This window comes from Halomonas halophila (genome assembly GCF_030406665.1).
In the GTDB taxonomy this organism is placed as follows: domain Bacteria; phylum Pseudomonadota; class Gammaproteobacteria; order Pseudomonadales; family Halomonadaceae; genus Halomonas; species Halomonas halophila.
On record NZ_CP129121.1, the window covers coordinates 1741833 to 1854239 of the forward strand.

At 68.0% G+C, this 112407-nt stretch carries 102 protein-coding genes (2 of these 102 running past the window's edge); 62 read left to right on the forward strand and 40 right to left on the reverse strand.

Going from position 1 to position 112407, the window contains the following annotated elements:
* Both QWG60_RS08010 and QWG60_RS08015 read left to right on the forward strand, forming a co-directional pair.
* Positions 1-200 carry the 3' end of a flavodoxin domain-containing protein gene (locus QWG60_RS08010; RefSeq protein ID WP_146907510.1) on the forward strand. It extends 265 nt beyond the left edge of the window, so the window shows 200 of its 465 coding nt (coding positions 266-465); its start codon lies beyond the left edge, outside the window; the stop codon is at positions 198-200.
* Complete coding sequence (locus tag QWG60_RS08015; RefSeq protein ID WP_046078742.1) at positions 200-568, forward strand: hypothetical protein; 369 nt, start codon at positions 200-202, stop codon at positions 566-568. Before QWG60_RS08010 ends, QWG60_RS08015 begins: the two co-directional genes overlap by 1 nt.
* Positions 569-644: 76 nt before the next feature.
* Here QWG60_RS08015 and ppnN read toward each other — a convergent pair whose 3' ends face one another.
* The gene (gene ppnN, locus QWG60_RS08020; RefSeq protein WP_035595853.1) at positions 645-2006 is read right to left on the reverse strand and encodes a nucleotide 5'-monophosphate nucleosidase PpnN; all 1362 of its coding nucleotides are present in this window, start codon (positions 2004-2006) and stop codon (positions 645-647) included.
* A gap of 209 nt (positions 2007-2215) precedes the next feature.
* Here ppnN and QWG60_RS08025 point away from each other — a divergent pair, with 209 nt between their 5' ends.
* Positions 2216-3166 carry a LysR family transcriptional regulator gene (locus QWG60_RS08025; protein WP_035595855.1) on the forward strand — a complete coding sequence of 317 codons (951 nt, stop codon included), beginning with the start codon at positions 2216-2218 and terminating at the stop codon, positions 3164-3166.
* 102 nt (positions 3167-3268) lie between these two features.
* Here QWG60_RS08025 and gcvP read toward each other — a convergent pair whose 3' ends face one another.
* Positions 3269-6163: an aminomethyl-transferring glycine dehydrogenase gene (gene gcvP, locus QWG60_RS08030; RefSeq protein ID WP_146907508.1), complete on the reverse strand. Its 2895-nt coding sequence runs from the start codon at positions 6161-6163 to the stop codon at positions 3269-3271.
* Positions 6164-6285: 122 nt separating this feature from the next.
* Positions 6286-6678 carry a glycine cleavage system protein GcvH gene (gene gcvH, locus QWG60_RS08035; protein WP_016854840.1) on the reverse strand — a complete coding sequence of 131 codons (393 nt, stop codon included), beginning with the start codon at positions 6676-6678 and terminating at the stop codon, positions 6286-6288.
* A 499-nt stretch (positions 6679-7177) separates the two neighbouring features.
* Between gcvH and QWG60_RS08040 the strand changes: the two genes are divergently transcribed.
* Together QWG60_RS08040 and gcvT are read left to right on the forward strand one after the other, a co-directional pair.
* Complete coding sequence (locus tag QWG60_RS08040) at positions 7178-8554, forward strand: alanine/glycine:cation symporter family protein (protein ID WP_035595861.1); 1377 nt, start codon at positions 7178-7180, stop codon at positions 8552-8554.
* A gap of 66 nt (positions 8555-8620) precedes the next feature.
* Positions 8621-9730, forward strand: a complete 1110-nt coding sequence (gene gcvT / locus QWG60_RS08045) for a glycine cleavage system aminomethyltransferase GcvT (protein WP_146907506.1) — start codon at positions 8621-8623, stop codon at positions 9728-9730.
* 169 nt (positions 9731-9899) lie between these two features.
* On the opposite strand, the gene QWG60_RS08050 is transcribed toward gcvT, so the two are convergent.
* The 7 genes from QWG60_RS08050 to QWG60_RS08080 all read right to left on the reverse strand — a co-directional run bounded on the left by QWG60_RS08050 (position 9900) and on the right by QWG60_RS08080 (position 17354).
* Entirely contained in the window at positions 9900-10517 is a 618-nt protein-coding gene (locus QWG60_RS08050; protein WP_146907504.1) for an alpha-ketoglutarate-dependent dioxygenase AlkB family protein, read from the reverse strand.
* A 135-nt stretch (positions 10518-10652) separates the two neighbouring features.
* Positions 10653-11195: a phosphatase PAP2 family protein gene (locus QWG60_RS08055; protein ID WP_046078738.1), complete on the reverse strand. Its 543-nt coding sequence runs from the start codon at positions 11193-11195 to the stop codon at positions 10653-10655.
* On the reverse strand, positions 11167-12324 hold the full coding sequence (locus QWG60_RS08060; protein ID WP_046078737.1) for a glycosyltransferase family 4 protein: 1158 nt from the start codon (positions 12322-12324) through the stop codon (positions 11167-11169). Before QWG60_RS08060 ends, QWG60_RS08055 begins: the two co-directional genes overlap by 29 nt.
* A gap of 124 nt (positions 12325-12448) precedes the next feature.
* Positions 12449-13375 (reverse strand): LysM peptidoglycan-binding domain-containing protein, encoded by a 927-nt coding sequence (locus QWG60_RS08065; RefSeq protein WP_246124613.1) that lies wholly within the window; start codon positions 13373-13375, stop codon positions 12449-12451.
* Entirely contained in the window at positions 13324-14193 is an 870-nt protein-coding gene (locus QWG60_RS08070; protein ID WP_035595871.1) for an acetyltransferase, read from the reverse strand. Before QWG60_RS08070 ends, QWG60_RS08065 begins: the two co-directional genes overlap by 52 nt.
* A gap of 271 nt (positions 14194-14464) precedes the next feature.
* The gene (locus tag QWG60_RS08075; RefSeq protein WP_146907502.1) at positions 14465-16414 is read right to left on the reverse strand and encodes an acetoacetate--CoA ligase; all 1950 of its coding nucleotides are present in this window, start codon (positions 16412-16414) and stop codon (positions 14465-14467) included.
* A gap of 37 nt (positions 16415-16451) precedes the next feature.
* Positions 16452-17354: a LysR family transcriptional regulator gene (locus tag QWG60_RS08080; protein WP_146907500.1), complete on the reverse strand. Its 903-nt coding sequence runs from the start codon at positions 17352-17354 to the stop codon at positions 16452-16454.
* A 185-nt stretch (positions 17355-17539) separates the two neighbouring features.
* Between QWG60_RS08080 and QWG60_RS08085 the strand changes: the two genes are divergently transcribed.
* Together QWG60_RS08085 and QWG60_RS08090 are read left to right on the forward strand one after the other, a co-directional pair.
* Positions 17540-18241, forward strand: a complete 702-nt coding sequence (locus QWG60_RS08085; protein ID WP_046078734.1) for a CoA transferase subunit A — start codon at positions 17540-17542, stop codon at positions 18239-18241.
* Between the two features lie 162 nt (positions 18242-18403).
* On the forward strand, positions 18404-19066 hold the full coding sequence (locus QWG60_RS08090; protein ID WP_035595879.1) for a CoA transferase subunit B: 663 nt from the start codon (positions 18404-18406) through the stop codon (positions 19064-19066).
* Between the two features lie 384 nt (positions 19067-19450).
* Here QWG60_RS08090 and QWG60_RS08095 read toward each other — a convergent pair whose 3' ends face one another.
* The 3 genes from QWG60_RS08095 to QWG60_RS08105 form a co-directional block, all read right to left on the reverse strand.
* Complete coding sequence (locus QWG60_RS08095; protein ID WP_035595880.1) at positions 19451-20218, reverse strand: VOC family protein; 768 nt, start codon at positions 20216-20218, stop codon at positions 19451-19453.
* 145 nt (positions 20219-20363) lie between these two features.
* The gene (locus QWG60_RS08100; RefSeq protein ID WP_035595881.1) at positions 20364-20639 is read right to left on the reverse strand and encodes a GrxA family glutaredoxin; all 276 of its coding nucleotides are present in this window, start codon (positions 20637-20639) and stop codon (positions 20364-20366) included.
* A gap of 162 nt (positions 20640-20801) precedes the next feature.
* The gene (locus QWG60_RS08105; RefSeq protein WP_046078733.1) at positions 20802-21623 is read right to left on the reverse strand and encodes an inositol monophosphatase family protein; all 822 of its coding nucleotides are present in this window, start codon (positions 21621-21623) and stop codon (positions 20802-20804) included.
* Between the two features lie 124 nt (positions 21624-21747).
* Here QWG60_RS08105 and hybE point away from each other — a divergent pair, with 124 nt between their 5' ends.
* On the forward strand, positions 21748-22182 hold the full coding sequence (gene hybE / locus QWG60_RS08110) for a [NiFe]-hydrogenase assembly chaperone HybE (protein WP_186810038.1): 435 nt from the start codon (positions 21748-21750) through the stop codon (positions 22180-22182).
* Positions 22183-22280: 98 nt separating this feature from the next.
* Positions 22281-23051: a 3-hydroxybutyrate dehydrogenase gene (locus tag QWG60_RS08115; protein ID WP_046078731.1), complete on the forward strand. Its 771-nt coding sequence runs from the start codon at positions 22281-22283 to the stop codon at positions 23049-23051.
* A 123-nt stretch (positions 23052-23174) separates the two neighbouring features.
* Here the strand turns inward: QWG60_RS08115 and QWG60_RS08120 are convergent, their stop codons facing one another.
* The gene (locus tag QWG60_RS08120) at positions 23175-23714 is read right to left on the reverse strand and encodes a response regulator transcription factor (RefSeq protein ID WP_035598567.1); all 540 of its coding nucleotides are present in this window, start codon (positions 23712-23714) and stop codon (positions 23175-23177) included.
* A gap of 21 nt (positions 23715-23735) precedes the next feature.
* Entirely contained in the window at positions 23736-25007 is a 1272-nt protein-coding gene (locus tag QWG60_RS08125) for an ATP-binding protein (RefSeq protein WP_146907494.1), read from the reverse strand.
* Between the two features lie 439 nt (positions 25008-25446).
* Between QWG60_RS08125 and QWG60_RS08130 the strand changes: the two genes are divergently transcribed.
* Positions 25447-26697 (forward strand): efflux RND transporter periplasmic adaptor subunit, encoded by a 1251-nt coding sequence (locus tag QWG60_RS08130; RefSeq protein ID WP_146907492.1) that lies wholly within the window; start codon positions 25447-25449, stop codon positions 26695-26697.
* Complete coding sequence (locus QWG60_RS08135; RefSeq protein ID WP_146907489.1) at positions 26694-29831, forward strand: efflux RND transporter permease subunit; 3138 nt, start codon at positions 26694-26696, stop codon at positions 29829-29831. Before QWG60_RS08130 ends, QWG60_RS08135 begins: the two co-directional genes overlap by 4 nt.
* 22 nt (positions 29832-29853) lie before the next feature.
* Here QWG60_RS08135 and QWG60_RS08140 read toward each other — a convergent pair whose 3' ends face one another.
* On the reverse strand, positions 29854-30156 hold the full coding sequence (locus QWG60_RS08140) for a helix-turn-helix transcriptional regulator (protein ID WP_146907487.1): 303 nt from the start codon (positions 30154-30156) through the stop codon (positions 29854-29856).
* A complete protein-coding gene (locus QWG60_RS08145; RefSeq protein WP_146907485.1) occupies positions 30153-31499 on the reverse strand; it encodes a type II toxin-antitoxin system HipA family toxin in 1347 nt (448 codons plus the stop codon). Before QWG60_RS08145 ends, QWG60_RS08140 begins: the two co-directional genes overlap by 4 nt.
* Before the next feature lie 145 nt (positions 31500-31644).
* On the opposite strand from QWG60_RS08145, the gene QWG60_RS08150 reads away from it, so the two are divergent.
* From QWG60_RS08150 to QWG60_RS08170, 5 genes are all read left to right on the forward strand, one after another.
* A complete protein-coding gene (locus QWG60_RS08150) occupies positions 31645-32310 on the forward strand; it encodes an SDR family oxidoreductase (protein ID WP_146907482.1) in 666 nt (221 codons plus the stop codon).
* A complete protein-coding gene (gene cysQ, locus QWG60_RS08155; protein ID WP_146907480.1) occupies positions 32304-33161 on the forward strand; it encodes a 3'(2'),5'-bisphosphate nucleotidase CysQ in 858 nt (285 codons plus the stop codon). Before QWG60_RS08150 ends, cysQ begins: the two co-directional genes overlap by 7 nt.
* Positions 33162-33297: 136 nt before the next feature.
* Positions 33298-33603: a hypothetical protein gene (locus QWG60_RS08160; RefSeq protein ID WP_146907478.1), complete on the forward strand. Its 306-nt coding sequence runs from the start codon at positions 33298-33300 to the stop codon at positions 33601-33603.
* A 192-nt stretch (positions 33604-33795) separates the two neighbouring features.
* Positions 33796-35385, forward strand: coding sequence for a peptide chain release factor 3 (gene prfC / locus QWG60_RS08165; RefSeq protein WP_035598590.1), 1590 nt, complete (start codon positions 33796-33798; stop codon positions 35383-35385).
* 162 nt (positions 35386-35547) lie between these two features.
* Positions 35548-36318, forward strand: coding sequence for a TatD family hydrolase (locus QWG60_RS08170; protein ID WP_146907476.1), 771 nt, complete (start codon positions 35548-35550; stop codon positions 36316-36318).
* Between the two features lie 9 nt (positions 36319-36327).
* Here QWG60_RS08170 and ygfZ read toward each other — a convergent pair whose 3' ends face one another.
* Positions 36328-37365, reverse strand: a complete 1038-nt coding sequence (gene ygfZ / locus QWG60_RS08175; RefSeq protein ID WP_146907474.1) for a CAF17-like 4Fe-4S cluster assembly/insertion protein YgfZ — start codon at positions 37363-37365, stop codon at positions 36328-36330.
* A 141-nt stretch (positions 37366-37506) separates the two neighbouring features.
* Here ygfZ and QWG60_RS08180 point away from each other — a divergent pair, with 141 nt between their 5' ends.
* From QWG60_RS08180 to QWG60_RS08210, 7 genes are all read left to right on the forward strand, one after another.
* Positions 37507-37704, forward strand: coding sequence for a hypothetical protein (locus QWG60_RS08180; protein ID WP_046078719.1), 198 nt, complete (start codon positions 37507-37509; stop codon positions 37702-37704).
* A complete protein-coding gene (locus tag QWG60_RS08185; RefSeq protein WP_146907472.1) occupies positions 37704-38114 on the forward strand; it encodes an OsmC family protein in 411 nt (136 codons plus the stop codon). The genes QWG60_RS08180 and QWG60_RS08185 overlap by 1 nt, the downstream gene beginning before the upstream one ends.
* A 45-nt stretch (positions 38115-38159) precedes the next feature.
* Positions 38160-40181: an excinuclease ABC subunit UvrB gene (uvrB, locus tag QWG60_RS08190; protein ID WP_146907470.1), complete on the forward strand. Its 2022-nt coding sequence runs from the start codon at positions 38160-38162 to the stop codon at positions 40179-40181.
* A 77-nt stretch (positions 40182-40258) separates the two neighbouring features.
* Positions 40259-41080: an endonuclease VIII gene (gene nei / locus QWG60_RS08195; RefSeq protein WP_146907468.1), complete on the forward strand. Its 822-nt coding sequence runs from the start codon at positions 40259-40261 to the stop codon at positions 41078-41080.
* Between the two features lie 220 nt (positions 41081-41300).
* Positions 41301-42806, forward strand: a complete 1506-nt coding sequence (locus tag QWG60_RS08200; RefSeq protein WP_035598516.1) for a fumarate hydratase — start codon at positions 41301-41303, stop codon at positions 42804-42806.
* A 109-nt stretch (positions 42807-42915) separates the two neighbouring features.
* Entirely contained in the window at positions 42916-44334 is a 1419-nt protein-coding gene (cls, locus tag QWG60_RS08205) for a cardiolipin synthase (protein WP_035598513.1), read from the forward strand.
* 92 nt (positions 44335-44426) lie between these two features.
* The gene (locus QWG60_RS08210) at positions 44427-45344 is read left to right on the forward strand and encodes a LysR substrate-binding domain-containing protein (RefSeq protein WP_046078713.1); all 918 of its coding nucleotides are present in this window, start codon (positions 44427-44429) and stop codon (positions 45342-45344) included.
* Between the two features lie 122 nt (positions 45345-45466).
* On the opposite strand, the gene QWG60_RS08215 is transcribed toward QWG60_RS08210, so the two are convergent.
* A complete protein-coding gene (locus QWG60_RS08215; protein ID WP_146907466.1) occupies positions 45467-46561 on the reverse strand; it encodes a bifunctional nicotinamide-nucleotide adenylyltransferase/Nudix hydroxylase in 1095 nt (364 codons plus the stop codon).
* Between the two features lie 126 nt (positions 46562-46687).
* Between QWG60_RS08215 and QWG60_RS08220 the strand changes: the two genes are divergently transcribed.
* Positions 46688-47800, forward strand: coding sequence for a YihY/virulence factor BrkB family protein (locus QWG60_RS08220; protein WP_146907464.1), 1113 nt, complete (start codon positions 46688-46690; stop codon positions 47798-47800).
* Positions 47801-47803: 3 nt separating this feature from the next.
* Here QWG60_RS08220 and QWG60_RS08225 read toward each other — a convergent pair whose 3' ends face one another.
* A complete protein-coding gene (locus QWG60_RS08225; protein ID WP_146907461.1) occupies positions 47804-48856 on the reverse strand; it encodes a Glu/Leu/Phe/Val family dehydrogenase in 1053 nt (350 codons plus the stop codon).
* 129 nt (positions 48857-48985) lie between these two features.
* Here QWG60_RS08225 and QWG60_RS08230 point away from each other — a divergent pair, with 129 nt between their 5' ends.
* Positions 48986-49267: an acylphosphatase gene (locus tag QWG60_RS08230; RefSeq protein WP_046078711.1), complete on the forward strand. Its 282-nt coding sequence runs from the start codon at positions 48986-48988 to the stop codon at positions 49265-49267.
* Positions 49268-49355: 88 nt separating this feature from the next.
* On the opposite strand, the gene QWG60_RS08235 is transcribed toward QWG60_RS08230, so the two are convergent.
* The 3 genes from QWG60_RS08235 to QWG60_RS08245 form a co-directional block, all read right to left on the reverse strand.
* Entirely contained in the window at positions 49356-50297 is a 942-nt protein-coding gene (locus QWG60_RS08235) for a nucleoside hydrolase (protein ID WP_035598501.1), read from the reverse strand.
* Positions 50298-50316: 19 nt separating this feature from the next.
* Positions 50317-51237, reverse strand: a complete 921-nt coding sequence (locus tag QWG60_RS08240; RefSeq protein ID WP_035598499.1) for a ribokinase — start codon at positions 51235-51237, stop codon at positions 50317-50319.
* Between the two features lie 157 nt (positions 51238-51394).
* Positions 51395-52327 carry a D-2-hydroxyacid dehydrogenase gene (locus tag QWG60_RS08245; RefSeq protein ID WP_146907459.1) on the reverse strand — a complete coding sequence of 311 codons (933 nt, stop codon included), beginning with the start codon at positions 52325-52327 and terminating at the stop codon, positions 51395-51397.
* Between the two features lie 192 nt (positions 52328-52519).
* Here QWG60_RS08245 and QWG60_RS08250 point away from each other — a divergent pair, with 192 nt between their 5' ends.
* The 13 genes from QWG60_RS08250 to QWG60_RS08310 all read left to right on the forward strand — a co-directional run bounded on the left by QWG60_RS08250 (position 52520) and on the right by QWG60_RS08310 (position 63748).
* Complete coding sequence (locus QWG60_RS08250) at positions 52520-52753, forward strand: FmdB family zinc ribbon protein (protein ID WP_016854884.1); 234 nt, start codon at positions 52520-52522, stop codon at positions 52751-52753.
* Between the two features lie 51 nt (positions 52754-52804).
* On the forward strand, positions 52805-54586 hold the full coding sequence (gene aspS, locus QWG60_RS08255) for an aspartate--tRNA ligase (protein WP_146907456.1): 1782 nt from the start codon (positions 52805-52807) through the stop codon (positions 54584-54586).
* Between the two features lie 244 nt (positions 54587-54830).
* Entirely contained in the window at positions 54831-55583 is a 753-nt protein-coding gene (locus tag QWG60_RS08260) for a YebC/PmpR family DNA-binding transcriptional regulator (RefSeq protein ID WP_146907454.1), read from the forward strand.
* 90 nt (positions 55584-55673) lie between these two features.
* The gene (ruvC, locus tag QWG60_RS08265; RefSeq protein WP_146907451.1) at positions 55674-56216 is read left to right on the forward strand and encodes a crossover junction endodeoxyribonuclease RuvC; all 543 of its coding nucleotides are present in this window, start codon (positions 55674-55676) and stop codon (positions 56214-56216) included.
* A gap of 124 nt (positions 56217-56340) precedes the next feature.
* Positions 56341-56952: a Holliday junction branch migration protein RuvA gene (gene ruvA, locus QWG60_RS08270; protein WP_146907449.1), complete on the forward strand. Its 612-nt coding sequence runs from the start codon at positions 56341-56343 to the stop codon at positions 56950-56952.
* 51 nt (positions 56953-57003) lie between these two features.
* Positions 57004-58023, forward strand: coding sequence for a Holliday junction branch migration DNA helicase RuvB (gene ruvB / locus QWG60_RS08275; protein WP_146907446.1), 1020 nt, complete (start codon positions 57004-57006; stop codon positions 58021-58023).
* A 34-nt stretch (positions 58024-58057) separates the two neighbouring features.
* Entirely contained in the window at positions 58058-58735 is a 678-nt protein-coding gene (gene tolQ, locus QWG60_RS08280; protein ID WP_172977757.1) for a protein TolQ, read from the forward strand.
* 12 nt (positions 58736-58747) lie between these two features.
* Positions 58748-59188, forward strand: coding sequence for a protein TolR (gene tolR / locus QWG60_RS08285; RefSeq protein WP_046078704.1), 441 nt, complete (start codon positions 58748-58750; stop codon positions 59186-59188).
* A 9-nt stretch (positions 59189-59197) separates the two neighbouring features.
* Positions 59198-60280, forward strand: coding sequence for a cell envelope integrity protein TolA (gene tolA, locus QWG60_RS08290; RefSeq protein ID WP_146907444.1), 1083 nt, complete (start codon positions 59198-59200; stop codon positions 60278-60280).
* Positions 60280-61563, forward strand: a complete 1284-nt coding sequence (gene tolB / locus QWG60_RS08295) for a Tol-Pal system beta propeller repeat protein TolB (RefSeq protein WP_146907441.1) — start codon at positions 60280-60282, stop codon at positions 61561-61563. Before tolA ends, tolB begins: the two co-directional genes overlap by 1 nt.
* Before the next feature lie 29 nt (positions 61564-61592).
* Positions 61593-62126, forward strand: coding sequence for a peptidoglycan-associated lipoprotein Pal (gene pal, locus QWG60_RS08300; RefSeq protein WP_146907438.1), 534 nt, complete (start codon positions 61593-61595; stop codon positions 62124-62126).
* A gap of 44 nt (positions 62127-62170) precedes the next feature.
* Entirely contained in the window at positions 62171-62968 is a 798-nt protein-coding gene (gene ybgF, locus QWG60_RS08305) for a tol-pal system protein YbgF (protein WP_146907436.1), read from the forward strand.
* A gap of 15 nt (positions 62969-62983) precedes the next feature.
* Complete coding sequence (locus QWG60_RS08310) at positions 62984-63748, forward strand: YciK family oxidoreductase (protein ID WP_146907433.1); 765 nt, start codon at positions 62984-62986, stop codon at positions 63746-63748.
* A 112-nt stretch (positions 63749-63860) separates the two neighbouring features.
* Here QWG60_RS08310 and QWG60_RS08315 read toward each other — a convergent pair whose 3' ends face one another.
* Both QWG60_RS08315 and ubiG read right to left on the reverse strand, forming a co-directional pair.
* Positions 63861-64541, reverse strand: coding sequence for an HAD-IA family hydrolase (locus tag QWG60_RS08315; protein WP_146907431.1), 681 nt, complete (start codon positions 64539-64541; stop codon positions 63861-63863).
* Positions 64538-65263 carry a bifunctional 2-polyprenyl-6-hydroxyphenol methylase/3-demethylubiquinol 3-O-methyltransferase UbiG gene (gene ubiG / locus QWG60_RS08320; RefSeq protein WP_146907429.1) on the reverse strand — a complete coding sequence of 242 codons (726 nt, stop codon included), beginning with the start codon at positions 65261-65263 and terminating at the stop codon, positions 64538-64540. The genes QWG60_RS08315 and ubiG overlap by 4 nt, the downstream gene beginning before the upstream one ends.
* A 140-nt stretch (positions 65264-65403) precedes the next feature.
* Between ubiG and galU the strand changes: the two genes are divergently transcribed.
* Both galU and QWG60_RS08330 read left to right on the forward strand, forming a co-directional pair.
* Complete coding sequence (galU, locus tag QWG60_RS08325) at positions 65404-66294, forward strand: UTP--glucose-1-phosphate uridylyltransferase GalU (protein WP_046078698.1); 891 nt, start codon at positions 65404-65406, stop codon at positions 66292-66294.
* 3 nt (positions 66295-66297) lie between these two features.
* On the forward strand, positions 66298-67587 hold the full coding sequence (locus QWG60_RS08330) for a nucleotide sugar dehydrogenase (protein ID WP_046078697.1): 1290 nt from the start codon (positions 66298-66300) through the stop codon (positions 67585-67587).
* A gap of 228 nt (positions 67588-67815) precedes the next feature.
* Here the strand turns inward: QWG60_RS08330 and QWG60_RS08335 are convergent, their stop codons facing one another.
* Positions 67816-68394, reverse strand: coding sequence for a superoxide dismutase (locus tag QWG60_RS08335; RefSeq protein ID WP_146907427.1), 579 nt, complete (start codon positions 68392-68394; stop codon positions 67816-67818).
* Between the two features lie 276 nt (positions 68395-68670).
* Here QWG60_RS08335 and QWG60_RS08340 point away from each other — a divergent pair, with 276 nt between their 5' ends.
* From QWG60_RS08340 to msrA, 4 genes are all read left to right on the forward strand, one after another.
* Positions 68671-69465, forward strand: coding sequence for a hypothetical protein (locus QWG60_RS08340; protein ID WP_146907424.1), 795 nt, complete (start codon positions 68671-68673; stop codon positions 69463-69465).
* A gap of 29 nt (positions 69466-69494) precedes the next feature.
* On the forward strand, positions 69495-71357 hold the full coding sequence (gene tamA, locus QWG60_RS08345; protein WP_146907422.1) for an autotransporter assembly complex protein TamA: 1863 nt from the start codon (positions 69495-69497) through the stop codon (positions 71355-71357).
* Positions 71358-71434: 77 nt separating this feature from the next.
* On the forward strand, positions 71435-75454 hold the full coding sequence (gene tamB / locus QWG60_RS08350; protein ID WP_146907578.1) for an autotransporter assembly complex protein TamB: 4020 nt from the start codon (positions 71435-71437) through the stop codon (positions 75452-75454).
* A 34-nt stretch (positions 75455-75488) separates the two neighbouring features.
* Entirely contained in the window at positions 75489-76103 is a 615-nt protein-coding gene (gene msrA / locus QWG60_RS08355; RefSeq protein ID WP_046078694.1) for a peptide-methionine (S)-S-oxide reductase MsrA, read from the forward strand.
* On the opposite strand, the gene QWG60_RS08360 is transcribed toward msrA, so the two are convergent.
* From QWG60_RS08360 to can, 8 genes are all read right to left on the reverse strand, one after another.
* Positions 76084-77112 carry a hydrolase gene (locus tag QWG60_RS08360; RefSeq protein WP_146907419.1) on the reverse strand — a complete coding sequence of 343 codons (1029 nt, stop codon included), beginning with the start codon at positions 77110-77112 and terminating at the stop codon, positions 76084-76086. The two genes, msrA and QWG60_RS08360, sit on opposite strands and share 20 nt — an antisense overlap.
* Positions 77109-78029, reverse strand: coding sequence for a LysR family transcriptional regulator (locus tag QWG60_RS08365; RefSeq protein ID WP_146907416.1), 921 nt, complete (start codon positions 78027-78029; stop codon positions 77109-77111). Before QWG60_RS08365 ends, QWG60_RS08360 begins: the two co-directional genes overlap by 4 nt.
* A 317-nt stretch (positions 78030-78346) precedes the next feature.
* Positions 78347-79420 carry an ABC transporter ATP-binding protein gene (locus QWG60_RS08370; protein WP_046078691.1) on the reverse strand — a complete coding sequence of 358 codons (1074 nt, stop codon included), beginning with the start codon at positions 79418-79420 and terminating at the stop codon, positions 78347-78349.
* Complete coding sequence (locus QWG60_RS08375) at positions 79420-80439, reverse strand: ABC transporter ATP-binding protein (RefSeq protein ID WP_046078690.1); 1020 nt, start codon at positions 80437-80439, stop codon at positions 79420-79422. The genes QWG60_RS08370 and QWG60_RS08375 overlap by 1 nt, the downstream gene beginning before the upstream one ends.
* A 106-nt stretch (positions 80440-80545) precedes the next feature.
* The gene (locus QWG60_RS08380; protein WP_146907414.1) at positions 80546-81502 is read right to left on the reverse strand and encodes an ABC transporter permease; all 957 of its coding nucleotides are present in this window, start codon (positions 81500-81502) and stop codon (positions 80546-80548) included.
* Complete coding sequence (locus tag QWG60_RS08385) at positions 81499-82545, reverse strand: ABC transporter permease (protein ID WP_146907412.1); 1047 nt, start codon at positions 82543-82545, stop codon at positions 81499-81501. The genes QWG60_RS08380 and QWG60_RS08385 overlap by 4 nt, the downstream gene beginning before the upstream one ends.
* 104 nt (positions 82546-82649) lie before the next feature.
* On the reverse strand, positions 82650-84224 hold the full coding sequence (locus QWG60_RS08390) for an ABC transporter substrate-binding protein (protein WP_107181902.1): 1575 nt from the start codon (positions 84222-84224) through the stop codon (positions 82650-82652).
* Between the two features lie 167 nt (positions 84225-84391).
* Positions 84392-85045 carry a carbonate dehydratase gene (gene can, locus QWG60_RS08395; protein WP_035593195.1) on the reverse strand — a complete coding sequence of 218 codons (654 nt, stop codon included), beginning with the start codon at positions 85043-85045 and terminating at the stop codon, positions 84392-84394.
* 160 nt (positions 85046-85205) lie between these two features.
* Between can and gorA the strand changes: the two genes are divergently transcribed.
* The 4 genes from gorA (at position 85206) to QWG60_RS08415 (ending at position 89280) form a co-directional block, all read left to right on the forward strand.
* Positions 85206-86573 carry a glutathione-disulfide reductase gene (gene gorA, locus QWG60_RS08400; protein WP_046078688.1) on the forward strand — a complete coding sequence of 456 codons (1368 nt, stop codon included), beginning with the start codon at positions 85206-85208 and terminating at the stop codon, positions 86571-86573.
* Positions 86574-86831: 258 nt separating this feature from the next.
* Complete coding sequence (gene ectA, locus QWG60_RS08405; protein ID WP_035593201.1) at positions 86832-87410, forward strand: diaminobutyrate acetyltransferase; 579 nt, start codon at positions 86832-86834, stop codon at positions 87408-87410.
* Between the two features lie 92 nt (positions 87411-87502).
* A complete protein-coding gene (ectB, locus tag QWG60_RS08410; protein WP_146909804.1) occupies positions 87503-88771 on the forward strand; it encodes a diaminobutyrate--2-oxoglutarate transaminase in 1269 nt (422 codons plus the stop codon).
* Between the two features lie 116 nt (positions 88772-88887).
* Positions 88888-89280, forward strand: a complete 393-nt coding sequence (locus tag QWG60_RS08415; RefSeq protein WP_035593206.1) for an ectoine synthase — start codon at positions 88888-88890, stop codon at positions 89278-89280.
* 110 nt (positions 89281-89390) lie between these two features.
* Here the strand turns inward: QWG60_RS08415 and QWG60_RS08420 are convergent, their stop codons facing one another.
* Positions 89391-89942, reverse strand: coding sequence for a DUF3833 domain-containing protein (locus QWG60_RS08420; RefSeq protein WP_046078686.1), 552 nt, complete (start codon positions 89940-89942; stop codon positions 89391-89393).
* A gap of 81 nt (positions 89943-90023) precedes the next feature.
* Positions 90024-90932, reverse strand: a complete 909-nt coding sequence (locus QWG60_RS08425; protein WP_146909803.1) for a LysR family transcriptional regulator — start codon at positions 90930-90932, stop codon at positions 90024-90026.
* 201 nt (positions 90933-91133) lie between these two features.
* On the opposite strand from QWG60_RS08425, the gene QWG60_RS08430 reads away from it, so the two are divergent.
* The 7 genes from QWG60_RS08430 to yidD all read left to right on the forward strand — a co-directional run bounded on the left by QWG60_RS08430 (position 91134) and on the right by yidD (position 98581).
* The gene (locus QWG60_RS08430; RefSeq protein WP_146909800.1) at positions 91134-93458 is read left to right on the forward strand and encodes an FdhF/YdeP family oxidoreductase; all 2325 of its coding nucleotides are present in this window, start codon (positions 91134-91136) and stop codon (positions 93456-93458) included.
* Positions 93459-93964: 506 nt separating this feature from the next.
* A complete protein-coding gene (locus QWG60_RS08435) occupies positions 93965-94678 on the forward strand; it encodes an ATP-dependent zinc protease family protein (protein WP_237022383.1) in 714 nt (237 codons plus the stop codon).
* 41 nt (positions 94679-94719) lie between these two features.
* A complete protein-coding gene (locus QWG60_RS08440) occupies positions 94720-96231 on the forward strand; it encodes an inactive transglutaminase family protein (protein ID WP_146909798.1) in 1512 nt (503 codons plus the stop codon).
* Between the two features lie 4 nt (positions 96232-96235).
* Entirely contained in the window at positions 96236-97225 is a 990-nt protein-coding gene (locus tag QWG60_RS08445) for an alpha-L-glutamate ligase-like protein (protein WP_046078675.1), read from the forward strand.
* An 89-nt stretch (positions 97226-97314) separates the two neighbouring features.
* Complete coding sequence (locus QWG60_RS08450; RefSeq protein WP_046078674.1) at positions 97315-97767, forward strand: Fur family transcriptional regulator; 453 nt, start codon at positions 97315-97317, stop codon at positions 97765-97767.
* 12 nt (positions 97768-97779) lie between these two features.
* On the forward strand, positions 97780-98220 hold the full coding sequence (gene hisI / locus QWG60_RS08455) for a phosphoribosyl-AMP cyclohydrolase (protein WP_046078673.1): 441 nt from the start codon (positions 97780-97782) through the stop codon (positions 98218-98220).
* 4 nt (positions 98221-98224) lie between these two features.
* Positions 98225-98581, forward strand: a complete 357-nt coding sequence (yidD, locus tag QWG60_RS08460) for a membrane protein insertion efficiency factor YidD (RefSeq protein WP_046078672.1) — start codon at positions 98225-98227, stop codon at positions 98579-98581.
* A 92-nt stretch (positions 98582-98673) separates the two neighbouring features.
* Here the strand turns inward: yidD and QWG60_RS08465 are convergent, their stop codons facing one another.
* Positions 98674-99093 carry a SufE family protein gene (locus QWG60_RS08465; protein WP_107181897.1) on the reverse strand — a complete coding sequence of 140 codons (420 nt, stop codon included), beginning with the start codon at positions 99091-99093 and terminating at the stop codon, positions 98674-98676.
* A gap of 28 nt (positions 99094-99121) precedes the next feature.
* The gene (locus QWG60_RS08470) at positions 99122-100282 is read right to left on the reverse strand and encodes a tyrosine-type recombinase/integrase (RefSeq protein WP_375700494.1); all 1161 of its coding nucleotides are present in this window, start codon (positions 100280-100282) and stop codon (positions 99122-99124) included.
* Positions 100283-100653: 371 nt separating this feature from the next.
* On the opposite strand from QWG60_RS08470, the gene QWG60_RS08475 reads away from it, so the two are divergent.
* Positions 100654-101709, forward strand: a complete 1056-nt coding sequence (locus QWG60_RS08475; protein ID WP_146909796.1) for a DNA-binding protein — start codon at positions 100654-100656, stop codon at positions 101707-101709.
* Between the two features lie 53 nt (positions 101710-101762).
* On the opposite strand, the gene nfuA is transcribed toward QWG60_RS08475, so the two are convergent.
* Positions 101763-102353 (reverse strand): Fe-S biogenesis protein NfuA, encoded by a 591-nt coding sequence (nfuA, locus tag QWG60_RS08480; protein WP_046078667.1) that lies wholly within the window; start codon positions 102351-102353, stop codon positions 101763-101765.
* A 304-nt stretch (positions 102354-102657) separates the two neighbouring features.
* Between nfuA and metH the strand changes: the two genes are divergently transcribed.
* The 4 genes from metH to QWG60_RS08500 all read left to right on the forward strand — a co-directional run bounded on the left by metH (position 102658) and on the right by QWG60_RS08500 (position 110122).
* Positions 102658-106359: a methionine synthase gene (gene metH / locus QWG60_RS08485; RefSeq protein ID WP_146909794.1), complete on the forward strand. Its 3702-nt coding sequence runs from the start codon at positions 102658-102660 to the stop codon at positions 106357-106359.
* Positions 106360-106489: 130 nt separating this feature from the next.
* Entirely contained in the window at positions 106490-107818 is a 1329-nt protein-coding gene (locus QWG60_RS08490) for an MATE family efflux transporter (RefSeq protein ID WP_046078665.1), read from the forward strand.
* 140 nt (positions 107819-107958) lie between these two features.
* The gene (locus QWG60_RS08495) at positions 107959-109611 is read left to right on the forward strand and encodes a nitrite/sulfite reductase (protein WP_107181892.1); all 1653 of its coding nucleotides are present in this window, start codon (positions 107959-107961) and stop codon (positions 109609-109611) included.
* Positions 109604-110122 (forward strand): DUF934 domain-containing protein, encoded by a 519-nt coding sequence (locus QWG60_RS08500; RefSeq protein WP_107181891.1) that lies wholly within the window; start codon positions 109604-109606, stop codon positions 110120-110122. Before QWG60_RS08495 ends, QWG60_RS08500 begins: the two co-directional genes overlap by 8 nt.
* A gap of 73 nt (positions 110123-110195) precedes the next feature.
* Here the strand turns inward: QWG60_RS08500 and smrA are convergent, their stop codons facing one another.
* Positions 110196-110786: a DNA endonuclease SmrA gene (smrA, locus tag QWG60_RS08505; RefSeq protein ID WP_035593255.1), complete on the reverse strand. Its 591-nt coding sequence runs from the start codon at positions 110784-110786 to the stop codon at positions 110196-110198.
* Positions 110787-110943: 157 nt separating this feature from the next.
* Here smrA and QWG60_RS08510 point away from each other — a divergent pair, with 157 nt between their 5' ends.
* Together QWG60_RS08510 and QWG60_RS08515 are read left to right on the forward strand one after the other, a co-directional pair.
* A complete protein-coding gene (locus QWG60_RS08510; RefSeq protein ID WP_146909792.1) occupies positions 110944-111204 on the forward strand; it encodes a helix-turn-helix domain-containing protein in 261 nt (86 codons plus the stop codon).
* A gap of 3 nt (positions 111205-111207) precedes the next feature.
* Positions 111208-112407, forward strand: the 5' portion of a protein-coding gene (locus QWG60_RS08515; protein WP_046078661.1) for a type II toxin-antitoxin system HipA family toxin. Its footprint extends 105 nt past the window's final position; only the first 1200 of its 1305 coding nucleotides appear in the window; its start codon is at positions 111208-111210; its stop codon lies beyond the right edge, outside the window.

Consider the following 112407-nt stretch of genomic DNA (forward strand, 5'->3'; position numbering starts at 1 on the left):
TGATCGCCCTGGGCGACGGTTCTTACGTCGATTCCTTCTGCGGCGCCGGGCGCTCCCTCGACGAGCGGCTTCAGGGGCAGGGCGCCACGCGTCTGGGCGAGCGCCTCGAGATCGACGCCATGGAGACCTTCATGGCCGATGATGCCGCGATACCCTGGGTCGAGGAGTGGATCGCCACCCAGCAGCTGAAGGTGGCCTGATGGGCGCGACCTCGAGCCCCGAGCGGCTCAGTCTGCTGGTCGGGCTGGCGGTGATGATGGCGGCGACCCTGCCGCGCTATCTGATCGGTGGCTATCAGACGCGCCTGATCCTGCTGACGTTCGCGATCGTCGCGGTGCTTGGCGTGGCGCTGGCCCAGTGGCGGCTACTGGCCGCCGAGGCCCGTCCCAGGCTGCCGGTACTGCTGCGCCGGCTGGTGGTCTTCCTGGCGGCGGGGCTGGTGGCGATGGCGGCCTGGCAGGGCCTCGTCGCCGGCTGGAGCGGCTGGGCGCTGCTGGCTTCCCACGGCACGACCCTGGGGCTGCTGCTGCATGCGATCGCTATCTGGCTCAAGCCCCTGCGCGACTGAGCGCCTGCCCATGCCAGACGAAGAAGCCCCGCCGGCGGATGCCGGCGGGGCTTTTCGTTGGCGGCTTCTCCGGCGCTCAGTTCAGCGTGTAGCAGGGCTCGTATTCGCCGGCCAGCTTCATGCGGCCCTGGGCGACGAAGGAGTTCAGCAGCTCGTCGAGTCGGGCCATGAGTTCGGGCTCGGCGTTGAGGCGGAAGGGGCCGTGGGCCTCGATCAGCCGGATGCCGCGTTCCTTGACGTTGCCGGCCACGATGCCGGAGAAGGCGCGGCGCAGGTTGGCGGCCAGTTCGTGCACCGGCTGTTCGCGATGCAGGGCGAGATTGGCCATGGTCTCGTGGGTCGGATCGAAGGGCGCCTGGAAGTCGCGGGCCACGGTCAGGCGCCAGTTGTAGTAGAAGGCGTCCTGGCGCCGGCGGCGATACTCGGTGACGCCGTCGATGCCCTTGCGCATGGTGCGTGCCACCTCGACCGGGTCGTCGATGATGATGTCGTAGAGCTCGCGCACGGAGTCGCCCAGGGTGTAGACCAGGAACTCGTCGATGCGCTTGAAGTAGTCGGCGGAATCGGCGGGACCGGTGAGAATCACCGGCAGCTGCATGTCGGCGTTGTCCGGGTGGAGCAGGATGCCGAGCAGGTAGAGGATCTCCTCGGCGGTGCCGACCCCGCCGGGGAACACGATGATGCCGTGGCCCAGGCGCACGAAGGCCTCCAGGCGCTTCTCGATGTCCGGCATCACCACCAGCTCGTTGACGATGGGGTTGGGCGCCTCGGCGGCGATGATGCCAGGCTCGGAGACGCCCAGGTAGCGGCCTTCGGCGCGGCGCTGCTTGGCGTGGGCCACGTTGGCACCCTTCATCGGCCCCTTCATGGCGCCGGGGCCGCAGCCGGTGCAGATATCCAGCTCGCGCAGCCCCAGCTGGTAGCCGACGTGCTTGGTGTAGTCGTATTCCTCGCGGGAGATCGAATGGCCGCCCCAGCACACCACCATGCTCGGGTCGCGGCTGGGGTGCAGGGTGCCGGCCTTGCGCAGGATATGAAAGACGGCGTTGGTGGTGCCTTCGCCGGTGGTCAGATCGAAGCGCTGGTGGGTCTGGATCTCGTTGTAGACGTAAACGATGTCGCGCAGCACCGAGGAGAGGTGCTCGCGGATGCCGCGGATCATCTTGCCGTCGACGAAGGCCTCTGCGGGGGCGTTCGTCAGCTTGAGGCGAACCCCGCGGTCCTGCTGGATGACCTCGATGTCGAAATCGGGATAGGTCTCCATCAGGGCCAGGCCATCGTCGGTCGGGTTGCCGGAATTCAGCACCGCCAGGGCGCAGCTGCGCAGCAGCTCATGGAGCCCGCTGCGGGAGGTGTCATGCAGCCGGTTGACCTCGTGCTGGGAGAGGATCTCGAGGCTGCCTTCCGGGGAGATGGTGCTGGAAATGGTATTGGCCATGCAGCGCGTCCGTGTCACTGGAAAGGGAGCGGCGGTGTCCGATCGTGCCTGGCCTTCGCTTGCCGGCGCGTCGGATCGCGCCTGGATGACGGCTCGCGGCCGTCTCCTTCGATGCTACCACGCCCCCGGCGAAGGCGCAGCGCTGCGCGCCTCGGGGGGAACTGGTAGAATCTTCAGGCCCGGTCCTTCTGGTCAAGATGCCTTCCGTCATGTTCAACGCCCTGTATTTCCGTACCTTCATCACGCTCGTCGAGACCGGCAGCTTCACCCGGACCGCCCAGCGCCTGGAGATGACCCAGCCCGGCGTCAGCCAGCACATCCGCAAGCTGGAGCGCTACCTCGACAAGTCGCTGCTCGACCGCCAGGGGCGTCGTTTCGTGCTGACAGAAGCCGGTCGGCGGGCCTATGACTACGCCCTCAAGCTGTTCGCCGAACACGAGCAGTTTCGCCACTCCCTGGACGACGAGAGCCTCGACAGCGGCGAGTGCCGCATCGCCTCGCCGGGCAGCGTGGGGCTGATGTTCTATCCCTTCATCCTCGGCCAGCAGCAGATGCATCCGGGGCTGACGGTGAGCTACAGCTTCGCCTTCAACCACGAGATCGTCACCGACGTGCAGGCCGGCCGGCATGACCTGGGCATCGTCACCGAGGCGGTGCGCCACCCCGAGATCGACTGCGAGGCCTGGCACCAGGAGCCGCTGTGCCTGGTGGTGCCGGCGGACTTCACCGGCACCGGCCTGGCCGACCTGATGGCGCTGGGCTTCATCGGCTATGCCGATGGCGTCAACCGCGCCGGCGGGGTGCTGCGACAGAACTTCCCCGGCGAGTTTCGCTCGATGAGCCACTTCCCGCGCCAGGGCTTCACCAACGAGGCCAGCATGGTGCTCGACGCCGTGGCCCGGGGGCTGGGCTTCACCGTGGTCTCGCGGCTGGTGCTCGAGACCTCGCCCTGGCAGCGCCAGGTGCGCGAGCTGTCGTTGCCGAATCCGGTGCAGGAAACGCTCTACCTGGTCACCCGGCGCGGCATGCGCATGCCGCGGCGCTATACACGTCTGCTCGAGGCGTTCCGAGAGCATCGTCACCACGAACGCTATGGCCACGGCGAGCCCGGCCTTGCCGATCTCGGCGAGGTGCCGGGCGCCGGTGGCCCGCACGGCTGAGTCCCGTCGGCTCAGGTCGCTCACCGCACCATTCTGATCCCGAAACGACAGCGCCCCGCCGAATGGCGGGGCGCTTGCTTGCGTGGCGTCGGGCGCGCGGGATCACTCCCGGTAGGCGTCGATGCTCGGGCAGGAGCAGATCAGCTGGCGGTCGCCGAGCACGTTGTCGACCCGGTTGACGGTCGGCCAGTACTTGGCCGCCTTCACCGCCTCGGAGGGGAAGGCGCCCAGCTCGCGCGAGTAGGGGCGCTCCCAGTCGGCGTCCATCAGGTCGGCCATGGTGTGCGGCGCGTTGACCAGCGGATTGTTGTCGGCAGGCCATTCGCCGGCCTCGACTCGGGCCACCTCCTCGCGGATCGCGATCATGGCGTCGCAGAAGCGGTCGAGCTCGTACAGCGACTCGGACTCCGTCGGCTCGATCATCAGCGTGCCGGGCACCGGGAAGGACATGGTCGGCGCATGGAAGCCGTAGTCCATCAGGCGCTTGGCGATGTCTTCCTCGCTGATGCCGGAGTCGGCCTTGAGCGGGCGGATGTCGATGATGCACTCGTGGGCCACGGTGTCGTTGGCGCCCTTGTAGAGCACCGGATAGTGCTCGCCCAGGCGGGCGGCGATGTAGTTGGCGCCTAGGATGGCGAGCTCGGTGGCCTCGCGCAGGCCGCGGGCGCCCATCATCTTGATGTAGGCCCAGGAGATGGGGAGGATCGAGGCGCTGCCGAAGGGCGCCGCCGCCACCGCGCCGCTGCCGGCCTCGACGCCGTCCAGCGGACGCACCACGTGGTTGGACACGTAGGGTGCCAGGTGCGACTTGACGCCGATCGGGCCCATGCCCGGGCCGCCACCACCGTGGGGAATGCAGAAGGTCTTGTGCAGGTTCAGGTGGCTGACGTCGCCGCCGAAGTCGCCGGGGCGGGCCAGACCGACCTGGGCGTTCATGTTGGCGCCGTCGATGTACACCTGGCCGCCGTGGCCGTGGACGATGTCGCAGGCCTCGCGCACGCCTTCCTCGAACACGCCATGGGTGGAGGGGTAGGTGAGCATGATCGCCGACAGCGACTCGGCGTGCTGTTCGGCCTTGTCACGCAGGTCGGCGAGATCGATGTTGCCGTCGTCGTCGCACTCCACTACCACGACCTTCATGTGCGCCATGGCCGCGGACGCCGGGTTGGTGCCGTGGGCGGAGCTCGGGATCAGACAGACGTCGCGGTGCCCCTGGCCTTCGGCCTGCTGGTAGCGGCGGATCGCCACCAGGCCGGCGTACTCACCCTGGGCGCCGGAGTTCGGCTGCATGGAGATGTGGTCGTAGCCGGTGATCTCCACCAGGAAGTCGGCCAGCTCGTCGATGATCTGCTGGTAGCCGGCCACCTGGTCCTTGGGCGCGAATGGGTGGATACGCGCCAGTTCCGGCCAGGTGATGGGGATCATCTCGCTGGTGGCGTTGAGCTTCATGGTGCATGAGCCCAGCGGGATCATGGCATGGGCCAGCGACAGGTCCTTGTTCTCGAGGCGCTTGAGGTAGCGCAGCATCTCCGTCTCGCTGTGATAGCGCCGGAAGGTCGGATGCGTCAGGAACTCGGACTCGCGCTGGCTGCCCGCCGGGATGCCGCTCCTGCCGGCCTCGACGACCTCGGCATCGAGCACCGACACCGCCTGGCCGTGCTCGGCGTCGAGCAGCACGTCGAACAGCAAGTCCAGATCGTGGGCGGTGGTGGTCTCGTCGAGGCTGACGCCGATGTCGCCGTTGTCGAAGTAGCGCAGGTTGACGTCATGGGCCATGGCGCGGCCGTGGATCTTGCGCGCGTCCACGCCGGTCAGGCGCAGGGTGTCGAACCAGCTGTCGTGGGCCAGGCTCACGCCGCCGCGGGTCAGGCCCTCGGCGAGGATGGTGGTCAGGCGATGCACGCGGCCGGCGATGGTGCGCAGGCCTTCGGCGCCGTGGTAGACGGCATAGAAGCCGGCGATGTTGGCCAGCAGCGCCTGGGCGGTGCAGATGTTGGAGGTGGCCTTCTCGCGGCGGATATGCTGCTCGCGGGTCTGCATGGCCATGCGCAGCGCGGTCTCGCCGCGGCTGTCCTGCGAGACGCCGATGATGCGACCCGGGATCGAGCGCTTGAGCTTGTCGGTGGTGGCGAAGAAGGCGGCATGCGGGCCGCCGAAGCCCATCGGCACGCCGAAGCGCTGGGCGGAGCCGACCACCATGTCGGCGCCCATCGCGCCCGGTTCCTTGAGCAGCACCAGCGACAGGATGTCGGCGGCCACGCAGGTCATGATGCCCTTGCCCTTGGCGGCTTCGAGCAGCGGTGCCAGGTCGTGAACGCGGCCGCCGTCGCCCGGGTACTGCAGCAGGGCGCCGAAGACATCGTGCTCGGCGACTTCCGCGGCCGGGGCGACGATCAGCTCGAAGTCGAAGTAGTGGGCGCGGGTGCGCACCACGTCGAGGGTCTGCGGGAAGACGTCGTCGGCGACGAAGAAGGCGTTGGTCTTGGCCTTCTTGTTGGCGCGACGGCACAGCGCCATGGCTTCGGCGGCGGCGGTGGCCTCATCCAGCAGCGAGGCGTTGGCCAGGCTCATGCCGGTGAGGTCCATGACCATCTGCTGGAAGTTGAGCAGGCCTTCCAGGCGACCCTGGGAGATCTCCGGCTGATACGGGGTATAGGCGGTGTACCAGCCGGGGTTCTCCAGCACGTTGCGCTGGATGACCGCCGGCAGGTGGGTGTCGTAGTACCCCTGCCCGATGTAGCTCCGGGCCACGCGGTTCTGGCGAGCCAGGCGATGAAGGTAGTCCAGGGCTTCGGCTTCGCTGCGCGGCGGGTCCAGGTCCAGCTCGCGGCCCAGGCGGATGCCGGCCGGCAGGGTGCGCTCGAGCAGGCTGGCCAGGCTGTCCATGCCCAGAGTGTCCAGCATGGTGGCCACGTCGGAGGCCTCCGGGCCGTTGTGGCGACGGAGGAAGGCGTCATGGTTGGCCAGTTCGGCCAGGCGGCGTTGTTCGAAAGCCATGGAATACCCTATTGCGGTCGCGCCCGATGCGGGCAGGAATAAAGGGAAGAGGGGAACGCGGGGCACGGCGCCAGGGGTGCCCTGGGCGGCCATGCCCCGCCGCCGGGACCGACGGGGTCGGATCAGTCCTCGGCGTCGGCCAGCGCCTGGTAAGCGTCGGCGTCGAGCAGGTCGTCGAGAGCGCTGGTTTCCTCGAGGCGCAGCTTCAGGATCCAGCCGTCTTCATAGGGCGATTCGTTCAGGGTCTCGGGCGCGTCCTCGAGTTCCTCGTTGACCGCGACGACCTCGCCGGACAGCGGGGCGTAGAGATCGGAGGCGGCCTTGACCGACTCGACCACGCCGAACTCGTCGCCCTTGGCCAGGGCGGCACCCACCTCGGGCAGCTCGACGAAGACCACGTCGCCGAGGGACTGCTGGGCGTGGTCGGTGATGCCGATGGTCACCGTGCCGTCGCCGTTGTCGAGGATCCACTCGTGGCTTTCGGCGTAGCGCAGGTTGGCGGGGATAGCACTCATGACGTTTTCCTATACGAAAAAGGTTTCTGGTGTGGGGGCATCCTAACGCCCCCGGCGGCGTTTGGCGAGCCCCGGACGCCATGGGGCATTGCGGGGGGATGCGTGAACGCCCCTCCCAGCGTAGGCCGGGCCGGGGATTCCTGCTCGTTTGTTATGGCGTGAGCCTGCTCGGCGCCGTATGCCGAGTGTGCGGGCCGTAACGGAGCCGGGCTTGCTCCCCTGGTGGCAGGCGGCTAGAGTGGCGCCTGTTTCCGATAAGAAACAAGTTTCTCCGAGTGCGGCGGGTGTGGCCGCGCTGGCGCCGGTGCGTCCGGTGTCAGATGCGATCTCGGCTATGCTTCATGCTGTGAGCTGGCGAAATTGCCGTATTTTCCTATAGGAGACTAGAGCGCCAACGGAATGATCCGCTATGGTACGCGAGTTCGTATCATCGTTGGTATCACTCGCCCGCAAGACATTGCACGTTGGTGCATAACAACAAGCTTTAGGGAGACAAGACGTGGAAACCTTGACCAATTTTCTATCGGCCATCGAAGGGGTCGTGTGGGGCCCCTTGATGCTGGTGCTGCTGCTGGGGGTCGGCCTCTATCTGCAGGCCGGCCTGAAGGCGATGCCCATCCGCAAGCTGGGCACGGGCTTCAAGCTGCTGTGGAAAGGGCGCAGCACCGAGAAGGGTGAAGAGGGCGAAGGCGAGGTCTCGCCGTTCAATGCGCTGATGACCTCACTGTCCGCGACCATCGGCACCGGTAACATCGCCGGTGTGGCGACCGCCATCTTCCTCGGCGGTCCCGGCGCGGTGTTCTGGATGTGGATCACCGCCCTGGTGGGCATGGCCACCAAGTTCTCCGAGGCGGTGCTGGCCGTGCGCTATCGCCAGGTCGACGAGGCCGGCGATCACGTCGGCGGTCCGATGTACTACATCCGCAACGGCCTGGGTCAGAAGTGGGCCTGGATGGGCGGCGCCTTCGCGCTGTTCGGCGCTGTGGCGGCCTTCGGCATCGGCAACACCGTGCAGTCCAACTCGGTGGCCGACGGCCTGGGCGAGTCCATCGGCCTGCCGCACTGGGTCACCGGCCTGGTGATCATGGTGCTGGCCGGCGCCGTCATCCTGGGGGGCATCAAGCGCATCGCCAAGGTGGCGGGAAAGCTGGTGCCGATCATGGCCGTGGCCTACATCGTCTGTGGCCTGCTGGTGCTGATCATCAATGCCGACCAGATCGGCCACGCCCTGGGCCTGATCTTCGGCCATGCCTTCACGCCGATCTCCGCGGCGGGCGGCTTCGCCGGTGCGGCCGTGGCCAAGGCGATCCAGTTCGGCGTCGCCCGCGGCGTGTTCTCCAACGAGGCCGGCCTCGGCAGCGCGCCGATCGCCCACGCCGCGGCGCAGACCAAGAACCCGGTCCGCCAGGGCCTGATCGCCATGCTCGGTACCTTCATCGACACCATCGTGGTGTGCTCCATCACCGCGCTGGCGATCCTCACCACCGCCTGGACCTCCGGCGAGACCGGCGCGGCCCTTACCACGCTGTCGTTCAACGAGGCGCTGCCGGGCATCGGCCAGTACGTGGTGTCCTTCGCCCTGGCGGTGTTTGCCTTCACCACCATCCTCGGCTGGGCCTTCTACGGTGAGAAGTGCTTCGAGTACCTGTTCGGCGTGGGCGCCATCAAGTACTACCGGGTGGTCTACATCCTGGCCATCTTCGTCGGCTCGGTGCTGCCGCTCGGCTTCGTGTGGCTGCTGGCCAGCGTGTTCAACGCCATGATGGCGATCCCGAACCTGATTGCCCTGGCGCTGCTGTCGCCGGTGGTGTTCAAGCTGACCCGCGACTACTTCGACGGCAAGGAAGTGCTGCCGGGCGAAGACCTCAACAAGTAAACAACATGCGGCGCGGGACCGTTCTCCGGCCCGCGCCCTCGCTTTCATGGGAGTGATACGACCGCGATGAACGAACAACGCCAGACGCCGCTTCACGATCTCCATCTCGAACTCGGTGCCAAGATGGTGCCCTTCGCCGGCTACAGCATGCCGGTGCAGTACGCGCTGGGCGTCAAGAAGGAGCACGAGCATACCCGTCAGGCCTGCGGCCTGTTCGATGTCTCGCACATGGGGCAGGTGCTGGTACGTGGCCCCGAGCCGGCCCAGGCGCTGGAGACCCTGGTCCCCGCCGACCTGGTCGGCCTGGCCGAGGGGCAGCAGCGCTATGGGCTGTTCACCTCCGAGGAGGGGGGCATCCTCGACGACCTGATGATCGTCAATGGCTGCGATCACCTCTACCTGGTCGTCAATGCGGCCTGCAAGGAACAGGACATCGCTCACCTGCGTCGTGGCCTGGCCGGTCACGAGGTCGAGGTGCTGGATCGTGGCCTGCTGGCGCTGCAGGGGCCGAAGGCGGCCGACGTCATGGCGCGCCTGTGTCCCGAGGCCTGCGAGATGGTGTTCATGCAGCACGGCCGCTTTACCCTCGACGGCATCGAGACCTGGGTTAGCCGCAGCGGCTACACCGGGGAGGACGGCTTCGAGATCTCGGTGGCCGCCGAGGACACCGAGGCCCTGGCGCGTCGCCTGCTGGCCGAGGAGGAGGTCGAGCCGATCGGGCTGGGGGCGCGCGATTCGCTGCGCCTCGAGGCCGGGCTGTGTCTCTACGGCCACGATATCGACACCGCGACCACCCCGGTGGAGGGCGGCCTGATCTGGGCCATCGGCAAGCCGCGCCGCCGCGGCGGCGAGCGGGCCGGTGGCTTCCCCGGCGCCGATCTGATCCTGCATCAGGTGGCCGAGAAGGATCATCGCCGCAAGCGTGTGGGCCTGCTCGGCGAGGGGCGTGCTCCGGTGCGCGAGGGCGCCGAGCTTTTCGACGACCAGGGCAATGCCGTGGGCGTGGTGACCTCCGGCGGCTTCGGCCCCAGCGTCGGCAAGCCGGTGGCGATGGGCTACGTGACCATCGACCGGGCCGAGGCCGGCACCACGGTCTTCGCCGAGGTGCGCGGCAAGCGCCTGCCGATGGTGGTCAGCAAGATGCCCTTCGTCACCCCGGGCTATCATCGCGGCTGATGTTATACCGTTATCTCAGCATCCTGGACTGAGTACATCGACGAAGCCGTGTTTCGCAGGTGCGTCGAGTCAGAGACGGCCATCCCGAAGGGGTGGCCGTTTTTTGTGCGCGTCGTGCGGATGGTGTGTGGAGAATGGGCCAGGGCTGAGCGGCCAAGGAGAGGGAGCGTCAGTCGTCCCGCACCCAGCGAAACGTCAGGCTGATCCGCAGGCCGTGAGCGCGCCTCGGCAGCAGGGCATGCTCCAGGTCGGCCTGTGTGCCGGGTCCCATCAGCAGCAGGCTGTCGTGGGGCTGGTCGACGTTGAAGGCCGGGGCGCGGCGATCCTTCCAGCGAAAACGCAGCGGGCGGTCGGCGCCGAGGCTGACGGCGGCGATCAGCGGCGCCTCGCCGAGCTCCGGCTCGTCGTCGCTGTGCCAGCCCATGCGCTCGTCGCCGTCGGCATAGCGGTTGAGCAGCACGCTGTTGAAATGGGTCTCGATGCCGGTGCGAGCCAGTCGCGCCACGGCGGCGTCACGAATCGCCAGCGCGACGGGATGCCAGGGCGTCGGCGCGAAGTGCTGGCCCGAGTAGCGGTAGTCGGCGTCGCCCATCCACACCTGGCGGCGGGGAATCGGGTGATCGCGGCCGTAGAGGCGCAGCGTCGGGCGCTGCCAGTCCAGTTCGGCGTCGAGCCGGGCCAGCGCCGCGTCGGCGGCATCGCTGCCCAGCAGACGGGCGAAGCGATGCAGCGGTGGACGCTCGAGCAGCCGCTCGCCGTCATCGGCGGAGGGAGAAAACAGATCCATCCCCTTAGGGTGCCAGCCCAGGTGTCAGGAAACCATTGCCAGTAGATCTGGCAATTGAGGGGGCAGACTGCCCTAAGCAGATTGAGGGGGCTGACCCCTAAGAGAAGTTCATATCCGGAGGGTGCAGCCCGGTAGTCAGGCAATCAGCGCCAGGCTTGCCAGCGCCATGGCATAGCCGATGGCGGCGCCGGCGATGACATCGCTGATGTAGTGCAGGCCGAGGCCGACCCGGGAGATCGCGATCAGGGCGGCGACCGGGATCAGCGCCGGCAGCAGCCAGGGCGAGTGCGCCGCGACCAGGGTGCAGAACATCACCGCATGCATGGTATGGCCGCTGGGAAAGCTGTAGCGATCCCGGGCCGGCTCCTGGCAGGCGATGCTCGAGAAGGTGATGAAGGGGCGCTCGCGGCACAGCCGCGTCTTCACCAGCCGGTAGAAGGCGATCGCCACCAGCGCGGTCAGGGTGTAGTGGAAGGTCAGTCGCCAGCCCTCGTCGCGGCCGTGCAGCCAGGGTTGGCCGGCGATCAGCGCCACCCAGATCGGCCAGTCGCCGGCCTTGCTGGCCAGGCGCAGCGACCACAGCCAGGGGCGGTGGATGCTGAACCCGGCCAGGCGCTGGCAGAGGTGCCATTCGAGCGTATCCAGGCGGTCAAACACGGCAGGGGCGCGAGGTTTCATCGGACATCTCCCGGGCGTGGGTCAGGGCGGCGAGAAAGTCATCGGTGATGGCGGGCCAGCGGTAGCCAAGGGCGCGCTGGCGGGCGGCGCGGCCGAGGCGGCCGTAGCGGGCCGGCTGCTGGCACAGCGCCACCGCGGCGTCGCGGAAGCCGGCCTCGTCGCCGACCGCCAGATGCACGCCGTTGACGTCGTCCTCGATCAGCTCCGCGCCGGCGGCGTGGCGGAAGGCGACGGTCGCCAGGCCGCTGGCCATGGCCTCGAGCAGCACGTTGCCCCAGGTCTCGGAGATCGACGGGAAGACGAACAGGTCGGCGCTGGCGTAGTAGCGGATCAGGTCGTCCGGCGAGACGAAGCCGGCGAAGTGGGCCTGGGGCAGGGCGCGCTCGAGGTTGGCGCGGCCGGGGCCGTCGCCGACCACCACCAGCGTGAGGCCGGGATGGGCGTCGAGCATGGCGGCGAAGGTGTCGCGCAGCAGGTCGAGGTTCTTCTCCGGCGCCAGTCGGCCCACGTACAGCGCCACCGGGCGGTGCTCGTCGGCGCCCCATTGCTCGCGCAGGGCCGGGTCGCGATGGGCCGGGGAGAAGCGTTCGCCGTCGATGCCGCGCGCCATCACCTTGACCCGCTCGAAGCCGCGCTGGCCGAGGTCGCGGGCCTGGGCGTGGGTCGGCACCAGAGTGGCGCCGCAGCGGTTGTGGAAGCGGCGCAGGCGCTGGGTGACCAGCGGGCGCAGCCAGTCGACGCCGTAGTCCCGGCAGTAGTGATCGAAGTTGGTGTGCCAGCCGCTGACCACGGGAATGCCCAGCTTCTCGGCGGCGGTCAGCGCCGACCAGCCGAGCGGGCCCTCGGTGGCCACGTAGACGACGTCGGGGCGCTCGGCCTGCCACAGCCGACGGATGCGGCCGCCGGAGGGAAAGCCGAGGCGCACCTCGCGATAGCCCGGCACGGAGGCGCCGCGCACCTGGAGTTCGCTGTCCATGCCCTCGGCGCGATGCTCGCCGTTGGCGGGGCGCGGACGCACCAGCTGCAACGAGAAGCCGCGTTCCCGCAGCTGGCCGCTGAGCTGGGCCAGGGTGTGGGCCACGCCGTTGATGTCCGGCGTCCAGGTTTCGCTGACCAGGCAGATGCGCATGTCCATCCTCGTGACGTCGGTGGCCGGAGTGGCCCCGTTGACGATTCAGGATGGCCGGGCGGGGTGACAGCACCGCGACATCGTCATGACGCCGCGATGACAGTCGTCGCGGCTTTCGACCAAGTCAACGCAGCACGGTGCGGGGGTCGATGGGCTTGCCGCCGTGACGCATGTCGAACAGCAGGTCATAGCGCCCGGTGGAGGCATGTCGGCTCACGGTGCACAGCGGCGTGCCCTGGCTGACCCGGGTGCCGCTGTCCACCAGCAGGCTGTCGCACATGGCGTAGACGCTCTGCAGGTTGTCCGCATGGTGCACGATCACCACCCGGCCGAGCTGACGCATGCTGTCGGCGAAGCGGACCTCGCCGTCGGCCACGGACTTGGCGCGGGCGCCCTGGTCGGTGGCCAGCAGCATGGGTTGCAGGGTGCCGCGGCTGTCCTGGCCGAAGGCGCGGGCGACCCGATAGTCGTCCAGCGGCCAGGGCCAGTCGCGGGCATCGCTCGGCACCGGGCCGGGATCGGGCGCCGGCCGGGGGCTCGGTGACGACGAGCGTGACGGGGCGCTGGACGTGCTGCGGCGGCTCGAGGCGGTCCGGGTGCCGTGCAGCGGCACCGAGACCAGCTGGCCGACCTTGAGGTCGGTGGGGCTGACGCCAGTGTTGGCCGCGGCGATGCTGACCGGCGAGGTGCCGAAGCGCCGGGCGATGGCGCTGTAGGTGTCCCCGGGGCGGATCTGGTAGCGATAGGGGCCGCCGGATGGGGCGCGCTCGTTCTGGCTGGGCACCAGGATACGCTGCCCCACGGCCAGGCCGCGCGGATTCACGCCGGGATTGAAGCGTCTCAGCCGCACCAGTGGCACGTCGGCGCGTCGTGCGATCGCGCCCAGGGTGTCGCCTCGCTGGATGGTTACCCAGTTGCCGGCGGGCGAGCCGCCGCGCATCACTCCCGAGGGGCCGGCGCAGCCGGCCAGCAGGGCGATCAGCAGCAGCGTGAGAAACGTCAGGGCGTATCGAGGGCGGCGTCCTTGGCCTGCCACTGGGCGTTGAGCCATGTGTGGAAGCGTTCCTTGTAGGCGGGATCCTGGTGATAGTCGCCCTGAGTCATCCACTCGGGCACGGTCAGGCGGCGGGCAGTCAGGTGGATCGTGCCCTCGCGGCCGCAGAGGAAATCCCAGAAGCGGGGTTCGGGGCGCGAATAGCGAAGCGTCACGTCGAGAATGCCGCCCAGCCGGTCGCCGAGCAGGCCCAGCACCTGGGCGATGCCGCCGGCGCGCGGCGGCAGCAGGTGCCGGTAGGGGCTGTGGCGGGCGGCGTGCTTGGCCGGCGTGAAGCGGGTGCCTTCGACGAAGTTGTAGATGGCGATCGGGCGCTCCCGGGCATGGGCGCACATGCGTTCGGTGGCTTCTCGGTCGCGGCGGGCCAGGTGCGGATGGCGTTCGCGCTGCTCGCGGGTCAGCCGGCGCAGCATCGGGAACTCCAGTGCCCAGAAGGCCAGCCCGACCACCGGGATCCAGATCAGCTGGCGCTTGACGAAGAAGTGCGGCATCGGCAGCCGACGGTGCAGGGCCAGGAACAGCGCGAAGATATCGGTCCAGCTGCGGTGATTGGCCAATACCAGCCACCATTCGTCGCGGCTCAGCCCCTCCGGCAGGTCGACGCGCAAGTCGGGGCGAATCCAGTGGCGGATCCACCACAGGTTGACGTCGACCCAGCCCAGGGCCACGCCGTTCAGCCAGCGCAGCACCCGGCGCCGCAGCGGGCGGCCCGGGGTGATCAGCTTGAGCAGGGTGAGCGCGATCAGCGGCACCGCCCAGCACAGGGTGTTGAGGGTCAGCAGCAGCAGGCTGACGATCCCCCTGAGGGTCGACATGCCGTCGGTCTCCTTGAAGAAAGCTATAGGGGTCAATGCTAATGGATCGTGGCGGGGGTGCCCAGCGGTGAGGGCAACATCATGCTCGGGGGCCTGTGTCGTCGACGACTCGGGCCGCTCCGGCGCCAAGTCGCGAGGACACGCAGGAATACTCTCCTGTCGCCCGCGATGGCCTGCGGCGCTTCGCATTCGGCTCCGCTTGCAGGGCCAGTGCTGGCCATCCTTGGTCAAGACGCCCGCTACGACCTGTCCACGGCGCCTCTCGTCCTCGTCAGTCCCTCAGTTCGGGAAGATCCTCGAAAAGCGACAGCGCATCGGGATTGGCCAGTGCTTCCCTGTTCCTGACCGGCCGGCCGTGGACCACGTTGCGCACGGCGAGCTCCACCAGCTTGCCCGACAGGGTCCGCGGCAGGTCCTCGACCTGGAGGATCTTCGCCGGCACGTGACGCGGGGTGGCGTTGGCGCGGATCGTCTGGCGGACCTTGTCGCGCAGGGCGTCGTCCAGGGTCAGCCCCGGGCGCAGGCGCACGAACAGCACCACGCGGATATCGTCTTCCCACTCCTGGCCGATGCACAGCGACTCCAGCACCTCCTCGACCTTTTCCACCTGACGGTAGATCTCGGCGGTGCCGATGCGCACCCCGCCGGGATTGAGTACGGCGTCCGAACGGCCGTGGATGATCAGGCCGTCCTCCGGGGTGATCTCGGCATAGTCGCCATGGGCCCAGACGCCGGGGAAGGTGGAGAAGTAGGCGTCGTGATAGCGCTCTCCGTCGGGGTCCTTCCAGAATCCCAGCGGCATGGCGGGGAACGGTTGCGTGCACACCAGCTCGCCCTTGTCGCCGCGCAGCGGCCGTCCCTCGTCGTCGTACACGTCCACCGCCATGGCCAGCCCGCGGCACTGGATCTGGCCGCGATGGACCGGGCGAATCGGGCAGCCCAGCGCGAAACAGGAGACGATGTCGGTGCCGCCGGAGATCGAGGCCAGCAGCAGGTCGGCCTTGATGTCGCGATAGACGTAGTCGAAGGAGGCGTGAGACAGCGCCGAACCGGTGGACAGCACCGACCGCAGCGCCCCGAGATCGTGCTCGTGGCCGGGGCGCAGGCCTTCCTTCTCGCAGGCGGCCAGGTAGCGGGCACTGGTGCCGAACACCGTGATGCCCTCGCGTTCGGCCATGGCCCACAGCGCGTCGGGCGAAGGCGAGAAGGGCGCACCGTCGAACAGCACCAGGGTGGCGCCCGAGGCGAGCCCGGAGACCAGCCAGTTCCACATCATCCAGCCGCAGGTGGTGTAGTAGAACAGCACGTCTTCGGGGTCGAGGTCGGTGTGTAGACGATGTTCCTTGAGATGCTGCAGCAGGGTGCCGCCGGCCGAGTGCAGGATGGCCTTGGGCGTGCCGGTGGTGCCCGAGGAATAGAGCAGATAGAGCGGGTGATCGAAGGGCAGCGAGACGAAGTCGATCTCGGTGGCATCGTGATCCAGGACATCGTCCCAGGCCACGGCCCCGGTGATGTCGCCAAGCTCGGGCGCGTCGGCGAGGAAGGGGAAGACCACCACCCGCGCCAGGCCGTCGATGGCACCGGCGATCTCGGCCAGCCGCGGACGGATGTCGATGGCCTTGCCGTTCCAGGTGTAGCCGTCGGCGGCGATCAGCACGCGGGGGCCGATCTGGCCGAAGCGGTCGAGTACGCCCTGGACGCCGAAGTCTGGCGAGCAGGAGGACCAGATGGCGCCGAGGCTCGCGGCGGCGAGCATGGCGATCACCGCGTGCTCGCCGTTGGGCACGATGCCGGCGACGCGATCGCCCGGCACCACGCCGAGGTCGTGCAGCGCCGAGGCCAGGGCGGCCACCTGGCGATATAGCGCCTCGTGGCTCAGCTCGCGGCGCCGGCCGCGCTCGTCGTGGACAATCAGCGCCGGGTGCGCGTCGCGCCGGCGCAGCAGGTTCTCGGCGAAGTTCAGCCGGGCGTCCGGGAACCAGCGGGCGCCGGGCATGGCGTCGGGGCGTTCCAGCACGCGCTCGCCGCGTCGCTCGGCGATGATGTCGGCGTCCTCCCACAGCTGGGTCCAGAAGGCCTCGGGATGTGCGAGGCTCCAGGCGTGCAGGGCGGCGTAGTCGGGCATCTCGATGCCGTGCTGGCGTTCGAGCCGGCGCATCAGGGTGGCCAGGCGAGTCGCCTCGATGGCCTCGGGAGACGGTTGCCAGAGCGGATCGGCCATGGGATATCCCTCCTGGTCGCGTTTACCTGTCTTGAGACTAGTCGGCGCTGAGGACGGGGGCGGTGATGGTTTCCTGGATGACCTCCCTCAGCGCCTGCGCGGCCACCGAGAGCGCCTCGGCGTTGGCCGAAAGCACCCCCACCGCGCGCTGGATGGTCGGTGCCTCGAGGGTCAGGCAGCGCGCCCCGAGTTCGTGCATCTGTTCGATGCACAGTGACGGTACCGCGCTGACGCCGAGTCCGGCGGCCACCATGCGGCCCACGGTGGCGAGCTGATAGCTCTCGAAGGCCACCGGCAGCTCGATGCCCTGGGCGCGCAGCTGCTCCTCGATCATCAGGCGCACCATGGAGGGGCGCTGCAGGGTGATGAAGTCCTCGGAAAGCAGCGTGGGCCAGTCCACCCGCTGGCGGCCGGCCAGCGGCGAATCGGCCGGTACCACGGCCACGAAGCGGTCCTCGAACAGCGGCGTGAAGTGCAGGGTGTCGGTGGCTTCCGGGGCGAAGGCGATGCCCAGCTCGACGCGGCCCTGACGCACCATCTCGATGACCTGCTCGTTGATCACGTCGTGAACGGTGACGTTGATCTGCGGGTAGCGCGTGCGAAAGGCCCCGAGCACGGTGGGCAGCTGGTTGCCGGCGAAGGAGGGCATGGCGGCCACGGCGACCCGGCCCAGTCGCAGGGTGAAGCGCTGGCGCAGCAGCTCCTCGGTGTTGTCCCAGTCGGCCAGCAGGCGCTTGGCCAGCGGCACCAGGGACTCGCCCTCCGGGGTCAGCCGTACGCGGCGGGTGCTGCGGGTGAGCAGCCGCCCGCCAAGCGATTCTTCCAGGCTCTTGATGGTCAGGCTGAGGGCCGGTTGAGACAGGTGCAGCCGCTCGCAGGCCTGGGTGAAGCTGAGCGTCTGGGCCACGGCGAGAAACGCGCGGAGTTGCTTGACGGTCATGGAGGCTCCGCTAGTCTATTTGATACTTAAAATAATCCATAAAAAAATCAAACTTAACAAATATATGATCCCCGTCGACACTGCTGGGGGTCGGCAACACAGCGTCATCAACGGACCATGAGATGAAGCGTCTTCCATGATGGCTCCGCAACAACAACCACTTTTTCCAACCAGGCGAGGCAGATATGGCCGGATTCGACAAGCGAGTGGGTTCCTTTGAGGAGGCAATGGCCGGTATCGAGAGCGGCATGACCGTGATCGCCGGCGGCTTCGGGCTGTGCGGCATCCCCGAGAACCTGATCGGCGAGATCCAGCGTCGCGGCGTCAAGGACCTGACCGTCTATTCCAACAACTGTGGCGTGGACGGCTTTGGCCTGGGCCTGCTGCTCGAGGATCGCCAGATCAGCACCATCTACGCCTCCTACGTGGGCGAGAACGCGCTGTTCGAGCAGCAGATGCTCGAGGGCGACATCGAGGTGGTGCTGACGCCGCAGGGGACCCTGGCCGAGAAGATGCGCGCCGGCGGTGCCGGCATTCCGGCCTTCTACACCGCCACCGGCTACGGGACACCCATCGGCGAGGGCAAGGAGGTCCGTGAGTTCAAAGGTCGCCACTATATCCTCGAGGAATCCGTCGTCGGCGACTTCGCCATCGTCAAGGGCTGGAAGGCCGATCGCTACGGCAACGTCATCTATCGCGACACTGCCCAGAACTTCAATCCGCTGGCCGCTACCGCGGGCAGGATCACCGTGGTCGAGGTCGAGGAGATCGTCGAGCCCGGCGAGCTGCCGCCGGACCAGATCCATACCCCGGGCATCTACGTCGATCGCATCATCCAGGGCACCTTCGAGAAGCGTATCGAGAAGCGCACCGTGCACCAGGGCTAAGCGCGTCATTACACGATCAACGATGAGGCGAGCCTGTCCGGGAAAGCCTGCGCGAGGCGCTGTGAACCCATCCTTGGGCGCTACTTTTGCCATCCATGGCAAAAACCCTCGCTTCGCCTTTCCCCGACGGTCGTCAATCATGACAGACAAGAGGCAATCACGATGGCACTGACTCGCGAACAGATGGCTATGCGCGTGGCGCGCGAACTCGAGGACGGTTTCTACGTCAATCTGGGCATCGGCATTCCCACCCTGGTGGCCAACTACGTGCCGGACGACATCGACGTCATGCTGCAGTCCGAGAACGGCCTGCTGGGCATGGGCCGCTTCCCCACCGAGGAGGAAGTGGACCCGGACATGATCAACGCCGGCAAGCAGACCGTCACCGCCCGTCCCGGCGCGGCGATCTTCTCCTCCGCGGAATCCTTCGCCATGATCCGCGGCGGCCACGTCGACCTGACCGTGCTCGGCGCCTTCGAGGTCGACCAGAACGGCAACATCGCCTCCTGGATGATCCCCGGCAAACTGATCAAGGGTATGGGCGGCGCCATGGACCTGGTGGCCGGCGCCGAGAACATCATCTGCACCATGACCCACGCCTCCAAGCACGGTGAGTCCAAGCTGCTGGAATCCTGCAACCTGCCGCTGACCGGCGCCGGTTGCATCAACCGCGTGCTGACCGACCTGGCCTACCTCGAGATCGAGAACGGCGCCTTCGTGCTCAAGGAGCGCGCCCCGGGCGTGTCGGTCGAGGAGATCAAGGAAAAGACCGCCGGCAAGCTGATCGTGCCGGACCACGTGCCGGAGATGGTCTTCGCCGACTGACGTCGTCAAGGATTTTTTCCTTTCATGGCCCGGGCTTGCCCGGGCCATCTCGTTGCTGGCGGGTGCCGAAAAACTGACCATTCCAAGCGGCACGGCCATGTCACGGGGCTCGTCGTCGCTTGTGCCGACACGATGCACAGCGTTATCCACAGAAACTGTGGATGGTCCCGCCGGCGCGACGTGAGCCGGGACGCCTCGAGGCCGAATCGTCAAGGGATGCGAGTGGATGTCGGGCCGAAAAACGGCGGGTGAGACGTCGTGTGAATGGCCACGAAAAACGCCCGCCGGACTGGCGAGCGCGTGGGTTCGAGGGCATGTCGTTCGGAGACGGCGCCCAGGTTTTGTGCGAAAAGTCGGCGAGCGCAGACAGTTTTCGTGCAGAACCTAGGTGAGCTCGCAGCGGGTGTGGTGTGGCAGCAGCAGTTCGGCGCAGCGCTCCTGATTGGCGCTGACCTGCTTCTGCACCAGCGCCAGGCCGCCGGAGGATACGCGATGCTCGTCGCCCTCGGCGAAGACCAGCCGCCGGGCGGGGCCGGGATAGAAACGGTAGTCGAGCAGCGGCGACACGGGCAGGATGCCGTGATGGCGGTCGCCGCTGCCCGTGATGCCCGCGTCGGCCAGGGCCGCGTCAAGATGGCTGAGGCGCTGCCCGAGTCTCGCGCAGTCGAATCCGGGGTGGTGCAGGCGCGGCCCCATGGCGGCCAGCCAGCCGGCCAGCGGGTGCGCCGCTGCCAGGGTCTGGTAGGTGGCCCAGTCCGGCATTGGCCAGGGACGACCGCGGCACAGCAGGTTCTGGCCCTTGGTATCGGCGTCGGCGGCCTGGTTCACCAGCCGCTGCAGGGCCTCGCGGGGCGGACGCGACAGGGTGCCGAGCTGGAGCTCTGCCAGCACCAGCCAGGCGCCGTCGTCGGGGGCGGCGAGCAGGGTGGCCAGCAGGCCGCGGTCGGCCATGGCAAAGCGCTGACGCGGGCGATAGCCGAAACGCACCAGGGTCGGCAGCAGGGCTTCCATGGACCAGGGGCCATGATTGAGGGTCAGCAGCGTCAGGTATTCCGGTGGCGCCTCCACCGGCCATAGTCGCAGCCCGCCCAGGTCGGGGTGCTGATGCACGTAATCCAGCCACAGCTGCTGGATGAATTCTTCCCGCTGCATCCTGCCTCATCCTCTTTTATGCGTCGTTGTCCTTTCAGGCAGTGTAAGCCGCGGGGGTGTGGGCGGATTCAACGAGGCCGGCGGCAGGGCCGTGACGCAAGAAGGCCGCCCGGAGGCGGCCTTCGTCTCGCACGCGTCGCGTGGCTTACTGGGCGGTCTCGACCGGCATCAGTGCCTGCTCGCGCACGTACTGGTCGAACTCGGTGAACCCGCCGATGTGAGTCTGGTCGGCGAAGATCTGCGGCACGGTCTCGACCGGCTTGCCGATGGTCTTTTCCATGTCGGCCTTGGTGATGCCTTCCTCATGGATGTCCACGTAGCGATGCCCCTGGATGGCGCCGGCGCTCTCGAGCTTCTCGGCGAGGTCCTTGGCGCGAACGCAGAACGGGCAGCCGGGGCGGCCGAAGATGACGACGAACATGACAGACTCCTTGCATCACGGATGCATCGAAAGGGAATAAAGGCGAAATCGAGCGCCATTTTGCCCCAGTAGCGCGCATCTGGCCAATAGGCCTCGGCTGAGACGTCGATTGCATCGCGCTATAGGGCGCTCGTCGCCGGGGCGTGTGCCCTGGCGGCTGGCTCAGAGAGCGTCGTGGTCGCTGGCGTCGGCGTGGCGCAGCAGCTCGCCGAGCGAGTCATGCAGCGCCGGGCTCGAGACCAGCAGGTTCTCGCCGTAGAGATCCTCGGGAAGGCCTCCGGGTACCGGGTATAGATGCCCGGTCCGTGCCCCGGCTTCGCGGGCGATCAGCAGACCGGCGGCCATGTCCCAGGGCGAAACACTCTCGTAGTAGGCGTCCAGCCGCCCGCTGGCCACCGCGCACAGGTCGAGAGCCGCGGAACCGGCGCGACGCACGTCCTGGCAGTGGGTGAGCACGGCCATCAGCCGGCGCATCAGCGGCGGTCGGCTGTCGCGACGATAGGGGAAGCCGGTGCCGACCAGGCTGGTGGTCATCTCCTTGCTGCCGCTGGCGCGGATCGGCTCGCCGTTGCACCAGGCGCCGCGTCCGGCCAGCGCCGTGTAGGTCTCGCCGAGGAAGGGCGCGTGTACCACGCCGAGCCGCACCTTGCCGCCGCTGGCCCAGCCGACCGATACCGCCACGTGGTGCAGGCCGTGGGCGAAGTTGACGGTGCCGTCGATGGGGTCCACCACCCACAGCGCATCGGGCCGTTCGAGGACCTCGCGGTCCGGCGCGAGCTCCTCGCTGAGCCGTGTCTCCTCGGGAAAGCTTGCCTCCAGCCGCTCGCCGATGTAGGTGTCCACCTGCAGGTCGATGTCGGTGACCAGTTCCTGCCCGTGCTTGTAGCGATGGTCGAAATCACCCTGGTCGCGGGCTTCGACGATCATTCGCCCGGCGTGGGTGGCGATGTCGACGGCGATCTCCAGGCGCTGTTCGGGGGTCATGGCGGCTCCTCGGGGTTGGCTGAGTTCTCATGCTAGCAGCAACCCCCGGTCGGCTGGCTATACTGGCCGCCCGTTCATCTCACCGTTACATCCCACTCGTCCATATCCACACAGGAGCGCCGTGATGCAGGCCCTGTCCGCCGATCAATACGACCGCCTGAACCGCCTGGCGCAGGCCTGGGAGCGTACCTTCCTCGAGGCCGCCCGCCGTGAGCACGGCTATAACGCTCGGCTCGGGGTGGATGCGCTGTGCTTCCAGCCGCAGGAGATGCCCAGTGGCGATCGTGGCCTGCTGGGCGCGCTGATCACGCCGGTCTCGCTGTCGCTGGCGCTGGTGCCGGAGGCGAACGACGCGCTACCGCCCGGTGAGGGGGCACGCCTGACGCTGGCACTGCCCTCCGGACGCTATCCCTTCGAGGCGGTGTCGCTGGCCGGGGGCGAGTGGCTGTGGCAGTGCGTGCTGCTCGAGGATCTCGCCGATCTCGATTCGGTGCAGGACGGCAGTCGGCTGGCCCAGCGGTTGATGGCGCAGGTGATGGCACCGGCTGCCGCCGAGTAGGAGAAAGGTCGCTCTGGTGCAGTGCGGCAAAGGTTCATATGCTGGTGACGCAGCGTCGTAGCTTCACCTTTCCCATGGAACTGGAACGAGGAGACTTCATGACCGCTCAATCTTCCACGCCGCGGGTGGCACTCGTCACCGGCACCAGCAGCGGCATCGGCGAGGCCGTGGTGCGTCACTTCCGCGAGCAGGGCCATCAGGTGCTGGCGGTGGATTTCAATCCCGAGGGGGAGGCGATCGCCGAGCGCGCGGGTGCCGCCTTCTTCCAGGCCGACCTGACCGATGGCGAGGCCTGCAAGGCGGCGGTGGCCGATGCCCTGAGCCGCTTCGGCCGGCTCGATATCCTGGTCAACAATGCCGGCATCCAGCACGTGTCGTCGATCGAGGAGTTTCCCGAGGCGCAGTGGCGGCGCATCATCGACCTGATGCTGACCGCCCCTTTCCTGCTGACCCAGGCGGCCTGGCCGTCGATGAGGGAGAACGGCTGGGGGCGCATCGTCAACGTGGCCTCGATCCACGCCCAGGTCGCGTCCCCGGGCAAGGCCGCCTACATCAGCGCCAAGCACGGCCTGATCGGGCTGACCAAGACCGCGGCCCTGGAAGGTGGCTCGCAGGGCATCACCGCCAACGCCCTGTGCCCGGCCTACGTGAAGACGCCGCTGGTGGAGAACCAGATCGCCGACCAGGCCAAACTGAACCGGATGGACGAGCAGGAAGTGGTCGAGCAGATCATGCTCAAGAACGCCGCCGTCAAGCGTCTGATCGATCCCGGCGAGGTGGCGTCGCTGGTGGGCTATCTGGCCTCCGATGCGGCGGGGGCCGTCACCGGCGCCAGCTGGAACATCGATCTTGGCTGGACGGCGCAGTAACCCCCGCGTTCGGGCGGCGGGCGGCGAGCAACGACCTAACCTCTTGCCGTCGCCCGTCGCCCGTCGCCCGTCGCCCGTCGCCCGTCGCCCGTCGCCCGTCGCCCGTCGCCCGTCGCCCGTATTTCAGCGCCTGACCGGCCGCTTCTGCAGCTTGCGCTGCAGGGTGCGGCGATGCATGCCCAGCGCCCGTGCGGTGGCGGAGATATTGCCGTCGTGCTCCTGCAGCACCTTCTGAATGTGCTCCCAGGTCAGGCGGTTGATCGACGGCGGATGCTCGGCGACCTCGGCCTCGGGATCGGCTTCCTCCTGTGACAGGGCGGCGAGGATCTCCTCGGCGTCGGCGGGCTTGCACAGGTAGTTCACCGCGCCGAGCTTGATCGCCTGCACCGCCGTGGCGATGCTCGAGTAGCCGGTCAGCACGACGACGCGGCAGTCCGGCACCGCCTCGAGCATCTCGGGCAGCAGCTTGAGCCCCGATTCCTGTTCCAGCTTCAGGTCCAGGGTGGCCATGGTGGGTTCATGCTGGCGCGCCAGGGCCAGGGCGCGTTCCGCGTCGTGGGCCACCAGCACCTCGAAGCCACGTCGGCTCATGGCGCGGTGCAGCACGTGGCAGAACATCTCGTCGTCGTCGACGATCAGCAGGCGTTCGTCGGTCTCTTGCATGGCATCCTCGCTGTGATCGGCTCAGGCCTCGGGGGCGCTGCGGGGCAGGGTCACCTCGGTCAGGGTGCCGCCTTCGGGATGATTGTACAGCCGCACGCCGCCGCCGAAGCGATTGATGGTGGCATGGGTCAGGAACAGGCCGATGCCGAGCCCCTTGCTCTTGGTCGAGACGAAGGTCTCGCCGAGCTGGTCGGCGATGTCCAGCGAGACGCCGGGGCCGTGGTCGCGAATGTCGATCACCACCTCGTCGGTCTTCCAGTCGAGCTGGATCAGAATGTTGTCCGGGTTGGCATCGGCGGCGTTGTTGAGCAGGTTGGTCAGCGCCTGGGCGAGGGTGGTGTCCACGCTCAGGCGGGGCGTGCCGCGGCGGCCGGTCACCTCGAGGCGATAGCCGACGTCCGGGCGCAGTACCAGCCAGCGCTGCACGACCTCCTCCAGCCACTCCCTGGCCTCGCGAATCTCTGCATTGGCCATGCGCCGGCGGTCGGCGTTGTCCACCAGGTGGCGCAGGCGCGACTTGCAGGTGTCGACCTGTTCGCGCAGCAGATCGATGTCCTTCTCGAGCAGCTCGTTGCCGCGTGCATCCTCGCGCATCTCGTTGAGCAGCACCGCCATGGTCGACAGCGGCGTGCCGAGCTCATGGGCGGTGCCGGCGGCCTGGGTGGCCACCGCCAGCACCTGCTCGTTGCGCAGCACCGCCTCGCGGGTGCGTGACAGGGCCTGCTCGCGGCCGCGCAGGGCGCGGGCCATCTTGAAGATGAAGAAGGTCACCAGCCCGGCGGACAGGGCGAAGTTCAGCCATACGCCGAGGATGTGCAGGCTGACGCCGTCCTGGAGGTGCGGCATGCCGAGCTGGGGCACCGGGTGGTAGAAGACCATCAGCACGCTGGTGCCGGCCAGGCCGGCCACGGCCACGCCCCAGGCATAGCGCCAGGGCAGGGTGGCGGCGGCGATGGTGACCGGCACCAGGTAGTAGTTGATGAAGGGGTTGGTGGCGCCGCCGGTGAAGTAGAACAGCAGCGTCAGGCCGGCCATGTCGGCCAGCAGGTGCGCCAGGTATTCACGGTGACTGACGTCCCGAGGGCGGCCCAGGCGCCACCAGGTGCCGATGTTGATCAGCGCCATCACCACGATCACCGCGCCGACGGCAGGCACGTCGAGCTCGAAGCCGAGCCCCGTCACGCCGATCACGATGCCGAAGAGGAATCCGGTCCAGGTGATGCCGCGGACGATGGTCAGGCGCACCATGTTGCGGTTGGGGGTGGACAGCGGCAGGGGCAGGGCGGCTGGCATGACGGCTCCGCGGCAGAATCGTGGCCGCGATGATACCCGATCGCCCCGCACCGCGTCCCGCGGTGGGGTGCGGTCAGGCGTCGCTCCTCGACCGACCTCGATGTCGTGACCAGCGCATGGCGCGCCCGGTCAGCAGGTCCGGGCTCATCACGCCGGAGGTCACCGCCGGCCGCGACGGCGTGTGCATCTCGAGGCCTGGCACGGCATCGTGTGGGCCAGTCCGTGGCCTCGCATGTGGCGTGTGTCCCGGCGGCATCGCCAGGCCCAGCAGGTCGCGTCCCAGTCGCATCGATCGTTCTCCTGATGAAATCGGGGCATGACGATAGGGGCGCGGGATGACGGAACGATGACGGCGCGCAAGGGAGTCGCGGAGAGCGGGTTTCTCCCCGTGGCTCAGGCGGTATATTGGGACTCTCGAATCCTGCTCGATGGATACCCGATGCGACGACTGCTGATTCCCGTGCTGTTCCTGGTGCTCGGCGCCGCCGCCTTCCTTGGCCTCAGGGCGACGCGACCGGAGCCCGCCGAGGTGGCGCCCCAGGAGCGCAGCTGGCGGGTCGAGACGCTGTCCGTGGCACTGTCGAGTCATGCCCCGCTGCTGCCGCTCTACGGCGAGATCGTCGCGCCCGAGGCGGTGACCTTCACCGCGCCGCTGCCCGCGCGCATCGCCGAACGGCCGGTGCGCGATGGACAGCGCGTGGCCGAAGACCAGTTGCTGGTGGCCCTGGACGAGGCGGACGTGGCCCCGGTGGTGGCGCGTGCCGAGGCGCGGGTCAATGATCTGGAGGCGCAGATCGAGGCGGAACGGGTCCGCCAGGAGAGCGATCGCACCGCCCTGGCCCGAGAGCGCGAACTGCTCGGCAACGCTCGCCGCCGGCTGGAACGGGTCCGTTCGCTGTCCGAGCGTAACCTGGCCTCCGCCTCGTCGCTGGATGACGCTCGCGATGCGCTGGCCCAGGCGCGGGTCACGGTGGACGCTAGGGAAGGTGCGCTGGCCGGGTATCCCGCCAGGCTGGCCCAGCTCGAGGCCGGGCTGGCCGAAGCCCGGGCGGGGCTGGACGAGGCGCGTCGTGATGCCGAGCGCAGCCGGGTCGAGGCGCCCTTCGCCGGCATCGTCAGCGGCGTGGCGGTGGCGCCGGGTGAGCGGGTCGGCGAGGGCGCCGAGCTGCTGTCGATCTACCCGCGCGACGGTCTGGAACTGCGTGCCCAGGTGCCCAGCGCCTACCTCGACGAGCTGCAGGTGGCGTTGGATGACGGCCGGCATCCCCATGCCGTCGGCGAGAGGGCGCGCTTTCGTCTCGAGGGGTTCGTCGGAGAGAGCGCGCCCGGCGGTACCGAAGCGATCCTGCGCCTGGAGGGGATGCCCCGCGCGCTGCGACCGGGCAGCCTGGTCGACGTGATGCTGCGCCGCCCGCCGGTGGCCGACAGCCTGGCGGTGCCCGCCAGCGCCCTCTATGGCGACGAGGTGCTGTATCTGCGCGATGAGGATGACCGCATGCGCCGGCTGCGGATCGAACGCCATGGCCCGGTGGCCGGCGATGCAAGGGGGGATGGCGCGGCGACGAACGATGGCTGGGTGCTGGTCAGCGGCGCGGGGCTGGCCGACGGTCAGGAGGTGATCGTCACGCACCTGCCCAACGCCGCCGAGGGGCTCAAGCTCCAGGTGGTCGGCGACGAGGAGGACGAATGAGCCGTCGCCGGGGCCCGCTGGGCTTCTTCGTCCAGCATCGCGTCGCCGCCCATCTGGTGATGCTGGTGATGCTGCTGGGTGGGGCGCTGGGCCTGACGCGCATGAACGTCCAGTTCTTTCCCGATTTCTCTCTCGACGTCGTCACCGTGAGCACGGTGTGGGGCGGCGCCGCTGCCGAGGACGTGGAGCAGGGCATCACTCTGCCGCTGGAACAGCGTCTGCGCAGCATCGAGGGTCTCAAGCGCATGACCTCGACCTCGGCCCAGGGGGTGTCCAGCATCACCCTGGAGTTCCGTGAAGGTGCCGACCCGGTGCTGGCGCTGGACGATGTGCGCCAGCGGGTTGCCGAGTTCACCCATCTGCCGGTCGACGCCGAGGAGCCGCGCATCAGCCGGGTGGCGCACTTCGAACCGGTCGCGCGGCTGCTGCTTCACGGTACGCTGTCCGACGACGAGCTGCGCCACCTGGCCAATCGCCTGGAGGATTCGCTGCTCCAGGCGGGCCTCGACCGGGTGGAGATCGAGGGATTGCCCGAGCAGCAGATCAGCATCGAGGTGCCGGCCCGTCGCCTGGAAGAGCTGAAGCTGTCCCTCGACGAGATCGCCGAGCGCGTGGAGGCCCTCTCCCGTGATCTGCCGGCCGGGCTGATCGGCCAGCGCGACAGTGCCCGCGAGCTGCGCGCCGTCGAGCAGCGCCGCTCGCCGGCCGGTTTCGCCGAGCTGCCGATTCTCGGCAGCGATCGGGTGCAGCTGCGCCTGGGCGACATCGCCATCATTCGCCAGGAGCCCCAGCAGGGCGAGGTGACCCTGAGCCGAGATGGCCAGGGCGCGGTGGAGCTGCTGCTCCAGCGCAGCGAGGACGGCAACTCCCTGGCGGCCGCCGAGACGCTGCGAGCCTGGCTCGACGAGACCCGGCCGCTGCTGCCGCCCACGGTGACGCTCGAGGTGCACGACGAGACCTGGCAGCTGATCGCCGAGCGTATCGGGCTATTGATCAGCAACGGCCTGGGCGGCCTGCTGCTGGTGCTCGGCCTGCTCTACTTCTTCCTGCCGGGCCGGGTGGCGTTCTGGGTGGCGGTCGGCATTCCCACCGCCTTTCTCGGGGCGATGGCCACGTTCTGGATCATCGGCGGCTCGATCAACATGATCTCGCTGTTCGCGCTGATCATGGCGCTGGGGGTGATCGTCGATGACGCCATCGTGGTGGGCGAGGACGCCGACGCCCACTTCCGCCAGGGCGAGGCGTCGCAGCGTGCCTCCGAGGGCGCCGCGCGACGCATGCTGTGGCCGGTGATGGCCTCGTCGCTGACCACGGTGGCGGCCTTCATGCCGCTGCTGATGGTGGGCGGAGTGATCGGCAGCATCCTCGGCGACATCCCGGTGGTGATGATCTGCGTGCTGGTCGCCTCGCTGCTGGAGTGCTTCGTGGTGCTGCCCGCGCATCTGCGCAACGCCTTCGTACCTGCCGCCGCTTCGTCAGGCGCCAAGTCGCCGAGTCTCTCGCCGCTGGGCCGGCCCCGGGCGCGTTTCGATGCCGCCTTCGATGCCTTCCGCCAGGGGCCCTTCCGACGCTTCTCGGCGCTGACCCTGCGCTATCGGGCCGCGACCCTGGCGGCGGCGGTGGCCGTGGTGCTGGCCACGGCGGGGCTGCTGGTCGGCGGGCGGCTGGCCTTCAACTTTTTCCCCACGCCCGAGCCCAACGTGCTCTATGCCAACGCCAGCTTCGTCGCCGGCACCGACCGCGCCCGGGTCGACGCCTTCCTGGGTGACATGGAAACCGCCCTCGCGGCGACCGACGAGGCGCTGGGCGGTGGCCTGGTGGCCCAGGCGGTGACGCGTCACGGCGCGGTGATCGCCGAGGGCGCGGCCGGGCGCAGCGGCGACAATCTGGGCTCGATCATGGTCGAGCTCATCCCGTCCGACGACCGGTCGGCCCGCAATGCCGAGATCATCCGCGACTGGCGTTCGCGCCTCGCGTTGCCGGCGGGTATCGAGAACCTGACCATCAGCGAGCGCAGCGCCGGCCCGCCGGGCAAGGATGTCAACGTGCGCCTGACCGGGGAGTCCGCCGAGGCCCTGAAGGCGGCGGCGGAATCGCTGTCGCGTTCGCTTTCCCAGCTGCCCGGGGTGCTGGCCACCGAGGACGACATGCCCTGGGGCCGCGAGCAGCTGATCTACCGGGTCAGCCCGCGGGGCGAGGCGCTGGGCCTGACGACCCGGGAGCTGGGGCGCCAGCTGCGGGCCGCCTACGACGGTCGTCTGGTGCAGGTCTATCAGGACGGGCCGGACGAGGTCGAGGTGCGGGTGCTGTTGCCCCGCGCGCAGCGCGAGCGGCTGAGCTCGCTGTCGCGACTGTCGATCCGCACCCCCGGCGGCGACTTCGTGCCGCTCGACCAGGTGGCTCGTTTCGACCACCGCCAGGGCTTCTCGGCCCTGCGCCATGCGGACGGTAACCTGGCGGTGGAGGTCACCGCCGAAGTGGATACGGCGGTCAACACGCCCGACCGCATCCTCGCCGACCTGGAAGCCACGGTGCTGCCGACGTTGATGCGTGATCATGGGGTGCGCTACAGCTTCGAGGGTCGCGCCGCCGACCAGCGCGAGACCTTCGCCGACATGCGCGTCGGGCTGATGGTGGGACTGGCGCTGATGTACGTGGTCCTGGCCTGGGTGTTCGCCTCCTGGAGCCTGCCGTTGATCGTCATGGCGACGATTCCGCTGGCGCTGGTGGGGGCGCTGGTGGGCCACTGGCTGATGGGGCTCGACCTGACCATGCTGTCGCTGTTCGGCCTGTTCGGGCTCTCCGGCATCGTGGTCAACAACGCCATCATCCTGGTGGCCTTCTATCGCCAGCAGCGCCATCGGGGGCTGGCCATCGATGCCGCGCTCAACGAGGCGGTGGTCCAGCGCGTGCGCGCGGTGCTGCTGACCTCGCTGACCACCATCGGCGGGCTGATGCCGCTGCTGTTCGAGACCTCGCTGCAGGCCCAGTTCCTGATCCCGATGGCGGTGTCCATCGCCTTCGGCCTGGGGCTCTCGACGCTGCTGGTGCTGGCGGTGATTCCGGCGCTGCTCAGCTATCTCGAGCACCTGCGCGAGCGCTTCGGGCGCGTGGCGCTGACGGACACCGAGTGACGGGCGCGGGATCGGGTCATGACTAGCCGAGCAGTTCGGCCAGCAGTTCGGGCTGTCGCGGCATCAGGCCGACCTTGAGCCCCAGCGGTCGGAAGACCCGGTCGAGGCTGGCCATGGAGGCGTTGCCGGCGTCCCGCTCGATGTCCGACAGGGTGCGCCGGCTGACGCCGACCAGCTCGGCATAGGCCGTCTGGGTCAGGCCCAGGACCTCGCGCCGAAGGGTGCGCAGCACGCGGCCTTCGGTGGTCTCGCCGCGCATCAGCAGGCGCAGCTGTTCGAGCAGCGCCGCCTGGCGCGCCTGGGGAGAGCGGGCCTGTGGCTTCATGTCAGCCCCCAGCGCGTCAGGCGATCATCGAGATGGTTCAGTCCCACCGCCGGCATGTCCAGGATGCGCGACGGCACGCCGTGATCCGCCAGTCGATCGCGAAGGCCCGGCAGGCGGTCGCCCAGGGCTCGTAGCTCACCCATCAGGCGCTCCGGCTCGACCAGATCCGCCAGGTGCTCGGCGACTGCCGGCCAGTCGACGTCTCCGCCTCGTTCGAATGTCGGCCCCCACTGCGTCGTCCGGGTCACGCCCTCGGGGTCGGCCTTCATGGGGGCGAAGTCATAGACCGGTGCGTGCCAGATGCCCTCGGGACGCTTGAGCAGGGCGGCATTACGACCGTGATTGTCCGAATTGCCGAAGGCCAGATTGAGCAGGTCCCGCTTGACCCATTCGATGACGAAAGCGGCCGCATCGAAGGGCTCGCGGCCCTCGCGTACCCGATGCTGGCCCTTCAGCAGCGCCACCAGTCGGCGAATGGCCGCGGGGTGGCGCAGGTGAGTGCCCGGTGCGACGCCGAGCAGCGCGTATACCGATTCCAGACCGTGGCGATGGAGCTGGCCCTGGCGCCATTCGACATCGAAACGCGGCAGCCAGAGAGAGGGATAGCGGGTGCCCTCGTGGAGCTCCAGGCCTTCGACAGGCACGGTATCCACGCCAAGGGCATGCAACTCGCGATAGTAGTGATATTCGGCGCGCAGGATGTCGCAGTCGTCGTCGCTGCGGCTCCCGCGGGGAAACTTGACCAGATAATGGGCGTCGGGCGTGGTGGTGTCGTCCTGCCAGGTGTCGATCCACACCTGACGATCCGGGGTGCGACGTACCAGCAGCTTGGGGGCCTCCCCACCGGCGCCGGTGGCGCCGCCGCTGGCGGCGCCCATCTGCTGAGCGTATTCGAGGAAGTCTGTATGGCGTTCCAGCACCTCTTCCTGCGGGAAGCGCAGGGACGCCAGGGCATCTCCGGCCGGGCGTTCGGGGAGTGCTTCGCGGATGCGCAGGTTTCCTACCGGCGCTATGGTACCGCGGCGCAGCAGTTCACTGTCCTGCTGGCCGGGGTCGAGGTCCTGCAACCCCAGATGCTCGATCCAGTAGCGGCGGCTGGCACCGGCCGGCATGATGTCCTCGAGAAAGCCGAACCAGCGGTCGCCGCGGTGGGTCATCATCAATTCGACGGGCAGGGTCAGGCTGCACGCGTGTTCGTCGTCGTGGAACATCCAGGCCAGTGCATAGTCCTGGAAGTATCCCAGCCTGGCCGGTCCGCGCGTTCCCCGTTCCGGCGCCGGAATCTCGAGCAGCGCGGCGTCCTGCCAACGCGTCTGGTGATGGATCTGGATCGTCAGCTGCATGGAAGGCATCTGTTTTGAGCAATATGCTACTCAGGATAGAGCAGTCAGGCTTTTTTTGAGAACTATCTTTCTCAAAAAAGGGCTTTGTCACAATCTTTGAGCAGATTTCCTGCTCAAAAATGTTTTGCGCATGCAAGGAGACGACATGACGTCCACCGTACTGATCACCGGCGCCAATCGCGGCGTCGGGCTGGCGCTGGCGCGCCACTACCATGACGCGGGCTGGACCGTGATCGGTGTCTGCCGGGAGGCGTCCTTCGAGCTGGCCGAGGTGGCGGCTCGCGTCATCGAGGGAATCGACGTGACGCGTGAGAAGGACGTGGAGCGCCTGGTCGCCGAGCTCGAGGGCCAGGCGCTGGCGTTGCTGATCAACAACGCCGGAATGCTCCATGACGAGGTACTGGGAGAGATCGACTTCGACGCGATCCGCACCCAGATGGAGATCAACGCCTATGCGCCGCTGCGGGTGGTGGAGGCGCTGTTGCCGTGCCTGGGTGAAGGGGCGAAGATCGCCAACATCACCAGCCGCATGGGCTCGATCGCCGACAACGATTCCGGTGGCCGATACGGTTACCGCGCTTCCAAGGCGGCGCTGAACGCCTTCGGCAAGTCGCTGGCAGTGGATCTGGCCCCGCGCGGCATCGCCGTGGCCCAGCTGCATCCCGGCTATGTACAGACACGGATGGTCGGCTTCGGCGGCCTGATTTCCCCGGCAGAGGCCGCCGCGGGGCTGGCCGAGCGCATCGAGGCGCTGACGCTGGAGACCAGCGGCGGTTTCTGGCACAGCAACGGCGAACGCCTGCCATGGTGAGCGCCGCGGCAGGAGAGAGAGGCGCCTTCGTCACCCCCGCGGCGCGCGAACGGCTGCTGGCGGGCGTCGAGGCGGCCGGCGAGGCGGTGATGGCGATCTATCGACGGCCCTTCGACGTCGAGACCAAGGCCGACGACAGCCCGGTCACCGAGGCCGATCTCTGTGCCCACCATGCGCTGGTCGACCTGCTCGGCGAGGTGACGCCGGCGGTACCGGTGCTTTCCGAGGAGTCGGAGGCCGTGCCCTACGCCACTCGCCGCACCTGGCAGCGCTACTGGCTCGTCGACCCGTTGGACGGGACCAAGGAGTTCATCCGACGCAGCGGCGACTTCACGCTCAACGTGGCGCTGATCGAGGACGGCGTGCCGACCTTCGGCATCGTGCATGCGCCGACGCTCGGCGTGAGTTGGTTCGGCCAGCTCGGAGAGGGCGCCTGGCGGCGTGAGGCCGGTGAGACGCGGGCGATCGGCGTGCGCCCTCTGCCGGACCCGGCGTTCGAGGCCTGGCGGGTCATGGGCAGCCGCTCCCATGGCCTGTCGGCGCTGGCGAGCTTCCTGGAACGCCTGCCATGCCACGCGCTCGTCTCGCGAGGCAGTTCGCTGAAACTGTGTCTGGTGGCGGAGGGGAGCGCCGACCTCTATCCGCGCTTCGGCCCGACCAGCGAGTGGGACACGGCGGCGGCCCAGGCGGTGGTGACGGCGGCCGGTGGCCAGGTACTGGATGCCGGGTCCCTCAAGCCGCTTCGCTGCAACCGTCATGACTCGCTGCTCAATCCCGCTTTCATCGCCTGTGGCGAGCGAGATCCCCGCTGGGAGCGGGCGCTGGCCGAGAGCCTCGTCGAGGGGGATTGAGCCTCCCCGGTTCGGCTGGAAGTCGACCGCTGTTCGACAATCCCTGAGGCGCAAAATTTTCATCCACATGTCACCCTGTGACCTCCCCCGTTTGGACTATCGTATAGGTCCGATCAGGTCAGTCGGAGGCGGTCACATGTGTCATGTCGAGATCGAGCGGCGTCCCCTGCACCGACTTCACGCGCGTGTCGGCGCCGCACCCGAGGTGGTTTTCATTGTGTCGCGTCACGAGCCGTTGCGCGGCGTCGGCTGGGATCCCCGACGGGGACTCTTCCTGATGCTGCAGTGCGGTGATCGTTGCTATCCGCTCTACGATGTCAGTCGCGGCAGCGACATCCTGGCCATGCGTCTGCTGGCAGTGGAAGTGGCTGCACCCGATGATCCCCGGGTGAAGGCGTTCGTCATCGAGGCGCTGGGCGAGGCACTGGGAGTGGCGGTCTAGTCGTTCCGCCGGGCGCTGCCGAGGTCACGTCCAGGCGCGGTAACCGCGAGGCGCTTCCCCGGCGGCTGTCGATAGGCTCGAGACAGAGGCCGGGCCGGGCGGTACAATCGCTGCATTTCCCACACCCATCATCGCCCCGACCTGCTTGGATGCCCGAGCATGCGGGCGAGTACTGATCAGTAACGAGCCTCAATGTCGACCGACCCTATCGCCCAAGAAGCCGCGCTGCGTCGCACCTTCGCGATCATTTCGCACCCCGATGCGGGTAAGACCACCATCACCGAGAAGATGCTGCTGTTCGGAAACGCCATCCAGATGGCGGGTTCGGTGAAGAGCAAGCGCGACGATCGTCATGCCACCTCCGACTGGATGAAGATGGAGCAGGAGCGCGGCATCTCGGTGACCACCTCCGTGATGCAGTTCCCCTACGGTGGGCGTATCGTCAACCTGCTCGACACCCCGGGCCACGAGGACTTCTCCGAGGATACCTACCGCACCCTGACCGCGGTGGACTCGGCGCTGATGGTGATCGACGGCGCCAAGGGCGTCGAGGACCGCACCATCAAGCTGATGGAGGTCTGCCGGCTGCGCACCACGCCGATCCTGACCTTCATCAACAAGATGGACCGTGATATCCGTGACCCCATCGAAGTGATGGACGAGGTCGAGAAGGTGCTCAACATCCAGTGCGCGCCCATGACCTGGCCGATCGGCATGGGCCGTCACTTCAAGGGCGTCTATCACCTCTACAACGACGTCATCCACCTCTACACCCAAGGCCAGGGCAACCGCATCCCCGAGGACAAGCGCATCGAGGGCCTCGACAGCCCCGAGGTCGACGAGATCCTGGGCGAGGACGCCGCCGAGGAGCTGCGCATGGAGGTCGAGCTGGTGCGCGGCGCCTCCCACGAATTCGACCTCGAGGCCTATCGTCGCGGCGAGCTGACCCCGGTGTACTTCGGTACCGCCATGGGCAACTTCGGCGTGCGCGAGATGCTGGACGGCTTCGTCGAGTATGCGCCGGCACCCCAGCCGCGGGAGACCAATCTGCGTACGGTGGAATCCGAGGACGGCAAGTTCACCGGCTTCGTGTTCAAGATCCAGGCCAACATGGACCCGAACCACCGCGATCGGATCGCCTTCCTGCGGGTCTGCTCGGGCAAGTACGAGAAGAACATGAAGATGCGCCACACGCGCATCGGCAAGGACGTCAAGATCGCCGACGCCCTGACCTTCATGGCCTCGGATCGTTCCCATGTCGAGGAAGCCTGGCCCGGTGACATCATCGGCCTGCACAACCACGGCACCATCCAGATTGGCGACACCTTCACCCAGGGCGAGGACATGCGCTTCACCGGCATTCCGCACTTTGCTCCGGAGCTGTTCAAACGCGTGCGCCTCAAGGACCCGTTGAAGATGAAGGCGCTGCAGAAGGGCCTGCAGCAGCTGTCCGAGGAGGGCGCCACCCAGGTGTTCATGCCGATGGACAACAACGATCTGATCCTCGGCGCCGTGGGCACCCTGCAGTTCGACGTGGTCGCCCATCGCCTCAAGGAAGAGTACAAGGTCGACTGCATCTACGAGGGCATCAACGTCCAGACCGCCCGCTGGGTCTACTGCGACGACGCCAAGATGCTCGAGGAGTTCAAGCGCAAGGCCAGCCAGAACCTCGCCATCGACGGCGGTGGCTACCTGACCTACATCGCACCGACCCGGGTCAACCTGCAGATGACCCAGGAGCGCTGGCCGGACGTGCGCTTCAGCCCGACCCGCGAGCACTGACCCGGGCTGCGCCCGGAGCCTTAGGCTAGAGGCTTGAAGAGCGGCGCTTCGTGCCTGAAAGCGAGAAGAAGAACCACCCCTAGGCACTTGCCATAGGGGCGGTTCGCGTTACGCTTCTTTCCAGCTTCCAGCTTCCAGCTTCCAGCTTCCAGCTTCCAGCTTATGTTGATCGACGCCCACTGCCATCTGGACTTTCCCGACTTCGACGCCGACCGCGAGGCGGTGCTGGCGCGTGCCCATGCGGCGGGCGTCGAGCACTTCGTGGTACCGGGCACCCGGCGTCGCGACTGGCCACGGGTGCTGGCGCTGGGAGCACGGCATGACATCAGCGTCTGCCTGGGGCTGCATCCGTACTTCATGCAGGATCACCGCGAGGGCGACGTCGATGCCCTGGCGGCGGCGCTGGACGCGCACCCCGAGGCGGTGGCGCTGGGCGAGTGCGGCATCGATGCGCGCTTCACTGACACCCTGGACGCCCAGTGGGCGCTGTTCGACGGCCAGGTCCGCCTCGCCAAGGCGAGGAACCTGCCGCTGGTGATCCACTGCGTGCGGGCCAACGATCAGCTGGCCAAGCGGCTGCGTCAGCTGTCGCCCGAGGCCGGCGGGCTGATCCACGCCTTCGCCGGCTCGCCCCAGCAGGCTCAGGCGTTTCTCGATCTCGGCTTCGTGGTGGGGCTTGGCGGGGCGCTGACCCACGATCGAGCCAAGCGACTGCAGCGCAGCGTGGCCGCGCTGCCGGACGATGGCTACGTGCTGGAGACCGACAGTCCGGACATGCCGCCGGCCGGTCATCAGGGAGAGCGTAACGAGCCGGCCAGGGTGAGCGAGGTGTGTCGTCGGGTGGCCGAGCTGCGAGGGCTGACCGCCGAGCGGGTGGCGGCGAACAGCGCCGCCACCGCTCGGCGGCTGTTCGGCCTGCCGGCGCATGGGTGACGTGGGCGGTCAGACTCTGGCGGCCAGGCTCTCCGGGTCCAGGCGTTCGAGCGGGTAGGGCAGCTGCAGGCGCTTGAACTGCTGGCCGTCGACGCTGAGCGGTTCGGGGGCTTGCTTGGTGCTCATCACCGCGAGCACCTCCGGCTGGCCGTAGGCGTCGAGCTCGGCGCACAGTACCTCGCCCAGGCTCTTGCCGTTGGCATCCTCCACCGCGCTGCCCTCGGCGGGCAGTCGCTCGCCCTCGAGCTGGCCGCGCACCAGGCGCTTCTTCACCTGACCGCGGAAGTGCGCGCGGGCCACGACTTCCTGGCCGGTATAGCAGCCCTTCTTGAAGCTGATGCCACCGAGCGCCTCCCAGTTGAGCATCTGCGGCAGATGGGCGTCGGCCTGGTCGGCGTTCAGCCAGGCCAGCCCGGCCTGGATGTCGTGCAGGCGCCAGACGGCGTTGTCGACCGGGGTGGTCTGATCGGCCAGCGACTGCCAGATGGCTTCGGCGCGCTCGGCGGGCAGACAGGCCAGCAGGCGAGGGCGCGGCCCGGGATGGGCGAGCAGCTGAAGGTCGCCGCCGTTGGCCTGATGCCAGGCCGTGGGTGGCCGCACGTCCAGGCGCGCCTCGGCCACTGCCGGCGCCTCGCGCCCGATCAGTCCGATCAGCGCCAGGTCGTCGCGGACCGTGAGCTCGGCCTTGTAGAAGGGCGCGAACTTCCTGAGATGGTCGTTCAGGCCCTGCACCAGGCTGCGATGCATCAGCAGCCGGTAGTGGCCCTCGGCCACGCGCCACAGCTGGGCGTTGGCCAGCATCCGGCCCTTGGGCGTGCAGAAGCTGGTCAGCGGCGCGAAGGCGCCGTCGGCCAGCGATACCTGGGCGCTGGTCTGGCCCTGCAGGAAACCTTCGGCGTCGGCGCCGCTGACATCGAGGATGCCCAGATGGACCAGCGGCGTCATCACGGTGGCGTCCATGGCGAGATGTGCCTGGTCCGGCGTCTCGAAGACGAGGCGCGTGTCGTCTTTCCGGCGGCCGCCGAGGCGGTCGAGCCAATCATTCATGTGGGATCTTCCTCGTCTCTTTCCTTAGGCCTTTGCTCCCCCGAGATGAGGGCGTCGGGGCGTCAATGCAACCGCTGCCGGGCCCCGAGGCGGCATGCTAGACTCGTTCCGTTCCCATCCAGCCGACCGGAGAGCCAGCCCATGGCCCAGCAGAGCCTCACCTTCAAGGGCGTCGAGAACGCCGATCAGGTCAATCGCATCACCACCGCCCTGATGATGCTCGACGGCGTCGAGAGTGTCGAGGTCGGTCGCCACGGCGCCGAGGTCGACGGCCGCGCGCGTCGCGAGGCGCTGATTCAGGCCGTCAAGAAGCTGGGGCTCGGCATCCAGGTGTCGTGATGAAGCCGCCGATCCGCGTCACCAGTCAGCGCGATCGCGTCTTCCGCCAGCGGGTCGAGCTCGAGGGTGCGGAGGACCTGTTCGTCGACGTGCCCGAGGCCTTCGGCGGCGAGGGCAGCGCGCCGGATCCCCACGACTACTTCGACCTGTCGCTGGGCGCCTGCAAGGCGATCACCGCCCAGATGTACGCACGGCGCAAGGAATGGCCGCTGGCAGGCGTCGAGGTGACGGTCAATCGCGATGAACGCGAGGAGCGCCGCGGCGTCTATCGTCTGGAGGTCGTCATGGCCTTCCTCGGCGATCTCGACGACGCCCAGCGGGCGCGGCTCGAGGAGATCAGCGACAAGTGCCCGATTCACCGCCTGATGACCGCCGCCACGGTGGAGATCACCACCCGGCAGCGCGACTGAGCCCCCAGATTCATGTGACCTGCCGTCACCAGACCAGGAGACCCGATGAGCAAGGCATTCCGACTCGAGTCCAAGTACCGGCCCGCCGGCGACCAGCCTTCGGCCATCCTGGGCCTGGTCAACGGGCTCGATGCCGGGCTGGCCCACCAGACGCTGCTCGGCGTGACCGGTTCGGGCAAGACCTACACCATGGCCAACGTGGTCGAGCGCCTGCAGCGCCCGACCATCGTCATGGCGCCCAACAAGACGCTGGCGGCCCAGCTCTACGGCGAGTTCAAGTCGTTCTTCCCCGACAACGCCGTGGAATACTTCGTCTCCTACTACGACTACTACCAGCCCGAGGCCTACGTGCCGTCCTCGGACACCTTCATCGAGAAGGACGCCTCGATCAACGACCACATCGAGCAGATGCGCCTGTCGGCGACCAAGGCGCTGCTCGAGCGTCGCGACGCCCTGATCGTGGTCTCGGTGTCGGCCATCTACGGCCTCGGCGATCCCGATCAGTACCTGAAGATGCGCCTGCACTTCAATCGCGGCGAGCTGATCGACCAGCGGGCCTTCCTGCGCCGCCTGGCGGAGCTGCAGTACACCCGCAACGACCTGGACTTCAAGCGCGGCACCTACCGGGTGCGCGGCGACGTGATCGACATCTTTCCGGCCGACGCCGAGGACGAGGCGGTGCGAGTGGAGCTGTTCGACGACGAGATCGACGGCATCAGCCTGTTCGACCCGCTGACCGGCGAGGTGCGCGGCAAGGTACCGCGCATGACGATCTACCCGAAGTCGCACTACGTCACGCCCCGCGAGACCATCATGGGCGCCATCGATCGCATCAAGGAGGAACTCGCCGAGCGGCTGGCCTTCATGCGCCAGCACGACAAGCTGGTGGAGGCCCAGCGCCTCGAGCAGCGCACGCTCTATGACATCGAGATGATGCTCGAGCTCGGCTACTGCAACGGCATCGAGAACTACTCGCGCTACCTCTCGGGCCGCGAGCCGGGCCAGGCGCCGCCGACTTTCTTCGACTACCTGCCCAGCGACGCGCTGCTGTTCATCGACGAGTCCCACGTCAGCGTTCCCCAGGTGGGGGGCATGTACAAGGGTGACCGTTCGCGCAAGGAGACGCTGGTCGAGTACGGCTTCCGGCTGCCCTCGGCGCTGGACAACCGGCCGATGAAATTCGAGGAGTGGGAGCGGATCAGCCCGCAGACGGTCTTCGTCTCGGCCACGCCCGGCCCCTACGAGGCCGAGCACGCCGGCCAGGTGGTCGAGCAGGTGGTACGCCCCACCGGGCTGCTCGACCCCGAGCTAGAGGTGCGGCCTGCCTCCACCCAGGTCGACGACCTGCTGTCGGAGATCCGCGAGCGCACCGCGGTGGAGGAGCGCGTGCTGGTCACCACCCTGACCAAGCGCATGGCCGAGGACCTCACCGAGTACCTCGACGAGCACGACGTGCGGGTGCGCTACCTTCACTCCGATATCGACACCGTGGAGCGGGTCGAGATCATCCGTGACCTGCGCCTCGGCAAGTTCGACGTGCTGGTCGGCATCAACCTGTTGCGCGAGGGCCTCGATATCCCGGAGGTGTCGCTGGTGGCCATCCTCGACGCCGACAAGGAAGGCTTCCTGCGCAACGAGCGCTCGCTGATCCAGACCATCGGCCGGGCGGCGCGCAACGCCCACGGCAAGGCGGTGCTCTACGCCGACCGCATCACCGACTCCATGCGCCGCGCCATGGACGAGACCGAGCGTCGCCGGGCCAAGCAGATCGCCCACAACGAGGAACACGGCATCGTGCCGGAGACGGTGCATCGCTCGGTGGCCGACATCCTCGAGGCCGCCGAGGCCCCGGGGCGCAAGGGCAAGGGCCGCAAGAGCGAGCGCAAGGTGGCCGAGGGTTCGGCGGTCTACGATCCGAACGACCTGGGCCCGGCCGAGCTGGCGAAGGAGATCACCCGGCTGGAGGACGCCATGTCCGAGGCCGCGCAGAACCTCGAGTTCGAGGAGGCCGCGCGGCTGCGCGACCGGCTGCTGGAGTTGAAGGAGCGTCAGCTCGCGGTCGGCTAGGTGCGCCTGAAACTGGCGGCACTCGTCGCCATTCAGGCATCGCCTGGCTTTTATGGAATGTGTGGTGAGGAGCATACATGCCGGAAGGACCCGAGATTCGTCGTGCGGCGGATGCGCTGCACGACCACATCGGCGGGCGTCGCCTCGACGACGCCTGGTTCGCGTTTCCCGAGCTGGCGGACCAGGCCGGCTCGCTGATCGGCCGCGAGGTGAGGGCGGTCGACAGCTGGGGCAAGGCGCTGCTGACCCGCCTCGACGACGGTCGGGTACTGTATTCCCATAACCAGCTCTATGGCGTGTGGAAGCTCCACGACGCCGAGCGCGAGCCGGACACCCAGCGCTCGCTGCGCGTGCGCCTGACCGCCGGGAATCGCATGGCGAGCCTCTACAGCGCCTCCGACGTGTCGCTGTGGGAAGAAGGGCGCCTGCACGAGCATCCCTTCCTGTCGCGGCTCGGTCCCGATCTGCTGACCCATGACGTGACGGTCGACACCATCGTCGAGCGGCTGATGGACCCGCGCTGGCGCGGACGCCGCCTGGGCGGCCTGCTGCTGGACCAGTCCCTGGTCGCGGGGCTCGGCAACTACCTGCGCTCGGAGATCCTGTTCTTCGCCGCGCTTTCCCATCGGTCCCGGCCGGTCGACCTGTCCGACGACAAGCGTCGCGAGCTGGCCGAGCAGATGCTGGCCCTGACGCGGCGCTCCTACGAGACCGGCGGGGTGACCAACCGCGACGACTGGGCCGCCGCCGACCGTCGCGAGGGGCGTAGCCGCAGGCGCTGGCGCTTCGCCGCCTTCGAGCGTGAAGGCCTGCCGTGCCATCGCTGCGAGCGGCGGATCGAGAAGCTCAGCGTGGCCTCGCGGCGGCTCTATCGCTGCCCGTCCTGCCAGCCGGACTGAGCCTACCCGAGGCTCTCGGTGAAAAATTATACCGTTATCTTGCTTTTTCCTTATCTCGCTAACATCGGTAGCGCTGCCGCAGAAAGGCAAGTGCGATATAATGCTTGCCCGTTCGAGCCCGCCACCGGTTTCCGGCCGCAGGCGTCTGCCGGATCAGCGTTGAGTCCGGCATCTGCCTTGAGAAGCGGGCGTGTCGACCCACCAATGGAGCGTCTTGCCCATGACCGTGATCCGCCAGGATGACCTCATCCAGAGCGTCGCCGATGCCCTGCAGTACATCTCCTACTACCATCCCAAGGACTTCATCGACGCCATGGCGGCGGCCTACGAGCGCGAGGAGAACCCCGCGGCCAAGGACGCCATCGCCCAGATCCTGATCAACTCGCGGATGTGTGCCACCGGCCATCGGCCGATCTGCCAGGACACCGGCATCGTCACCGTCTTCGTCCACGTCGGCATGAACGTGCGCTTCGAGACCGACATGAGCCTCGACGACATGGTCAACGAGGGCGTGCGCCGGGCCTACAAGCTGCCCGACAACATCCTGCGCGCCTCGGTGCTGGCCGACCCGGACGGCAAGCGTCAGAACACCAAGGACAACACCCCGGCGATCATCCACCACAAGCTGGTGCCCGGTGACACCGTGGAAGTGCACGTGGCGGCCAAGGGCGGCGGCAGCGAGGCCAAGTCCAAGTTCGCCATGCTCAACCCCTCCGACAGCGTGGTCGACTGGGTGCTCGAGCAGCTGCCCAAGATGGGCGCCGGCTGGTGCCCGCCCGGCATGCTCGGCATCGGCATCGGCGGTACCGCCGAGAAGGCCATGGAGCTGGCCAAGGAATCGCTGCTCGACCCGATCGACATCCAGGACCTGCAGGCCCGCGGGGCGTCCGATCGCGCCGAGGAGCTGCGCCTCGAGCTCTACGACAAGGTCAACCGGAGCGGCATCGGCGCCCAGGGCCTCGGTGGCCTGACCACGGTGCTCGACATCAAGGTCAAGGACTACCCGACCCACGCCGCCAACAAGCCGGTGGCGATCATCCCCAACTGCGCGGCCACCCGTCACGCCCACTTCACGCTGGACGGCACCGGCCCGGCGGCCCTGCCGGCGCCGAAGCTGGAGGACTGGCCGGAGATCACCCGCGAGGCGGGCGATAACGTCAAGCGCGTCAACCTCGATGCGATCACCCCGGAAGAGGTGCAGAGCTGGCAGCCCGGCGACACCCTGCTGCTCAACGGCAAGCTGCTGACTGGCCGCGACGCCGCCCACAAGCGCATGGTCGACATGCTGGCCAAGGGCGAGAGCCTGCCGGTGGACCTCAAGGGCCGCTTCATCTACTACGTCGGCCCGGTCGATCCGGTCGGTGACGAGGTGGTCGGCCCGGCAGGCCCGACGACCGCGACGCGCATGGACAAGTTCACCCGCACCATGCTCGAGCAGACCGGCCTGCAGGGCATGGTCGGCAAGGCCGAGCGGGGCGAGGCGGCCATCGAGGCGATCCGCGACAACCAGGCCGTCTACCTGATGGCGGTGGGCGGTTCCGCCTACCTGGTGGCCCAGGCCATCAAGCAGGCCCGGGTGGTCGGCTTCGAGGATCTGGGCATGGAAGCCATCTACGAGTTCGAGGTGGAGGACATGCCGGTGACCGTGGCCGTGGACAGCGCGGGCACCTCGGTCCACCAGACCGGTCCGGCCAAGTGGAAGGAGATCATCGCCGAGCGCGCCTGATCCCTGACGCCAGCGTGATGATCGACGGCCCCGCCAACTGGCGGGGTCGTCGTCGTTTTGCGTATGCTGGGCACTTCGGCCGCTCATCCCACGGAAAGGGAGTCTGCTCATGACGTCATGGCTGCTCGGCATGCTGATCCTCGCCCTCCATCTGCTCGGCATGCTGTCGGCGGTGCAGGCGCTGATGTCGGCGCGTACCTCACAGGGGGCGATCGCCTGGATCCTGTCGCTGGTCACCGTGCCCTATCTGGCGGTGCCGGCCTACTGGGTGTTCGGTCGACCGCGCTTCTATGGTTACGTCTCCGCGCGTGGCGAGCGCGACACCGTGCTCCGTCGCGTGCTGGAAGGCTATCGCGAGCGGATCGTGCCCTACCTGGCCGGCGCCCGGGAGGCCGATGTGCGGGCGGTCGAGAAGCTGGCGATGATGCCGATGACCAGTGGCAATCGCGCCGAACTGCTGGTCGATGGGAAGGCGACCTTTGACAGCCTGTTCGCCGGCATCGACGCCGCCGAGGATTACATCCTGATCCAGTTCTTCATCGTGCGTGACGATGACCTGGGGCGCCGCCTGCGCGAGCGGCTGTGCGCGGCGGCGGAGCGGGGGGTCTGGGTACGCTTCCTGTATGACGAGATCGGCAGCCATGCCTTGCCCGAGCGCTACCTGAAGGCGCTGCGCGAGGCCGGCATCGAAGTCAGCGCCTTTCACTCCTCCCGCGGGTTGAGGCATCGCTTCCAGCTCAACTTCCGCAACCATCGCAAGATCGTGGTGGTCGACGGCTATCAGGGTTGGATCGGCGGCCATAACGTCGGCGTCGAATACCTGGGCCAGCATGCCCGCCACGGGCACTGGCGGGATACGCATCTCAAGCTCACTGGCCCCAGCGTGCTCGGCCTGCAGGAGGCCTTCTGGGAGGACTGGCACTGGGCCACCGGTGAGGTGATCCGCCTGGACTGGCTGCCGCGACAGAGCGAGGCCTCGTCGCAGAACGTGGTCATCGTGCCCTCGGGGCCGGCCGACCCCCAGGAGACCGCCAGCCTGCTGGTGCAGCACGCCATTCATCGCGCCCACGAGCGGCTGTGGATCACCAGTCCCTACTTCGTACCGGATCACAGCGTCCAGGACGCCCTGCGCCTGGCGGCGATGCGTGGCGTGGACGTGCGCATCATGATGCCGGAACGTCCGGACCACCTGCTGGTGTTCCTGTCGGCCTTCTCCTTCCTGCCCGACATGCTGCGCGCCGGGGTCAAGGTCTATCGCTACCAGCCGGGGTTTTTGCACCAGAAGGTGATCCTGATCGACGATGCGGCGGCCTGCGTGGGCACGGTCAACCTCGACAATCGCTCCTTCCGGCTCAATTTCGAGGTCACCGCCTTCGTGCCTGACCGCGGTTTCGCCGCCGAGGTGGAAGCCATGCTGGAGCGGGATTTCGCCGGCTGCCGGGAAGTGTCGCTGGAGGAGATCCGCTCGCGACCGCTGTGGAAGAAGCTGGTGTCCCGGGGCGCCTACCTGTTCGCACCGGTGCAGTGAGCGTCCTTTGCTTGGGTCGTGTGGGCGCCTGGGGTACATTAGCGACCTGGCTGGCCCCCGGGCCGCTAATGCATCCGTGATCGGGAGTCGTGGTGAACCTCGAGACCAAGTGGCTGGAAGACTTCGTCGCCCTGGCCAATACCCGCAGCTTTTCCGCCTCGGCCCGCCAGCGTCATGTCACGCAGCCGGCCTTCAGTCGTCGCATCCGCTCCCTGGAGCAGGCCGTGGGCGTGACCCTGGTCGATCGCTCCACCACCCCGGTCGATCTCACGCCCCAGGGCCAGCTGTTCCTGGTCACTGCGCGCAACATGGTCGAGCAGCTCAACGAGAGCCTCGGGCACCTGCGCGGACTGTCGATGGCCAACGAGGCGCTCGACATCGTCGCCGCCCACTCCCTGGCACTGAGCTTCTTCCCGCCCTGGATCTCTCGCCTGCAGAAGGGCGTGGGCGAGCTGCCGACGCGGCTGGTGGCGATGAACGTGGGCGATGCCATCCACGTGCTGAGGGAAGGCAACTGCGACTTGATGCTGGCTTACTACGACCCCTATGCCACCATGCAGCTCGACGCCGAGGTCTTTCCGTCGTTCTCCATCGGCCAGGTCAAGATGGTGCCGGTGAGCCTGCCGGACGAGTCGGGCAAGCCACGCTTCCCACTGGAGGGGCGCCAGGAGGTGCCGTACCTGGCCTATACCCAGGGCGCCTTCCTCGGGCGCAGCGTGCGCATGCTGCTCAAGAACGACCCGCTGCGGATGCGGCTGCGGGTGGTCTACGAGACCGCCATGGCCGAAGGCCTCAAGGGCATGGTGCTGCAGGGGGTGGGCATGGCCTGGATTCCCGACTTCTGCATCCGCGAGGAGCTCAACAGCGGTCGCCTGGTGCGGGCTGGCGCCGAGAGCTACGACGTGCCGCTGGAGATCCGGCTCTATCGCTGCTCTCTGGTGCACAAGCCGGGGGTGGAGAAGCTGTGGCGGCAGATGATGAAGTTGCCGCGGGATTTCCTCCAGGCCTGATCTGTCGGTTCGGATCATCGTATCGGGCGCTGTCTCGGGGTCAGACCCTTCAGTGGCCTTAGGATCGGAGATCCTAAGGCCACTGAAGGGTCTGACCCCATGTCCGCTCTGCTATACCCCGATCACGGGCCACCGAAGTCCGCGGGCAGGCCCAGGAAATTCTGGATGATGAAGAAGTGGTCCTCGAACAGCGCATCGGGTTCGAGGTCGGCCAGCGGCACCCAGCGGGCGTGGTCGCCGCCCTTGACCGGCTTGAGCTGCGGCAGCTGCTGCTCCGGGCGCAGGGCGAAGTAGAAGGCTTCCGCCAGGGTGCGTCCCCGCCAGCTGCGATGTGGCTCGTCGAACAGCCGCTGCCCGCGCAGCGATCCCTTCAGCACCGGTTCCGGTACCTTGAGCCGCACCCGCTCGCGCAGCTCCCGCAGGCAGGCGTCCAGCAGCCGCTCCTGAGGGCTGATGAAGCCGCCGGGGAGGGCATAGAGCCCCTTGCCCGGCGCCGCGGTACGCTTGACCAGCAGCACGTGCCCCGACTGCACCACCACCGCGCAGGCGGTGACGAACACCGGCGGGTAGGGCGCATGGGCCCAGGCCTGACGGTACTGCTCCAGCAGCCCCTGTTCCTCCACCAGCTGCTCGAAGGCCTCGGTCTCGAGGAATCCCTTGAGGCTGTCCACGACGCCCGGCGGCAGGTCGTGGGAGGCGCCGGCGCTGGCGTAGTCGGCCGCGGCGATCGACGAGCGGAACAGCCGCTCGCGGATCTGGCTCGCCGAGATGCCCTCGACCATCGGCACGCTGACGGACTCCCACTGTGGGAAGAGCGAGAGGTAGTAGCTGGACTGGCCGCGGCTGGCGCCGATCAGGCCGATACGCGGCAGTCTGGCATGGCTCGGCGAGGCGATGTCGCGCACCTTGCGCTGCACGTCACGGACCCAGACGTCGTTGTTGTAGAGTGCATCGAGCAGCGGCACGATCTCGAGCCGGGCGTTGTCGTCGGCATCGAAGGCGCTCCTGAGCATCCGGCGGCGCTCCTCGAAGCGCCAAGGATTGCGCAGCGAGCGGGCCTGCCAGGCGGAGCCCACCAGCACGATCACCTGCCGGGCCCGCTTGAGCGCCTCGTGGATCACCGCCAGATGCCCCAGGTGGGGCGGCTGGAAGCGACCGATGAAGACCAGGCAATCGAAGTCGGGGGAGGACGTATCGACGTCCGGCGGCGGACACATGGCGGGGCTCCGGCGGGAAAAGGCCCATTATGGTGAGCCCCATGAAGCCGTGCAATGCCAATGCTCGTGACGACCGGAAGGCTCCGGTATGCTGACGCGGCAAGGGACTGTGAAGGAGACATCGTGATGTGGAGCCGTATCAAGCAGGTCGTACTCTTCTGGTGGGTCGTGACCCGCGACGCCGTCAAGCTGTGGGTCGAGCGCAACGCCTTCAGCTATGCCGGCTCGCTGGCCTTCTACACGCTGTTCTCGCTGGCACCGACCATGATCATCGCGGTGACCGTCATCGGCGTGGTGCTGGGCGAGGAGGCCGCCCAGGGGCAGATCGTCGCCCAGCTCGAGGGCACCATGGGCACCGGGGCCGCCGAGGCCATCCAGAACGCCGTGGCCCAGTCGCGCATCGAGGCCTCGGGGCTGTGGCCGACGCTGATGGGCATCGGCGCCATGCTGGTCGGCGCGACCACCGTGTTCGGCCAGATGCAGTACTCGCTGAATACCCTGTGGGGCGTCACCGCTCACCCGAAGGCCAACAGCGTGCTGCTGTTGCTCAAGAAGCGCACCCTGTCGATGACGGTGGTGCTGGCCATCGGCTTCATCCTGCTGGTGTCGCTGGTGCTGGGCGTGGCGGTCAAGTCGCTGCTGAACGCGGCCGATGACCTGATGCCGTTCGTCGGCGCCCTGACCGCCGGGGTGGAGTTCCTGGTCTCGCTGGCGCTGGTCAGCGCCCTGTTTGCGACCATCTTTCGGGTGCTGCCGGACGTGCTGCTGAGCTGGCGCGACGTGCTGGTGGGGGCCGTGGTGACCGCACTGCTGTTCGCTGTGGGTCGCAGCGCCATCGCCACCTACCTGGCCTATACCGCCACCGCGTCCACCTACGGGGCGGCGGGCTCGGTGGTGGTCGTGCTGCTGTGGGTCTACTACAGCTCGCTGATCCTGCTGTTCGGCGCCGCCTTCACCAAGAGCCTGCTGCTGGCACGGGGCGGCAAGGTGATCCCGCGCAATACCGCCGTGCTGGTGCATCACGAGCTGGTCGAGGACGAGTCCCGTGACGAGCCCGCGACGAACGGCCATCGCTGGTGGCCCGGCCGCCACCGTGCCGACGCGACGCCTCACGAGACGTCTGATCGCATGCCCGCCGGCGAACGTGCCAGCGGGTCGTCCTCCCACGCCGAGGCGAGGGCGAAGGACGCCGATGGCACCAATGGCGACCCGGTCTCCCGACCCACTTCGCCTCGCTGAGCCTCAGCCGGCCTCGAACCGCTCCCGGGCCATGTCGTCGGCGACCGGGGCCGGGCTGCGGCCCTCCTGCGCGGCCCTGGCGAAGATCTCGTCCAGGGTCGTGCCGATCCCGGCGATATGCGCCATCACCGCCTCGGGGCGAGCGTCGTCACGGCGCTGCCAGGCGATCTCGATCACGCCGCCGGCATTGGCCACGTAGTCGGGCGTGTAGAGGATGCCGCGGGCCTGCAGCTGGCCCGCCACCTCCGCGTGGGCCAGCTGATTGTTGGCCGCCCCGCACACCACCCGCGCCTTGAGGCGCCTCACCACCTCCGGCGTCAGCGCCGCGCCCATGGCGCAGGGGGCGAAGACGTCCACCTCGGCATCGACGATGGCCTCGGGCGCCACCATCTCGGCCTCCAGCTCCCCGGCCAGCCGGGTCACCGCGTCGCGGTCGACGTCGGCCAGCACCAGCCGCGCGCCGGCGTCGTGGAGCCGACGGGCCAGGTGGGTGCCGACGTGGCCGACGCCCTGGAGGGCGACCCGCAGCCCGGCGAACTGATCCTCGGATTCCGCCCGGCCGAGGCCGTGATACACGGCGCTCTGCATGGCATGGAAGACGCCGAGCGCGGTCCAGGGCGAGGGGTCGCCGGAGCTGCCATCGCGGTCGAGCCCGCCCACGTGGGGGGTGACCTCGGCGATGACGCGCATGTCCGCCTCGCCGGAACCGGAATCCTCGGCGGTGATGTAGCGCCCGCCCAGCGAGTCGATCAGTCGGCCCATGGCGCGCAATAGCTCGGGTGTCTTGTCGCGACGCGGATCGGCGATGATCACCGCCTTGCCGCCGCCCAGCGGCAGATCGGCCAATGCCGACTTGTAGGTCATGCCGCGGGACAGCCGCAGCACGTCGGTGAGGGCGTCGGCCTCGCTGGCGTAGGGATAGATTCGCAGTCCGCCGAGCGCCGGGCCGCGGGTGGTGTCGTGGATGGCGATGATGGCGCGCAGGCCGCTGGCCGCGTCGCAGCCGTGAATGACCTGCTGATGGTGGTCGAAATCGGGATGATCGAAGACCGGCATGAGGCGTCTCCCTTATGAGGAAACCGGGGCAGCGAGACGGCGCGACGAGGCTTGTGACCGCGCAAACGCCGATGTCACCCTGTAGATTAGGTCATCATCATCGCCAACCGCTCACGAAGGAGGCGTCGAATGGATGCTCATGCCATCAAGGCGCGTGTCAGCGGCCGCGTCCAGGGCGTCTGGTATCGCCGCTCCACCCAGGAGCGCGCGAGGCAGTCCGGGGTGACCGGCTACGCCATCAATCTCGCCGATGGCCGCGTGGAGGTGCTGCTGTGCGGGGCACGCGAGGACGTCGAGGCCGTGGCGGCCTGGCTGTGGCAGGGGCCGCCGAACGCCGAGGTCACGAGCGTCGAGACCGAGGAGATCGCGCTGGCGGAGGGCGAGGCGCCGGACGACTTCATTACCGGCTGACGGCGCCAAGAGCCGGATACCGCGCCCCAACGAAAACCGCCGGCCCACGGGGCCGGCGGTGTCGTCATGACTGACGTTTCGATGCGGATCAGGCGAGGGTCTCGGTGATCCAGTCGACCACGGCACTGCCGTCGACGCCCAGGCAGACGTCGGCCAGCGGCGTCTGCGACCAGCGCGGGGCGATGAACTCGCGACCCTCGGACGCGAACAGGGTCTGCCCCTCCGCGGGTCCTTCGGTGGCCACGTTGAGATGGCCGCTGGCGACGGTGAACAGTTCCGGACGCACCAGCCAGGCCAGGGCCAGGCTGTCGTGCGGGCAGCAGCCGTCGATGCCCAGCGCGCCCTGGTAGAACTCGCGGTAGAAGGCGTAGCTGCCGGCCAGCACCTCGCCCAGCGCGCCCTGGCCGGCGGCGATCCGCTCCATGTGCTGCGGGGCCAGCACGCAGCGGTGGGTGACATCGAGGCCGACCAGGGTCAGCGGCCAGCCGGCGGTCAGCACCCGCTGGGCGGCGTGCGGGTCGTTGAAGATGTTGGCCTCGGCCACCGGGGAGACGTTGCCGCCTTCCTTGATTGAGCCGCCCATCACCACCACGCGCTTGACCCGCTCGGTGATGCCCGGGTCGATCTGCAGCGCCGCGGCCAGGTTGCCCAGTGGCCCCACGGCCACCAGCGACACCTCGCCGGGGCGGGCGTTGACGGTATCGACGATGAACTGGGCCGCGCTGCGGGCGTCGGCCTGGCCGGTCACCGCCGGCAGTGCGATGTCGCCGAGGCCGTTGGCGCCGTGGATGTGCGCCGGCGCCGGATGGCGCGGCTTGACCATCGGCACCGCCGCGCCCTGGGCCACCGGGATGCGCTGGCCGGCCAGCTCGGACAGCAGCAGTGCGTTGTGGGTGGCGGTGTCCACGTCGACGTTGCCGAAGGTGGTGGTCATGCCCAGCAGCTCGATGTCGGGATGGCGCAGGGCGATGGCGATGGCCTGGGCGTCGTCGACGCCCGGATCGGTATCGAAGATGATCGGTTCAGACATGGCGTCCTCGGCGGTCGGTTCAGGGAGTGTTCGGGGTCTGGGGCTGAGTCTGGCGCTGCCACTGGGCCACCTCGGCGGCCTCGGGAATGCTCTCGGCCGCACCGGAACGCTGCACGCCGAGGGCGGCGGCCGCAGCGGCCCGGGCCAGGCAGGCCTCGGGGCCTTCGCCGTCCTGCAGCGCTGCCAGATAGTAGCCGATGAAGGTATCGCCGGCGGCGGTGGTGTCGACCGGCGTGACCGGCATCGGCGGCTGGAAGTGGCGCGTCTCGCCGACCTGGTACCAGGCGCCGTCGCCGCCCAGAGTCAGCACGGTCTCGGTGGCCGGCAGGCGACTGGCCAGGGCGTCGAGCAGGGCAGAGGCGGCGCTGCCGGCGGGCAGGCCGGTGAGGATCTCCGCCTCGCTGCGATTGACGAACAGCAGTCGACACGCTTCCAGCGGCAGCTCGGCGGCATCGGCGGTCATCGGCGCCGGGTTGAAGGCGATATGCAGCCCGCGCTCGCGCGCCGCCTCGAACAGGTAGGGCAGGGCGATGCATTCGTTCTGGGCCAGCAGCCAGTCGCCGGGGGAGGCCTCGGCCAGCCGTGCCTCCAGATTGGCCTCGTTGAAACCGTGGTTGGCGCCGGGGAACAGCAGGATGGCATTCTCGCCCGCATCGTCGACCTGGATGATGGCGTGGCCGCTGGGCTCGTCCACCAGTTCGACGCTGTCGACGTCGACGCCGGAGGCCTCGAGCAGGTCGCGGGCCCAGGCGTCCTGACGCCCGAGGCGGCCCCAGTGACGCACCTGACCGCCGGCTCGGGCCATGGCCAGCGACTGATTGGCGCCCTTGCCGCCGAGCCCGACGCGATAGCCGTGGCTGGTGAGGGTTTCACCGGGCGTGACCAGGTGAGGAACGCGATAGATGTGGTCGAGATTGATCGACCCGAAGTTGTGCAGCATGCCGTCGTCCGGATGAGGGGCTTGGGTGAAAACGATACCGGCGAGAGTATCGGGGGCCGGAGCGACCTTCGCAAGCCAGGCTGCGACCCGATCTCTGATTTATACCGTTATCTCTTATCTTGAACCACCAAGCTCAAGCCTGGCGGTATAACGGTTTTCAGTCCCGAAGGGGGCGACTCAGATTGTCGGCGGTGAGCTCGACGATGCGTTGGCGAGCCTCGGGGCTGATCCAGGCGCTGTGGGGCGTGACGATCAGGTTGAGCGGTTCGCTCAGGGCATCGATCAAAGGATGGCCGTCGCGCGGCGGCTCCTCGGGCAGCACGTCGACGGCGAGCCCGCCGAGCCGGCCTTCGCGCAGGGCGTCGAGGGCGGCAATCTCGTCGATCATGCCGCCACGGGCGCAGTTGACCACCAGCGCCGAGGGCTTGAGCCTGGCCAGCAGGTCGGCGTCGACCAGGTGGCGGCTGGCTTCGGTGAGCGGACAGTGCAGGCTGATGGCATCGGCGGTGGGGACGAGCTCGGCGAGCGTCGGGCGGGCATCCTGCTCGGCGCCGGGGCGCGCGGCGAAGACGACCTCCATGCCGAAGGCGCCGGCGAGTTCGCCGACCCGAGTGCCGAGCTCACCCTGGCCGACGATGACCAGCCGCTTGCCCTCGAGCTGCAGTGTGGTGTGATCCATCAGGCAGAAGAAGGGGCTTTTTCCCCAGCGTCCCTCGGCCACGTCACGCTGGTAGCGCGGCAGGCGGTTGGCCAGGGCCAGCAGTTGCATCAGGGTGTGCTGAGCCACGCTCGCCGTGCCGTAGGCGGCGACGTTGCGCACCTCGATGCCGCGGCGCTCGGCCTCGTCCATGGCGATGTTGTTGGTGCCGGTGGCCAGCACGCAGATCAGCCTGAGATGGGGCAGGGCGGCCAGGGTCTCGGCATCGAGCACCACCTTGTTGACGATGGCGACCTCGGCGCCCTCGAGCCGTGCAACGGCCTCGTCGCGGTCAGTGAAGTCGTGAACGTCGAGGCGAGAGACACGTTCGCGGATCGGCGACAGATCGATACCATCGCCCAGACTGGCGGCGTCGAGAATCACGGCATGCATGGCGGTCTTCCTTGTCGTTAGAGACGTCGCCGCGGGGCTGGGCCTGGGGCCTGACGGCAGGCTATAATGTCGGGCTTTCAGGGCAGGCCAGTGTTGGAATCTTCGCCGCCCGACCCTATATCGCAGAACGTGTCGCGGGCCCGTTCGGTCCGCATCGCCCTCTGGGACGTCGTTACCGGGAGATATCGAACCATGCCCATCTACGAATACGAGTGCAAGGCCTGCGGCCACCGCCTGGAAAAGCTGCAAAAGATCAGCGCCGCGCCGTTGACCGACTGCCCGGCCTGCGAACAGGCCGAGCTCGACCGCCTGGTCTCCGCGGCGGGCTTTCGCCTGGCAGGCAGCGGCTGGTACGAGACCGACTTCAAGTCCGGCAGCAAGAAGAACCTGGCCGGCGGGGGCGAGACGTCCGGGTCGGCGGCCTGACCGCGGTCGTCGCCTCCCTACATCACTTCACGCAACAGAACAGGATACGACATGCGCAGCCATTATAGCGGCCAGCTGAACGAGACCATGGTGGATCAGACGGTCACCCTGTGCGGCTGGGTCCATCGCCGCCGTGACCATGGCGGGGTCATCTTCCTCGACATGCGCGACCGGGACGGCATCGCCCAGGTCGTGGTCGACCCCGACACCGCCGAGGCCTTCGCCAATGCCGACCGCGCCCGCAGCGAATACGTGCTGCGCATCAGCGGCCGCGTGCGTCTGCGCCCCGAGGGCACCCAGAACCCGAACATGCCCACCGGCCTGATCGAGGTACTGGCCAAGGACGTGGAGGTCCTCAACACCGCCGCCACGCCCCCGTTCCAGCTTGACGAGCACGGCAAGGTCGGCGAGGAAGTGCGCCTCAAGCATCGCTACATCGACCTGCGCCGTCCGGAGATGATCGACAAGCTGCGCCTGCGCTCGCGCATCTCCCACAGCGTGCGCGCCTATCTCGAGGGGCAGGGCTTCCTCGACATCGAGACGCCGATCCTGACTCGCGCCACCCCGGAAGGCGCCCGCGACTACCTGGTGCCGAGCCGCACCCATCCGGGCAGCTTCTTCGCGCTGCCGCAGTCGCCGCAGCTGTTCAAGCAGCTGCTGATGGTCTCCGGCTTCGACCGCTACTACCAGATCGCCAAGTGCTTCCGCGACGAGGACCTGCGCGCCGACCGCCAGCCCGAGTTCACCCAGATCGACCTCGAGGCCTCCTTCGTCGAGGAAGAGGACATCATGTCGATCACCGAGAACATGGTGCGCAACCTGTTCAAGGACGTGCTCGACGTCGAGCTGCCGGCATTTCCGCGCATGCCTTACGCCGAGGCCATGCAGCGCTTCGGTTCCGACAAGCCGGACCTGCGTATCCCGCTCGAGCTGACCGACGTCGACGACCTGATGAAGGACGTGGACTTCAAGGTCTTCTCCGGCCCGGCCAACGCCGATGACGGCCGCGTGGCCGCGCTCAAGGTCAAGGGCGGCGCCACCCTGACTCGCAAGGAAATCGACGAGTACACCAAGTTCGTCGGCATCTACGGCGCCCGGGGCCTGGCCTGGATCAAGGTCAACGAGCGCGCCAAGGGCCTCGATGGCCTGCAGTCGCCGATCGTCAAGTTCATGGAAGGCGTGGTCGAGCAGCTGCTGGACCGCGTCGGTGCCGAGGATGGCGACATCATCTTCTTCGGCGCGGACAAGACCAACATCGTCAACGAGGCGCTGGGCGCGCTGCGCGTCAAGCTGGGCGAGGACCTCGACCTCTACACCGCCGAGTGGTCGCCGCTGTGGGTGGTCGACTTCCCGATGTTCGAGGCCGACGGCGAAGCGCGCCTGCAGGCGCTGCACCACCCGTTCACCGCGCCGTCCTGCGACGTGGAAACGCTCAAGAACAACCCGGCCGAGGCGCTGTCCCGCGCCTATGACATGGTCCTCAACGGCACCGAGCTGGGTGGCGGCTCGATCCGTATCCACGACCAGGCCATGCAACAGAGCGTGCTCGAGCTGCTCGGCATCGGCGAGGAAGAGGCCCGCGAGAAGTTCGGCTTCCTGCTCGACGCCCTGCAGTACGGCGCGCCGCCCCACGGCGGCCTGGCCTTCGGCCTCGACCGCCTGGTGATGCTGATGAGCGGTGCCCGCACCATCCGTGAGGTGATCGCCTTCCCCAAGACCCAGAGCGCGGCCTGCCTGATGACCGACGCCCCGGGCGAGGTCAGCGGCGAGCAGCTCAAGGAGCTCAACATTCGCCTGCGCCAGAAGGCCAAGGCGGAGGGCGCGGCCGAATAAGCGGCGAGTCTCCCGTGATCGCACCGGCGCCCCTTGTGGCGCCGGTGTCGTTTCTGGGCTTCGATACCCAGATTTGCTTTACCGACGACAAGGTGTCGCGAGGACGCGGTAAACCCATCCCTGGGCGCTTCTTTTGACGTCCTGTCAAAAGAACCTCGCTCCCCCTTATCCTCGGCGCTCATCTCGCTGGGTACAGCAACATGGGCGTTTTCCCGACTGACGAGCCACCAAGAAAGGAGGGAATATGGCCGGCCATAGCAAATGGTCCAATATCAAGCATCGCAAGGCGGCTCAGGACGCCAGGCGCGGCAAGATCTTCAACAAGCTGATCCGCGAGCTGACCGTGGCCGCGCGGCAGGGCGGCGGCGATCCCGAGGACAACCCGCGCCTGCGCGCCGCCATGGACAAGGCGCTCGGCAACAACATGCCCAAGGACACCGTGCAGCGGGCGGTGGATCGCGGCGCCGGCAACACCGACGGCGACGCCATGGAGGAGGTCGTCTACGAGGGCTACGGCCCCGAAGGCGTGGCGGTGATGGTCGAGGCCATGACCGATAACCGCAATCGAACTGTCTCCGAGGTGCGACACGCCTTCGGCAAGCACGGCGGCAACCTCGGCACCTCCGGCTCGGTGGCCTTCATGTTCCACAAGCAGGGGAGGCTGACGCTGCCGCCAGGCGTCGACGAGGAGACGGCCATGGAAGCGACCCTGTCCGCCGAGCCCGAGGACATCGAGACCCTCGAGGACGGTCGCCTGGAGATCGTCACCACGCCGGACACCTTCGGTGCGGTCAAGGACGCCCTGTTGGAGGCGGGCATCACGCCCGAGGCCAGCGACGTGGGGCTGTATCCCGACACTTACACCCGCATCGACGACGTCGAACTCGGCCGGCGCATCGTCGGGCTGGTCGACCGGCTCGAGGATCTCGACGATGTGCAGAATGTTTACACCAATGCCGACTTCTCCGATGACATTCTGGAAGCGTTGCATGATTGAGGTAGAACACCAGCGCGCTCTCGACCGTGCGCCGATGACATTCTGGAAGCACTGCATGATGACTAGCCCCCGCGAGATGAAGGGCCCGACATGCTGATCCTGGGCATCGATCCGGGATCCCGGATCACCGGCTACGGCGTGCTGGACGTGACCGAGCCCAAGCCGAAGTACGTGACCAGCGGCTGCATCCGCACCCGCGGCGACGATCTCGCCCAGCGCCTGGCCCAGGTCTACGCCGGGGTCAGCGAGGTGATCGGCCTGCACGGGCCCGGCGAGTTCGCCATCGAGCAGGTGTTCATGTCGAAGAACGCCGACTCGGCGCTCAAGCTCGGCCAGGCGCGGGGCACCGCCATCGTCTGCGCGGCCAATCACGGCCTGCCGGTCAGCGAGTACGGCCCGCGCCAGATCAAGCAGGCGGTCACCGGCGGCGGGGCGGCCGACAAGACCCAGGTGCAGCACATGGTGACCGCCATCCTGGGTCTCTCCGGCACGCCCCAGGCCGATGCCGCCGACGCCCTGGCCATCGCCCTGACGCATGCCTATGCCCGGCTCGGACTGATCTGCCGGGGCAGCTACGGCGGCGGGCGAGGGCGTGGCAAGAGCGCGTCCTGGCGGGACTTTCGCCCCGAGTGATGTCGCCTGACGGCGACGCCGAGGCGGTTGTCGAACAGCGTTCCGCGGGCTGGCATGGCCCGGGGGGGACCAGTATAGTGAGCGCGACGCGCTGCGGATTCATCATCAAGGACAGTGACATATCATGATCGGACGCTTGCGAGGCACCCTGATCGACAAGCAGCCGCCCTGGCTGCTGTTGGACGTGGCCGGGGTCGGCTACGAGCTGGAGGCCTCCATGACCACCCTGGTGGCATTGCCCGGGGTCGGCGAGGACGTGGTGCTGCATACCCATCTCACCGTGCGCGACGACGCCCACCTGCTCTACGGCTTCGCCCGCGAGCAGGAGCGGGCGCTGTTCCGTGCCCTGATCAAGGTCAACGGCGTCGGCCCCAAGCTGGCCCTGGCCATCCTCTCCGGCATGGACGAGGACGCCTTCATCCGCTGCGTGATGGACGACGACGTCAAGTCGCTGACGCGCCTGCCCGGCGTCGGCAAGAAGACCGCCGAGCGGCTGATCGTCGAGATGCGCGACCGCTTCCCGCACTGGGAGGCCGAAGCGCCCGCCGCCGGCGTGGCACCGTCGCCCGGCGCCGCCGCCGAACCGCGCCAGGAGCCGCTGGCCGAGGCCGAGGCGGCGCTGGTCAGCCTCGGCTACAAGCCGGCCGAGGCCGGGCGCATGCTCACCGGCCTCGAGGAAGAGGGCAGCACCGAGGCGATCATCAAGGCGGCGCTCGCGCGTCGCATGGCCGGTTGATGACCATGCCCGATACGCAGCCTTTCATCACGATGCCGGCGGAGGACACCCATGCTGGAGACTGACCGCCTGATCGCCGCCGAGGATCGCGAGGGCGAGGGCCATCTCGATCACGCCATCCGCCCCAAGCAGCTCGGCGACTACATCGGCCAGCCGCGGGTCCGCGAGCAGCTGGAGATCTTCATCCACGCCGCCCGCGGCCGCGACGAGAGCCTCGACCACACCCTGGTGTTCGGCCCACCGGGGCTCGGCAAGACCACGCTCGCCAACATCATCGCCACCGAGATGGGCGTCGGCCTGAAGTCGACCTCCGGGCCGGTGCTCGAGCGGGCCGGCGATCTCGCCGCCATGCTCACCAACCTTCAGCCCGGCGACGTGCTGTTCATCGACGAGATCCATCGCCTGTCGGCGGTGGTGGAAGAGATCCTCTATCCCGCCATGGAGGATTTCCAGCTCGACATCGTGATCGGCGAGGGGCCGGCCGCGCGCTCGATCAAGCTCGACCTGCCACCGTTCACCCTGGTCGGCGCCACCACCCGGGCAGGCCTGCTGACCTCGCCGCTGCGCGACCGCTTCGGCATCGTCCAGCGCCTGGAGTTCTACTCCATCGACGAGCTCAGCGAGATCGTCGCCCGTTCAGCGCGGCTGCTGGGCGTGACCACCGACGACGCCGGCGCCCGGGAAGTGGCGCGCCGCTCCCGCGGCACCCCGCGCATCGCCAACCGCCTGCTGCGCCGCGTGCGCGACTACGCCGAGGTACGCGGCGGCGGACGCATCGACGCCGAGATCGCCGACCAGGCCCTGAACATGCTCCACGTCGACCACCACGGCCTGGACCACATGGACCGCCGGCTGCTGCTGGCGATGATCGAGAAATTCGACGGCGGCCCGGTGGGCGTAGACTCTCTGGCCGCGGCCATCGGCGAGGAGCGCGACACCATCGAGGACGTCATCGAGCCCTACCTGATCCAGCAGGGGCTGATGATGCGCACCGCCCGCGGCCGGGTGGTGACCCGTCAGGCCTGGCAGCACTTCGGCCTGGCTCCGGCGCCGACGCCTTCCCAAGACTGACTTCGACGAGACGAGGATTCCCGTGAACGACGCCATGTCCATTCCCCACCTGATCATGAACGCCAGCGGCGTGGTCCAGGCGGTGATGCTGCTGCTGCTGCTGGGTTCGCTGCTGTCCTGGGTGGTGATCTTCCAGCGCACCTTCGTGATGCGCCGCGCGCGCAAGGCCCACCGTGAATTCGAGGACCGCTTCTGGTCCGGGGTCGACCTCAACGAGCTGTATCGCGAGACGCCCGCCGAGCAGGAGACCCTGGGCGCCGAGCACATCTTTCGCGCCGGCTTCCGCGAGTTCAATCGCCTGATGCCGAAGACCCAGAGTCCCCAGGCCATCCTCGACGGCGTGCAGCGCAGCATGCGCGTGGCCTGGTCCCGCGAGGAGGACCGCCTCAACCTGCACCTGGTGTTCCTGGCCACCGTGGCCTCGTCCAGCCCCTACATCGGGCTGTTCGGCACCGTGTGGGGCATCATGGGCTCCTTCCAGTCGCTGTCCATGGCCCAGCAGGCCACGCTCGGCACCGTGGCGCCGTGGATCGCCGAGGCGCTGATCGCCACCGCCATGGGCCTGTTCGCGGCCATCCCCGCGGTGATCTTCTACAACCGGCTGTCGGCGGAATCCAGCCGCCTGCTGGGCAAGTACGAGGACTTCGCCGAGGAGTTCCATTCCATCCTGCACCGCAACCTGCAGGGTCGCGGCGAATCCGCCGCCGGCTGAGGAGGGCACGCCATGCACGGACCCTTCAACCGCATGGGCCGGCGCAAGCCGATGAACGAGATCAACGTCGTCCCCTTCATCGACGTGATGCTGGTGCTGCTGGTGATCTTCATGATCACCGCGCCGATGCTGACCCAGGGCGTCAAGGTGGACCTGCCCCAGGTGACCTCCGAGCCGATCGAGGACAGCGAGGATCGCGACCCGATCGTCGTCTCGGTGGACAGCGAGGGCCAGATCTACGTCAGCCTGAGCGGTGATGAGACCGCCGTCGACCTCGACGAGCTCGGCCAGCGGGTCGGTATCCTGCTCGAGCGCGAGCCGGGCACCCGCGTCCTGGTCCGCGGCGACCGCAACGTGGCCTACGGCCAGATCGTCACCCTGATGAGCACCCTGCAGACCTCGGGCGTGGCCAACGTCGGGCTGATCTCCGAGCCCCCGCCCGGGGACGCCTGAGGAGGACGCATGGCTAAACAACATCGCCATGTCGGCTACGGATTGCCGCTGATCCTCGCCGTCGGGCTGCACCTGGGGCTGCTGGTCGTCAGCGTGATCCGCTTCCCGAGCGCCGAGCAGGAGCCGCCCAACCAGGCCATCGTCAACGCCACCCTGGTGCGCGCCGAGACCGCCACCGATCAGGCCCAGCAGGCGCAGCAGCAGGCCCGGGCCGAGGCCAGGGCGGAGCAGCAGCGACGGGAGGCCGAAGCCGCCGAAAGGGCGGAGGCGGAACGTCAGGCCGCCGCCGAAGCGGAGCGGCAGGCGCAAGAAGCCCAGCGCCAGGCACAGGAGGCGGCCCAGGCCGCCGAGCGCGAGCAAGCCCGTGAGGCCGCCGAACAGGCCGCCGCCGAAGCAGAGCGCCGCGAGCGCGAAGCCGCGGAGCAGGCGGCCGAGCGGGAGCGTCGGCAGGAGGCCGCGCGCCAACGACGCGAAGCCGAGGAACAGCGGCAGCGCGAGGCGGAAGCCGAACGCCAGCGTCAGGCCGAGGAAGAGGCCCGCCGTCAGCGCGAAGCCGAGGAGCAGCGACAGCGCGAGGCGGAGGCCGAACGCCAGCGCCAGGCCGAGGAAGAGGCCCGCCGTCAGCGCGAAGCCGAGGAACAGCGCGAGGCGGAAGCCGAACGCCAGCGCCAGGCCGAGGAAGAGGCCCGTCGCGAGCGTGAGGCCGCCGCCAAGCGCGCCGCCGAGGCCGCCCAGAACAGCCTCGACCAGGCCATCGCCGGCGAATCCGAGGCCGTGGCCAACGCCAAGCAGGCAGAGGAAGCGGCCAACGGCTTCATCAACCTGGTGCGCCAGGCGGTGGAGCAGGCCTGGTCGATTCCGCCCAACGTCCCCGACGGCGCCGCGGCCGAGATATCGGTTCGCCTGGGGCCCTCCGGGGAGCTATTCGCCGCCAACATCGGTCGTAGCAGTGGCAACAGTGCCTTCGACCGTTCGGCGCTGAGCGCGGTGGAAACCGCCGCGCCCTTCGCCGAGCTGCGCGAGCTGCCCGCTTCGGTGCAGCGCCAGTACCGTGAGTTCAATCTCAGATTCCGACCGGGGGACATACGCTGATGAGAGCCTTGATCACCACCTGGCTGGCGGCCGTGCTGTTGCTGTGCACGTCGCTGGCCCAGGCCGACCTGACCATCGACATCACCCAGGGCAACGAGCAGGCCACGCCGATCGCCGTGGTGCCGTTCGCCGAAGGCGAGAACCTGCCCCAGGACGTGGCGCGGATCATCTCCGACGACCTGGAGCGCAGCGGCTACTTCGCGCCCCTGGAGCGCGAGGCGATGTTCGCCCAGCCGACCCGCGGCGACGATGTCAGCTTCGGCGACTGGCAGGCGCTGGATACCCGTTATCTGGTGGTCGGCCGCGTCAGCCGCACCGGCGGCGGCGTCGAGATCCAGTACGAGCTGATGAACGTCAGCGGCGAATCGCGGATGCTGGGCGAGGTGATCACCGCCGGTCAGGATCAGATGCGCGCCGCCGCCCACCGCATCAGCGACAAGATCTTCGAGGAGATCACCGGCATTCGCGGCGCCTTCTCCACGCGCATCGCCTACGTCACCTCCCAGGGCGTCGGCGACGACACCGCCTATCAGCTCTACGTCGCCGACGCCGACGGTCGCAACAGCCAGCAGGTGCTGAGCTCGGACGAGCCGATCATGTCGCCGGCCTGGTCACCGGATGGCGGCAAGCTGGCCTACGTGTCGTTCGAGTCCGGCCGGCCCGGCATCTACGTGCAGGAAGTGGCCAGCGGCCGTCGGGCACGCCTGACCTCCTTCGAGGGCCTCAACAGCGCCCCGACCTGGTCGCCGGACGGCCGTCGGCTGGCGATGGCGCTGTCCCGCGACGGGCAGCCGGAGATCTACGTCATGGACGTCGCCTCGCAGAACCTGCAACGCGTCACCCACAGCCAGAGCATCGAGACCGAGCCGGCCTGGTCGCCGGACGGCAACAGCCTGATCTACACCTCGGACCGCAGCGGCGGCCCGCAGATCTATCGTCAGTCGCTTGGCGGCTCGCCGGAGCGCATCACCTTCACCGGCAACTACAACGCTCGGGCGCGCTTCGCCCCTGACGGTGAATCCATCTTCCTGATCCACCGCGGCAGCAACGGCTACCGGGTGGCCAAGCAGGATCTGGAGAGCGGCCGCCTGGTCGAGCTCGGCGACGCCCGCCAGGCCGAGTCCCCCAGTGTCGCGCCCAACGGCACCATGGTAATCTTCGCCACCCAGCAGGGCGGTAATGGTGTGCTGGGGGGCGTTTCCGCGGACGGCCGGGCCTCGTTCCGTCTTCCCGCGGCCCAGGGCGACGTGCGTGAGCCCGCCTGGTCCCCGTTTCTGAACTGAATGTATCCCGCAAGGAAAGGAGTCGAACGATGCAATTCAAGCCTTATGCCCGCACTCTGATCGCCGCCATGTCGATGGCCGTCATGGCCGGCTGCTCCAGCACCGGTGGCACCCAGGAAGGGTCCATGGACGGCACCGCCGGTGCCGGTGGCGTGGGTACCGGCACCGCCGGCACCGGCCAGGTCAGCGGCAGCGGCCTCGGCGAGGGCGCCGGTCAGATGGCCGGCTCGCGGATTCCCGAAGTCCGCACCATCTACTTCGCCTACGACAGCGACACCATCCGCCCCGAGTTCCAGTCGGTACTCCAGTCCCACGCCCGCTTCCTGCAAAACAACGGCAACGCCAGAGTGGTGCTGCAGGGCCATACCGACGAGCGCGGCACCCGCGAGTACAACCTGGCCCTCGGTGAGCGCCGCGCTGACGCCGTCAAGCGCTTCCTGAGCGTGCAGGGCGTCTCGCCGTCCCAGGTCGAGGTCGTCAGCTACGGCGAGGAGCGTCCGGCGGCCCGCGGCAGCAACGAGGAAGCCTACGCCCAGAACCGCCGGGTGGTCTTCGCCTACTGAGCCCCGCGCCACGCACGGCACCACGATAGCGAAGGGAGAAAGCGATGAGACCGCGTCTCAGAATCTGGACCGCCGCCGGCGCCTTGAGCCTGCTGGCCGCCCCGGCGCTGGCTCAGCAGCCGGTGGTGGAGGATCTCACCGCCCGCTCCGGCTCAGGCAGCTTCTACGACCAGACCGCCGCCCGTGAACCGGCGGGCGGCAATCTGGAGCTGTTCAACGAGCTGCAGCGCAACCAGGAGCAGCTTCGCCAGCTGCGTGGTCAGGTCGAGGAGCTGCGCTACCAGCTCGACCGCCTCAAGCGTCAGACCCGCCAGCAGTACATGGATCTGGACGAGCGCCTGTCCGCGAACGCCGCCAGCGCGGCGGGCGGAGCCGGTGCCGCCGCGACCGAGCAGGTGGCCGACAGCGGTGGGGCGGAGGCATCGGGCCAATCGAGCTCTGGTCAGTCAGCCAGCGGCAGCGATGCCGGCGCCCGGGCCGACTACCAGGCGGCCTTCGCCAAGGTGCAGGCCCGGGAGTTCGATGCCGCGACGCGGGCCTTCGAGTCCTTCGTCGCCGAACATCCGAGCAGTACCCTCACCGCCAACGCCTACTACTGGCTCGGCGAGCTGCATTCGGCCGGCGGTGATCTCGACGCCGCCGACGCGGCCTTCCAACGCGTGCTCGACGACTTCCCCGACAGCAACAAGGTACCCGACACCCTCTACAAGCTGGGCCTGCTCAAGGCCCGCCAGGGGGATCCGGAAGCCGGCCAGGCGCTGCTCGAGCGGGTACAGCAGGCGTACCCCGACAGCAGCGCCGCCAACCTGGCGGCCGACTTCCAGCGGCAGTCGGGCAACTAGCCCCGGAGGGACATCATGACGGTCTGCAAGATCGACTACGAAGCGCCGCAGGGGCTACTCGACGGCCGGGTGATCCTCGTCACCGGCGCGGGCGACGGCATCGGCCGCGCCGCGGCGCTCGCCTATGCCCGCCACGGCGCCACGGTGGTCCTGCTGGGGCGGACGATCGCCAAGCTGGAAGCGGTGTACGACGCCATCGAGTCCGAGGGACTGCCGCAGCCGGCGATCTTCCCGCTCAACTTCGAGGGGGCGACGCTCAAGGACTACCACGACATGGCCGCGGCCCTGGACAAGGAGTTCGGACGCCTGGACGGCATCCTGCACAACGCCGGCCTGCTGGGCGACATCACCCCCTTCGCCCAGTACGATCCGGTGCTGTGGGAGCAGGTGATGCAGGTCAACATCAACGGGCCGATCTGGATGACCCAGGCGCTGCTGCCGCTGCTGGAAGCGTCGGCGGACGCCTCGGTCATCTTCACCTCGTCCTCGGTGGGCCGTCGCGGCCGCGCCTACTGGGGAGCCTATGCGGTGTCGAAGTTCGCCACCGAGGGGTTCATGGAAGTGCTGGCCGACGAGGTGGAGCACCTCGGCACGCTACGCATCAACACCCTGAACCCCGGCGCCACGCGTACCGCCATGCGCCAGTCCGCCTATCCGGCGGAGGACCCGGGCACGCTGCGCACGCCGGAGGACATCATGCCCACCTATCTGTGGCTGATGGGGCCCGACAGCCGCGGCCACAGCGGCGAGGCGTTCGACGCCCAGCCGCCCCGAACCTGACGCCGACGCAACGGCGTCAGCGATAAGACCAGCAGGCCTCCCGCCAGGGAGGCCTGCTTTTTTTAGGCCATCATGATATCGCCGCCCCAGCGGGCGTCGCCGTGTCGGGAAATCAACGCTTGGGAAGACCTGGCAGCAGCGCCTCGGTCAGCGCCTCGGCGGTCTCGAACCAGCGATCCGCCGGCCACAGGCGATAGTCGTCGTCCTCGGTGATATAGCCGTAGCCCACCGCCATCGCGGGCATGCCCGCCGCCCGTGCGGCCTGCATGTCGCGATGGTGGTCGCCGAGATACCAGCAGTCGCCCGGCGACACGCCGAGGCGCCGGGCGGCCTCCAGCAGCGGCGCGGGGTCGGGCTTCTTGACCGGCAGGTCATCGGCGCACAGCAGCGCGCCCGGCTCGAGGCCCAGGGCCTCCACCAGCGGCGCGGCATAGGCGCGCGGCTTGTTGGTGACGATGCCCCAGGGACGACCGGCGTCGCGCCATGCGTCCAGCAGCCGATCCAGCGGCGGAAAGACCCGGCTCTCCACGGCCACCGCCTCGCCGTAGGCGGCCAGCAGGAAGGCCCGGGCGTCATCGTGACCGTCGTGTTCGCGCTCGAGGCCCAGCGCCAGGGTCACCAGGGCGCTGCCGCCGTTGGAGACCTGGGCGCGGATGGTCGGGTAGGGCAGGGGCGCCAACCCGTGATGGTCACGCAGGGAGTTGGTGGCCCGGGCCAGATCCGGGGCGGTATCCACCAGGGTGCCGTCGAGATCGAACAGCAGCGCCTCGGGTGTCGGCCATTCGCGACTCACGATGCCTCCCGCCGGCAGTGCATCAGGTAATTCACCGATACATCGGTGGCCGACAGCCGATAGCGACGGGTCAGCGGCTGGTAGGTCAGGCCGCTCTGCTCGCAGACCTCGAGGCCGGCCTCGCGGCACCAGCCGGCGAGCTCCGAGGGGCGGATGAACTTGGCATAGTCGTGGGTGCCCCGCGGCAGCATGCGCAGCAGGTACTCGGCGCCGACCACGGCCAGGGCATAGGCCTTGGGATTGCGGTTGATGGTCGAGAAGAATACCTGCCCGCCGGGCTTGACCAGCCGCGCGCAGGCGCGGATCACCGAGGCGGGGTCGGGCACGTGCTCGAGCATCTCCAGGCAGGTGACCACGTCGAACTCGCCGGCATGGGCCTCGGCCATGGCCTCGACGCTGATCTGGCGGTAGTCGACGCGCGCGCCGGTCTCCTCGGCGTGCAGCCGGGCCACCGCCAGCGGCGCCTCGCCCAGGTCGATGCCGGTGACCTCGGCGCCGCGATGGGCCATGGCCTCGGCGAGGATGCCGCCGCCGCAGCCGACGTCGAGCACCCGATGGCCGGCCAGCCCCGCGCGGGCGTCGATGAAGTCGAGGCGCAGGGGATTGATCTCGTGCAGCGGCTTGAACTCGCCGTCGGTATCCCACCAGCGATGGGCCAGGGCCTCGAACTTGGCGATCTCCGCCGCGTCGACGTTGTCCGCTTGCGACTGGCTTGCCGTCATCTGTCCTCTCCGTAGGTGTCGCCGGCCTGCCACTGTGGCGAGCTCGGCGTGATTCGGTATGATGCCATTCTACTCGTTCCCGACGCCCCGGCCCATGCCCGGCCGCGTCGGGCTACATGCGACATGACAAGGACCGCACCATGATCCGCAAGGCCGTTCTTCCCGTTGCCGGTTTCGGCACTCGCTGCCTGCCCGCTTCCAAGGCGATTCCCAAGGAGATGATCACCATCGTCGACCGCCCGGTGATCCAGTACGTGGTCCAGGAGGCCGTCGAGGCCGGCATTCGCGACATCGTGCTGGTGACCCACGGCAGCAAGAGCGCCATCGAGAACCACTTCGACAAGCACTTCGAGCTCGAGGCCAGCCTCGAGGCCAAGGGCAAGCAGGAGCTGCTCGAGGAGCTGCGCTCGATCGTGCCGGAAGACGTCAACATCATCAGCGTGCGCCAGTCCGAACCGCTGGGCCTGGGCCATGCGGTGCTCTGTGCGCGCCCGGTGATCGGCGACGACGAACCCTTCGCCGTGCTGCTGCCGGACGTGCTGGTTGATGACGACGGCCTCGAGCGCAACGACCTGGCCGGCATGATCGAGGCCTTCGACGCCACCGGCCGCAGCCAGCTGATGGTGGAGGAGGTGCCCCACGAGCTGGTCTACAAGTACGGCATCGTCGCCCCCGAGGGCGAGCCGCCAGCCGCCGGCGAGGCCGGGGCGCTGGCCGGGCTGATCGAGAAGCCCAAGGTCGAGGAGGCGCCCTCCGACCTGGCCGTGATCGGCCGCTATGCGCTGCCCGGCGCCATCTTCCCGCTGCTCGCCGAAACGCCGCCCGGCGCCGGCAACGAGATCCAGCTGACCGACGCCATCGAGACGCTGCGCCAGCAGAGCGGCGTCGACGCCTGGCGCATGCGCGGTCGCACCTACGACTGCGGCCACCAGCTCGGCTACCTCGAGGCGATTCTCGCCTACGGCCGCCGCCACGCCCGCTACGGCGAGGGCTTCCGCGAACTGCTGACCCGCTACAGCGGCGAGGAGTAAGCCATGCGCGTTCTGGTCCACGGCAGCGAGCTGGCCGCCGCCACCGCGGCGGCGGCGCTGGCCTCGGTCGGTCACCGGGTGACCTGGTGGCCCCACGCCAGCGCCGACTGGCCGACGCTCGCCGAGAGCGGCTGGCTGGCCAGCGAGCCGCAGCTGATGTCGCGCCTGGAGGAAGGGCGCGCCCAGGGCCATCTCAGGGTTCTCGACGTCGGCGAACCTCTCCAGGGCGACGACTTCGAGGTGCTGTGGCTGGCCCTGTCGCCGGCACAGCGCGAGCAAGGCCGCACCACCGTGGCCGAACTGTCGTCGCGAATGACCGCAGACGCGGTGCTGGTCAACAATTCGACCTTCCCGGTCGGCGAAACCGACCGACTGGCCGCCGGCCTCGGCAACGGGCGTCGGGCCGTGGCGCTGGCCGACCTGCTCGAGGAAGGCCGCGCCTGGGAGACCTTCACCCGGCCGTCGCGCTGGCTGCTGGGCTGCGACGACCGCGACGCCGAACGCCAGGTACGCGAGCTGCTGCGAGCGTTCAATCGCCGCCGCGAGGTCTTCCAGCGCATGCCGCGGCGTGCCGCCGAGCTGACCAAGCTGGCAATCAACGGCATGCTGGCCACCCGCATCAGCTACATGAACGAGATCGCCGGCCTCGCCGACACCCTGGGGGTGGACGTGGAGGACGTGCGCGAGGGCATGGGCGCGGACAGCCGCATCGGCTACGAATACCTCTATCCCGGCTGCGGCTTCGGCGGCCCGAGCTTTTCCCGCGACCTGATGCGTCTGGCCGACGTGCAGTCGGCCAGCGGCCGCCATTCGGCGCTGCTCGACCAGGTGCTCGACATCAACGAGCAGAAGAAGGAGACGCTGTTCCGCAAGCTGTGGGCCCACTACCACGGCCGGCTGGAAGGCCTGACCGTGGCCATCTGGGGCGCGGCCTTCAAGCCCGGCACGGCGCGCATCGATCATGCGCCGGTGCTGACGCTGCTGCGCGCCCTCTGGGCCCAGGGCGTGCGCGTGCGGCTGCACGATCCCGCCGCCACCGGGGCGCTGCGCGAACGGCTCGGCGACCATCCGTTGCTGGCACTGTTCGACGGGGACCCGGACGAGGCACTCGACGGTGCCGATGCCCTGATGCTGGTCACCGAGTGGAAGGCCTACTGGAACCCGGACTGGCCGCGCCTGGCGTCGCAGCTGAACGGCAAGCTGCTGCTCGACGGTCGCAATATCTACGACCCGGCCCACGTCGCCGACATGGGGCTGTACTATCGAGGGATCGGGCGCCGCGCCGATCCCTGAGTCGGCTCGATTTGCTGCTGCGCTCGACAGGCTGGCCGCCGGCGGTGCCGGGGCGCCGGTCCGATCGAATCCTCATGTAGCAGGCTACACTCCGGTAGCTGCGCTCCGGCGGCAATCAGCCTGCCTTCGCTCGCGACGTAAATCGAGGCCGACTCCCTAAATAAGCGGTAGAAACAAAACGGCCCCGCCTGATGGCGGGGCCGTTGTCGTTCGCGAGTCCGCTGGGGATCAGGCGAAGTTCTGGGCGACGAAGTCCCAGTTCAGCACGTTCCAGACGTTCTCGAGGTACTTCGGACGCGCGTTGCGGTAGTCGATGTAGTAGGCGTGCTCCCACACGTCGATGGTCAGCAGCGGGGTCTGGCCGTGGGCGACCGGGGTGTCGGCGTCGTCGGTGTTGACGATGTCGACGCCGCCGTCGGCGGTCTTGATCAGCCAGGTCCAGCCGGAACCGAAGTTGCCGACGGCCTTGGCGTTGAAGGCGCTCTTGAATTCCTCGAAGGAACCGAACTTGGCGTTGATGGCCTCGGCCAGGGCGCCGGTCGGCTCACCGCCGCCGTTCGGCGACAGGCAGTGCCAGTAGAAGGTGTGGTTCCAGACCTGAGCCGCCTGGTTGAACAGGCCGCCGGAGGCGGACTGGATGATCTCTTCCAGGGACTTGTTGGCGTTCTCGGTGCCGTCGGTCAGCTCGTTGAGCTTGGTGACGTAGGCCTGGTGGTGCTTGCCGTAGTGGTACTCCAGGGTCTCGGCGGAGATGTGCGGCTCCAGGCCGTTCTTTTCGTACGGCAGTGCGGGCAGTTCGAATGCCATTATCGTTTCTCCTCGTTGCTAGTCATGGGTCACGGCGACCCATGGTGTGCCAGTGCGCTGGGGGAGTGCAAGGTCGATGTCGGCCCGGATTCGGCCGTGCCCCGTTCGCTCCCTCGATAAAAAACCGTACACTATCAGTGTGCTGTACCAGTCCGGTCACGGCATCATATCACCCGCCCCAGGGTCCGCCAATTCCGATCAGGGGACTCGGGCATGGGACGCGTGCCGGCGATATCGCCGGCGGGACGCCGACACGCAACGCGCAAGGAGACCATCATGGCAGAGCGCCCGGAAGACCGCCGGCAGCCACGCCCGATCGTGCCGGACCCGGATGCCAGCCTGGCCGGGCACCACCGGCCACATGCCCCGCCCAAGGCGACCGTCTGGCCGCTGTGGCTGCTGATCCTGCTGCTCGTCGCGGCCCTGGCCGGGCTGGCCTACGCCGGCTGGTTGGAGCGTCAGCGGCTGGAACAGCGGTTGACCCGACTCAACGGCGATATCTCCAACCTCCATGCCCGCTTCGACGCCTCCGAGGGGCGCGGCGAACTGCTGTCGGAGATCCAGGCGCGGCTCGATGAACTCGAGGGGCTGGACAACACGCTAAGAGACGCGCTGGACGACCGTCTCGCACAGCGTCTGGCCGACTGGCAAGACGAACACCTGGCGCCGCTGGCCGACGCCCGTTCCGCCCTCGAGGGGCGGGTCGCCACCCTGGCCGAGAACGGCGAGGTACGTGCCGAGACCCTGGCCGCGGTGCGCGACTCCATGAAGGCCCTGGAGACGGCCAACCGCGAGGGGCTGGCCGCTCTCACCGAGCGCCTGGCGGCCCTGGAGACGACCCAGCAGGGCGAGGCCGAGCGCCAGCAAGCGCTGGTCGCGCGTCTCGACGAGTCCGAGGCGGCCCAGTCCGACCTCGCCGACGACGTTGAAGCCCTGGCCACGGCGCGCGATGATGAGCGCGAACGAGCCGAGGCCCTAGAGGCGAGGCTCGCGGACCTGCAGGCCGAACTGCGGGAACTGCGCCAGTCACAGCTGGCGATGAACGCCCAGCTCGAAGCGCTGCGGCAGTGACAGGACGTCAGCCAGGGACCCACGACATCATGGACAAGCGTCTCGCCAACCGTCTCGCGGTCGCCTCGCTGTCGATCGGACTCGCGGCCCCCGGGGCTGCCCATGCCCTCGACGCCAGCCTCGAGGGCATCGAGGGCGACCCCGCCGACAACCTCGAGACCTATCTCGACGGGCTGGATGCCGACGATTATTCGCCCCAGCGACTCGAGGCCGAGGTACGCCGGCTCGCCGCCGAGTCGCTCAGGGTCTACGGCTATTACGAGCCGACCTTCGAGGTTCGCTTCGACGACCCCGATGCGCCGGAAGAGGTGACGATCCGCGTCGATCCCGGCGAGCCGGTACGCATCGAACGCCTCGACTTCGACCTGGCCGGTGGCGCCGCCGAGGACGCTCCCTTCCGAGACGCCATCGACGCCTACCCCCAGCAGGAAGGGGAGGTGCTGCTTCACGCGCCGTTCGATGCGCTGCGCAGCCAGCTCTCCGGCCTGGCCCTGGAACGTGGCTACTTCGACTGGCGCTTCACCGAGCGGCGCATGGAGATCCGCCCCTGGGCCCACAGCGCCCGGCTGTCGCTGGCCCTGGACAGCGGCGAGCGCTATCGCTTCGGGCCGGTTCACTTCCAGGGCCAGCACATCGAGACCGAGCGCCTTCAGGCCCTGGCGCCGTTCCACGAGGGCAAGCCCTATCTCGCCGCCAATGTGGCCACCTTCAACCAGCGCCTCGGTCAGACCGAATGGTTCGGCTCGGTCAGCGTGCGCCCCCTGCTGGATGCGGGCATCGGCCAGCTGGCCCTGCCGCCGGCCCCCATCGGCTTTCTCAACGAGCTCGACGTGGAGGGCCTGACGGCCACGGCCGTCCCCGAACCTCGCCTCAGCGCGACGGCGCTCGCCGCGGTCGCCACCCTCGAGGCGCCGGCAGTACCCGAGGTGCCCATCGAGGTCAGCGTCACCCCCGCCGACCGCCACCAGTTCGAGGTCGGTCTGGGCTTCGCCACCGACGTCGGCCCGCGGCTGCGTTTCTCCTGGGACCAGCCCTGGGTCAATCGCTACGGCCACAGCCTCAAGCACGATCTCTACCTCTCGGGGCCTGAACAGCAGTTCAGCGGCGTCTACGACATGCCGCTGGACGACCCGCGACGCGACAGCTATCGCCTGCAGTACGGCCTGCTGAACAAGGACAACGAGGACACCGAGACCCTGGAAGCCAGCGTGGAATTCGGTCGTCGCTGGCAGTTCGACAACGCCTGGGAGCAGATCGTCTACCTGCGCACCACCTACGAGGACTTCACCCAGGCCGACGAGAGCAATCAGGTGCTGCTGGTCTATCCCGGGGTGCGCTGGACCCGCACCCGCTCGCGCAATCCGACCTTTCCGCGCTGGGGCGATCGTCAGCAGATCTCAGTGCAGTATTCCAGCGAGGCCTGGGGATCCGACGCGGAGTTCCTGCGCATGGACGCCGACTCCCAGTGGATCCGCAGCCTCGGCGACGACTACCGCTTCGTGGGTCGCATCGGCGCGGGCAGCATCGTCACCGACGACTTCACCAACGTGCCGCCATCGCTGCGCTTCTTCGCCGGCGGCGACAGCAGCGTGCGCGGCTACGGTTACGAGAGCCTGGCCCCGAAGAATGCCGACGGCGAACTGGTCGGCGGCGAACAGCGCCTGGTGGGCAGCGTCGAAGCCCAGCGCCGCCTGACCGGTGCCTGGTGGCTGGCCAGCTTCGTCGACACCGGCGATGCCTTCACCGACTGGTGGCCCGAGGAGCTGAATACCAGTGCCGGCCTCGGCGTGCGCTGGATCTCGCCGGTAGGGCCGATCCGCTTCGACGTCGCCCACCCGTTCGACAGCGACGATAGCTACCGCATCCACTTCGCCATCGGCCCGGAATTCTGAAGCGTCATCGTGAACCTGCATCCATCGCATCGGGCCGTGGCCCGTCACCTGAGCCTGCGAGAGTCATCATCGTGAGAATGCGCCGCCTGAGCTGGGCCCTGGTCCGGCTGTTGATCCTGCTGCCGCTGTGGCTGATCGGCCTGGTCATGCTGCTGCTGGGCCTGGTCCTGTCGCCCTGGGGGACCAGCGCCCTGTTCGCCCAGGCCGAGCGACTCGGGCTGCTCGAGGTCGAGCGCGTCGAGGGCGCGCCCCTGGACACGCTGACGATCGAAGGCCTACGCCTGACGGCCGGTCCGGCCAGCGTCGCGGTCGAGGACTTCGAGCTCGCCTGGGCCGACGATTGCCTGCTCCACGGCCGGCTGTGCATCGACCGCCTGGGCGTGACCGGCGCCCGCATCCGCCTCGGTGCCAGCGACGCCGCCGACGAACCCGCTCCGGAAGAGCAGGAGAGCGCCGGCGGCCCGCCCGGAGCGATCCGTCTGCCGCTGCCGATGGCGCTGCGCGAGCTACTGCTGGACGACGTCGAGGTGCGCCTCGCCGATGGCACCCGCCTGCGCTGGCAGCACTTCGAGAGCGGCGCCGAGGCCGAGGGCAATGCCCTGACCCTGTCGCCCACGCGGCTCGTCGGGCTGCGACTCACACCGTCGATCTCGCCGGGCAACCGGCTCGCCCTGAGCGAGGCGGAAAGCCGCGACGACGTGCTCACGGCCATCGCGATCGACGCCGCGGTAGCGGTCCGATCGCCGCTGCCGTCCAGCGTCGCCCCGGCTGCCGCAGGCGTGAGGGATTCGCAGCCGTCGACTGACGCTCCCGCCGACGAGCGTCTCCGGCTGCCGGACATCACCCTGCCACTGGCAGTGGAGGTGCCAAGTCTGACCCTGGAAGACACCGCCTTCGAGGGGCCCCAGGCCTACGTCATCGACCGGCTCGACCTCAGCGTCACGGCCCGCGATCAGCAGGTGACCGTGCACCCGCTGGCGGTGACCTCCCGGGAGGCCGACGCCACCCTCGAGGCCGAGGTCACCCTGCGCGACGATTACCCCCTCGACGTGAGCCTCGGCGCCGACTTCTATTTGCCCGAACGCCTGCCGGCCCTGGCCGGGCAGCGGCTCGAGCTGGCCCTGACCGGCGATCTCGGCGACCTGGACGTGGCACTGTCGGCCACCGGCCCCGTGGCAGCCGATCTGTCGGCCCACCTCGACGCCCTGGACCCGGCACGGCCGTTCACCGCCCGGCTGACCAGCCCCGGGCTGCAGTGGCCGCTGCCTGGCGCCATGCCGACCACCGGCGACGAGGATGACGAGAGCGATGACGCGTCTGGCCCCCCCGAGCCGTGGCGGGTCGAGCACCTCGATCTCGACGCTGAAGGCACCCTCGACGACTATCGGGTCAGCCTGGGGCTGGCCGCCCGGGGGCCGTCGCTGCCGCGCACCGAACTCGCGCTGAACGGTCAGGGCAACCTGCAGCGCTTCGACTGGACGCCGCTGCGCCTGACGCCGCCGGAAGGCACGCTGACCAGCGAAGGGCGGATCGACTGGTCCGAGGCACTGTCGATGTCGGCACGCCTCGACGTCGACGGCTTCGACCCCGAGCCCTTCGTCGAAGGGCTGAGTGGACGGCTGAACGGTGGGCTACAGGTGGCCTTCTCCCAGAGTGCCGACGGCTGGCGGCTCGGCGTGCCGACGCTTGCCGTGGACGGCGAGCTCGCCCAGCAGCCGTTTTCACTGTCGGGTCAGCTGTCCGGCGATCACGACATGAACTGGGACATCGCCTCGCTGAGTCTGCGCCAGGGCGAGAATCGGCTGGACGCCTCGGGCCGGGTCGCGCCGAGTCGCCTGGATCTGGACGCCCGCATCGACATGCCGCGCCTGGACACCCTCTATCCCGACCTCGACGGGGCGCTGGATGGCGACATCGCGGCCCGCGGCAGCTTCGAGCAACCTCAGCTCTCCTTGACCCTGAACGGCGACCGGCTGGCCTTCGGCGACAATCGCCTCGCCCGGCTACGCCTGGCGGGTGAGGTGGCCGGCCTGGACGACCCCAGCCTCGACCTGAGCCTGACCGCCGACGACGTCGCCGCCGGCGGCCAGGCCTTCCCGACCATCGCGCTGGGCCTCGATGGCCGGCTCTCGGCGCATCGCCTGACCCTCGACGTGGACGGCGACCCGGACGGGCCGCTGACGGCGCTGGACCTGGCCCTGGAAGGGGCTCTGGACGAGGCCCGCGAGCGCTACCGCGGGCGACTGATGCCGCTGGACGCCGACACCGCCTACGGCAGCCTCGGCCTCGACGAGGCGCTGGCCTTCGACGCCGATCTGACGGCCAGCGCCGTGGACGTCCAGCCGTTCTGCCTGATTCGAGCCGAGGGCGGCGGGCTGTGCCTGACGGCACCGCTGTCGGCCTCGCCGGACAGCGGCCGCGCCGAGCTGGCCATCCGCGAGCTGCCGATGGACCTGATCAACGACGCCATGCCGGTGGGGTGGGGCGTGGAGGGCGCCACCGAGGGCGATCTGGTGGCCGAATGGTCGAACGGCGGCGCCTGGCAGGCCACCGCCAACCTCGACAGCCGCGTCGAAATCAACGGCGAGGACGCCTATGGCCAGCCCTGGTCGGTGCCCGGCACCGGACTCTCGCTCGCCCTCGATGCCGACCAGGGCCGCGCTGACCTGGACCTGGGGCTGACCTTCGGCGATCAGGGGGCGATGCAACTCGACCTGGGCATCGTCGATCCCCTGGGCACCGGCCGGCTCGAAGGCCGCTTCGAGATCGACGATTTCCGACTGGCGCCCTACCGGCCGCTGATCGCCGACCTGGAGACCCTGGAAGGCGCGCTCGCCGCCGGTATCGACATCACCGGGAATCGCGAGCAGCCGCGCCTGGACGGCCGTCTGGCTCTCGACGGCCTGCGTGCCGAAGGCCTCGGCCTGCCGCTGTCGGTGGTCGACGGCCAGCTGGCCGTCGACCTGGCCGGCGACAGCGCCGACATCGACGGCTACCTGCAAAGCGAGGAGGGCCGACTGAACATCGTCGGCGACGCGAGCTGGCCCTCGGCCGGCGCCTGGCAGGCAGCCCTCGACCTGGAAGGGCGCGAGGCTCCGCTGCTGGCCGCGCTACCGGGCTTCGGGCGCCTGCGCCTGGCCCCCGACCTGGCGATCCGCGCCACGCCCGAGCGGCTTCAGGTCCGCGGCGAGGTGGCCGTGCCCTGGGCCCGGCTGGAAATTGGTCGGGTCCCGGCCTCGGCGGTCTCGCCGAGCCCCGACGAGGTCATCCTCACCCGCGAGGAGGCGGAAGCGGCCGACCGCCAGGCCGCCAGCGGTGAGCCGGGCGCCGGCACCGCCGAGGCCATGCAGCAGGCCGGCATGGCACTGGACGTTCAGGTGGACCTGGTACTGGGCCCGGACATGCGCCTCGAGGCCTACGGGCTGGAAACCGAGCTGCTCGGCGACCTGCAGGTGCGCCAGTCCGACGGCCCGGTGCAGCTGTTCGGCAACGTCAACCTGGAAGACGGCCGCTTCCGGGCCTTCGGCCAGGACCTGATCATCCGTCAGGGCATCCTCTATTTCAGCGGCCCGCCGGGACAGCCGCTGCTCGACTTCGAGGCGGTACGCAACCCGGACAACACCCAGGATGGCGTGGTAGCCGGCCTTCGGGTCACCGGGCCTGCGGCCAACCCGAGCCTGGAGATCTTCTCCGAGCCGGCCATGAACGAGGCCCGGGCGCTGTCCTACGCGCTGCGTGGCCGGGCGCCGGATGACAGCGGCGGCGCCGACGGGGCGCTGACCTCGGCGCTGATCGGCGTCACCTTGGGCCAGGCCGGCGGCGCCGTGGGTGCGATCGGCGAGGCCTTCGGCATCGATGACTTGAGCCTGGACACGTCCGGCAGCGGCGAAGACAGCCAGGTCGTCGTGACCGGGAACCTGACCGACCGGTTGAGCGTCGGCTATGGTGTCGGGATCTTCTCGCCGATCGCCGAGCTGAGCCTGCGCTACAAGCTGTGGCGCGATCTCTACCTGGAAGCGGTCTCCGGCGCCAATCAGGCGGTCGACCTGATCTACACCTTCAGCCTGCCGGGCGATCCCCCGACGCTGACGCGATGAGCGACACGAGCAAGACGAACCAAGGAGCCACACGATGACCACTTCGCCGCTGTACGCCCCCGAGGGCCGCGACACGCCACTGCAGATACAGGGCCGCCATACGGTCAGCGGCCACGCCATGACACCGCCCTGGCCGGCGGGCATGCAGGAGATCGTGCTTGGTCTGGGCTGCTTCTGGGGCGCCGAGCGGCTGTTCTGGCAGCTGCCCGGCGTGCACGTCACCGCCGTGGGCTATGCCGGCGGCGTGACGCCCAACCCCACCTACGAGGAGACCTGCACCGGACGCACCGGCCACGCCGAGGTGGTACGCGTCGTGTTCGACCCCGCGACGATCGATCTCGCGACCCTGCTGCGCCACTTCTGGGAGGCCCACGACCCGACCCAGGGCAACCGCCAGGGCAACGATATCGGTCCCCAATACCGCTCGATCATCCTGGTCACCGACGAGGTCCAGCGCGAGGTCGCCGAGCACAGCCGTGACGCCTACGAACAGGCACTGGCTCAGGTCGGGCGTGGCCCCGTCACCACCGTCATCGAGCCCCTCGAGACCTTCTACTACGCCGAGGACTACCACCAGCAGTACCTCGACAAGAAGCCCGACGGCTACTGCGGCCTCAAGGGCACCGGCGTCAGCTGTCCGATCGGCTGAACGCCTCGCGCATGGAAGGCGTCGCGCCGGCCCAGCCATCCAGCTGAGCGCCGACGCGGCGCGCCAGCCAGCTCGCCAGCCTTCCGCCTCGGCGTTCGATGAAGCCCACATGCCCGCCGTGGCGGGATGTTTCCAGACGAATGCCCGGGCCCAGCGTGACATCCTGGTACAGGCGCGACGGCATGAAAGGGTCATCCTCGGCATGAAGGATCAGGGTCGGCAGACGAATGCCGGCCAGCCTCGGACCGGCCGAGGCGCGGCGATAGTAGTCGGCAGCACCGGCGAAGCCGTGCAGCGGCGCGGTCACCGCGTCGTCATATTGCCGCAGGGTGCCAAGACCGTTCAGGTCCCGGGACGACAGCGCCAACGGCAGCTCGCCGGCGTCGAGCCTCGGCGCCACCTTGGCCTTCAGCGCGCCGAGCAGGTGGCGCTGGTAGACCCGGGCGAAACCCCGCTCCAGGCAGTCGGCACTCGCCGCAAGGTCCACCGGCGGGGCGATGGCGATCGCGCCATGCAGCGCCGGAAACTCGCGCTGGGCGTCTTCGGCCACCAGCTTGAGCAGCATATTGGCCCCCAGCGAGACGCCGCAGGCGATGCGCGGTGCCCGGGGATAGCGCCGGGCTAACCGGGTCAACAGCCAGTGGGCATCGGCGGTATCACCGCTGTGATAGGCCCGCGGTCGACGGTTCGGGTGCCGCCCGCAGCCGCGGAAATGCATCAGCAGAGCACGATAGCCCCGCTCGCCGGCGGCCGTGAGCAGTTGCCGGGCGTAGGGCGAATCCACGGAACCTTCCAGCCCATGGAACAGCACGAACAGCGGCGCGTCTTCGTCGGCGGGCCCCGGCGCGATCCAGCAGAGCTCGACCACATCCCCGTCGGGCAGCGCCAGCGTCTCCCAGCTGAGCACGGGGGAGGGCGCCGGCAGCAGCCTCGGCAGCAGGGTCTGGAGATGGCGATTGGCCAGGCCCGGCGGGGCCTGGAAGTCCGCGTCATGGCGCTCCGGCGTCATGTGGCGTCGGCCCTGGCATCGGGGATGCGCTGCCACAGGGCGTCCACCGCCGGATGGGGGTTCTCGCGATATCGGAAGAGGCGGATCTCCAGCGGCACCTGCCAGCGCGTGCCGCCGGCAGGAACCAGGGTTCCCGACGACAGCGCGGCCTGGATCGAGCGGGCCGGCAGCCAGCCGAGCCCGTAGCCGAGGCCCACCAGTTCGCGGATATTGCCGCTCTGGATGCTCTCGTTGAGCACGCTGAAGGTCGGCATCTGGCCGAGCGACTGCAGGTGCGCACGGATGCATTGGTCGATCACCCCACGGGGGTGATAGGCGATCAGCGGCAGCGGGCGACGCCCGGTGTCCTCGAGCGAGAAGCGCGGGCGGCCCTCGGCGTCGGGCAGCGACACCGGCACCAGCCGCTCGCGGCCGAGCACCCGGGCCTCCAGGCCTGCGGTTTCCAGGGGCAGCGTGCCTGGCGTGGCGGGCCAGTAGCAGAGCACCAGGTCGCATTCCTGGCGCTCCAGGGCCCGAAAGTAGTCGTCGGCCAGCCAGCCGGTGGCGCGCAGGTAAGGCATGACCGGCGGGGCGGGATCGAAGCCGGCCAGCCAGTCCGGCAGGAAATTGGCCAGCAGGCTCTGGGGCGCGGCCAGCCGCAGGCGGCTGGCGTCGGCCTCGGCCAGCTGACCGAGACGCTCCCTGGCGGTGTCGACTCGCCGGGTCACGTCCTCGCACAGCGCCAGGAACTCCTCGCCGGCCGGCGTCAGCGACAGCGGCAGGGTCTGGCGATTGATCAGGGTGGCCCCCATCTCCTCCTCGAGCAGCTTGATGCGGCGCGAGAAGGTCGGCTGGGTCACGTTCTGGGTCTCCGCCGCCCGTGAGAAGTGGCGCGTGCGCGCCAGGGCGATGAAGTCTTCCAGCCAGCGTAATTCCATCGTATTCCTTGTTGCCGGATCACCGGGACGGGGAGTCTACTCAGGTTAGCGTTATTCGACCAGGTGGTCAGGTGTGGCCGAAACAAGCGGGCTGGGCTGGAGCAGCCGGAAGCCAGCCCCGAAGTGTCGGACCACCGCGAGGGCGCTGTGAACCCTTCCCTGAGCGCTACCGACGCCCTGCGGCGCTTTCGCATCCTGCGCCGCTGGCAGGGCCAGTGCAGGCCATCCATGGCCAGCCCGTTCGGAGCAGTGCTCCTCACCCCTGGCGCAGGACCCTCGCTACGCCTGGCTCCCGGCATCATCCCCGTTCAGCCACTCTAAATCCGGCCTTCCTCGACCCCATGACAGGCCACCTGCCCGCCCTGGTCGGTGGCGATCAGCGCCGGGACCTCGTCGCGGCAGCGGGCATTGGCATGCGGGCAGCGGCCGTGGAACACGCAGCCCGACGGCAGGTTCACCGGCGTGGGCACCTCGCCCTGCAGGCGGATGTGCTGCGGGCGGTCGTCCTCGAGCCGGGGAATCGCCGACATCAGCGCCTGGGTGTAGGGATGGCGCGGGGTGGCGAACAGCGTCGCCGTGGGCGCCACCTCGCACACCCGGCCCAGATACATCACCGCCACCCGGGTGCCGAAGTGCTCGACCACGGCCAGGTCGTGGGTGATGAACAGGTAGGTCAGGTTGCGCTCTTGCTGGGCCTCCATCAGCAGGTTGAGCACCTGGGCCTGGATCGAGACGTCAAGCGCCGAGATCGGCTCGTCGGCGACGATGAACTCCGGGTCCACCGCCAGCGCCCGGGCGATGGCGATGCGCTGACGCTGGCCGCCGGAGAACTCGTGGCCGTAGCGCGCGCCCCAGTCCGGGGCAATGCCCACCGCGTTCATCACCTCGGCGACCTTGTCCTGGACCTTCGCCGGCGACCAGTCGGGGTGGTGCAGGCGGATCGGCTCTTCCAGCGTCTGCTGGATGGTCATGCGCGGGTTCAGCGACGCATAGGGATTCTGGAAGATCATCTGCATGCGCCGGCGGTAGGGCAGCAGCTCCTTGGTGGAGCGGTCGTCGATGCGTTCACCGTCGTAGCGGATCTCGCCGGCGCTGGGGGTGATCAGACCCATCACGGTGCGGGCCACCGTGGACTTGCCGCAGCCGGACTCGCCGACCACGCACAGCGCCTCGCCGCGCCGGATGTCCAGGTCGACGCCGTTGATGGCGTGCACATGCTTCTGCTCGCGCACCAGCTTGCCGCCCTTGAACTTGAGCTGCTCGAGAAAGTCGCCGGAGAGCGAGAAGCGCTTCTCCAGGCCGCGGATCGACAGCAGCGGCTGGGCCGCTTCCGGCGCCGTGGAAGCGCCCGGGGTGGAGCCGGTGGATGAAGAAAGAGAGGCGGTGGTCATCAGTCTTGCTCCTCGGCCGGAATGCGTTCGCGTTCGATCATCTCGGCCACCATGTGGCAGGCCGCCTGGCAGTTGCCCGAGGCGACGAAGCCGGGCACCTCGTCGACGCAGGCCTGGCGACGCGAGCCGTCGGGCCGATTGACGAAACCGCAGCGCGGATGAAAGGCACAGCCGCTCGGCAGGTGGCTGAGCGACGGCATGCTGCCGGGGATCTGGTTGAGCCGCTCGCCGGGCGTGGCCATCTGCGGCAGGGCGTTGAGCAGGCCCTGGGTGTAGGGGTGCTGCGGGTCGTTGATGATCTCGCGGGTCGGGCCCTGCTCGATCACGCGGCCGGCGTACATCACCAGCATGCGCTGGGTGACCTGACTGACCACGCCCAGGTCGTGGGTGATCAGCACCAGGCCGACGTTGTGCTCCTCGCACAGCTCCAGCAGCAGCGCCATGATCTCGGCCTGGATGGTCACGTCCAGCGCCGTGGTCGGCTCGTCGGCGATGATGATGTCCGGGTCGAGCAGCAGCGCGATGGCGATGATCACGCGCTGACGCATGCCGCCGGACAGCTCATGGGGATACTGGTCGAGGCGCGCCTCGGGCGAGGGGATCTGCACCTGCTCGAGCTTGCGCAGCGAGATCGCCCGGGCATCGCGGGTCGAGATGCGCCGGTGGGCCTTCAGGCACTCGACCATCTGCTCGCCGATGGTCAGCACCGGATTGAGCGTCATCATCGGGTCCTGGAAGATCATCGAGATGCGATGCCCGCGGATGCGACGCAGGGCCCGGTCGGACAGGCCGATCAGCTCCTGGCCGTCGAACGTGATGCTGCCGCCGGCGATATAGCCGGGCCTGGCGATCAGGTTGAGCAGGCTGAAGGCGGCCACGGACTTGCCGGCGCCGGACTCGCCGACGATCCCCAGGCGCTCGCCGCGATCCAGGCTGAAGCAGACGTCGCGCAGGGCCTGGACGTCGCCGCGGCGCAGCGCGAAGCGCACGTCGAGGTGGTTGACTTCGAGAAGTGACATGGAAACTCCTTGGCCTCAGCCCTTGTGCAGCATGAAGAGGCGCGGGTTGAGCACGTCGTGCCGGCGACCGTCGGGTATTGAGTACGTATCGATATGCAGCATGGCCTCAGCCCTTGTAGAGACGCGGGTTGAGGACGTCGCGCAGCCAGTCGCCGAGCAGGTTGATCACCAGCACCAGCACCACCAGCACCAGGCCCGGGATCAGGGTGATCCACCAGGAGCCGGACTGGATGTAGTCGAACCCGGACTTGATCAGCGAACCCAGCGAGGGCTGGGTCTCGGGCATGCCGAGGCCGAGGAAGGACAGCGCCGCCTCGGAGATGATGGCATTGGCCACCTGCACGGTGGAGATGACGAAGATCGGCGACAGGGTGTTGGGCAGGATGTGGCGGAACATGATGCGCCGGCTCGGCAGCCCCATCACGCGGGCGGCGTCGACATATTCCTTGCCCTTCTCGGCCAGCACCGAGGCGCGCACGGTGCGCGCGTACTGGGGCCATTCGGCCAGGCCGATGATCAGCACCAGCAGCGGCACCGCATAGGTGCTGAAGGTGGCGCCGCCGAAGATCGCCTTGAACAGCGCGCCGACCACGATCGCCACCATCAGGGTGGAGAACGATAGCTGGATATCCGCCATGCGCATCAGGAAGGCATCGACGCGCCCGCCCAGATAGCCGGCCAGCAGGCCGAAGCACACGCCGAGGGTGGCCTGCAGCGCCACCGCGCCGAAGCCGATGATCAGCGAGACCCTGAGGCCATAGAGGATGGTCGAGAGCAGGTCGCGGCCCTGGGCATCGGTGCCCATGGTATAGGCCGGATCGCTGCCGTCGACCCAGAACGGCGGCAGCTCCGAGGCCAGGATATCGATCTGCGCCAGGTCGTAGGGGTTCATCGGCGCCAGCCAGGGCGCCAGGACGGCGCAGGCTACCATCAGGATGAACACCGCCAGGCTGACCTGGGCGATCGGGTCGCGCAGGAAGCTGTAGAGCAGGTAGGAGTCGCGGAAGCGCTCCCAGCGGCTCGCCGTGGACGAGCTCGCAGCGGATGAAGTCGAGGTGGTCATGCGGGCTTTCCTGTCAGCTTGACGGTGGGGTTGACCAGGCCGTAGATCAGGTCGACCAGGGTATTGGTGATCACGAAGATCAGCCCCACGATCATCAGGTAGGTGACGATCAGCGGAATGTCGGAACGCTCGATGGCGTCGAGGAACATCAGGCCCATGCCGGGCCACTGGAACACCGTCTCGGTGAGGATGGTGTAGGCGACCAGGGTGCCGATCTGCACCCCTCCGACGGTGATCACCGGCAGCATGGTGTTCTTCAGCGCGTGCAGGAAATAGATGCGGCGCAGCGAGATGCCCTTGGCGCGGGCGAACTTCACGTACTCCGACTGCATCACCTCGAGCATCTCGGCGCGGATCAGGCGGATGAACAGCGGCAGCATGATCGAGGCCAGCGAGATGGCGGGCAGCACCAGGTAGGTCAGCCCCTCGAGGGAGGCGAAGTTGGTCTCCCAGGTGCCGAACACCGGCACCGGGTCCCCGCGCCCGTAGGCCGGCATGCCGCCGTTGGTGCTGACGAGATCATTGAGCCAGGCGCCCCAGCCGGTATCGGCGGGGAAGGGCGACCAGGACACGCCGATGGCGAACAGCTGGATCAGCACGATGGCGGTCAGGAACACCGGGATCGAGATGCCGATGATCGACACGCCCATGAAGAACCGCGACAGCCAGGCGCGCGGCCGAATGGCGCTGTAGACCCCGATGGGGATCGACAGGGCGATGATCAGGAAGGTGGACGCGGCCACCAGCTCCAGGGTCGCAGGCAGATGGCGCAGGATGACGTCGGTGGTCGGCTCGTTGAAGACGTAGGAATAGCCGAAGTCGAACTGCACCGCGTTGACGGCGAAGCGCAGGTACTGGACCGCGAAGGGGTCGTTCAGGCCCAGCTCCTCGCGCAGTGCCGCGCGCTCGCTCTCCGGTACCGACTGGCCGACCATCTGCTGGATGGGGTCGCCCAGATTGTCCTGGATGGCGAAGGCGATCACGCTGATGACGAACATCACCAGCAGCGCATGGATAAGGCGCTTGATCAGAAAGGCGATCATGAGTGGCGTCCCGTAGGCAATACGGGGTGGCACGCTCGTCCCGAGCGCACCACCGGGTCAGGATGGGGAAGGCCTCGCCGACGGTCCGCCGGCGAGGGGAGGAATCACTCCTCCTCGACGACCAGGTCCCCGAGGTAGGGGAAGTTCATCACGTTGACGATCGGCTCGATGTTGACGTTGGCGGCGGACGCCCACGCCAGATCCTGCCAGTGCAGCGGGATGAAGGCGGCCTCGTCATGGAGGGTCTGCTCGACCTGCTGCAGCATCTCGGCACGCGCCTCGAGGTCGACCTCCAGGTTGGCCTCGGCGACCAGGGCGTCGAGCTCCGGGTTGCAGTAGTTGCCGGCGTTGTACTGACCGGCCCCGCTGTCGGCATCCGGGCAGGCGGTGAGGTACTCGTGCAGGTTGGCCGAGTCCTCGGTGTCGGCGTGCCAGCCGATCATCATCATGTCGGCCACGCGATCGTCATACTCGCCCCAGTACTGGGCCTTGGGCAGGGTCTTGAGATCCACCGTAACGTTGATGCGCGCCAGCATGGCGGCCACCGCCTGAGCGATCTTGGCATCGTTCACGTAGCGGTTGTTGGGCGCCATCATGGTGATCTCGAAGCCGTCTTCATAGCCGGCCTCGGCCATCAGCTCCTTGGCCCGTTCGACGTCGTAGCGCGGCTCGAGGCCGTCCACGTGGCCGGCATAGCCCTGCGGCGACATCTGGGCCGCCGGGGTGGCGAAGCCCTTCATCAGCCGGTCGGCGATGCCTTCCTGGTTGATGGCGTAGGCGAAGGCCTGACGCACCCGCGGGTCCTGGAAGGCCTCGACCCGCTCCTGGTTCATGTGGAACAGGATGATCCGGGTGCCGGACATGGTGACCAGCTGGGTATCGTCGTCGTTGCGGATGCGTTCCAGATCGTTGGGTGGCACCGGGGCGATGAAATCGACGTCGCCGGAGAGCAGGGCGGCCACGCGGGTGGCGTTCTCGCTGATCGGCGTCATCACGATCTCGTCGACGTTGCCCGGGGACTCCTCGTCCCAGTAGTCGTCGTTGCGCTCGAACACCACGCGCACGCCCTGCTGGCGTTCGGTGACCTCGAAGGGGCCGGTGCCGGAGAGATGCCGCGAGGCGTAGGAATTGCCGTTCTTGACGATCTCGTCCTTGGGATCGCCGTCGGCGTCTTCACCGCTGTAGAACTGGCTGTCCATCGGGAAGATATAGGTCGCCAGGTTGAGCAGCAGCGGGTAGGGCTTTTCGGTGGTGAACTCCACGGTGTGCTCGTCGACCGCGGTCACCGAGTCGATGGGCGCGAAGATCGCCTTGAAGTCGGGGCTGCGCTTGAGACGCTCCACGGTCCACACCACGTCATCGGCGGTGAAGGCATTGCCGCTGTGGAATTCGACGCCCTCACGCAGGGTCATGCGCAGGGTGGTGTCGTCGACCTGCTCCCAGTCGGTGGCCAGGCGCGGCGCGAACTCGAGGTCCTGGTTCCAGCGCACCAGCGGATCGAAGGTCATGTGCGAGAGCTGCAGGATGCCGCCGGAGAGCTGCTCGTGGATGTCGAGCGACACCGGATCGGCATCGTAGGCCATGCTGAGGGTGGTCTCGGCCTGGGCGGCCGGGGCGATGGCAGCCGCGGTCATGGCCGCGCCGACGGCGCTGGCCAGAAGAGTCTTCTTGATTGTCATGTTGGATTCCATGCCGGATGGATTGTTATGCGTAGCGCCCCGGAATGAGGCGAACGACCGTTTGTTCCGGTCCGGCATTCAACATAGAGAGTTCCGCGGCGTCAGGACAATCGAAATAACGAGAGGCGTCATGCGCCCGGCGAATAGGCGCCCCGGGCGGCAGAGGATCAGTCGTCGCCGGAGGGCGCCACGCGGTCGATCCGGTACAGGGTCGAGACCTGATCGAGGCCGGTCACGCTGCAGTCCAGGTCGGTGGCGAGTCCATCGTTCAGGCCGTAGACCCAGCCGTGCACGGCCAGTGGCTGGCCACGCTGCCAGGCCCGCTGGAGGATCTTGGTACGGCACAGGTTGTTGACCTGTGCCCGGACGTTGAGCTCGCACATGCGATCGACCTGCTCGCCCAGCGGAAGGCGCTCGAGGTCCGGGCGATGCAGGCTGTAGAGCTCGCGTACCGAATGCAGCCAGTAGTCGACGATGCCGCACTCGCCGCCGGTCACCGCCGCCTTCACCCCGCCACAGCCGTAGTGGCCGACGATCATGATGTGCTTGACCTTGAGCACGTCCACGGCGTACTGCACCACCGACAGGGCGTTCATGTCGTTGTGATGGAGCAGGTTGGCGACATTGCGATGGACGAAGACTTCGCCCGGCGGCAGATCGATGATCTGGTTCGCCGGGACGCGGGAGTCCGAGCAGCCGATCCACAGGTAATCGGGATTCTGCTGCTGGGAGAGGCGGGCGAAGAAATCGGGATCTTCCCGGCTGACGCTCTCCGCCCAGGCGCGGTTGCGCTCGAGCAGCTGCTGCATTTCGGTTTTCATTGAGAAGGGGTCTCTTATGATCGGGGCTGCGGACCACTCGCATTTTTTATTACCGGCATAGCGCCGGTCAATGGCGTCGGGCCTCCCGGGGGCTGCCGACGGCTGGTATGATCGCTGCCACTTCACGCCCATCCCCTTATTCTCATTCATCTATCAGGAGATGCCTGTGTCCGAGTTCGACTACGACCTGTTCGTCATCGGGGCGGGATCCGGCGGCGTGCGCGCCGCACGCACCGCCGCCGCCACCGGGGCCCGCGTCGCCGTGGCCGAGGATCGCTACCTGGGCGGCACCTGCGTCAACGTCGGCTGCGTGCCCAAGAAGCTGTATTCCTACGCCGCCCATTTCCATGACAGCTTCGAGGACGCCGGCGGCTTCGGCTGGAACCTGCCCGAGGCACCGACCTTCGACTGGGCGACCCTGCGCGACAACAAGATCGGCGAGATCAAGCGCCTCAACGGCATCTACGGCCGGCTGCTCGACAACGCTGGCGTGCGGCTGATCAACGGCCGCGCCAGCGTGGTCGATGCCCATCACGTCAGCGTCGGCGGCGAGACCATCAGCGCCGAGAAGATCCTGGTCGCCGTGGGCGGCTGGCCCTGGGTGCCGGACTTCCCGGGCAAGGAGCTGACGCTGGACTCCAACCGCGTCTTCGACCTCGACAGTTTTCCGGAACGCTTTCTGGTGCTCGGCGGCGGCTATATCGCCGTGGAGTTCGCCAGCATCTTCAACGGCCTGGGCAGCGACACCCACCTGATCTACCGTGGCGACCTGTTCCTGCGCGGCTTCGACCAGGAAGTGCGCGAGTTCACCCGCGACGAGATGGCCAAGAAGGGCGTCAACCTGCACTTCGGCACCAACATCGAGACCATCGAGAAGGTCGAGGGCGGGCTCAAGGTCACCCTGACCAGCGGCGAGACCCTGGAAGTCGACGCCGTGCTGGCCGCCACCGGCCGTCGCCCGCACCTCGAGGGCCTGGGGCTGGACAAGCTCGACGTGGCCACCAGCGACGACGGCAAGCTCAAGATCAACGAGCGCTTCGAGACCTCGGTACCGTCGATCCTGGCGCTGGGCGACGTGACCGACGGCCCCGAGCTGACCCCGGTGGCGCTGGAAGAGGCGATGAAGCTGGTCGAGCACCACTTCGGCGACACCACGCCGGCACCGCTGGATTACGAGCGCATCGCCACCGCGGTGTTCTGTCATCCCAACATCGGCACCGTGGGCCTCTCCGAAGAGGCCGCCCGCGAGCGTTTCGATGCCATTCGCGTCTACAGCGCCGATTTTCGCCCCATGAAGCACACGCTGTCCGGCAGCAGCGAGCGCTGCCTGATGAAGCTGATCGTCGATGACGCGAGCGACGTGGTAGTCGGCGCCCACATGGTGGGCGACGAGGCCGGCGAGGTGATCCAGGGCATCGCCATCGCGGTGCGCGCCGGACTGACCAAGGCCCAGTTCGACCAGACCGTGGGCATCCATCCCACCGGCGCCGAGGAATTCGTGACCATGCGCACGCCGACCCGGAACTGACGCCACCGACGGCGACATCTCGCCGTCACGTCATCGCCACATGAGCGGGCCACCCTGACCGGGTGGCCCGCTTGCGTTGGTAGCCCGGAAGGCCCTGGAGACGAAGCGGGACTATGCTGTGAGAAGCCCGCCATGGCAGTGTTTCCGCGAAATCCATAATGTATGTTTATGGTTTTTTGCCGCCTGGATAACATGGCTTTTGAAATAGTAATAAGCGGCTGTTATGATAATTCCCGAATTCGCTAAGCGAACATGATAATGAACGCGACCACAGAGCCTTTCATTCCCTCCGCCGAGCTTGCCCGGCCCAGTATCGCCGACACCGTCGTCGGTCATCAGACCGCCCCGTTGTTTATCCGCAAGCCGAACCCGGACGACGGCTGGGGGATCTATGAACTGGTCAAGTCCTGCCCGCCGCTGGACGTCAACTCCGCCTACGCCTACCTGCTCCTGGCCACCCAGTTCCGCGACAGCTGTGCCGTGGCCACCAACGAGGAAGGCGAGATCGTCGGCTTCGTCTCGGGCTACGTGAAGAGCAACTGCCCTGACACCTATTTCCTGTGGCAGGTCGCCGTGGGCGAGAAGGCCCGTGGCACCGGCCTGGCCCGCCGTCTGGTGGAAGCCGTGATGACCCGCCCGGAGCTTTCCGAGGTACATCACCTCGAGACCACCATCACCCCGGACAATCAGGCGTCCTGGGGGCTGTTCCGCCGACTGGCCGACCGCTGGCAGGCGCCGCTCAACAGCCGCGAATACTTCTCCACCGATCAGCTTGGCGGTGAGCACGACCCCGAGAACCTCGTGCGCATCGGCCCCTTCCAGACTGCCGACATCTGATGTCTCCCGTCGCGGCGCCGGCACATCCCGCCGGCGCCGCGACACCCGATCGTTTCCTTCATCCTTTTTCCGTTCCCCGACAGGAGGTCGCAATGCAGACCCAGACCCTCGAACGCATGGAATCCGACGTCCGGACCTATTCACGCTCCTTCCCGGTCGTCTTCACCAAGGCGCAGAACGCGCGCCTGACCGACGAGACGGGCCGCGAGTACATCGACTTCCTGGCCGGCGCCGGCACCCTGAACTACGGTCACAACAACCCCAAGATCAAGCAGGCCCTGGTCGACTACCTGGCCAGCGACGGCATCGTTCACGGGCTGGACTTCTGGACCGCCGCCAAGCGCGACTACCTCGAGACCCTCGAGGAAGTGATCTTCAAACCGCGGGGCCTGGACTACAAGGTCCACTTCCCGGGGCCGACCGGCACCAACGCCGTCGAGGCGGCCATCCGTCTGGCCCGCGTGGCCAAGGGCCGTCACAACATCGTGACCTTCACCAATGGCTTCCACGGCGTGACCATGGGGGCGCTGGCCACCACCGGTAACCGCAAGTTCCGCGAGGCCACCGGCGGCGTCCCGACCCAGGGGGCATCCTTCCTGCCGTACGACGGCTACATGGGCGAAGCCACCGACACCCTGGACTATTTCGAGAAGCTGCTCGGCGACAAGTCCGGCGGCCTGGACGTGCCGGCCGGCGTGATCGTCGAGACCGTGCAGGGCGAGGGCGGCATCAACGTGGCCGGCCTCGACTGGCTCAAGCGTCTCGAAAGCATCTGCCGCGCCCACGACATCCTGCTGATCGTCGACGACATCCAGGCCGGCTGCGGTCGCACCGGCAAGTTCTTCAGCTTCGAGCATGCCGACGTGGTGCCGGACATCGTCACCAACTCCAAGTCGCTGTCCGGCTTCGGCCTGCCGTTCGCCCACGTGCTGATGCGCCCCGAGCTCGACAAGTGGAAGCCGGGCCAATACAACGGCACCTTCCGCGGCTTCAACCTGGCCTTCACCACCGCCGCCGCGACGCTGCGCCAGTACTGGAGCGATGACGTCTTCGAGCGTGACGTGCAGCGCAAGGGCCGCATCGTCGAGGAGCGCTTCCAGAAGATCGCCGCCTGGCTCACCGACGAGCGCGGCATCGAGGCCAGCGAACGTGGCCGCGGCCTGATGCGTGGCATCGACGTGGGCAGCGGTGCGATCGCCGACAAGATCACCGGCCAGGCCTTCGAGAACGGCCTGATCATCGAGACCAGCGGCCAGGACGGCGAAGTGGTCAAGTGCCTGTGCCCGCTGACCATTCCCGACGAGGACCTGATCGAGGCCCTGGACATTCTCGAGGCCAGCGCCCGCCAGGCCCTGAGCTGATCGATTCCCCTGGCCCGCCTCGTTGACGACGAGGCGGGCGGTCATCGGCGGCGGCCTTGATCGAACGGGATCAGGCCCGACCGCCCGTCACACCAGACACCCCATGGAGAGCGCCAATGATCGTTCGCAATCTCGAGGAAGCCCGCCAGACCGACCGCCTGGTCACCGCCGAGAACGGCAACTGGGACAGCACCCGTCTGTCGCTGGCCGATGACGGCGGCAACTGCTCCTTCCATATCACCCGGATCTTCGAGGGCACCGAGACCCATATCCACTACAAGCACCACTTCGAGGCGGTGTACTGCATCGAGGGCGAGGGCGAGGTCGAGACCCTGGCCGACGGCAAGATCTGGCCGATCAAGCCGGGCGACATCTATATCCTCGATCAGCACGACGAGCACCTGCTGCGGGCCACCAAGACCATGCACCTGGCCTGCGTGTTCACCCCGGGCCTGACCGGCAACGAGGTGCACCGCGAGGATGGCTCCTACGCCCCGGCCGACGACTGATCATCAGCCGCCCAGGCCATGACGACAACGGCCCCGACTCCACCAGGAGTCGGGGCCGTGTCGTTTCGGCAAGAGGCGAGTACCGGTGAGCGGACGCCACTCGACATCGGCTAGCGCGGGGCGTCGCGATCGAAGACGATGGTGATCTCCGCCAGCGTGAAGCCGAACTTCTTCATGGACGTACGATTGATCAGCCGACCGTCGGGCTGCAGGTACATCCAGTCGTCCATCTGGAAGGTGAGATCGCGTCCGTCGACCGTCACCTCGAGCGGATAGCTCATATGAAAGACATGGCCGACCTGGCGGGCGACCACAACGCCCTCAACATCATTGGCGCGCCCCTCCCAGCGGCCACCGTCGCGACGCTCGAAGGTCCAGACGCGGCGATCAGTCTCGCCGTCGGCATAGGCGAAACGCTCATCCAGGGTCAGGGTATCGCCCTCGACGCTGCCGTCGATGTCCACGGTGAAGCGGCGCTGCACCTCGCCGCTGTAGTCCTGCACCATGCCCCAGGCTCGTGTCTGCCCCTCGAAGTAGTCGGCGATATCGAGCCGCGGCGTGGTCCCCGCATAGCGCGCCACATCGGCACCGGCACAGCCGACGAGCATCAGCGCCATCGCCAGCCAGACGACCGGGCCCCGGCCCAACAGCTTTCTATACATTGCAGAATCCTTGAATCGAATTTGTACAATAATATAGCGGAGCGGTGGCGTGGGTGCCATCCGAGCCGGTCAGATCTGGCATCAGGCTGTCGGCATATCATCAGATTCCGGAAACAGCGTGCGAATCTCGGCGAAGCACTGCTCGGCGAGGCCGGAGCGGGGCTCGGTGCGACGCATCAGCAGCCCCATCGGCGCCTGGGTGCTGGCCTCGGCGATGGGGATCATGCGCAGGTGCTCGCTGAGCGCCTCGATGCCGCTGTTCAAGGGCATGATCGCGCAGCAGAGTCCGGCGCCGACGGCCTGTACGAGCTGGAAGGTGGAGTCGCTCTCCAGCACCGGGGACGGATCCAGGCCGTGGCGGCGGAAACTGACGCCGATGGAGTGACGATAGTGCATCCCCTTGGTCAGCAGTCCCAGGGGCAGACCGTCGAGACGTGACCAGTCGAGAGTCGTCGTCTCCTCGAAGGTGAAGTAGCGGGTATCGTGCAGCAGCCCCATGTCGGTGGCACCGAGGCGAATGACGTCGAAATCGGTCGCGTCCAGCGGCTCGAGATAGCACAGCCCGATATCCAGCTGGTTGCGATTGAGGTCGTCGATGATGCGCTCCGAGCTCTGCGACTGCAGGGCGAAGCGCAGCTCCGGAAAGGCGCGATTCAGCGGCTGGATGAGCTGCATGGGGTCGATGGCCGCCAGCGGTACCATGCCCAGGCGCAACGTGCCCACCAGCTGACCTCGGCAGTTGGCCGCCTCCGACTGCAACCCGTCGTGGGCCGATAGCAGGGAACGGGCCCAGGCTAGGATACGCTCGCCGGCCTCGGTGAGCCCCTCGAACCGATGGCCGCGGTTGACCAGCACCAGATCCAGTTCCTCCTCCAGGGCGCGCAGGCGCATGGACAGCGTCGGCTGCGTCACGTGGCAACGCTCGGCGGCCTTGCCGAAATGATGCGTCTCGGCCAGGGCGAGGAGAAACTTCAGCTGCTTGATGTCCATGTCGGATCCTGTCGGTCATCGCGGGCGGAAGGGCGCGACACCATCGGGTCGTCGCGTCATTTCATTGAACCCATCTATACAATCCGACCTTGTAGGACGCAATCGATAGACAAACCAGATGAATTCTTCACGAGTTTCGATTGGATGCGGCGCGACAAGAGGAATATGTTAGGTAGCTCATTAGTTGGGAAAGAAGAGACGATGAGCCAGGACGATCCTATCAGGGAGTATTCGGGGGCGGCGGGTGGCTGGGGCGCATTGAAAAGCGTGACCAGGAGCTGGCTGGGCAGCGACAATGCGGTCAAGAACATCCGTGCCATGCTCAAGACCAACCAGGATCACGGCTTCGATTGCCCGGGCTGCGCCTGGGGCGAGGCGCCCGAGAACGGTTTGGTGAAGTTCTGCGAGAACGGCGCCAAGGCGGTCAACTGGGAGTCCACCGGACGCACCGTCGGCCCGGCCTTCTTCGCCGAACACCGCGTCTCTGACCTGCTCAGGCAGAGCGACTACTGGCTGGAATACCAGGGACGCTTGTCGCATCCCATGCGCTATGACGCCGACAGCGATCGCTACGTCGAGATCCCCTGGGAGGAAGCGTTCGCGCTGATCGCCCAGCATCTCAATCGCCTCGAGTCGCCGCATCAGGCCGAGTTCTACACCTCCGGGCGGGCCAGCAACGAGGCCGCCTATCTCTATCAGCTGTTCGTGCGCGCCTTCGGCACCAACAACTTTCCCGACTGCTCGAACATGTGCCACGAAGCCAGCGGCATCGGCATGACCGACAGCCTCGGCGTCGGCAAGGGCACGGTGGTGTTCGACGATCTCGAGCACGCCGATGCGATCTTCGTCATCGGCCAGAATCCCGGCACCAATCATCCGCGCATGCTGGAGCCGCTGCGCGAAGCGGTGCAGCGCGGCGCCCAGGTCATCTGCATCAATCCGCTCAAGGAGCGTGGCCTCGAGCGTTTCCAGCATCCCCAGAAACCGCTGGAAATGCTCGGCAACGGCGCCGAACCCACCAGCACCGCCTATTTCCGGCCGGCCCTCGGTGGCGACATGGCACTGATGCGCGGCATCGCGAAGTATCTGCTGGGCTGGGAGCGCGAAGCGCTGGCGGCCGGAGAGCCGCCGGTGTTCGATCACGCCTTCCTCGAGGAACACACCGACGGCCTGAACGACTACCTGGCCGCCGTGGATGCCACGCCCTGGACGCATATCCGCGCGCAGTCGGGGCTCTCGCTGGACGACATCGAGCGGGCCGCCCGGATGTATCGCCGCGCCGAACGGGTGGTGATGTGCTGGGCAATGGGTATCACCCAGCACCGCCATTCGGTGGCCACGGTGCAGGAAATCGTCAATCTTCAGCTGCTGCGCGGCAATGTCGGCAAGCCGGGAGCGGGGCTGTCGCCGGTGCGCGGCCACAGCAACGTGCAGGGCGATCGCACCATGGGCATCGACGAGAAGCCGCCGGCGGCGCTGCTCGATGCCCTGAAGGAGCGTTTCCGGTTCGAGGTGCCGCGCGACCACGGCCACAACACGGTGCAGGCGATACAGGCGATGGAAGAAGGGCGGTCGAAGGTCTTTCTCGGCCTGGGCGGCAATTTCGCCCAGGCCACGCCGGATACCGAGCGCACCCACGCCGCACTGCGACACTGCGAGCTGACCGTGCACATCGCCACCAAGCTGAACCGCTCGCACCTGGTGACCGGCCGGGAGGCCCTGATCCTGCCGTGCCTCGGCCGCACCGAGATCGACATGCAGGCCGAGGGCCCCCAGGGCGTCACCGTCGAGGATACCTTCAGCATGGTGCACATTTCCCACGGCCAGCTGACACCGCGATCTGCACATTTGCGCTCGGAGCCCGCGATCATCGCGGGCATCGCCCGGGCGACACTGGGCGATCATCCCGTGGACTGGGTGTCGCTGATCGCCGACTATGGCCGCATCCGCGAGCTGATCGCGGACACCATTCCCGGCTTCGAGGACTTCCATGCACGGCTGGACCAGCCCGGCGGTTTCCATCTGGGCAATCCCGCCGCGGAGCGCGTGTGGCACACGGACAGCGGCAAGGCCCGGTTCCGGTCCCACGCGCTGCCCGAGGCGCTGGTCAACGCCGGGGTGCTGGCCCGCGGCGAGACGCCGGACCTGATCCTGCAGACGCTGCGCTCACATGATCAGTACAACACCACGCTCTACGGACTGGACGATCGCTACCGCGGCGTCTTCGGGCTACGCGAGGTGGTGTTCGCCAGCGAGACGGAGATCCGGCGACTCGGCTTCGCACCCGGTGACCGGGTGGACCTGGTGTCGCTGTGGGACGACGGCCGCGAGCGTCGGGTCAGCGATTTTCAGCTGGTGGCCTATGACATGCCGGACGGGCAGGCCGCTGCCTACTATCCGGAAACCAACCCGCTGGTGCCGCTCGACAGCTACGGCGAGCAGACCTTCACGCCGACCTCGAAGTTCATCGCGATCCGGCTCGAGCGCACTGCACCCAGCCAGCGGCTGGACGCCGAGACGGCCTGACAACATCAACCGCAGGGCCGTGCGCCCGGAATCCCGGCAGGGGTTCCGGGTACCGGCGTGTCGATCATGACATTCTCCGGCACCGCGACGCGCGTTCCCATGGCGGAAGCGTGAAGGCTGGACGACACTTGGCATCATGACAGGCTGCCGGGGTGTCGCGATAACGACACAAGGGCATCAAGCCACCACGACAGACATTTCGCATAATATATATTATGTTAAATCGAGGCAATGGCAATGATGGAGAGGCTCTCCTGTAACCCCGCATTGCCACCGTCTTCCTCCCCGCCGCGACATGGACAGCCTGCTCCCTGCTCCTTATCATCCCGTCAGTTCGCGAGGCGTTAGCCTCTCCACTCGCCTGAGCCAAGGATGTCGTCGACATGCCGATTCGCCCCCTGCTGATTGCACCTCTCGCCGCCTTGTTATCGCTCGGTGGTTGCGGTCTGGTGCCCCAGCACGAAGCGTCGCCCCAGCCGGTCTCGCAACAGGCCTTCGCGAATCGCATGGATCGACTCGAAACCGAGCTGACCGCACGCTGTGATGCCAACCTCCAGGCCCTGGCGACGCATCGCGAGGAACAGCTCGGCCTGCGGGCCGATGTTCGCGAGGTCGGCTACCTGCTCCGAAACGTGCGCGGCGAACTCGAGTCAATACGCGACGAGAGCCGCCATGAGCCGGCGTCACGCGACTGCCCGGTGGCCGACGAGCGTCTCGACAACAAGACGCTGGTGGGTCGCAGCGAATGGATCGGCCTGCCGCAGGTCGGCACCTATCTGGAAGCCCGCATCGATTCCGGCGCCCAGACCTCGTCGCTGTCGGCCACCGAGATCACGCCGTTCGAGCGCGACGGTGAGGACTGGGTCCGCTTCAAGCTGGGGCTCAACGACGAGGACACCGTGGTCGAGAGCATGCGCGACCAGTGGATCGAGGCCCCTGTGGAGCGCCGGGTCAAGATCGTCCAGGCCAATGGCGAAGCCTCGCGCCCCGTGATTCGTCAGCTGGTGACGCTGGGCCCGCTGCGCGAGAGCGTGGAATTCACTCTCAATGATCGCACCCACCTCGACTATCCGGTGCTGCTGGGGCGGCGCTTCCTGATGGACATCACCATCGTGGACGTGGCGCGCCGCCATATCTATGCACGCCCCGAGTACGCTTCATCGTCGGCAACGGAAGCCGACGACACTACCGAGACACCCGACGCGGCACCGAGCCCCTGATTTCTGCATAGGCCGAGCGTCCCGCGCCCAAGGAAGCCGACATGTCCCGACTGCCCTTCTATCTGATCGTCGCCCTGCTGCTGGTCACCGGTATCGCCATGAGCGTTCATCGCCACGTCCAGTTCGAGGTCCCCTGGACGCCGGGCGAACAGCGCAAGGTCTGGGAGATCGAGGCCCAGGTCAACTTCCAGGCCGATGGCGGCCCCGCCAAGGTCGAGATGGCCCTGCCCTCGACCCAGCCCGGCTTCCGGGTGCTTACCGAGCACACCGCTTCTCCCGGCTACGGCCTCAACTATCTCGAGGAAGACGGCGCCCGCCGCGCCCTGTGGTCGGTGCGCGAGGCCCGTGGCAACCAGCAGCTCTACTACAGCGCCCAGGTGCTCGTCGCCGAGAACGCCAAGCCCGCCGAGGTGCCGCCTCCGCGGTCGGCGGCCAATGTGGTCTGGGAGCCTCCCTATGACACCGCAGCCCAGGAAGTCATCGACGATGCCTGGTCGCGCAGCGCCGATGCCTTCACCTTCACCCAGCAGCTGATCAGCGAGTTCAGCGACGAGCGTCGCGATGAAAACGTCCGCCTGCTGCTGACCCAGTTCGACCGCGCACCGCTGCTGCTTCGGCTGCTCCACCAGGCCGACGTCCAGGCCCGCAACGTCAGCGGCCTGCAGCTGGAGAACGGCCGTCGCCGTCAGACGCTGACCACCTGGATCCAGGTCTACGACGGTGACGAGAGCGCGCTGTTCGACCCGGCCAACGGCGAGCGTGGACGCCCGGACAACCTGCTGCTGTGGGAAAATGCCGGCCAATCGGTGCTGGAGGTCCAGGGCGGCACCAACTCGCGGATCAGCTTCTCGATGATCTCGCGCAACCAGCCCGCCGCTGCCGCTGTGCGCAGCCAGCTGGCCAAGGATGCCGACACCCTGCTCAACTTCTCGATCCACAGCCTGCCGCTCGAGGAACAGGCGCTGTTCCAGACCATCCTGCTGATTCCCATCGGCGCACTGGTGGTGGTGCTGCTGCGGGTACTGGTGGGCATCAAGACATCCGGCACCTTCATGCCGGTACTGATCGCGCTGGCCTTCATCCAGACCTCGCTGGTGACCGGGCTCGTGGGCTTCCTGCTGGTCGTGGCCGTGGGTCTGGTGATCCGCAACTACCTGTCGTACCTGAACCTGCTGCTGGTGGCCAGGGTCACGGCGGTGATCATCACGGTCATCGCCATCATCTCGCTGTTCTCGGTGGTGTCCTTCCGCATGGGCCTCAACGCTGGCCTGCAGATCACCTTCTTCCCGATGATCATCCTGTCGTGGACCATCGAGCGCATGTCCATCCTGTGGGAAGAGGAAGGTCCCAAGGAGGTACTGATCCAGGGCGGCGGCAGCATGCTCACCGCGGTGCTGGCCTACCTGGCGATGAACAATCCCTGGATTCGCCATATCACCTTCAACTTCCTCGGTGTGCAGCTGATCCTGATGGCGCTGATCCTGATGCTCGGCAACTACACCGGCTACCGGCTGCTGGAGCTGCGTCGCTTCAAGCCCGTCACGGAGGACTGAGCCCATGTGGACCTCTCCGGGCAAGCTGCGTGCCAAGGGCATCATCGGCATGAACCAGCGCAACATCCGCTACATCGGGCGCTACAACGACCGCCGGCTGTATCCGCTGGTCGATGACAAGCTCCAGACCAAGCTGCTCGCCCAGCAGTACGGCATCACCACTCCGGCGCTGATCGGTACGGTGTCGACGCAGTTTGGCGTCAAGCGCATCCACGAGATGCTGGCCACCCACGGCGGCTTCGTGATCAAGCCGGCCAAGGGCAGCGGCGGCAAGGGCATCCTGGTGATCGAGAAGCGTGACGGGGCGCACTTCGTCAAGCCCAGCGGCGCTCATCTCAGCCTCGAGGACGTCGAGCGCCACGTCTCCAACATCCTCTCCGGGCTCTACTCCCTGGGCGGGTCGCCGGACGTGGCGGTGATCGAGGCGCTGATCGACTTCGATGCCTCCTTTGCCGAGTACAGCTACGAAGGCGTGCCGGACATCCGCGTGATCGTCTTCCAGGGCTATCCGGTAATGGCCATGATGCGCCTCTCGACCGCCGCCTCCGACGGCAAGGCGAACCTGCACCAGGGCGCGGTGGGCGTGGGCATCGACATCGCCAGCGGCACGGCGATTCGCGGCGTGCAGTTCGATCGCGCCCGCCACGACCACCCGGATACCGGACACGAGCTGGCCAGCCTGCGCATTCCCGATTGGAAGACACTGCTCGAGCTGGCGGCCGGCTGCTACGAGATGACCTCGCTGGGCTATCTCGGCACCGACATGGTGATCGATCGCCAGCACGGGCCGATGCTGCTGGAACTCAACGCCCGGCCGGGTCTGGCGATCCAGATGGCCAATGGGGAGGGACTGCGCAAGCGGCTCGACCTCATCGAACGCCAGCCGGAAGGTGTCTCGCCGGAAGCTCGAGTGGCCTTCGCCCAGCACCATTTCGCCCGCGGCAGCGAGCTCGAGCGAGTGGCGCAGGAAGCTCGCGAGGCGGCCGAGGCCTGAAGCGACGCGCCCTTCTCACCCACCACGGCTGGCTCGGGCCATGCCGGGCGCGTAGAATGGCTCCCTCAATCCTCGACCGCATGGCTCGCATGACCGATACCAGCGCCCTGATACAACAGGCCGAGCGACAGTGCCGCCAGCGCGGCGTGCGCTTCACCCCGATCCGCCAGCGGGTGTTGCAGATCATCGCCGACACCCGAGGCGGCCTGAAGGCTTACGAGCTGCTCGATCGCCTCGCCACCGAGCACGCCTCGGCGCGCCCGCCCACCGTGTATCGCGCCCTGGAGTTTCTGATCGACCAGGGGCTGGTGCATCGCATCGAATCGCTCAACGCCTACGTGGCCTGCCCCTGCCCGGAACACGCCCATGGCTTCCAGCTGCTGATCTGTCGCGACTGCGGGCGGGTCGAGGAGCTGCACCTCGATGACATCAACGAGCGCCTCGGCCAACGTGCCCGAGAGCTCGGTTTCGTCGTGCAGCGTCAGACCATCGAGCTGCTCGGCCGGTGCGAGGCCTGCCGGTCGGCCATTGCCACCTCCTGAGCCGGACGCCCCATGACCGACACCTTCAAGCGCCTGGAAGGCGCCTCCCTCGACAGCCGTTATCCGCTCGGCGAGATCCTCGACGCCATCCGCTTCAATGATGACGGCCTGATTCCCGCCATCGCCCAGCAGCACGACAGCGGCGAGGTGCTGATGATGGCGTGGATGAACCGCGAAGCGCTGGAAGAGACGCTGGCCACCGGTCGCGTCTGCTACTGGTCGCGCTCCAAGAGCAAGCTGTGGCGCAAGGGCGAATCCTCCGGCCAGCAGCAGCATCTGCGCAGCGCCGCCCTCGACTGCGACGGCGACACCCTGCTGATGCAGGTCGACCAGACCGGGCCGGCCTGTCACAGCGGCCGTCGCAGCTGCTTCTACGTCTCCCTCGAGGGCGAGGATGCGCGCATCACCTCGGCGCCGCTGATCGAGCCCGAGGCCCTCTACGGCAAGCGCTGAGGCCATGACCGCCCCGCTCCGCCGAGTCCGGCGCCTCGCCGGATGCCTCCTGACCTGGCCCCTGCTGGGCCTGGTCAGGGCCTACCAGCTGATCCTGAGCCCGCTTCTCGGGCCGCGCTGTCGCTACTGGCCAAGCTGCTCCCACTACACGGCCGAAGCGCTGAAGGTCCACGGCCCGCTCCAGGGCGGCTGGCTGGGCCTGCGCCGCCTCCTGCGCTGCCATCCCGGCGCCGAGGGCGGCATCGACCCGGTGCCCGGCGGCCCCAGCGAACGGCTGTGCCGGGAAGACCCCGAGCTCGACGAGCATTTCCGCTGTCGCGGTAGCGAAGAGGCATCGCCAAACGACAAGGCCGCGCGGTAGCCGCAGCACGAGGCGTATCCATGCCTGAACGCAGACCGCCCGCGATGTCTCCATCGCGGGCGGTCTCGTATCGCCGGCTCGTGGGCCTGGACTCAGGCGGCTTCCTGCTCGGCGACGCGATAGATGCGCTCGAGCATGGCATTCAGGCCGTTGCTGCGCGTCGGCGAGAGATGCTTGTCGAGGCCCAGGTCCTTGAGGAAGTGCGGGCTGGTGTCGCGAATGTCCTCCGGACGGCGATCATCGTAGATGCGCATCAGCACGGCGATCAGCCCGGAGACGATGGCGGCGTCGGAGATCGCCTGGAAGCGCAGCCGCTCGCCGTCGCGCTCGTGGTGCATCCAGACGTTGGACTGGCAGCCCTGGATCTTGAGCTCGTCGCGCTTCCACTCCTCGGGGAAGGCCGGCAGCTGCTTGCCCATGTCGATGATGTACTGGTAGCGGTCCATCCAGTTGTCGAACATTTCGAACTCGTCTAAGAGTTCCTGCTGGGCCTGTTCGGCGGTCGTGGTCATGCAACACTCCTTGAAACGGTTAACGCCATTATAACGGCTGGCCCCCGTCGTCGTCCGCCCCCGGCGACAGCCCGTGACGCGACTGCTGACGATGCCATTCGGCATCCTCGGCGTGCAGGTAACGGGCGGTGGTGTCGAGCCGCGAGTGGCGCGCCGTCTCGGCGAGATAGCGCAGTTCGACGCCGGCCTGAGCCTGGTGAGTCAGCGCGGTATGGCGCAGCCAGTGCGGGGTAGCGCGACGCAATAGCGTCACCTCGCGGGTGCTCTCGGCGCCCTGTCGCGCCGCCAGGGTATCCGCCGCCCGGGCGAAGGTCTCGCGCATCAGCCGATAGAGCCGGTTCTCGCCGAGCCCGCGCCGGCCGTCGAGCCCCCTGAGTAGCGGCATGACCTCGTCCGGCCCCGGCTCGGGCGCCAGGCCGAGCGCCGTTCGCCATTCCCCGAGCAGGCGCATCATGTCCGGCGGCACCGGGATGCTCGCCGCCTTGCCACCCTTCCCCACCGTGTGCCACCACCAGCGGCCTTCGCGGCGGTGGACGTCGTGCATGCGGGCCGCTGCCATCTCGCCGATCCGCGGGGCCAGCAGGTAGGCGAAGCCGAAGGCGAAGCGGCGGCGCTCATGCTCGAAGCGTGCCCGCGACGTGGCGTCCTCGCCCGGCGCCTCGTTCAGCCACCGCCATAGCCAGTCCCACAGCGGCTTCTCCAGGTAGCGCTCCACCCTGCCCTGGCGATTGTCCAGCCGGCGGCGCTTGTCGCGCATCAGCCGGAACGGATTGTGCCCGACCCAACCCGCCTCCACCAGCCAGGCGAACAGCCCCTGCAGGATCACCAGGCACTGCCGGCGGCTGGCCGGCGACAGCGGGCCGCGAAACGGCCGCCAGCGCGGGTCGTGGCGCGGCCGGGTCGGCCCGGCCCAGCGCTCGCGGGGCTGTGGATCGGCCAGGAAGGCCTCGAAGGCGTCCAGATGATCGCGGCGCACCTCGGAAAGCGCGAGCTCCTGTTCGGCCAGCCACAGCAGCAGCCGCTCCGCTTCGCGCCGATAGGCCCGCTGAGTGTTGGGGCTGGCGCGATACTCGCCGAGCCACTGGGCCACCGCCTCGGCATCGCTGGTCGCGGCGATATGGGCGTGTCCGGCGGCCGGAGCCAGCGTCGATGTCGTCGACGGCTCGTCCCGACTCACTACATCGCCCATCGCCTCGTTCAGCGCCGCCGCCCGGGCGATCAACGCGCCCGGCTTCTCGCTATCCCTTTCCACGGCCGTTTACACCTCCCTCGTGGCTATTGTGTCGCAGCGGGCGACCTAGCCAGGCGCCTGACCACCCTTCCCGCCAGCTTTCATCCGCATTTCGCCCTTTGAATTCAATCGTCTGCCCCACCAGACCGCAGTATCGGCGTTACGACCAGAATGATCAAGATAAGCCGCGTAATCTTGATTATTTGCTTCTTTTGATAATGTAAATTACGTATTACGTTTAATGTAATTATCTTTATCCCGACACCCGGGACGGGTATAGTGCGATCTGAAAGTCCCGACGGGCGGGCTCACGAGACGAGGAGAACGGCATGGCGCGCAGCGGCGTACGCTTTGAAGACGTGCAGCGAGCGATCGACGAGCTGATGGCCGCCGGGCAGGCGCCCAGCGTGCAGCGGATTCGCGAGACGCTCGGCACCGGCAGCTTCACCACCATCAGCGAGCATCTGCGCGAATGGCGAAAGCGTCGCGAGGAGAACCGCGACGTGCCGCCGCCCCGCGGCATGCCGGCACCGCTCCAGGAGCTCGCCGAGTCGCTGTGGCAGCAGGCCCAGGACGCCGCCAACGAGGCCCTGGCCCACTACCGCCGCGAGGCCGACGACAAGGTCGCCGAGGCGCAGCAGGCTGTGGCCGCCGCCGAGCGCCGCGCCGAGGACGCCGAACAGCGCGAGAACGCCCTGTCGTCCCACCTGACTCACAGTGAGGATCGCCTCAACGAGCGGACCGCCGAGCTCAGCCGCCTGCAGGCAGAGCACGACACCCTGCAGGCCGAGACCACCCGTCAGCGCGAGGTCCGCGGCCGGCTTGAGACACGCCTGGACGAACTGCAGGACGAGCTCGAACGTCAGGCCCAGGCTCACCGTCAGGCGCAGGAAGAGCTGGAAGCCGCGCACCAGGCGCGGCTCACCCAGGAGGAGCAGCGCCACGAGGCTGCCGAGGCGAGGCTGATGGGGCTGCTCGACGAGGCCCGTCAGGAACGCCAGGCCGCCGAGAAGGCCCATGCCACGCGACACGAGCGGCTGGAGAAGCGCCTGGAGGGCGCCAAGGCGGAGCAGCAGGCGCTGCAGGATGCCCTCAAGGAGGAAGAGAAGAAGCGTCGCGCCGAGGAGCAGGCGCGGCGCGATGCCGAAACCGCCCGGTCCGGCCTCGACGAGGAACGCACCCGCCTGGACGCCCGACTGGAGGACGCCCAGGCGGCCCTCGCCAGCCGCCAGGCCCGCGTGGAAGCCCTGGAGCAGCAGCTCGAGGCGCGACTGTGGTCATCGCTGGAGAAGATGCAGGAAAGCCAGGCCCGGCTCGAGGCCGCGGCCGAAAACGCCTCGGACCCCGACGATGCGGGGCCCGAGAAACAGGACAGCCAGGACTAGGTCACGACTTGGCCGGTGCGTCGTCGGCGCCGGCCATCGCCACTGACCTGGCCCTATTGATAGTAGGCGTTGGTGGTGTCCGAGTGGTCGGTCACGTCGCGGATGCCGGCCAGTTCGGGGATGCGCTCCATCAGGGTCTTCTCGACGCCTTCCTTGAGGGTCAGGTCGACCGCGGCGCAGCCCTGGCAGCCGCCGCCGAAGGCCAGCACGGCCACCTGCTCGTCGGTCAGCTCGACCAGCTTGATCTCGCCGCCGTGGGCCGCGAGCCCCGGGTTGATCTCGCTGTAGAGCACGTAGTTGACGCGATCCGCCAGCGGGCTGTCTTCGTTGACCTTGGGCATCTTGGCGTTGGGCGCCTTGATGGTCAGCTGGCCGCCCATGCGGTCGGCGTTGAAGTCGACCACCGCTTCCTCGAGGAAGGCGATGCTGTTCTTGTCGAGGTAGACGACGATCTTGTCGAGTTCCAGACGCTCGTCCGTCGGCTCTTCCTCACCGGGGCGGCAGTACGCCAGGCAGGTCTCGGCATAGGGCGTGCCCGGCTGGGTGATGAAGATGCGCACGGCGATACCCTCGACGTTCTGCTTGGCCAGCAGTTCGGCAAGGTAATCCTGGGCGCTGTCGGTGATCTGAATGCTGTCGCTCATTGCTCTCTCGCTGGTCGAGCCCGGCACGGTCGGGCCGGGATGAGGGTCTGCCACTATGGTAAGCGACTGCCCGAACCCTGACAATCCCGACCGCCGCACTGGGTTATACCCCAAGCGGCTGCATGAAAACCGGTCACGCACGACATGAAGGACGCTCTCGTCGCGACCCTGCCGCGGGACGTCGGCTTTTGCTAAGATGCGGCGTTTGTCCGGCCTCGCGCCGATCCGTGACGAGCGCTACACCTCATAAATATGCGCCGCTGTCGCGCCCCGATGCCCTTATCGCTGGAGATAGACTCGACCCATGGCCGCCGTTCCGACTCCCCTGACCGCTTCGCTGACCGACAGTCTTCGCCACCGCATCCTGATGCTCGACGGCGGCATGGGCACCATGCTGCAGAATGCCGCGCTGTCGGAGGAAGAGTTCCGCGGGGAGCGCTTCGCCGACTGGCCCACCGATCTAAAGGGCAACAACGACCTGCTGGCACTGACCTGCCCGGACCTGGTAACGCGCATCCACCGCGACTATCTGGAAGCCGGCGCCGACATCGTCGAGACCAACACCTTCAACAGCACCCGCCTGTCCCAAGCAGACTACGGCATGGAAGACCTGGTCGCCGAGCTCAACCGCGAGTCGGCCCGCCTGGCCCGTGCGGTCTGCGACGCCGTGGCCGAGGAAACCGGCGTGCCACGCTACGTGGCCGGCGTGCTGGGCCCGACCTCGCGCACCGCCTCGCTGTCGCCGGACGTCAATGACCCGGCCAAGCGCAACGTCACCTTCGACGAGCTGCGGGACAACTATCGCGAGGCCGCCGAGGCGCTGATCGAGGGCGGCAGCGACCTGATTCTGATCGAGACCATCTTCGACACTCTCAACGCCAAGGCCGCCATCTACGCCCTGGAAGAGCTGTTCGAGGATCGCGGCGAGCGGCTGCCGGTGATGATCTCCGGCACCATCACCGACGCTTCCGGCCGCACCCTGTCGGGCCAGACCACCGAGGCGTTCTGGAATTCGGTGCGTCACGCCAAGCCGATCTCCGTGGGCCTGAACTGCGCGCTGGGCGCCGAGGAGCTGCGCCCCTATCTGCAGGAGCTCTCCGACAAGGCCGACACCTTCGTCTCGGCGCACCCCAACGCCGGGCTGCCCAACGAGTTCGGCGAGTACGACCAGACGCCGGAGGAGATGGCCGCCATCGTCGCCGACTTCGCCGCCAGCGGCCTGGTCAACATCATCGGCGGCTGCTGCGGCTCCACCCCCGAGCACATCGCCGCCATCCATCGGGCGATCCGGGACACCGCGCCCCGTGAAGTGCCCGAGCGCGCGCTGGCCTGCCGGCTGTCCGGCCTCGAGCCGTTCAACATCGCCCACGACTCGCTGTTCGTGAACGTCGGCGAGCGCACCAACGTCACCGGCTCGGCGCGCTTCAAGCGCCTGATCAAGGAAGAGGACTACACCACCGCCCTGGAGGTGGCCCTGGAGCAGGTCGAGAACGGCGCCCAGGTCATCGACGTCAACATGGACGAGGGCATGCTGGAGTCCCAGGAAGCCATGGTGCGATTCCTCAACCTGATCGCCGGCGAGCCCGACATCGCCCGGGTGCCGATCATGGTCGACTCCTCCAAGTGGGAGATCGTCGAGGCCGGCCTCAAGTGCATTCAGGGCAAGGCGGTGGTCAACTCGATCTCGCTGAAGGAAGGCGAGGACATCTTCCGCGAGCAGGCCACCCGCTGCATGCGCTACGGCGCCGCCATCGTGGTGATGGCCTTCGACGAGGAAGGCCAGGCCGACACCTTCGCGCGCAAGACCGAGATCTGCCAGCGCGCCTATCGCCTGCTGGTCGACGAGATCGGCTTCCCTGCCGAAGACATCATCTTCGACCCCAACATCTTCGCCATCGCCACCGGCATCGAGGAGCACGACAACTACGCCGTCGACTTCATCGAGGCCACCCGCTGGATCCGCGAGCACCTGCCCCACGCGATGGTCTCCGGCGGGGTGTCGAACGTGTCGTTCTCGTTCCGCGGCAACAACCCGGTGCGCGAGGCGATCCACTCGGTGTTCCTCTACCATGCCATCCGCGCCGGGCTGACCATGGGCATCGTCAACGCCGGCCAGCTGGCGGTCTACGACGACCTGCCCGAGGCGCTGCGCGAGGCGGTCGAGGACGTGGTGCTCAATCACCGCAGCGACAGCACCGAGCGCCTGCTGGAGATCGCCGACGAATACAAGGGCGACGGTTCCGGCGGCGCCAAGAAGGAAGACCTCGAGTGGCGCAACGAGGAGGTCGAGAAGCGCATCGAGCACGCCCTGGTCAAGGGCATCACCGCCTATATCGAGGAGGATACCGAGCTCGCCCGCCAGCGGGCCGCGCGCCCCATCGAGGTGATCGAAGGACCGCTGATGGACGGCATGAATGTGGTCGGCGACCTGTTCGGTGCCGGCAAGATGTTCCTGCCCCAGGTGGTCAAGTCGGCGCGGGTCATGAAGCAGGCGGTGGCCTACCTGCTGCCTTACATCGAGGCGGAAAAGAGCGAGGATACTCAAACCAAGGGCAAGATCGTCATGGCCACGGTCAAGGGCGACGTCCACGACATCGGCAAGAACATCGTCGGCGTGGTCCTACAGTGCAACAACTACGAGGTGATCGACCTCGGCGTGATGGTGCCGGCGGAGAAGATTCTGCAGACCGCCAGGGAAGAGAACGCCGACATCATCGGCCTCTCCGGGCTGATCACCCCGTCGCTGGACGAGATGGTCCACGTGGCCAAGGAGATGCAGCGCCAGGGCTTCGAGCTCCCGCTGCTGATCGGTGGCGCCACCACCTCCAAGGCCCATACCGCGGTCAAGATCGAGCCGGGCTACGAGCATCCCGTGATCTACGTCACCGACGCCTCGCGGGCCGTGGGCGTGGCCGGCAAGCTGCTGTCGCCGGCGCTGAAACCGGAGTACGTGGCCGAGATCCGCGCCGAGTACGAGGTCGTGCGCGAGCGCAACGCCAAGCGTCGCCCCAAGGCGGCCGACCTCAGCTACGCCGAGGCCCGTGCGCGCAAGCCGGTCCTCGACTGGGACGGCTACACACCGCCGGCGCCCGGCTTCACCGGCCTCAAGGTGTTCGAGGACTACGACCTCAACGAGCTGGTCGAGCGCATCGACTGGACGCCGTTCTTCATGAGCTGGGAGCTGGCCGGCAAGTATCCGAAGATCCTCGACGACGAGGTGGTCGGCGAAGCGGCCCGCAGCCTGTTCGCCGACGCCCAGGCGATGTTGACCAAGCTGATCGACGAGGGGCTGGTTCATGCCCGCGGCGTGATCGGCCAGTGGCCGGCCAACGCCGTCGATGACGACGTCATCGAGGTCTACGCCGACGAGTCGCGCAGCGAGGTCATCGAGCGGCTGCACCATATCCGCCAGCAGACCACCAAGAACCGCGAGGGCGTCTGCTACAGCCTGGCCGACTTCATCGCGCCCAAGGCACCCGGCAAGCCGGACTGGATCGGCGGCTTCGCCGTCACCACCGGCCACGGCGTCGAGGAGCTCGCCAACCGCTACAAGGCCGCCGGCGACGACTACAACGCCATCATGGTCCAGGCGCTGGCCGACCGCCTCGCCGAGGCCTTCGCCGAGCGCATGCACGAGCGGGTGCGCAAGGAGTTCTGGGGCTACGCCGCCGACGAGACCCTCGACAACGAGGCGCTGATCGCCGAGAAGTACCAGGGCATCCGCCCGGCGCCGGGCTATCCGGCCTGCCCCGACCACACCGAGAAGGCGACCCTGTTCCGGCTGCTCGAGGCCGAGGCCAACGCCGGCCTCGAGCTCACCGACAGCTTCGCCATGTGGCCCGCCGCCGCGGTGTCCGGCTGGTACTTCGCCCACCCGCAGTCGAAGTACTTCTCGACCGGCAAGATCACCCGCGACCAGGTCGAGGCGCTGGCCGAGCGCAAGGGCATGACGCAGGCCGAGATGGAGCGTTGGCTGTCGCCGGTGCTTTCCTACGACCCCAGCTGATGGTCGTCTCGCTCGCTCCGGGCCCGCTCAGCGGGCCCGGTTTCGTCATTCCTGGAAGTCGGCATGCTGCCTGAACCCTCTCGTCGTCAGACCATTCTCCCCCTCGTCCAGTCGATCCATGGAGGCCGGCATGCTGCCTGAGACCTCCAGACGCCAGACCATTCTGCGCCTCGCCCTGCCGATCATCGGTGGCATGCTCACCCAGAGCCTGCTCAACCTCGTCGATGCCGCCCTGGTGGGCTCGCTCGGCGAAGTGCCGTTGGCCGCGGTGGGCATCGGCGGCTACGCCATCTTCCTGATCACCGCCGTGGTCTTCGGGCTGTCGTCGGCGGTCCAGGCCCAGGCATCGCGCCGCCACGGCGAGCAGGACTGGACGCGCCGCGCCGTGTCGCTCAACGCAGGCCTGCTGATCGCGCTGGCCGTGGCCGGCCCGCTGACCCTCCTGTGCCTGTGGCAGGCGCCGGCGTTGCTGGCGCTGATCAATCAGGACCCGGCAGTGAACGCCGAGGCGGCCGGCTACTTCCAGTGGCGTGTCGCGTCGCTGGTGCCGGTGGCGATGATCTTCTGCTTTCGCGGCTATTGGAACGGCATCCAGCAGACCGGCCTCTATCTGCGTATCATCCTGGCCATGCACCTGATCAACGTGGTGGCGAGCGTGGGACTGATCTTCGGCCTGGCCGGCCTGCCCGCCATGGGCAGTGCCGGGGCCGGTGCCGGAACCACCCTGTCGCTGTTCGCCGGCCTCGGCCTGTGGGCATGGCATAGCCTGCGTCACGCGCGCTCGAGCGGCTTCTTGACGCGCCGCCCCTGCGCCGTCACCTTCACCACCACGCTGCGCCTGACCGTGCCACACTCCTTCCAGCAGATATGGTTCGCCGCCGGCTATGCGGTGCTGTTCTGGATACTCGGACGGATCGACACCGCCAGCGTGGCGGTCGGCCACGTGCTGGTGAACCTGTCGCTGTTGCTGATCCTGCCCGGCGTGGGGCTGGGCATGGCGGCGATGAGCCTGGTCGGCGAGTCGCTGGGCCGTCACGACCATCGCGACGCCCACCGCTGGGGCTGGGACGTGGTGCGCCTGGCCTTTCCCTGTCTGGCGCTGATCGCCCTGCCGATGGTGGTGCTGCCCGACGCCGTGCTGGGGCTGTTCCTGCACGACCAGGCGCTGATCGCGCTGGGCCGCTTGCCGCTGCAGCTCACGGCGGCGATGATCGTGCTCGACGCCGCGGCCCTGGTCTTCGCCCAGGCGCTGCTGGGCGCCGGCGCCCAGCGTACGGTGATGACCCTCACCCTGACGCTACAATGGATGATATTCCTGCCGCTGGCCTGGTGGGTCGGCGTGCATCAGGAGGCCGGGCTGCTCGGTATCTGGTGGATCCAGCTCGGCTATCGCTGCCTCAACTCCCTCGGTTTCATGCTGATCTGGCAGCACCGGGGTTGGCAGCGGTTGGCGGTATGAGCGAAAAGTGCCGATGAACAGGCCCAGTACTCATTCCGTTTCGAATATAAACTATGAAGATTTATTCTTTTATAGAATAATTGCGACCCGTTAAGGTAGTCGCCAAGCTTCGCCACTTCCCCGTTTCAGGTAAGCGCTGAATGTATCGCTACGACACCCATGATCAGACCCTGGTCGACGAACGCGTCGCCCAGTTCCGCGACCAGATGCGTCGCTACCTCGAGGGCAAGATCAGCGACGAGGAATTCCTGCCGCTGCGCGTGCAGAACGGCCTCTATGTGCAGCGCTATGCGCCCATGCTGCGTATCGCCATTCCCTACGGCATGCTGGCCGCCTACCAGCTGCGCAAGCTGGGCGAGATCGCCGCACGCTACGACCGCGGCTACGGCCACTTCACCACGCGCACCAACCTGCAGCTGAACTGGCCCAAGATGGAGGACGTGCCGGACATCCTCGCCGACCTGGCCAGCGTGCAGATGCACGCCATCCAGACCAGCGGCAACGATATCCGCAACACCTCCACCGATCAGTTCTCCGGCATCGCTGCCGACGAGCAGGTCGACCCGCGCCCGTGGTGCGAACTGATCCGTCAGTGGTCGACCTTCCACCCCGAGTTCGCCTACCTGCCACGCAAGTTCAAGATCGCGGTGACCGGCGCCGAAGAGGATCGCGCGGCGATCCAGGTCCATGACGTGGGCCTGCGCTTCTGGCGCGACGACGCCGGCGAGGTGCGGGTCAAGGTGCTGGCCGGTGGCGGTCTGGGCCGTACCCCGATGATCGGTAACACGGTCTGCGAGGACCTGCCCTGGCAGCATCTGCTGACCTACCTCGAGGCGATCCTGCGGGTCTACAACCAGTTTGGCCGCCGCGACAACAAGTTCAAGGCGCGCATCAAGATCCTGGTCAAGGCACTCGGCATCGACGAATTCCGTCGCCGCGTCGAGGAAGAGTGGGCGCACCTCAAGGACGGCCCCCAGACCCTCACCGACGAGGCCGTGGCGGCCGTGGCCGATCACTTCGTCGATCCCGAACGTCGCGAGATCGGCACCGAGGCGATCGAGGCCTACGAGACCCTGCGCGCCGACAACCGCGCCTTCGGTCGCTTCGTGACCAACAACGTCACCGACCACAAGGTCCCCGGCTACAAGGCCGTGACCCTGTCGCTGAAGCGCCGCGAGCATTCGCCGGGCGACGTCACCTCCGAGCAGATGGCCGCCATCGCCGACCTGGCCGACGAATTCAGCTACGGCGAACTGCGCGTGACCCACGAGCAGAACCTGGTGCTCACCGACGTGGCCGTGGACCGCATCGAAGAACTCTGGCAGCGCCTCGACGAGCTCGGCCTGGCCAACCCCACCGTGGGCACCCTGGCCGATCTGATCTGCTGCCCCGGCGGCGACTACTGCAGTCTGGCCAACGCCAAGTCGATCCCGGTGGCTCAGTCCATTCAGGAGCGCTTCGAGGACCTGGATTTCCTCTACGACCTCGGCCCGCTGGAGCTCAACATTTCCGGCTGCATGAACGCCTGCGGCCACCACCACGTCGGCCACATCGGCATCCTCGGCGTCGACAAGAAGGGCGAGGAGTACTATCAGATCTCGCTGGGCGGCAGCCAGGGCAACGAGTCCTCGCTCGGCAAGATCCTCGGCCCCTCCTTCTACCGCGAGGACGTGCCGGGCGTGATCGACAAGCTGCTGCAGGTCTATGTCGGCGAGCGCACCCCCGACGAGACCTTCCTCGACACCTATCGCCGCATCGGCCTCAAACCCTTCAAGGAGCGTGTCTATGCCTGAGCAGACCTCTCGCCCCCTGATCGCCGACCGCCGCGTCGTGACCGATGAGTGGGTCCTCTGCGAGGACGCCACCCAGCGCCCCAAGGGCCAGCCGGCCCTGCTGCCGCTGGCCGACTGGCAGGCCTCCAGCAAGGGCGACGACGTCGCCCCCTGGCTGCCCAGCGACACCGAGATGACCGACGCGCTGGCGCGTGAGCTCGACGCCGCGCCGCTGGTGGCCATCGACTTCCCGAAGTTCACCGACGGCCGCGGTTACAGCATTGCCCGGCTGCTGCGCGAGCGGCACGGCTACCAGGGCCAGATCCGCGCCATCGGCGACGTGCTGATCGACCAGCTGTTCTACATGTCGCGCTGCGGTTTCGACGCCTTCTTGCTGCGCGAGGATCAGATCGTCGAGGATGCCCTCAACGCCCTGAGCACCTTCAGCCGCAGCTACCAGCCCGGTACCGACGACCCGGAACCGCTGTTCCGCCGTCGCCTGCGCGAGGCCCACAAGGGCGAAGTCGCCTGACGGATCGCCTCGCCAGAACGCACGAAGCCGGCCCTAGGGCCGGCTTCGTCGTTTCTGAGTCGCGCCTCCGGCATCAACCCCGGCGCTTCTGCTGACGCTCCCGGTTGGCCGCCCTCGCCCGTTCGCTCTTGCGCAGCATCACCCAGGTGGCGCCCAGGCCGCCGTCGGCCTGGCTCGCCGAGGCAAAGGCCTGGACCTCGTCGAAGGCCGGCAGCCACTTGGCCAGGTAGGAGCGCAGCACGTTGGCGGGGCTGTCGATCTCGCGGCCTCGTCCGTGGACGATCATCACCGAGCGCAGGTCGTGCTCCACGGCCTCGCGCAGGAAGGCCGGCAGCGCCTGTCGGGCCTCCTCCACCGGGCGGCGCAGCAGGTGCAGGCTGGCCTGCATCGGATAGCCGCCCTGGCGCAGGCGCTCCGCCACGCCGCGCTGGATGCCGTCGCGGCGAAAGTCCAGCGGATCGAAGGGCGGCACCAGATCGACGAAGTCGTCGGAGAGGATATCGCGACCCGCGCCGTCACCGGCCGCGCTTTCGCGCTTGGCGAGCTGCGCCTCGGTGGGCACGCGGCGGGTCTGGCCGGTATGCGCCCGGCCCTGGCCGCGCGACAGGGGTTTCACATCGCCCATCAGGGCCTGGAAATCGGCATCGTCGTGAAGGTCCGTCATGGCACACCTCCTGGCCAGCTTGAGTAGAACGCTCATCCTAGCAAATGGCTCAGTGCCATCGCATGTCGAGATGACGCCGTAATATCCGCTATAGAGGATATTGTGCTAATATCCTCTATAGCGGATAAACGTCTTTTTATCCTCTACAGGGAATACCATGAAGATCACCTCACCCGATATGCTCGCGCACTCGCTGAAGAACGCGCGCAAGCGCCGCCAGCTGACGCAGCAGGCCACCGCCGAGCAGATCGGCATCAAGCAGGCGACCGTCTCCGGCTTCGAGCACCACCCGGAGCGCAGCCGGCTCGAGACGCTGTTCAAGCTGCTGTCGGCCCTCGAGCTGGAGCTTCACGTCACCGAACGCGACAGCACCGAGGAATCGGCAAGCCCCGAGGCGTGCTGGGACCAGGAGTGGTAGGCCATGGCGAATCTCACCGTCGCGATGAACGGCATCGAGGTCGGCACCCTGAGCCTGGCGCGCTCCGGCGCCATGGCCTTCCAGTACCGTCGTGAATGGATCGAGCGCCCCGGCGCCCGGGCCGTCTCGCTCTCGCTGCCGCTCTCCACGGCGGCGTACCGCGGCGAGCGAGTCTACAACTTCTTCGACAACCTGCTGCCGGACTCGGAGGCGATCCGCGCCCGCATGCAGGCCCGCTTCCGAGTGCCGACGCGCCACCCCTTCGACCTGCTGGCGAGCATCGGCCGAGACTGCGTCGGCGCCATCCAGCTCACCCCCGAGGATGCCCCGAGTGGCGACGTCCACGGCGTCACCGCCGAGCCGCTCGATGATCACGCCATCGAGGCGCTGCTGTCCGGCTACCAGGACGCTCCGCTGGGCATGGCCGAGGGCCAGGATTTTCGCATCTCGCTGGCCGGCGCCCAGGAAAAGACGGCGCTACTCTGGCATCAGGGCCGCTGGCAGCGCCCCACCGGCAGCACACCCACCAGTCACATCTTCAAGCTGCCGATCGGCTTTCTCGAACACAGCAACATCGATCTGCGCCAGAGCAACGCCAACGAGTGGCTGTGCCTGCGCCTGCTGGAGGCCTTCGGCCTGCCGGCGGCGAAGACCGCGCTCGCCCGCTTCGGCGACCAGGAGGTGCTGGTAGTCGAACGCTTCGACCGCCGCTGGTCGCGGGACGGGTCCTGGCTCATGCGCCTGCCCCAGGAAGACTTCTGCCAGGCGCTGGGAATTGCCCCGGCGCTCAAGTACGAGAGCGACGGCGGCCCGGGAATCGCCCAGGCCATGCGCCTGCTGCGCGGCTCCCAGCAGGCCGGCGTGGACCGGGAGCGCTTCTTCAAGGCCCAGATCCTGTTCTGGCTGCTGGCCGCCATCGACGGGCATGCCAAGAACTTCAGCCTGTTCCTCGAGCCGGGAAGCGCCTATCGAATGACGCCGATGTATGACGTCATCTCGGCCTACCCGCTCATGCGCCAGGGCAGCATGGCCGCCGAGCGCGCCAAGATGGCCATGGCCCTGAAGGGCAAGAATCGCCACTACCGCTGGTCGCGGATGGCGCCCCGGCACTTCATCGCCACCGCCGAGCAGGTCGATTATTCGCCCGAACGCGTCACCGCGCTGATGGAGGAGATCGCCGGCTCCGCCGAGCGGATCGTCGGT

Bases quoted from the DNA above. Each gene is read 5' to 3' on its own strand.
- QWG60_RS08015 (WP_046078742.1), top strand. From the start codon at position 200: ATGGGCGCGACCTCGAGCCCCGAGCGGCTCAGTCTGCTGGTCGGGCTG.
- ppnN (WP_035595853.1), bottom strand. From the start codon at position 2,006: ATGGCCAATACCATTTCCAGCACCATCTCCCCGGAAGGCAGCCTCGAG.
- QWG60_RS08025 (WP_035595855.1), top strand. From the start codon at position 2,216: ATGTTCAACGCCCTGTATTTCCGTACCTTCATCACGCTCGTCGAGACC.
- gcvP (WP_146907508.1), bottom strand. From the start codon at position 6,163: ATGGCTTTCGAACAACGCCGCCTGGCCGAACTGGCCAACCATGACGCC.
- gcvH (WP_016854840.1), bottom strand. From the start codon at position 6,678: ATGAGTGCTATCCCCGCCAACCTGCGCTACGCCGAAAGCCACGAGTGG.
- gcvT (WP_146907506.1), top strand. From the start codon at position 8,621: ATGAACGAACAACGCCAGACGCCGCTTCACGATCTCCATCTCGAACTC.
- QWG60_RS08050 (WP_146907504.1), bottom strand. From the start codon at position 10,517: ATGGATCTGTTTTCTCCCTCCGCCGATGACGGCGAGCGGCTGCTCGAG.
- QWG60_RS08055 (WP_046078738.1), bottom strand. From the start codon at position 11,195: ATGAAACCTCGCGCCCCTGCCGTGTTTGACCGCCTGGATACGCTCGAA.
- QWG60_RS08060 (WP_046078737.1), bottom strand. From the start codon at position 12,324: ATGCGCATCTGCCTGGTCAGCGAAACCTGGACGCCGGACATCAACGGC.
- QWG60_RS08065 (WP_246124613.1), bottom strand. From the start codon at position 13,375: ATGGCTCAACGCCCAGTGGCAGGCCAAGGACGCCGCCCTCGATACGCC.
- QWG60_RS08070 (WP_035595871.1), bottom strand. From the start codon at position 14,193: ATGTCGACCCTCAGGGGGATCGTCAGCCTGCTGCTGCTGACCCTCAAC.
- QWG60_RS08075 (WP_146907502.1), bottom strand. From the start codon at position 16,414: ATGGCCGATCCGCTCTGGCAACCGTCTCCCGAGGCCATCGAGGCGACT.
- QWG60_RS08080 (WP_146907500.1), bottom strand. From the start codon at position 17,354: ATGACCGTCAAGCAACTCCGCGCGTTTCTCGCCGTGGCCCAGACGCTC.
- QWG60_RS08085 (WP_046078734.1), top strand. From the start codon at position 17,540: ATGGCCGGATTCGACAAGCGAGTGGGTTCCTTTGAGGAGGCAATGGCC.
- QWG60_RS08090 (WP_035595879.1), top strand. From the start codon at position 18,404: ATGGCACTGACTCGCGAACAGATGGCTATGCGCGTGGCGCGCGAACTC.
- QWG60_RS08095 (WP_035595880.1), bottom strand. From the start codon at position 20,218: ATGCAGCGGGAAGAATTCATCCAGCAGCTGTGGCTGGATTACGTGCAT.
- QWG60_RS08100 (WP_035595881.1), bottom strand. From the start codon at position 20,639: ATGTTCGTCGTCATCTTCGGCCGCCCCGGCTGCCCGTTCTGCGTTCGC.
- QWG60_RS08105 (WP_046078733.1), bottom strand. From the start codon at position 21,623: ATGACCCCCGAACAGCGCCTGGAGATCGCCGTCGACATCGCCACCCAC.
- hybE (WP_186810038.1), top strand. From the start codon at position 21,748: ATGCAGGCCCTGTCCGCCGATCAATACGACCGCCTGAACCGCCTGGCG.
- QWG60_RS08115 (WP_046078731.1), top strand. From the start codon at position 22,281: ATGACCGCTCAATCTTCCACGCCGCGGGTGGCACTCGTCACCGGCACC.
- QWG60_RS08120 (WP_035598567.1), bottom strand. From the start codon at position 23,714: ATGCAAGAGACCGACGAACGCCTGCTGATCGTCGACGACGACGAGATG.
- QWG60_RS08125 (WP_146907494.1), bottom strand. From the start codon at position 25,007: ATGCCAGCCGCCCTGCCCCTGCCGCTGTCCACCCCCAACCGCAACATG.
- QWG60_RS08130 (WP_146907492.1), top strand. From the start codon at position 25,447: ATGCGACGACTGCTGATTCCCGTGCTGTTCCTGGTGCTCGGCGCCGCC.
- QWG60_RS08135 (WP_146907489.1), top strand. From the start codon at position 26,694: ATGAGCCGTCGCCGGGGCCCGCTGGGCTTCTTCGTCCAGCATCGCGTC.
- QWG60_RS08140 (WP_146907487.1), bottom strand. From the start codon at position 30,156: ATGAAGCCACAGGCCCGCTCTCCCCAGGCGCGCCAGGCGGCGCTGCTC.
- QWG60_RS08145 (WP_146907485.1), bottom strand. From the start codon at position 31,499: ATGCAGCTGACGATCCAGATCCATCACCAGACGCGTTGGCAGGACGCC.
- QWG60_RS08150 (WP_146907482.1), top strand. From the start codon at position 31,645: ATGACGTCCACCGTACTGATCACCGGCGCCAATCGCGGCGTCGGGCTG.
- cysQ (WP_146907480.1), top strand. From the start codon at position 32,304: ATGGTGAGCGCCGCGGCAGGAGAGAGAGGCGCCTTCGTCACCCCCGCG.
- QWG60_RS08160 (WP_146907478.1), top strand. From the start codon at position 33,298: ATGTGTCATGTCGAGATCGAGCGGCGTCCCCTGCACCGACTTCACGCG.
- prfC (WP_035598590.1), top strand. From the start codon at position 33,796: ATGTCGACCGACCCTATCGCCCAAGAAGCCGCGCTGCGTCGCACCTTC.
- QWG60_RS08170 (WP_146907476.1), top strand. From the start codon at position 35,548: ATGTTGATCGACGCCCACTGCCATCTGGACTTTCCCGACTTCGACGCC.
- ygfZ (WP_146907474.1), bottom strand. From the start codon at position 37,365: ATGAATGATTGGCTCGACCGCCTCGGCGGCCGCCGGAAAGACGACACG.
- QWG60_RS08180 (WP_046078719.1), top strand. From the start codon at position 37,507: ATGGCCCAGCAGAGCCTCACCTTCAAGGGCGTCGAGAACGCCGATCAG.
- QWG60_RS08185 (WP_146907472.1), top strand. From the start codon at position 37,704: ATGAAGCCGCCGATCCGCGTCACCAGTCAGCGCGATCGCGTCTTCCGC.
- uvrB (WP_146907470.1), top strand. From the start codon at position 38,160: ATGAGCAAGGCATTCCGACTCGAGTCCAAGTACCGGCCCGCCGGCGAC.
- nei (WP_146907468.1), top strand. From the start codon at position 40,259: ATGCCGGAAGGACCCGAGATTCGTCGTGCGGCGGATGCGCTGCACGAC.
- QWG60_RS08200 (WP_035598516.1), top strand. From the start codon at position 41,301: ATGACCGTGATCCGCCAGGATGACCTCATCCAGAGCGTCGCCGATGCC.
- cls (WP_035598513.1), top strand. From the start codon at position 42,916: ATGACGTCATGGCTGCTCGGCATGCTGATCCTCGCCCTCCATCTGCTC.
- QWG60_RS08215 (WP_146907466.1), bottom strand. From the start codon at position 46,561: ATGTGTCCGCCGCCGGACGTCGATACGTCCTCCCCCGACTTCGATTGC.
- QWG60_RS08220 (WP_146907464.1), top strand. From the start codon at position 46,688: ATGTGGAGCCGTATCAAGCAGGTCGTACTCTTCTGGTGGGTCGTGACC.
- QWG60_RS08225 (WP_146907461.1), bottom strand. From the start codon at position 48,856: ATGCCGGTCTTCGATCATCCCGATTTCGACCACCATCAGCAGGTCATT.
- QWG60_RS08230 (WP_046078711.1), top strand. From the start codon at position 48,986: ATGGATGCTCATGCCATCAAGGCGCGTGTCAGCGGCCGCGTCCAGGGC.
- QWG60_RS08235 (WP_035598501.1), bottom strand. From the start codon at position 50,297: ATGTCTGAACCGATCATCTTCGATACCGATCCGGGCGTCGACGACGCC.
- QWG60_RS08240 (WP_035598499.1), bottom strand. From the start codon at position 51,237: ATGCTGCACAACTTCGGGTCGATCAATCTCGACCACATCTATCGCGTT.
- QWG60_RS08245 (WP_146907459.1), bottom strand. From the start codon at position 52,327: ATGCATGCCGTGATTCTCGACGCCGCCAGTCTGGGCGATGGTATCGAT.
- QWG60_RS08250 (WP_016854884.1), top strand. From the start codon at position 52,520: ATGCCCATCTACGAATACGAGTGCAAGGCCTGCGGCCACCGCCTGGAA.
- aspS (WP_146907456.1), top strand. From the start codon at position 52,805: ATGCGCAGCCATTATAGCGGCCAGCTGAACGAGACCATGGTGGATCAG.
- QWG60_RS08260 (WP_146907454.1), top strand. From the start codon at position 54,831: ATGGCCGGCCATAGCAAATGGTCCAATATCAAGCATCGCAAGGCGGCT.
- ruvC (WP_146907451.1), top strand. From the start codon at position 55,674: ATGCTGATCCTGGGCATCGATCCGGGATCCCGGATCACCGGCTACGGC.
- ruvA (WP_146907449.1), top strand. From the start codon at position 56,341: ATGATCGGACGCTTGCGAGGCACCCTGATCGACAAGCAGCCGCCCTGG.
- ruvB (WP_146907446.1), top strand. From the start codon at position 57,004: ATGCTGGAGACTGACCGCCTGATCGCCGCCGAGGATCGCGAGGGCGAG.
- tolQ (WP_172977757.1), top strand. From the start codon at position 58,058: ATGTCCATTCCCCACCTGATCATGAACGCCAGCGGCGTGGTCCAGGCG.
- tolR (WP_046078704.1), top strand. From the start codon at position 58,748: ATGCACGGACCCTTCAACCGCATGGGCCGGCGCAAGCCGATGAACGAG.
- tolA (WP_146907444.1), top strand. From the start codon at position 59,198: ATGGCTAAACAACATCGCCATGTCGGCTACGGATTGCCGCTGATCCTC.
- tolB (WP_146907441.1), top strand. From the start codon at position 60,280: ATGAGAGCCTTGATCACCACCTGGCTGGCGGCCGTGCTGTTGCTGTGC.
- pal (WP_146907438.1), top strand. From the start codon at position 61,593: ATGCAATTCAAGCCTTATGCCCGCACTCTGATCGCCGCCATGTCGATG.
- ybgF (WP_146907436.1), top strand. From the start codon at position 62,171: ATGAGACCGCGTCTCAGAATCTGGACCGCCGCCGGCGCCTTGAGCCTG.
- QWG60_RS08310 (WP_146907433.1), top strand. From the start codon at position 62,984: ATGACGGTCTGCAAGATCGACTACGAAGCGCCGCAGGGGCTACTCGAC.
- ubiG (WP_146907429.1), bottom strand. From the start codon at position 65,263: ATGACGGCAAGCCAGTCGCAAGCGGACAACGTCGACGCGGCGGAGATC.
- galU (WP_046078698.1), top strand. From the start codon at position 65,404: ATGATCCGCAAGGCCGTTCTTCCCGTTGCCGGTTTCGGCACTCGCTGC.
- QWG60_RS08330 (WP_046078697.1), top strand. From the start codon at position 66,298: ATGCGCGTTCTGGTCCACGGCAGCGAGCTGGCCGCCGCCACCGCGGCG.
- QWG60_RS08335 (WP_146907427.1), bottom strand. From the start codon at position 68,394: ATGGCATTCGAACTGCCCGCACTGCCGTACGAAAAGAACGGCCTGGAG.
- QWG60_RS08340 (WP_146907424.1), top strand. From the start codon at position 68,671: ATGGCAGAGCGCCCGGAAGACCGCCGGCAGCCACGCCCGATCGTGCCG.
- tamA (WP_146907422.1), top strand. From the start codon at position 69,495: ATGGACAAGCGTCTCGCCAACCGTCTCGCGGTCGCCTCGCTGTCGATC.
- tamB (WP_146907578.1), top strand. From the start codon at position 71,435: ATGCGCCGCCTGAGCTGGGCCCTGGTCCGGCTGTTGATCCTGCTGCCG.
- msrA (WP_046078694.1), top strand. From the start codon at position 75,489: ATGACCACTTCGCCGCTGTACGCCCCCGAGGGCCGCGACACGCCACTG.
- QWG60_RS08360 (WP_146907419.1), bottom strand. From the start codon at position 77,112: ATGACGCCGGAGCGCCATGACGCGGACTTCCAGGCCCCGCCGGGCCTG.
- QWG60_RS08365 (WP_146907416.1), bottom strand. From the start codon at position 78,029: ATGGAATTACGCTGGCTGGAAGACTTCATCGCCCTGGCGCGCACGCGC.
- QWG60_RS08370 (WP_046078691.1), bottom strand. From the start codon at position 79,420: ATGACCACCGCCTCTCTTTCTTCATCCACCGGCTCCACCCCGGGCGCT.
- QWG60_RS08375 (WP_046078690.1), bottom strand. From the start codon at position 80,439: ATGTCACTTCTCGAAGTCAACCACCTCGACGTGCGCTTCGCGCTGCGC.
- QWG60_RS08380 (WP_146907414.1), bottom strand. From the start codon at position 81,502: ATGACCACCTCGACTTCATCCGCTGCGAGCTCGTCCACGGCGAGCCGC.
- QWG60_RS08385 (WP_146907412.1), bottom strand. From the start codon at position 82,545: ATGATCGCCTTTCTGATCAAGCGCCTTATCCATGCGCTGCTGGTGATG.
- QWG60_RS08390 (WP_107181902.1), bottom strand. From the start codon at position 84,224: ATGACAATCAAGAAGACTCTTCTGGCCAGCGCCGTCGGCGCGGCCATG.
- can (WP_035593195.1), bottom strand. From the start codon at position 85,045: ATGAAAACCGAAATGCAGCAGCTGCTCGAGCGCAACCGCGCCTGGGCG.
- gorA (WP_046078688.1), top strand. From the start codon at position 85,206: ATGCCTGTGTCCGAGTTCGACTACGACCTGTTCGTCATCGGGGCGGGA.
- ectA (WP_035593201.1), top strand. From the start codon at position 86,832: ATGAACGCGACCACAGAGCCTTTCATTCCCTCCGCCGAGCTTGCCCGG.
- ectB (WP_146909804.1), top strand. From the start codon at position 87,503: ATGCAGACCCAGACCCTCGAACGCATGGAATCCGACGTCCGGACCTAT.
- QWG60_RS08415 (WP_035593206.1), top strand. From the start codon at position 88,888: ATGATCGTTCGCAATCTCGAGGAAGCCCGCCAGACCGACCGCCTGGTC.
- QWG60_RS08420 (WP_046078686.1), bottom strand. From the start codon at position 89,942: ATGTATAGAAAGCTGTTGGGCCGGGGCCCGGTCGTCTGGCTGGCGATG.
- QWG60_RS08425 (WP_146909803.1), bottom strand. From the start codon at position 90,932: ATGGACATCAAGCAGCTGAAGTTTCTCCTCGCCCTGGCCGAGACGCAT.
- QWG60_RS08430 (WP_146909800.1), top strand. From the start codon at position 91,134: ATGAGCCAGGACGATCCTATCAGGGAGTATTCGGGGGCGGCGGGTGGC.
- QWG60_RS08435 (WP_237022383.1), top strand. From the start codon at position 93,965: ATGGATCGACTCGAAACCGAGCTGACCGCACGCTGTGATGCCAACCTC.
- QWG60_RS08440 (WP_146909798.1), top strand. From the start codon at position 94,720: ATGTCCCGACTGCCCTTCTATCTGATCGTCGCCCTGCTGCTGGTCACC.
- QWG60_RS08445 (WP_046078675.1), top strand. From the start codon at position 96,236: ATGTGGACCTCTCCGGGCAAGCTGCGTGCCAAGGGCATCATCGGCATG.
- QWG60_RS08450 (WP_046078674.1), top strand. From the start codon at position 97,315: ATGACCGATACCAGCGCCCTGATACAACAGGCCGAGCGACAGTGCCGC.
- hisI (WP_046078673.1), top strand. From the start codon at position 97,780: ATGACCGACACCTTCAAGCGCCTGGAAGGCGCCTCCCTCGACAGCCGT.
- yidD (WP_046078672.1), top strand. From the start codon at position 98,225: ATGACCGCCCCGCTCCGCCGAGTCCGGCGCCTCGCCGGATGCCTCCTG.
- QWG60_RS08465 (WP_107181897.1), bottom strand. From the start codon at position 99,093: ATGACCACGACCGCCGAACAGGCCCAGCAGGAACTCTTAGACGAGTTC.
- QWG60_RS08470 (WP_375700494.1), bottom strand. From the start codon at position 100,282: ATGGGCGATGTAGTGAGTCGGGACGAGCCGTCGACGACATCGACGCTG.
- QWG60_RS08475 (WP_146909796.1), top strand. From the start codon at position 100,654: ATGGCGCGCAGCGGCGTACGCTTTGAAGACGTGCAGCGAGCGATCGAC.
- nfuA (WP_046078667.1), bottom strand. From the start codon at position 102,353: ATGAGCGACAGCATTCAGATCACCGACAGCGCCCAGGATTACCTTGCC.
- metH (WP_146909794.1), top strand. From the start codon at position 102,658: ATGGCCGCCGTTCCGACTCCCCTGACCGCTTCGCTGACCGACAGTCTT.
- QWG60_RS08490 (WP_046078665.1), top strand. From the start codon at position 106,490: ATGCTGCCTGAGACCTCCAGACGCCAGACCATTCTGCGCCTCGCCCTG.
- QWG60_RS08495 (WP_107181892.1), top strand. From the start codon at position 107,959: ATGTATCGCTACGACACCCATGATCAGACCCTGGTCGACGAACGCGTC.
- QWG60_RS08500 (WP_107181891.1), top strand. From the start codon at position 109,604: ATGCCTGAGCAGACCTCTCGCCCCCTGATCGCCGACCGCCGCGTCGTG.
- smrA (WP_035593255.1), bottom strand. From the start codon at position 110,786: ATGACGGACCTTCACGACGATGCCGATTTCCAGGCCCTGATGGGCGAT.
- QWG60_RS08510 (WP_146909792.1), top strand. From the start codon at position 110,944: ATGAAGATCACCTCACCCGATATGCTCGCGCACTCGCTGAAGAACGCG.